A 112082-nucleotide genomic window follows, 5' to 3' on the forward strand; every position below is an offset into this window, starting at 1 on the left:
CGGCGCGACGCTGTTCGTGCTGCTGTCCGCGCACGGCTTCGGCGGGCTGAGCTCGAGCGGCGACGCCGACCCGACCCGGGTGGCCGCGCAGATCGTCTCGGGCATCGGGTTCCTCGGCGCCGGCGTGATCCTGCGCGACGGCCTCAACGTCCGCGGCCTCAACACGGCGGCGACCCCGTGGTGCTCGGCGGCGGTCGGCGCCCTGGCCGGAGCGGGCCTGTACGTCGTCGCGGCGGCCGGAACCGCGGTCGTGGTCGGGGTGAACGTCGTGCTGCGGCCGCTCGGCCGGGTCGTCGACCGCCGCCCGGAGTCGGGCGACGAGACGCCGACGAAGTACGCGTTCCAGGCCGTCACGCGGGACGCGACCGAGGCGCACGTGCGGGCGTTGCTCGTGCAGTCGCTGACCCGCACGGACTTCCGGCTGCTGTCGGTGCTGAGCACGGACCTCGAGGACCGCACGGTCGAGGTCCGCGCCGAGCTGATCGGCGACCAGCGCGACGACGCCCAGATGGAGGCGGCGGTTTCGCGGCTTTCGCTGGAGCCGTCGGTGTCCAGCGTGCGCTGGGACGCCGTGTCCGCCTAGCCGGAGCGGAGGAACCCGCCGGGCATCCGGACGACGAAGGCCTCCCCACCTGCTCGATGGGGAGGCCTTCGGGGCGGAAACCCTTACGCCTGCGTCATCTTCCGCAGCACGTACTGCAGGATGCCGCCGTTGCGGTAGTAGTCCGCTTCACCCGGGGTGTCGATGCGGACGTCCGCGTCGAACTCCACCTTGGTGCCGTCGGCCTTGGTCGCCGTGACGTGCACCGTGCGCGGGGTGTCGCCGTCGTTGAGCGCCGTGATGCCCGAGATGTCGAACGTCTCGGTGCCGTCCAGCTTCAGCGACGCGGCCGACTCGCCGGCCGGGAACTGCAGCGGGATGACGCCCATGCCGATCAGGTTCGAGCGGTGGATGCGCTCGAACGACTCGGTGATCACCGCGCGCACGCCCAGCAGCGACGTGCCCTTGGCCGCCCAGTCGCGCGACGAGCCGGAGCCGTACTCCTTGCCGCCCAGCACGACCAGCGGGGTGCCCGCCTTCGCGTAGTTCTGGGCCGCGTCGTAGATGAACGCCTGCGGGGCGCCCTCCTGCGTGAAGTCGCGGGTGTAGCCGCCCTGCACGTCGTCCAGCAACTGGTTGCGCAGCCGGATGTTCGCGAAGGTGCCGCGGATCATCACCTCGTGGTTGCCGCGCCGCGAGCCGTAGGAGTTGAAGTCCTTCTTCTCCACGCCGTGCTCGGTCAGGTACTGCGCGGCCGGGGTGCCCGGCTTGATCGCGCCGGCGGGGGAGATGTGGTCGGTGGTGACCGAGTCGCCCAGCTTCGCCAGCACGCGCGCGCCGGTGATGTCGGTGACCGGCGCCGGCTCCGCCTGCATGCCCTCGAAGTACGGGGGCTTCCGGACGTAGGTGGACTCGGTGTCCCACTCGAAGGTCTTGCCCTCCGGGGTGGGCAGCGACTTCCAGCGCTCGCCGCCGTCGAAGACGTCGGCGTAGTCCTTGGTGAACATCTCCTGCGTGATCGCGTAGTCGATGGTCTCCTGGATCTCCTGCGCCGTCGGCCAGATGTCCTTCAGGAAGACGTCGTTGCCGTCGGTGTCCTGGCCCAGCGGCTGGTTCGTGAAGTCGAAGTCCATCGTGCCGGCCAGCGCGTAGGCGATGACCAGCGGCGGCGACGCGAGGTAGTTCATCTTCACGTCGGGGTTGATCCGGCCTTCGAAGTTCCGGTTGCCCGAGAGCACCGAGACCGCGGTGAGGTCGTTCTCCTGGATCGCCGCGGAGATCTCGTCCGAGAGCGGGCCGGAGTTGCCGATGCAGGTGGTGCAGCCGTAGCCGACCAGGTGGTAGCCCAGCTTCTCCAGGTACGGCCACAGGTTGGCCTTGGTGTAGTAGTCGGTGACCACCTGCGAGCCCGGCGCCATCGACGTCTTCACCCACGGCTTGACCGACAGGCCCTTGTCCACGGCGTTGCGCGCGAGCAGCGCGGCGCCGAGCATGACCGACGGGTTCGAGGTGTTGGTGCACGAGGTGATCGAGGCGATCACGACGGCGCCGTGGTCGAGGATGAACTCGCCGCGGTCGGCACTGGACACCTTGACCGGCTTGGACGGGCGGCCGTTGCCGCCGTTGGCCGCGGACTGGAGGTCGACGGCGTCCTCGTCCTTGAACGAGAGGGCGGCCGGGTCGGAAGCCGGGAAGGACTCCTCGACGGCCTCGTCGACCTTGGTGTGCGGGGTCGGCTGCTCGCCGTCCACGTAGTCGTGGATCGACTTGCGGAAGGACGACTTCGCGTCGGACAGCTCGATGCGGTCCTGCGGGCGCTTCGGGCCGGCGATCGACGGGACGACCGTCGAGAGGTCCAGCTCGAGGTACTCGGAGTAGGACGCCTCGTGCGACGCGTCGTGCCAGAGGCCCTGCTCCTTGGCGTACGCCTCGACCAGCGCGACCTGCTCCGCGGACCGGCCCGTCAGCTTGAGGTAGCGGACGGTCTCGTCGTCGATCGGGAAGATCGCCGCGGTCGAGCCGAACTCGGGGCTCATGTTGCCGATGGTGGCGCGGTTGGCCAGCGGCACCTGGGCGACGCTCTCGCCGTAGAACTCGACGAACTTGCCGACCACGCCGTGCTTGCGCAGCATCTCGGTGATGGTCAGCACGACGTCGGTGGCGGTGACGCCGGCCGGGATCTCGCCGGTCAGCTTGAAGCCGACGACGCGCGGGATCAGCATCGACACGGGCTGGCCCAGCATGGCCGCCTCGGCCTCGATGCCGCCGACGCCCCAGCCCAGCACGCCCAGGCCGTTGACCATGGTGGTGTGCGAGTCGGTGCCGACGCAGGAGTCGGGGTAGGCCTGGCCGTTGCGGGACATCACCGTGCGCGCGAGGTGCTCGATGTTGACCTGGTGCACGATGCCGGTGCCCGGCGGCACGACCTTGAACTCGTCGAAGGCGCCCTGGCCCCAGCGCAGGAACTGGTAGCGCTCGCGGTTGCGCTCGTACTCGATCTCGACGTTGCGCTCGAAGGCGTCGGCGCGGCCGAAGACGTCGATGATCACCGAGTGGTCGATGACCAGCTCGGCCGGCGCGAGCGGGTTGACCTTGTCGGGGTCGCCGCCGAGGTCGGTGACCGCCTCGCGCATGGTGGCGAGGTCGACGACGCACGGCACGCCGGTGAAGTCCTGCATGATCACGCGGGCGGGCGTGAACTGGATCTCGATCGACGGGTCGGCGTTGGGGTCCCACGAGCCGAGCGCGCGGATGTGGTCGGCGGTGATGTTCGCGCCGTCTTCGGTGCGCAGCAGGTTCTCGAGCAGGATCTTCAGGCTGTAGGGCAGCCGCTCGGCGCCCTCGACCTTGTTCAGGCGGAACACCTCGTACGAGGCGTCGCCGACCTTCAGCGTGTCTTTGGCGCCGAAGCTGTCCTTGCTGGCAGGTGCGGTCACGTCTAACTCCAGTGGCATGGACTTCCGCGCCGGTGCGGCGGTCGAGTCCCGGGTCAGTTCGGTCGGGTTCGGTGGTGGCGAGTCTTGCGCACCCCCACCGTAGGACCGGATTCGGGATGGCACACCTCGCGGTGCCCCAAACAGTACGCGTGTCCTGTTTGGGGTTCAAGACGACACGCGGTGTGGGCTGCGCCATCCGTTGCGAGGGTCCCTCAATAAGGGGAATTGGTGCCTACGGTGTGTAAGTTTCCGGTGATGCTTGTGATAGTGGTGTGACTGCAGTGACGCGCGATGTGCGCAGGTGAGCGGAGGTGGGCGGTCGTGCCGGAACGGCGCAGGGGCTGGGGAGTGCCGGGCACCCGCCGCGGACTGACCGTGAGCACCCTGGTCCTGGTGATCTTGTTCGGCCTGGGCGGCACGGGCCTGGCGGCGCCACCGCCCCCGCCGAACCCGAGCGACTCCGAGCTGAACAACAGCAAGGCCGAGGCCAACGCGAAGGCGGGCGAGGTCGGCCGGCTGACCAACCAGCTGGCCCAGGCCGAGCAGAAGCTGTCGCAGCTGCAGGACGACGTCGAGCTCAAGCAGGAAGAGGCCAACAAGGCCCTGGTCGACCTGCAGTCCGCGCAGGACGCGGCGGCGCAGGCGGAGAACGACGCCAAGGCCGCCCGGGGCGAGGCCGACGCCGCGTCCGCCGCCATCGAGAAGGCCCGCACCGACCTCAAGACGTTCGCCGCCGCGAGCTTCCAGCAGGGCAGCACGGTCGGCTCGCTGTCGGCGTACCTGAGCGCCGACAGCCCCAAGGACATGCTCGCCCGCGCCCAGCTGCTCGACGCCGTCGGCGGCGACCGGCTCAACGCCCTCGACCGGCTCCAGCAGGCGCAGACCGAGAAGGCGAACAAGGACTCCGCCGCGCGCAAGGCCGCGGAGATCGCCCAGCAGAAGCAGGACGCCGCCCGGCAGGCGAAGACCAGTGCGGACTCCGCGCAGACGGCCGCCGAGCAGGCCCAGGACAGCCAGGCGTCGCAGAACACCCAGCTCGAGAAGAACAAGTCCGACGTCGAGCAGCAGCTCTACGCCGCGCAGTCCAAGGTCAACGGCCTGCAGGGCCAGCGCCAGCGCTACCAGGACTGGCTCGCCGAGAAGCAGCGCGAGGACGACGAACGCGCCCGTCAGGCCGCGCTCGGTTCCGGCGGGGGCGGCCGCCCGTCCGCCGGGCCCGCGCCGTCCGGCCCGGCCGGGTCGTCGATCGAAGCGGTCATCGCCCGCGCGCTGTCGAAGGTCGGCCTGCCGTACGCCTGGGGCGGCGGCAACGCCGGCGGCCCGACGCGCGGCATCCGCGACGGCGGCGTCGCCGACAGCTACGGCGACTACAACAAGATCGGCTTCGACTGCTCCGGGCTGATGATCTACGCGTTCGCCGGGGTCACCGGCCTGCCGCACTACAGCGGCTACCAGTACACGGCCGGGCGGCGCGTGCCGCTGTCCCAGATGCGCCGCGGCGACATGCTGTTCTGGGGCGGCGCGGGCGGCATCCACCACGTCGCGCTCTACCTGGGCGGCGGGCAGATGGTCGAGGCGCCGCAGTCCGGCCTGCGGGTCCGGGTCGCCCCGGTCCGCTACGGCGGGATCATGCCCTACGCGACCCGCCTGATCGGCTAAGCCCCGGCTTCGCGCTTGAGCTTGCGCCAGCCGCCGGCCCGGTTGTTCGCGATGATCTGCCGGAACATCGCGGTGAGCGCGGGCGCGTTGATCGGCTCGCCTTCGCGGAAGGCGACGGTGCGCGCGGTCTTGTTGCCGTGCCCGGCCGTGATGATGCCCTCGGGGTCGGGCACGATGCCGCCGTCGTAGACGAACACGTTGACGTGGTCCTTCGCCGCCAGCAGGGCGCAGATGTTGCCCTCGAGCACGAAGTACGGCTGCCGGGTGCGCTTGATGGTCTCGACGACCTCGGGGTCCGCGGCGTGGACCAGCTCGCGGACCTCGCGGCAGATCGCCTGCTGCCACTCCGGCAGGGCGTCGATGTAGGCGTCGACGCGCGGCTCCACGGTGTAGGTCACCGCCCGAGTATGCCGGAAATCCGGTCGACGCCGTCCCTGCGCGGGCCTGAAGATCCCCCGGTGGACGACGAACTGAACGCGCTGCGGCGCTCGCGGATGCGCTGGAACACGCCCCTGTCCGAGGCGCACGCCGAGCTGCTGCTCGACCGCATGGACCTGGGCGCCGCCGGCCACCTCGTGGACCTCGGCTGCGGCTGGGGCGAACTGCTCTCGCGGGCCGTCGGGCGGACGCCGGGCCTGCGGGGGACCGGCGTCGACACCGACGTCACCGGCCTCGACCGCGGCCGGGTGGCGGCCGGGGACCGCGCCGTGGAGTTCGTCGAGGCCGACGCCTCGACCTGGGCCGAACCCGCCGACCGCGCCTTCTGCATCGGCGCGGCGCACATCTTCGGCTCGACTAAGGCCGCGCTCGAAGGGCTCGCGCGGGTGGTTCCGGCCGGCCGGCTGCTCTACGGCGACGGCTTCTGGGCGGTGCCGCCGAACCCCGCGGCCGAAGAGATCTTCGGGCCGGACATGCTGTCGCTGCCGGACCTGCTCGACGCGGCGGGTGCCGCGGGCTGGCGGGTGCTGCACTTCAGCGTGGCCGACCAGCTCGAATGGGACGACTTCGAATCGATCTCCCGGCTGGCGTTGCAGGAGTGGCTGGTGGGGCACCCGGCCGATCCGCGGGCGCCGGCGGTGCGGGACTGGCTGGACGGCCGGCTGCGCCAGTACGTCCGCGACTACCGGGGCGTGCTGGGCTTCACCTACCTCGTGCTGGGCCGCTAGATTCCCGGGATGCGCTACGCGGGGATCGTGGTGGCCGGCGGACCGTCCGGAGTGGACAGGCCGTCGCCGGCGGGCCGGAACCCGTTGCTGGCCCGCGCGATCCACGCCCTCGACGGCGCCGAGCGGGTGATCGCCGTCGGCCCGCGGCGGCCGGGCTTCGACGTCCTCTGGACCCGGCAGCCGGTGCCGGGGACGGTGGCCGCGGTCGCCGCCGGGCTCGCGTTCGTCCCGGACGACGCCGAGGCGGTGGCGGTGCTGGCCGACGGCTTCCCGGGCGTCCGGCGGTCCACAGTGGACCGCCTGGTGGCGGCGATCGGCGACGGTGACGGCGCGGTGCTCGTGGACGCCGCCGGAGCCCGGCGCTGGCTGCTGGGCGCCTGGCGGGTGGCTGCCCTCCGCGACGCCCTGCCCGGCGACCCGGCGGACGCGTCGCTCCCGGGCACCCTGGCCGGGCTGCGCATCGCCGACGTCCGGGCCGAGCTGGGCGAAGCCGACGTCATCGACACCCCGGACGACCTCGAGCGGCGCGGCTGAGCTTCACAGATGTCACACCGGGGAAGGTGTTGGCTACGGGTGGACGTCCGCGTGCCGGACGGACGAACGACCGGGGGACGCAGTACGGTCGCACCGCGTGATGATCGTCGCGGGGGCGGCGCACGAACTTTCGAGGAGGCAGAGTGACCGAGCCCGGCTACGCCGAGGGCGGGAACGGCCAGCAGGCGACACCGGCGCGGGACGCCCAGTTGCTGGAGCGGACCGTGTTCGAGGTCAAGCGGATCATCGTCGGCCAGGACCGCCTGGTCGAGCGGATGCTGGTCGGCCTGCTGGCCAAGGGCCACCTGCTGCTCGAAGGCGTGCCCGGCGTGGCGAAGACGCTCGCGGTCGAGACGTTCGCCCGGGTCGTCGGAGGCTCGTTCTCGCGCGTCCAGTTCACCCCCGACCTGGTGCCCGCCGACATCCTCGGCACCCGCATCTACCGCCAGGGCGCCGAGCGGTTCGACGTCGAGCTCGGCCCGGTCGTGGCCAACTTCGTGCTCGCCGACGAGATCAACCGCGCGCCGGCGAAGGTCCAGTCGGCGATGCTCGAGGTGATGGCCGAGCGGCACGTGTCGATCGGCGGGCAGACGTTCCCGATGCCCGACCCGTTCCTGGTCCTGGCCACGCAGAACCCGATCGAGAACGAGGGCGTGTACCCGCTGCCGGAAGCGCAGCGCGACCGGTTCCTGTTCAAGATCGTCGTCGAGTACCCGACGGCCGAAGAAGAGCGCGAGATCATCTACCGGATGGGCGTCGCCCCGCCCACCCCGCACGAAGTGCTCTCGCCGTCCGAGCTGGTCCGGCTGCAGGGTGTCGCGTCGCAGGTGTTCGTGCACCACGCGCTGGTCGACTACGTCGTGCGGCTCGTGCTGACCACCCGGACGCCGAACGAGCACGGCCTCGCCGACGTCGCCGGCTGGGTGTCCTACGGCGCTTCGCCGCGCGCGAGCCTGGGCATCATCGCGGCAGCCCGGGCACTGGCCCTGGTCCGCGGCCGCGACTACGTGCTGCCGCAGGACGTCGTCGACGTCGTGCCGGACGTGCTGCGCCACCGGCTCGTGCTGTCCTACGACGCGCTGGCCGACGGCGTGCCCATCGACCACATCATCACGCGCGTGCTGCAGACCGTGCCGTTGCCGCAGGTCTCGGCCCGGCCGCAGGGCGGGGCCGGCCAGGGCGGCCCGGTCCCGGCGGGCGCGCCGGTCAGGTAACCCAGCGATGGCGAAGAACGAGAAGGGCACCCGCCCTTCGTGGGCGCCGCCGGTACTGCGCGGCGACCGGCTGGAAGCCGGGCTCCGGACGCTGGAGCTCGACGTCCGGCGCCGGCTCGACGGGCTCCTGCAGGGCAACCACCTCGGCCTGGTGCCGGGGCCGGGGTCCGAGCCCGGTGAGGCCCGCCCGTACCAGCCCGGCGACGACGTCCGCCGGATGGACTGGGCGGTCACCGCCCGCACGACGACCCCGCACATCCGCGAGACCGTCGCCGACCGCGAGCTGGAGACGTGGGTGGTCGCGGACCTCTCGGCGAGCCTCGACTTCGGCACGGCCCTGTGCGAGAAGCGTGACCTGGTGGTCTGCGCGGTCGCGGCGGTCGCGCATCTGACCGGGGGCGGCGGCAACCGGATCGGCGCGCTGGTCTCCACCGGCGCCGACACGACCCGCATCCCGGCGCGCGGCGGCCTCGCGCACGCCCGCGGCCTGGTCCGGAAGCTGGCCGAGACACCGCGCGCGGCCGAAGGAACCCGTGGCGACTTCGCGAACGCGCTGGAGCAGCTGCGCCGCCCGCCGCGCCGTCGCGGCCTCGCCGTGGTGATCTCCGACTTCCTGGGCGACACGTCGTGGGAGCGGCCGCTGCGGGCGCTGGGCGGGCGGCACGAACTGATCGCGATCGAAGTCCTCGACCCGCGCGACGTCGACCTGCCCGAGGTGGGCACCGTCGTGCTGGCCGACCCGGAGACAGGGAAGCAACGCGAAGTGCATGCGTCGGCCTTGCTGCGCAAGGAGTTCGGGGCCGCGGCCCACGCCCACCGCCAGACGGTGGCGGCCGGCCTGCGGCGCGCGGGCGCGGCGCACCTGACGCTGCGCACGGACGCCGACTGGATCGCCGACATGGTGCGGTTCGTCGTCGCCCGGAAGCGCCGCTGGTCGGGGGGTGTCGCGTGAGGAAGCTTGCGACCGAACCATTCGGCACCGTGGAGCTTGCGACCGAACCATTCGACACGGCGTCGCCGGCTCAGGCCGCACCGAGCGTCTGCGAGGTGCGCGCATGAGCTTGACGGGCTTCACCGCGCCTTGGTGGTTCCTGCTGCTGATCGCCGTCGCGGCGGTCGCGGCCGGGTACGTCCTGGCGCAGCGGGCGCGCCGGAAGCGGACCATGCGGTTCGCGAACCTGGCGCTGCTGGAGAAGGTCGCGCCGAAGACGCAGGGCTGGGTCCGGCACCTGCCCGCGGTGCTGATCGTGCTGTCGCTGCTGATCCTCACCGTGGCCCTGGCCGGCCCGACCGCCGAGCAGAAGGTGCCGCGCAACCGGGCGACCGTGATGCTGGTGATCGACGTGTCGCTGTCGATGGAGGCCACCGACGTCGCGCCGACGCGGCTCAAGGCGGCCCAGGACGCGGCGACGCAGTTCGCGCAGAACATGACCCCGGGCATCAACCTCGGCCTGATCTCGTTCGCGGGCACGGCGACCGTGCTGGTCAACCCGACGACGGATCGCAACGGTGTGATCAAGGCGATCGAGAACCTGAAGCTGGCCCAGTCGACGGCGACCGGCGAGGGCATCTTCGCGGCCCTGCAGTCGGTGGAGAGCTTCTCCAGCGTCGTGGGCGGCGCCGACGGGCCACCACCGGCCCGGATCGTGCTGATGTCGGACGGCAAGCAGACCGTGCCCGAAGACCTCTACGCGGCGCGCGGCGGATACACGGCCGCGCAGGCGGCGAAGCAGGCGGGCGTGCCGATCTCGTCGATCTCGTTCGGCACCACCCACGGTTCGGTCGACATCGACGGCAAGGCCCAGCCGGTGAGCGTCGACGACGAGTCGCTGCGCGAAATCGCCCGACTGTCCGGCGGTGACTTCTACAAGGCGGCGAGTGCCGAGGAGCTGAAGAAGGTCTACGCGGATCTCGGCGAGCAGATCGGTTACGAGCTCAAGGACGCCGACGCGAGCAAGCCCTGGGTGGTCGTGGGGACGCTGTTGCTCATGCTGGGCGCGGCGGCCAGCCTGTTCTGGGGCCAGAGACTCCCGTGACTCAGGCTCGGCGGACGCCGTACAGGCTTCCGCCGAGCAGGGTCACCCCGGACAGCACGCCGCTGACGAACGGCACCCACCCGGCCGCGCTCCCGAGCAGGGCGAGACCGACGACGCCGAGCACGGTCAGCACCACCCCGACCACGAGGATCGACCGCGTCTTCCACGCCGAAGCCAGCGCGACGAAGTGCAGGCCGACGACGGTGGCGATCCACGCGACGTTCGCCTGCACCGGCGCGTCCAGCAGGCTGAGCACGAAGAACCCGGCGACGAGCAGCACGACCTCCCCGGTCACGATCACCCGGTAGCTCGGCCCGAACACCGGCCGGCCTTCCAGCGTCGGCCGCCCGCCCGCGCGGACCCCGAGGACCACCACCGCCGCGAGCGCGAGGACGGCGAGTGCCCGCAGCACCCACGCGAGCGCCGCCGGCAGCGGGGCAGCGGAGTTGACCAGTACGAACACGGTGCCGAACGCGGCGCCGATGAGCGCCCCCAGGAACTGCTGTCGCATCCGGCGAACCTACCGGACGGTGATCACGCGCCCGCGAAGCCGTTCTGGCGCCAGGCCTCGTAGATCGTGATGGCCGCCGTGTTGGCCAGGTTGAGCGAGCGGCTCGTCGGCAGCATCGGGAGCCGGACGCGGTCGGTCACCTCCGGGGCCTGCTGCACCTCCGGCGGCAGCCCGACCGACTCCGGCCCGAACAGCAGGACGTCGCCGGGGCCGTAGGAAACGTCCGTGTACAGGCGGGTCGCCGACGCGCTGAACGCGTAGACCTTGGCCGGCAGCAGCACTTCCCACGCCGCCTCCAGCGAGGCGTGCACCCGGACGCGGGCGAGGTCGTGGTAGTCGAGGCCGGCGCGGCGGAGTTGCTTGTCCTCCAACGTGAACCCCAGCGGCTCGACCAGGTGCAGCTCGCAGCCCGTGTTCGCCGCGAGCCGGATCGCGTTGCCCGTGTTCGGCGGGATTTCCGGGTGGTAGAAGAGCACGCGGAACACGGGCGTCAGTCCCCGAGCAGGGCCGAGTAGACCTTGCGGACCGCGTCCGGCGGAGCCGTGGGCCGCACGGTGGCCGGGTCGACGAACACGTACCGGACGTTCGCCGCCAGCACGAGCGCGTCGCCGCGGTGGATCTCGAAGTCGAAGATCAGCGACGTCGTCCCGAGGTGGGTCAGGTACTGCGACACCACGAGCTCCTCGTCGTAACGCGCGGGCTCGCGGAACTTCAGGTTCGCCTCCGCCACCACGACGTCCGTGCCGTGCGCCAGGAATTCGTCGTGGGAGCCGAAGAGCGCCTTCTCCGCCTCGAAGGCGCACATGTCCACATAGGCCATGTAGTGGGCGTTGAAGACGATGCCCTGGCCGTCGCACTCGTGGTAGCGCACGCGCAGCGGCATCTCGGCGATCGGGCGGCGGGGTTCGGTCACCGGTCCAATCTAACGGTCAGCCGTGCCGGGCCCGGTACGCGGCCGCCGCGCCCGGCTGCAACGGCACCGGCTGGGTGCCGATGAGCGTCCGGACGTCGAGGAACTGCGTGCCGACCGCTTCGGCGGGCACGAGGTCGGTCGCCCGCTCGACGAGCACCCGGACGACCGCCGCGGCGACGTCGCCGGGCAGCGCGGGGGAGCAGACGAGCAGGTTCGCCACGCCGATGGTGCCCAGCGCGCCGACCCCGCGGTACGCGCCGTCGGGCACCTGGACCTGGTCGTACACCGGCCCGTACGCGGCGCGCAGCGCCGGCACCACCGCATCCAGAGGAAGCAGCGCGATGGGCGTGGTGCGGGTGAGGTCGGCGAGCTTCGGCGTCGGCACGCCGCCGGACCACAGCATCGCGTCGATCCGCCGGCCGGCCAGCGCGCGGACGGCGTCGTCGAACAGCAGGTGCTTCGCGTCCACCGGGACGCCGGCCTTCGCGAACAGCCGCTCGCCCAGTTGCGCCGCGCCGGAACCGCCCGCGCCGAGCGACACCGGACGGCCCGCCAGGTCGGCGAGCCGGCGCACCGGGCCGTCGGCGCGCACCACGAGCTGGAGGTAGTTCTCGTAGACGCGGCCGAGCGCGAGCAGCGGCACCTTCCCGGTGAACGGTGCGCCCCCGGCGAGCGCCGTCTGGGCGACGTCGGCGAGCACCAGCCCGAGATCGGCCTGCCCGCGCCGCACCAGGTCGACGTTGGCGACGCTCGCCTCGGTCGGCACGGCGGTGGCGTGCAGCCGGGGCTCCGCGCGGCTCAGCTCGGTCGCCAGCAGCTCGGCGAAGGCGAGGTAGAACCCGCCGCGCTCGCCGGCGGCGATGGTGAGCGTGCGCTCCGGGCCGCTGTAGCCGGACGTCGAGCAGCCGGCGAGGGCGAGCCCGAGGCCGCCGAGCAGGAAGCCGCGCCGCGTGGTGGTCATGGCGCCTCCGCCAGCGGCAGCGTCACGTGGACTTCGAGGCCGTGCGGCACGGCTTGGCGCAGGTCCAGGACCCCGCCGCGGGTGCGCACCTGCTGGTGCGCGATGGCGAGCCCGAGGCCGGTCCCGCGGGGCGCGCCTTCGCCGCCGGCACGCCAGAACCGTTCGGTGGCCCGCGCCCGGTCCTCTGTGGACAGACCGGGCCCGTCGTCGGCGACGACGAGCGTCGCCGATGACGCGCTCGCCGACCAGTCCGTGGTGATCTTCGCGCCGCGGCCGGCGTAGTGGACGGCGTTGTCCAGCACCACGTCCAGGATCTGCGCCAGCTCGCCTTCCGGGCAGCGGACGGTCACCGGCTCGTCGTGCCCGGGCGGCGGCACGATCGCCGAACCGGCGTCCTCGGCGGCGGGCCGCCAGGCGTCGACGCGCTCGGCGAGGACCGCGGCCAGGTCACACGCATCGTCGGTACCGCCCGCGGCGACGCGTGTCGCCGTGCTCTCGGCCAGCGCGAGCGCGAGCATCCCGTCGAGGAGCTTCTCGAGGCGCTCCACCTCCGCCACGGTCGCGCGGTAGGTGCGGTTGCCGCCGTCGACCTGGGCGGCGAGGGAGTCGACGCGCAACCGCAGCGCCGCCAGCGGATTGCGCAGCTGGTGCGAGGCGTCGGCGACCAGCCGGTGCTGCTGGTCGGCGGCCTCCAGCACGGCCTCGGACATCCGGTTGACCTCGCCGGCGAGCACGCGCAGCTCACGCGGGCCGGTGCGCTCCGGGACGTGCGCGCGGTGCCCGGCGGCGACGGCCAGCACCCCGGTCTCCAGTTCGTGCAGTGGCCGCACCATCCAGCGGGCCAGCACGACGGCGAGCAGCACGAACACGACCGCGACCAGCAGCGCCCCGGCGCCGATGGTGCCCCAGCGGGTGGCGACGTCCGCGGCCGCCGCCGTCACCGACGCCCGCAGCACGACCACGCCGGACACCCGGGTGCCGGTGCCGACCGGTCGCGCGAAGTAGGCCGGTTCGGCCGACCACGGGCGCAGCCGGCCGACCTGCGGCGCCGGCTCGTTGCGCATCGTCGCCTCCACCAGCGCGTGCACCGCCGGGTCGGCCGCGGTGAGCCCGCCCGCCTGCACCAGCGGCGCGCGGCGCGCGTCCACGATGACGACGCCTTCGCCGTACAGGTCGGCGTAGCGGGCCGCGTCGGCGACGAGCGCGGCCGGGTCGCGGGTGTCGACGGCCTGCTGGGCCAGCACGACGAACCGGTCGACGTCGGCGGTCCGCGAGATGACCAGCTGCTGGGTGCGCTGCTCGGCCGTCGAGCTCAGCAGCGGCACGGCGAAGGCGGCGACCACCGCCAGCGCCAAGGCGACCAGGACGACCAGCAGCCGCGTCCGCACGGGTCAGCCCCGGCCGAGCCGGTAGCCGAAGCCGCGGATGGTGGAGAGCAGCCCCGGCCGGTCCAGCTTCGCGCGCAACGACGTCAGGTGGACGTCCAGGGACCGCGACACCGCCAGGTAGGCGTCGCCCCAGACCTCGTCCATCAGCTGCTGACGGCTGACCGCGGTCCCCGGCCGCGCGGCGAGCACGGCCAGGACCTCGAACTCCTTGGTCGTCAGCCCGATGTCGTGCCCGGCCACCAGCACCCGCCGCGCGCCGAGGTCGATCTCGACGTCTTCGACGTGCACGACGTCCCCGGCGGGCGCCGCGCGGGCCACCGCGCGCCGCACGACGGCGTCCATCCGGGCCAGCAGCTCGGCCAGGCGCACCGGCTTGGTCAGGTAGTCGTCCGCGCCGAGGCGCAGGGCGCGCACCACCGAGCGTTCGTCGCCGCGGGCGGTCAGCACGATCACCGGCACCGGCGACACCGCCCGGATCTTCCGCAGGACGTCCAGGCCGTCGAGGTCCGGCAGGCCCAGGTCGAGCAGGACGAGGTCGGCCCCGCGGTGGCGGTGCAGGGCGTCCGCGCCCCGGGCGACGCTCGTGACGGGATGACCTCGCGCGTGCAGCGACTCGGCGAGCGCGCCGGCGACACCCGCGTCGTCTTCGACGAGGAGCACGCGCACGGTCATCCCTTTCTCAGTGTCGATCTTCCCTGCGGTCCTCCAGCTCGGAGGTCTTCGAGGTTTCCCGCATTGTGCCGTAGACGATCAGCGAGACGAGGATCGTGCCCGCGACGTACCAGAAGAACACCGGCTCGTGCCCGGCGCTCTTCAACGCCTGCGCGATCAGCTCGGCGGTGCCGCCGAAAAGCGCCACGGTCAGCGCGTAGGGCAGCCCGACGCCGAGCGCGCGGATCTTCGTCGGGAACAGCTCGGCCTTCACGATCGCGTTGATCGACGTGTAGCCGGCGACGATCACGAGCCCGGCCAGCACCAGGAAGAACGCGCCGACCGGGTTGCGGGTCGAGCCCATCACCGTCATCAGCGGGACGGTGAGCAGCGTGCCGCCGATGCCGAAGAACAGCAGCAGCGGGCGGCGGCCGATCCGGTCCGACAGCTTCCCGGCCAGCGGCTGCAGCAGCGCCGCGACGAGGATCGCGCAGAACAGCACGATCGTCACCTGCCGGCGCGGGATGTGCGCGGTGTTCTCCAGGAACTTCTGGCTGTAGGTGGCGAAGGTGTAGAAGCCGACGGTTCCGCCGAGCGTCAGGCCGACGACGAGCGCGATCTCCTTGGGGTACTCGGCCAGCGTGCGCAGGGTGCCGCGGTCACCGGCCGCCTTGCCGTGGTCGTCGCCCGCCACCTGCTCGTAGCTCGCCGACTCGTCCATGCCGCGCCGCAGCCACATCACCGTCAGCGCGGCGACCGTCCCGACGCCGAACGCGATCCGCCAGCCCCACGCCGTCAGCTGCTGTTCGGTGAGGATCGCCTGCAGGATCAGCTGGAGGCCCAGGGCCAGCAGCTGGCCGCCGTAGAGCGTCACGTACTGGAAGCTCGAGTAGAAGCCGCGCTTGCCGGGCGTGGCCACCTCCGAGAGGTAGGTCGCCGAGGTGGAGTACTCGCCGCCGACCGAGAGCCCCTGGATGAGCCGGGCGACGAGCAGCAGGATCGGCGCGGCGATCCCGATCGTGTGATAGCTGGGCGTGACGGCGATGAGGAGCGAGCCGCCCGCCATGAACGTCACCGAGAGCACGAGCGCGCTGCGGCGGCCGAACCGGTCGGCGAAGCGGCCGAGCATCCAGCCGCCGAGCGGCCGCATGAGGAACCCGACGGCGAACACGGCCGCGGTCCCGAGGAACGCCGCCGTGGTGTCGCTGGTGGGGAAGAAGGACTTGGCGAAGTATGTGGTGAACGCCGCATAGGCGTACCAGTCGTACCACTCGATCAAGTTGCCGATCGAGCCGCGAAGCACGTTGCCGATAACGCGTTTCTCGCTCACGGCCACGGCGTCCGGGCCGCTGATCCGGGTTGTCATCGTCGACCTCCTGTGTTGCGACTCACGGTGACCAACCAGCGGGTAACCAGCAAGGTCGGAGGGCAGTTCCTAACACCCGCTTAGGACGGTCGCGGACACCGCGGGCGCGGGTGCGCGTCGCGGCGGGACTGCCGATAACCTCGTGCCCGGCAGCAGCGCACGGGTCGAAGAAGAGGGAGAACACTGTGGGACGGTCGGTTCTGGTCACCGGGGGTAACCGAGGCATCGGTTTGGCGATCGCCCGGGACCTCGCCGAGCAGGGGCACCAGGTCGCCGTCACGCACCGTGGTTCGGGTGCGCCGGACGGGCTCTTCGGGGTCCGGGCGGACGTCACCGACACCGAGCAGATCGACGCCGCGTTCAAGCTCGTCGAGGAGCACCAGGGCCCGGTCGAGGTGCTGGTGTCCAACGCGGGGCTGACCGACGACACGCTGCTCATGCGGATGAGCGACGAGCAGTTCGAGCGCGTCGTCAACGCGAACCTGACCGGCGCCTACCGCGTCGCGAAGCGTGCTTCGCGCGGGATGCTGCGCGGCAAGTGGGGCCGGTTCATCTTCATCTCTTCGGTGGTCGGCCTCTCCGGCTCGGCCGGCCAGGCCAACTACGCGGCGTCGAAGGCGGGCCTCGTCGGCTTCGCGCGGTCGCTGGCCCGCGAGCTCGGCTCCCGCAACATCACCTCGAACGTGATCGCGCCCGGTTTCGTGCACACCGACATGACCGACGAGCTGTCCGAGGACCGCAAGAAGGAGATCCTCGCGGCGGTGCCGTCGGGCCGGTACGCCGAGCCGGCCGAGATCGCCGCCGCGGTGCGCTACCTGGCCTCCGAGGAAGCCGGCTACGTCAACGGCGCGGTGCTGCCGGTCGACGGCGGCCTCGGCCTCGGCCACTGATCTTTCGCCCTCATCCCGAACCAGACTTGGAGGACCCGTGCCCGGACTGCTCGAAGGCAAGCGCCTGCTGATCACCGGCATCATCACCGACGCCTCGCTCGCCTTCCACGCGGCCAAGATCGCGCAGCAGGAGGGCGCGAAGGTGGTGCTGACCGGCTTCGGCCGCATGTCGCTCGTCGAGCGCATCGCGAAGCGGCTGCCCGAAGAGGCGCCCGTGATCGAGCTGGACGTCACCAACCAGGAGCACCTCGACGGCCTCGCCGACAAGGTCCGCGAGCACGTCGACGGCCTCGACGGCGTGCTGCACTCGATCGGCTTCGCGCCGCAGACCTGCCTCGGCGCGCCGTTCCTCGACGCGCCCGCCGAGGACGTCAAGACCGCGATCGAGATCTCGACGTACTCGTACATGTCGCTGGCGAAGGCGTGCCTGCCGCTGATGGGCCGCGGTGCGTCGTACGTCGGCATGGACTTCGACGCGCGCGTCGCGTGGCCGGTCTACAACTGGATGGGCGTGGCGAAGGCCGGGCTCGAGTCGGTCAACCGCTACCTGGCCAAGGAGCTGGGCCCGCAGGGCATCCGCGTCAACCTGGTCAGCGCCGGCCCGATGAAGACGATGGCGGCCAAGTCCATCCCGGGCTTCGTCGACCTGGAGGACGGCTGGGGCGACCGCGCGCCGCTCGGCTGGGACAGCACGGACCCGGACCCGGTGGCGAAGAGCGTCTGCGCGGTGCTGTCGGACTGGCTCCCGGCCACGACCGGCTCGATGATCATGGTCGACGGCGGGGTCCACTTCCTCGGCGTCTGAGCCTCACACGGCCACCGGCTCACGGTCGTCGCTCCGCTGGACGGCGGCGGCGACCGTGAGCGCGGCCACCGTCGCCGCGCCGAGCGCGATCCCGGTCCAGGCGACACTCGGGAAGCCGAACCCGGCGTCGATCGCGACGCCGCCCAGCCAGGGCCCGACCGTGTTGCCGACGTTGAACGCCGCGGTCGTGCTGGCCCCGACGAGCGTCGGCGCGTCCCCGGCGGCCTGGAAGGCGCGGAGGTTCAGTGCCGGGTTGGCACCGAACGCGGCCACACCGAAGACGAGCACGGCCGCGACGGCGACGAGCGCGTCGGTGGTCAGGGCGAGCACGAGCAACGCCGTCAGCGCGAGGGCGAGGCAGCCGTACAGCGTGGCGAACGGCCGCCGGTCGGCCAGCCGCCCGCCCGCGCTGATCCCGAGCAGCGCGCCGACGCCGAACAGCGCCAGAACGCCCGGCACCCATTCGCCGGGCAGGCCGTCGGTCTCGGTCAGCAACGGCGCCAGGTAGCTGAACGCGGCGAAGATCATGGCCTGGCACAGGGCGATCACGCCGAGCGCGAGCCAGACCCGGCCGCGCCGGTAGAGCCGCAGTTCGCCCCGGACGCTCAGCGGTCCGCCGGTCGTCTCGGGCACCAGCAGGGCCACGCCGATCACCGCGAGCGCGGTCACCGCCGTGACCGCCCAGAACGCCGTCCGCCAGCCGGCGTGCTGGCCGAGGAAGGTGCCGGCGGGCACCCCGGCGATGTTCGCCACGGTCAGCCCGCCGACCAGCACCGCCATCGCGCGCCCGCGCCGCTCGACGGGCACGAGCGCGATCGTCGTCGCCAGGGCGACGGCCCAGAACCCGGCGCAGGCCAGCGCCGCGACCACCCGCGTCGCGAAGAGGAGCGCGTACCCGTCGGCGAGCGCGCCGACGACGTGCGCCACGGCGAACACGCCGAGCAGGGCCAGCAGCGTCCGGCGGCGGGGCAGGCGCAGGGTGCCGATGGCCAGCAGGGGCGCGCCGACGACCATGCCGATGGCGAACGCGGAGATCAGCAGGCCGGCGTCGGGGATGCTCACGTGCAGGTCGGCGGCCATGCCGGGGAGCAGGCCGGTGATCATGAACTCGGACGTGCCCAGCGCGAACACGCTGAGCCCGAGAACGAAGACGGCCAGGGGCATGAGGGTCCCTCCGGTTATGTATCGGTCAGTTCAAAATCAGGGCATGGTTCGCCGTTGCCGAAGTGGTGTTCAGCGCGTGATGCCCGCCAGCGCGATGTCCGCGACGGCGTGCATGCGCTCGCGGCTCGTACCCCGGCGGGCCAGCACACGCAGGCCCGAGGTGGTGCTGAGCAGGAACTCCGCCACGTCGGCGGGGTCGAGGCCGTCGCGGAGGCTGCCGTCGAGCACGCCTTCCCGGACGCATTCGGCGAACATGGCCAGGTTTCGGTCGGTGTCGTCCCGCAGGGCGGCGCCGACTTCGTCGTCGGGCAAGCCGAGCTCGGCCAGGGTGTTGACCACGAGGCAGCCGCGCCGGCGTTGCTCGACGTCGTCTTCGACGGTCTGGTCGAGGACCGTGGCGAGCCGCTCGGCCGCGGTGCCCGGGCCGTCGAGGATCGCCTGCCGCTTGCCGAGCTGGGTGCTGGTGTAGTGCGTGAGCGAACGCCGGAAGAGGGCCCGTTTGCTGGTGAAGGTGTTGTAGACGCTGCTGCGTCCGAGCCCGGTGGCGTCGCAGAGGTCCTGCGTCGACGTCGCCTCGTAGCCGTGTTCCCAGAAGGCGTGCATCGCCTTTTCGACGGCGGCGGTCTCGTCGAACTCCCGTGGCCTGGCCATGGCCCGACCGTAGCACAGTTCTGTACTGGTCGATTCATAATGGGCCCGCGTCAGCGTGCGGGCCGCCACATCGGCAAGATGGCGGGGTGGGATACGACGCGTTGCTGTGGCTTTCGTTCGGCGGTCCGGAAGGGCCCGACGACGTCATGCCGTTCCTCGAGAACGTCACCAAGGGCCGGGGTGTGCCGCGGGAGCGGCTGCTCGAAGTCGCCGAGCACTACCAGCACTTCGGCGGTGTTTCGCCGATCAACAAGCTGAACCGCGACGCGATGGCCGCGGTCGAGAAGCAGCTCGCGGCCGCCGGCATGGACCTGCCGGTGCACTTCGGCAACCGCAACTGGCACCCGATGGTCGAGGACACGCTCGCGTCGCTGACCGCGTCCGGCGCCCGGCGGGTCCTGGTGTTCCCGACGAGCGCGTACGGCGGCTACTCGGCGTGCCGCCAGTACGACGAGGACATCGAGCGCGCCCGCGCGGCGGTCGGCACCGACGCACCCGAAATGGTGAAGCTGCGCCAGTTCTTCGACCACCCGCTGTTCGTCTCGGCGGTGGCGGACGGCGTCCGCGCGGCGCACGCCTCGCTCGGGAACGCGCCGGGGATCCGCACGGTGTTCACGGCGCACTCGGTGCCGTCGAGCGCGGACCGCGCGTCGGGCCCGCCGGCCGAGGGCGGTCACCGGTACTCCCGCCAGATCGCGGAGGCGGCGCGCCTGGTGGCCGCCGAAGCGGGGATTGCCGAGTACGACGTCGTCTGGCAGTCCCGGTCCGGGCCGCCGCAGGTCCCGTGGCTGGAGCCGGACATCGTCGACCACATCGACGCACTGCACGCCGCGGGCGTCACGGGCGTGGTCGTCTCGCCGATCGGGTTCGTCTCGGACCACCTCGAGGTGATCTGGGACCTGGACAACGAGGCAGCGGAACGCGCGGCGGACCACGGAATGGCCTTCGCCCGCGCGGCCACGGCGGGTGCGGATCCGCGCTTCGCGGAGCTGGTGGTGGAGCTGATCCGCGAGCACACGCACGGCGTCCCCCCGCGGAAGCTGTCCCCGTTCACGGCGGCGGGCTGCACGGTCAACGGCGCGCCGTGCGCGGTCGGCTGCTGCGAACCGGCCAAGCGCCCGGGTCGCTAGCCTTCGCGGGCCGTCTGCTCGGCGAACACCCGCACGGCCTCGTTGACCGCCGCGCACCGGGCCGTTCGCACTGCGTCCGACAGGGGCCGCAACGCCTGGGCTCGCAACGTCGACGCCGAAGCCGACAGCGCGCCGCCCGGGTCGTCCGAGGACGCGATCGTCAGGATCGCCGCGATCTCCTCGGCTCGTTGCAGCACCCGCAAGGCGCGCCCCGGGGTGCCGGCCGGCCAGTCGACGTCCGGCCGGGCCCGCAGGTGCGCCGACAGCTCCGCGCGGACTCCCGGGCGGTCGGAGGCGACGTCCAGGGTCTGCAGCGCGCCCGCGCTCGCGCGGATCGCGTCGGTCAGGCCGTGTTCGGCTTCGCCCAGGGCGACGAACTCCGGCGGTGCCGGCGAGGACAGGGCGTAGACCGTCCACCGGACCAGGCCCTCGGCGATCGGCTCCGGCACCAGGCCGAAGCCGAGGTCCGGCAGCACCACCGCGTCACCCGCGCGCAGCGCCGCCTCGGTGAACGGGCCGCCGGCACCCAGGCCGCGGACGTCGCCCGGGACCGGGAGCACCAGCTGCATGCTTTTCGCTCCCTGCGAACGCAACGCCATCAGGAGCTGGACCGGCGTGGCCGCCCGGTTGAAGGCCAGCGGGAGCGCGAACGCGTCGGCCGCGGCCGCGTCGGCGGCGACCACGTCGTGGGCCTCACCCCACGCGAGCAGGGCGTCGAGCACATCGTCGGACGCCGCGGCTCCGTTCAGCCACGCGGAGGACCAGACGGCGAAAGTCGCACTGGGACGGCACACGACGCCCTATTTTACCGGCTCGTCCCGCGACGGCAGAGCGCGCCCACGCTGGAGTCGCTCCACATCGACGGGCCGCCGATCCGGCAGTAGCGTCGAACGGGTGAACGCAGTTCCAGACGCTCTTCCCCGCACCGCCGGGGCCCTGCGCGCGGCCGGGTACGAGCCGCGGCCGATCGCGCAAGAGATCCACGACAACCTCCTCGAGGCGCTCAAGAACGGCGAGGACGCCTGGCCCGGCATCGTCGGGTTCTCCCGCACCGTGCTGCCGCAGCTCGAACGCGCGCTGCTGGCCGGGCACGACGTCGTCCTGCTCGGCGAACGCGGCCAGGGCAAGACCCGCCTGCTGCGCACCCTCGCCGGCCTGCTCGACGAGTGGACGCCCGTCATCGAGGGTTCCGAGCTGGGCGAACACCCGCTGCAGCCGATCACGCCCGCGTCGCTCCGCCGCGCCGCCGAGCTCGGCGACGACCTGCCCGTGACGTGGCGCCACCGTTCCGAGCGCTACACCGAAAAGCTCGCCACGCCGGACACGTCGGTCGGCGACCTGATCGGCGACGTCGACCCGGTGAAGGTCGCCGAAGGCCGCAGCCTCGGCGACCCCGAGACCATCCACTTCGGCCTGGTCCCGCGCGCCCACCGCGGCATCGTCGCCATCAACGAGCTGCCCGACCTCGCCGAGCGCATCCAGGTCGCGCTGCTCAACGTGATGGAGGAGCGCGACATCCAGGTCCGCGGCTACACGCTGCGGCTGCCGCTGGACGTCCTGCTCGTCGCCACCGCCAACCCCGAGGACTACACCAACCGAGGCCGGATCATCACGCCGCTCAAGGACCGCTTCGGTGCGGAGATCCGCACCCACTACCCGCTGGACGTCGAGGCCGAGGTCGCCGTCGTCAAGCAGGAGGCGAACCTCGTCGCCGAAGTCGGCGAGCCGCTGCTGGAGGTCCTCGCCCGGTTCGTCCGGAACCTGCGCGACTCGCCGGTCATCGACCAGCGGTCCGGGGTGTCGGCGCGGTTCGCCGTCGCCGCCGCGGAGACCGTCGCGGCCGCGGCGCTGCGGCGCTCGGCGCTGACCGGAGAGCAGCCGGCCGTCGCGCGGCCGGTCGACCTCGACGCCGTCCCGTCGGTGCTGCGCGGCAAGATCGAGTTCGAGCCCGGCGAAGAAGGCCGCGAGATCGAGCACCTCGTGCACCTGCTGCGCCGGGCGATCGCCGAGACCGCCCGCGAGCGGTTCGCCGGGCTGGACCTGCGCCCGCTCGCCGACGCCGTCGAGGAAGGGCACCTCGTAGCCACCGGCGAGCGCGTCCCGGCGAAGGAGGTGCTGGCCGCGCTACCGGAACTGCCGGTGCTGCACGAGGTCGCCTCGCGGGCCGGGGTCTCGGCCGACGAGCCCGCTGGCCGGATCGCTGCCGCCGTCGAGCTCGCCCTCGAATCGCTGTTCCTGGCGCGGCGACTGGCCAAGGACTCCGACGACGCGACGACCGTCTACGGCCGATGACCGCGGTCCCGCTTCCCGACGGCTACTCCTACGGCCCGTGGCACGACGGGCCGGACCCGCTCGCGCCGCCGGCCGACCTGCGTGACGCGCTCGACGAGATCGGCCGCGAAGTGATGGCCGGGTCGTCGCCGCGTTCGGCGCTGGAGGAACTCCTCCGGCGCGGCACCGACCGCACGTCGGGCCTGGACGAGCTGACCCGGCGCCTGTGGCAGCGCCGGTCGCAGATCCAGCGTCGCAACAACCTCGACGGCACCCTGCAGGAGGTCCAGCGCCTGCTTTCCGAAGCGTTGGAAGCCGAACGGCGCGAGCTCTTCCCGGACCCGGACGACGAAGCCCGGTTCCGGGAGGCGCAGCTGGACGCCCTGCCACCGGGCACGGCCGCGGCCGTGAACGAGCTGGCCGAGTACGACTGGCGTTCCGAGCAGGGCCGGGAGAACTACCAGAAGATCCGGGACCTCCTCGGCCAGGAGCTGATGGAGTCGCGGTTCCAGGGCATGAAGCAGGCGCTGCAGAACGCCGGGCCCGAGGACGTCGAGCGCATCAACGAGATGCTCTCGGACCTCAACGACCTCCTCGCGGCGCACGCCCAAAGCGCCGAGGACATCCAGGAGCGCTTCGACGACTTCATGGCGAAGCACGGCGAGTTCTTCCCGGAGAACCCGCGCAACGTCGAGGAGCTGATCGACGCGCTCGCCGCCCGGTCCGCGGCGGCCCAGCGGATGCTCAACTCGATGTCCGCCGAGCAGCGCGCCGAACTGGCCGAGCTGACCCAGCAGGCGTTCGGCGACCCGCGGCTCGCCCAGCAACTGTCCCAATTGGACGCCCAGCTGCGCGCGGCGCGGCCGGGCGAGGACTGGACCGGCTCGGAACGCTTCCGCGGCAAGAACCCGCTGGGCATGGGCGAAGGCGCCCAGGCGATGGCGGACCTCGCCGAGCTGGACGCGCTGGCCGAGCAGCTCGGCCAGTCGTACCCGGGCGCCCGGCTGGAGGACATCGACCTGGAGGCACTCGAACGCCAGCTGGGCAAGGACGCCGGGGTCGACGCCCGGCGACTGTCCGAACTGGAGCGTGAGCTGCGCCGCCAGGGCCTGTTCGAGCGCGCCGCCGACGGGTCGCTCCGGTTGTCGCCCAAGGCGTTGCGGCGCCTGGGCGAGACGGCGCTGTCCGACATCGTGAACGCGCTGCGCGGCAAGACCGGCGAGCGCGAGACCGAGTCGGCGGGCGCGGCGGGCGAGCCGACGGGCGCGTCCCGGCCGTGGCGGTTCGGGGACATGCAGCCGTGGGACGTGCCCCGGACGATCCGCAACGCCGTCCTGCGGTCGGTGGCGGTGGGGGAGCGCTCGGTGCGGCTGGACGTCGAGGACGTCGAAGTGGTCGAGACGGAGCACCGCTCACGGGCGGCGGTCGCGCTGCTGGTGGACACGTCGTGGTCGATGGTGCAGGAGGGCCGCTGGCTGCCGATGAAGCGCACGGCGCTCGCGCTGCACCAGCTGATCAGCACGCGGTTCCGCAACGACGCGCTGCAGCTGATCACCTTCGGCCGGTACGCGATGTCGGTGGAGCTGCCCGAGCTGATCGGGTTGGAGGGCGCGTGGGAGCAGGGCACGAACGCCCACCACGGGCTGCTGCTGGCCGGGCAGCACCTGCGCCGCCACCCGGACGCGCAGCCGGTGGTCCTGATGGTCACCGACGGCGAGCCGACGGCCCACCTGGAACCGGACGGCGAGGCGGTCTTCGACTACCCGCCCCAGCCGGTGACCCTCCACAAGACACTGTCCGAAGTGGACCGCCTGGCCAAGCTGGGCGCGTCGGTCTCGGTGTTCCGCCTGGGCGACGACCCCCGGCTGACGGCCTTCGTCGACGTGATCGCCCGCCGCTCGGGCGGCCGCGTGATCGCCCCGGACCTGGACGGCCTGGGCGCGGCGGTGGTCGGGGACTACCTGCGGACGCGCCGCCGCTGACCCGCGGTAGGGGCGGCTCGGGCGGGCTGACCTCGCGGCCGCCGCGGCAGCCCGGGCGGGCTGGCCCCGCGGCCGCTGTGGCAGCCCGGGCAGGCTCAGCCGGGTGCCGTGCACCCTGTGGCCGGGTAGCGCTTGCTTGCGGCGACACGCGCCCCGCCGAGCCAGGAAGCGGGCCGCGCGGCGGCCCCCGACCGCGTGTGGCTCGGCCTCTCGCCTGGCTCTGCGGCTCGATTCGGCCGGGCGTAGCCGGGGACGGCTCGGTCAACCTGCCCGGGACAGGGCCCGCGCCGCCCGGTAGCGGGACCGGGCCGCCTGGGCGATGTCCTCGTGCCCGGCCGGCAGGTACGCATGGTGGTCCGCCAGCACCTCCAGGCCGAGCGTCCGGGCCTGGGTGAGTGCGCCCGCCTCCACCAGCGCGTCGACCGCGCGTCGGCGCATGCGCAGGATGCGGGGGAGGCGGGGCGCTATCTCCGCTGTCGGCAGGGCTCGGAAGTGGCGCCACAGCGCGGCCGCGTGGTCGACGAGGTCCGCCGCCGGCAGGGGCGTCTCGACCACCGTGAACGCCCGGTCCAGGGCCGGTCCGAGGCGGTCCTCCGCGTGCAACCGGCCCAGCACCGCCCGCTGCGTCAGGCGGTGCATCACGACCACACCGCCGCGGAACTCCGCGAGCGAGGCGTCCGCGAGCCCCGCGAGGGCCGCGTCGACCGCGACCGGGTCGGGCCCGACGCGGTGCGCCAGCTCGCGGCGCGTGCCCTGCGAAGCCAGCACCGCCAGCAACTCGGCGGCGACCAGCGCCCGGCTGTCCCGGGCCGCCACCATCCGGAGCGCCGCGAGCGTCGTGTCTTCGACGGCCGCCGGGTGGGCCTCGCCCGGCTCCCGTTCCAGCGGCGGCGTGTGCGGCAGCCGCTCGAGGTAACCCGCGACGCCGTGGCGCCGGATCACCGCGCCCGCCTGGGCCAGCGCCAGCGGCAGGAAACCCAGCTCCCGGGCCACCTCCGGCGCGGCCTCGCCCGCTCGGGCGACCAGGAACCGGGCCGCCTCGGCCTCCTCGAACCCGCCGACGGGGACCGTGCCGCCGAGGACCTCGAAGTCCGGCACGCGAGTGGTGACGAGCACCCGCGCCCGGGCGGGCAGCCAGCGGTTGAGCGCGTCCGGGTCGGTCGCGCCGTCGAAGACCACGACCGCGTCGTCGAGGGCGTCGATCGACGCCAAGCCGGCGCGGGCGGCGTTCGCCGGGTCCGCGACCCAGACCACCGGAGCCCGGCTCTCGCGGGCGAACGCGGCGGCCAGGTGGGTCTTGCCCGCGCCGCTCCCGCCGAGCAGGACGCAGAACCGGCCGGCGGCGAAGGTCTTCTCGATCCGCGCCAGCAGCGCGTCGCGGCGCACGGCCGACAGGGGTGCGTGCGGCACGTCACCGAGCACCGCCCTCGCCTCGGAACCCGGCGGTTTCCGCCGCCGCCGCACGACGACCCAGACGGCCGTGACCAGCGCGATCACGGCGATCGCACCGCCCACCGCGACCTCCGCCCTCATCGAGCCAGGCTAACCGCGCTCGCCGGGTCGCGACGGCTACGGAAGGGTGACACTTGACCCTCACGTCGCGTGAGGCACGAGCGTGGTCACCGCAAGGGCCACACCGGCCGGGACGAGGAGGGGAACGATGGGGCATCCCGTGGGCAAGGTCGCCGCCCTGGCCGGGGTCACCGTCCGGACGCTGCACCACTACGACGAGATCGGCCTGCTCAGCCCGAGCGGCCGGACGCACGCCGGGTACCGCAGTTACGACGACGAGGACCTCGACCGGCTGCAGCGCATCCTGTTCTACCGGGAGCTCGGGTTCCCCCTCGAGACGATCGCGACCCTCGTGGACGACCCGGGCATCGACGCCGAAGCGCACCTGAAGAGACAGCGGGAGCTGCTCGTGGCGCGGATGGGCGAGCTCGGGCGGATGGTCGCGGCCGTCGATCGCGTGATGGAGGCGAGAGCCATGGGCAACGCACTGACGCCCGAGGAGAAGTTCGAGGTGTTCGGCGGGTTCCGCGAGCCGGAGGGCTACGCGGAGGAGGCCGCACGGCGGTGGGGGCACACGCCCGAATGGCGGGGCGCGGCGGCACCGTCCAAGGAGGACCTGGCGGCCGGGGAAGCCGTCCGCCGGGACTGGGTCCGCCGGCTGCGGGGCGTCCTGGACGCGGGCGGCGCCCCGGACGGCTCCGAGGCGATGGACCTGGCCGAGGAGCACCGGGCGATGCTCGCCCGCGTGATGGGCGAGTGCTCGTACGAGACGCAGCAGCGGATCGGTGAGCTCTACGTCACCGAGCCGGTGCAGCTCGGATTCCTCGTCCGGGAGGACGAGCAGCGGCCGGGCGTCGCGGAATTCGTCCGTGACGCGATCAAGGCGAACGCCGGACGCCGGGCGTAGCCGCTGCTCCACGTGGGGGAGGAGTCCCACCGGGCGGGAGGGCGCCGGAGCGAGCGCTTACAGTCGGGGGTATGCAGACTTGGTCATCGGTCGACGTGCCCCGCATCCCCGGCACCCCCCGCCCGCTGCGGCTCCACGACACGGCCACCGGGCAGATCCGCCCGACCGCTCCTGGAGCCACCGCCCGGATGTACGTCTGCGGCATCACGCCCTACGACGCGACGCACCTGGGGCACGCCGCGACGTACCTGGCCTTCGACCTGGTGAACCGCGTCTGGCGGGACAACGGGCACGACGTCCACTACGTGCAGAACGTGACGGACATCGACGAGCCGCTTTTGGAGCGCGCGGAGCGGGACAAGGACGACTGGGTCGTGCTGGGCATGCGCGAGACGGCGCTGTTCCGCGAGGACATGACCGCCCTGCGCGTCCTGCCGCCGAAGCAGTTCGTCGGCGCGGTGGAGAGCATCCCGGAGATCGTCGAGGTCATCGCGAAGCTGGTGGCCAACGGAGCCGCCTACCGCGCGGACGATCCGGAGTTCCCGGACGTCTACTTCGACCACACGGCGACGGGCAAGTTCGGCTACGAGTCGAACTACGACGAGCCCACGATGCGGAAGTTCTTCGCCGAACGGGGCGGCGACCCCGACCGCGCCGGCAAGCGCCACCCGCTGGACGCGCTGCTGTGGCGCGTGGCGCGCGAGGGCGAGCCGTCGTGGGAGTCCGAGCTCGGCCCGGGCCGCCCGGGCTGGCACATCGAGTGCAGCGCGATCGCGGTCAACCGGCTCGGCCTCGGGTTCGACCTGCAGGGCGGCGGCTCGGACCTGATCTTCCCGCACCACGAGTACAGCGCCGCGCACGCCGAAGCCGTCGCCAAGGACGGGCCGTTCGCCCGCCACTACGTCCACGCCGGGATGATCGGCCTCGACGGCGAGAAGATGTCGAAGTCGCGCGGGAACCTGGTGTTCGTCTCGCGGCTGCGGGCCGACCAGGTCGACCCGGGCGCGATCCGGCTGGCGCTGTTCGCCGGCCACTACCGCGCGGACCGCCCGTGGACGGACACGCTCCTCGCGGAAGCCGAGACGCGGCTGGCGCGCTGGCGCGAAGCCGTCGCGCTGCCTGCCGGCCCGTCGGCCGAGGACACGGTCTCGCGGCTGCGCGACCACCTCTCCGACGACCTCGACACGCCGAAGGCCCTCGCCGCGATCGACGCGTGGGCGAGCGAGGCCCTGCGCCGCGACGGCACGGACGCCACCGCGCCCGGCCTCGTCCGCATCGCGGTCGACGCCCTCCTCGGCATCACCCTCTGACGATACGGGCGGAGCTTTCCCGCGAAAGCTCCGCCCGTATAACGGCCTATACCGCGGCCGGTCGGCCGGCCGCCAGTTCCAGGCGGTCGCCTGACCAGTCCCGGCGCAGCCACCGGTCATGGGACGCGATGACGACCGCGCCCGGCGCCGTTTCCAGCGCCGCGAACAGCTCTTCCGCCAGGGTCAGCGAAATGTGGTTCGTCGGCTCGTCCAGCAGGAGCACGTCCGGTGGCTCGGCGAGCAGGATCGCCAGCGCCAGCCGTCGCCGCTGACCGACCGAGAGCGCCCCGACGGGCTGCCGGAGATCCCGGGACGCCAGCAGGCCCAGGTGGCCCAGCGGGGGAGCGTCCTCGCCCAGCGTGTCCCGGTACACCCGCGCGGCCGTGCGCTCCGGTGAGGCGAACACGACGTCCTGTTCCAGCAGCCCGACTCGGACGCCGGGTCCGAAGTGGACCGTGCCGCCCGCGGGCGTGAGCCGGCCGGCCAGGACCGACAGCAGCGTCGACTTCCCGGCGCCGTTGCTGCCGGTGACGAGCAGCCGCGCCGAGCCGTCGACGTCGAGGCGGGGCAACCGGAGCCGTCCGGGGACTTCGAGGTCGCGCACCGAGATCGCCGGGCCGTCGCCCGTCGCGCGGCCGGTCAGCTCGGCCCGGAACTTCAGCGGTGCCGGGGGTTTGCGGACCTGGTCGCGTTCGAGGTTCTCCAGCCGCTGCTCGGCGTCGCGCACCCGCCGCGAGATCGTCTTCTGGACGCGGGCGCCCTTGAAGTGGTGGATGAACTTGTCGTTGTCGCGCGGGCCGCGGCCGTAGGCGACGTTCCGCGCCGTGACCGCGACGGTCTCGCGAAGCTCCTTCAGCTCCTCCTGTTCTTCGGCGAAGCGCTGTTCCCAGCGTGCCCGCTCGGCCTTCTTGTGCCCGAGGTAGTCGGTGTAGCTGCCGCCGTAGCGGACCGCGCCGCCGGCCTGCCGGTCGGCCGCGGCCGGGTCGAGGTCGACGATGTCGGTGCAGACGGCGTCGAGGAACACCCGGTCGTGCGACGACAACACCACGATCCCGGTCAGCTCGGTGAGGTGGCGTTCCAGGAACGCCATCGCGGCGTCGTCGAGGTGGTTGGTCGGCTCGTCGAGCAGCAGCGTCTCCGGTTGCCGGATCAGCAGCGCGGCCAGGCCGAGCCGGGACCGCTGGCCGCCGGACAGCGTCCCGAGCCGCCGGCCCGGGTCGACGCCGCCGAGGCCGAGCCCGTCGCAGACGAGCTTCGCGCGCCGGTCGGCGTCCCAGAGGTCGTGGGCCTGGGCCCACTCCAGTACCCGGCCGTACTCCTCGAGCACGGCCTCGTCGTCCGGCCGGTCGGTCATCGCGGCGGTCAGCTCGTCGAGCCGGGCCGCGGCGGCGCGGATGTCGGCGAGCGCGTCGTCGAGGACGTCCGCGAACGTCGCGTCCAGACCGAACGGCAGCTCCTGCAGCAGGAATCCGACGTCCGGGCCGCGGAGCACCTCGCCGGAGCGGGGTTCTTCGAGCCCGGCGAGCAGCCGCAGCAGCGTGGACTTGCCGGTGCCGTTCTCGCCGACGAGGCCGAGCCGTTGCCCGGCCGAGGCGGTCAGCGAGACGCCGTCGAGGACGACGCGGGTGCCGTAGCCGAAGACGACGTCCTTGGCCTGCAAGGGAAAGAGAGACATTGCGCATCACCGGGCCCGGATGGGAAGAAGCGGAAATCCCGCCGGGCGTCGTGGCACGCGGGAGCGTCAGCTCGACCGGGTGCCGCCTCGGAAGCGGGATGGGCGCGGTTCAGTTCCTCATAGTGCGGTCCAGTTAACGCAACATCAGTAGAGTTAGTCAACTGGTTATGGCCTGGGTCACATCCGGCAGCTGACCCGTCGACCGTTCGGCCGCCGCGGTGCCGTCCGTCAGGAACTCCAGCAACGCCGTGAGCTGACGGCGGTCCAGCCGGGCGAGCCGCTCCCCGACGAACCGGGCCATCGGCGCGTACAGCTCGGCGAGCTCGGCCATCCGGTCGGGCAGCGGGCGGACGACGAGCCGGCGGCGGTCGGCCGGATCCGGCGCGCGCTCGGCGAGCCGGTGCCGCTGCATGCGGTCGAGGAGTCGCGTGAACGCGCCGGTGGACATCCCGAGCAGCCGGGCCAGCTCGGTCGGGGAGTCGCTGACCCCGCCGTGGAGCAGGTGCAGGCAGTGCAGCTCGGTCGGGGTGACGGCCATCCGCTCGGCGACCGCGGCGTGGAAGAGCGCGGTCGAGCCCACGAACCGGGGGAGGGCGAGGGCGGCGGCGGTGGCGAGTTCGCGCTGGTCGGGCAACGTCCATCCAAGGTCGGGTCACGGCGCAGTCACTGCCTTGTGCAGTCACTGCCCCGCGAACGATAGCGGATCGCCTTGACAAACCCGCAGGCGGGATCAACTATGAAGGAAACCTTTCGAAATGGCTCTTTCAGATTGGCGGGATGATGGCCGAGCTGCCGCCGCGCAGGCGGATCGAGGACGTCGAGCTGCTGCGGGCGCTGTCCCACCCGCTGCGCTCGGCCCTGCTGCACCACCTGACGTCCGTGGGCCCGCGCACCGCGAGCGAGTGCGCCGACGCGGTCGGCTCGACCGCGTCCAACTGCAGCTGGCACCTGCGCCAGCTCGCGCAGTACGGGCTGGTCGAGCGGGCCGAGGGGGAGGACGGCCGCGAACGGCCGTGGCGCGCCCGCCAGGTCGGGCTCGACCTGGGCGACATCGCCGACGACCCGGTCCGCCGGGCGGCCCAGCTCGGGGTGGTCGGCGCGACGCTGGCCAACGAGCAGGAGCTGACCCAGCGGTACCTCGACTCGATGGACGACCTGGACCCGGCCTGGCGGGCGGCGGCCGGGTTCACCTCGTACTCGCTGCGGGTCACGCCCGCGGAGCTGACCCGCCTCACGGACGCCATCGACGCGCTGGTCCGGCCCTACGTCGGGGCCATCCGGGCCGACGCCCCGGCCGGCGCCCGCCCGGTGCACGTCGGCCTGCGGGCGTTCCCGCGCATCGAGCACTCGGGGAAGGCGGAGGAATGAAGGAGCTGCTGGGGGTGCCGGCCTTCGCCCGGCTGTGGGTGGCCGCGTTCTTCGGCGAGACGGCCGAGTGGATGCTGCAGGTGGCGTTGCCGGTCTACGTCTTCCAGCGCACCGGCTCCGCCGCGACGACGGCGCTCAGCATCGTCCTGGGCCTGCTGCCCGCGGTGCTGCTGAGCCCGGTGGCCGGCGTGGTCGCCGACCGCTGGAACCGCCGCGCGGTGCTGTTCGGCGTCTGCTGCGGCCTCGCGGTCGTGGCGCTGCCGCTGCTGGCCGAGCCGGACGTCGTCGTGGTGTACGCGGTGATGGCCGCGCAGGCGGCGCTCGCGTCGGTGTTCGAACCGGCGCGGAACGCGCTGGTGCCGGAGCTGGTCGGCGTCGCGGAGGTGACCGGGGCGAACGGCCTGATGAGCGTCAACGGCAGCGTCGCGCGGCTGGCCGGCGGCTGGGCCGGCGGGGCGCTGCTCGGTTTCGGCGGGCTCACGGACGTCATCACGGGCTACCTGGCCGTGCTGGTGGTCGCGACGGCACTGCTCGCGAAGCCGTTCCGGCGGGTGTCCGCGCCCGTGCCGGTGAGTGAGCGCGAACCGGTGGTGCGGGCCTGGCTCGACGGGCTGCGGGAGCTGGCGGGCAACCGCCGGCTGCGGCGGACCGGGCTCGCGCTGGTCTTCACCTCCCTGGCCCAGGGCATGTTCCTGGTGCTGTTCGTGGTCTACGTCCTGGACGTGCTGGGCGGCAGCGAAGCCGACGCGGGCCTGCTGCGCGGCGTCCAGGCGATCGGTGGCCTGGCCGCCGGGTTCGCGCTGGCGACCGTGGCGCGCCGGGTGGCCCCGGCGGCCCTGCTGGGCTGGGGCTCGGTCGCGCTGGGCGTGCTGTCCGCGGTGATCTGGAACCTCGCCTTCGTGACGACCTCGCTCGGCCTGTACGTCGGCCTGTTCGTCCTGGCCGGCGCGCCCGGCGTGGTCGTCGGCGCCGGGGTGCTGTCGGAGATCCAGAGCGCGGTCGCGCCGGAGCGGGCCGGCCGGGTGCTGAGCACGACGTTCGCCGCGATCGCCACGTTCACGACGGTCGGCGCCCTGCTGGCGGGCACGCTGGTCGCGACGACCGGGCCGGCCGTGCTGCTGAACGTCCAGGCCGGCGTCTACGTCTTCGCCGGGGCCGTGGCACTGGTCCGGAAATCGCCCAGGATCCGGAGGTTTCGCGAAGATCCCCGGGAGCCGGTGGTTACGGTGGAGGGGTGCCGCACCTCTTCGCCACCAGCGACCTCCACGTGACCCACGAGGGCAACGGCCCGATCCTCGACTCGGTCGTCCCGGAGACCCCCGAGGACTGGCTGCTCGTGGCGGGGGACGTCGCCGAGCGGGCCGAAGCGACCATCGGGACCTTGAAGACGCTGCGCGAGCGGTTCGCGAAGGTCGTCTGGGTGCCCGGCAACCACGAGCTGTGGACGACGCACAACGACCCCTGCCAGCTGCGGGGCCAGGCCCGGTACGAGTACCTCGTCGAGCAGTGCCGCGAGATCGGCGTGCTGACGCCGGAAGACGAGTTCCCCGTGTGGGAGTACGGTCCGCGGCCGCTGACGATCGTGCCGCTGTTCCTGCTCTACGACTACAGCTGGCGGACGCCGGAGGCCGAGGGGCACTCGCTGGAGGAGGCGCTTCGCCAGGCACGCGCCGCCGGGGTCGTCTGCACGGACGAGTACTTCCTGCACCCGGACCCGTACCCGAGCCGGCAGGCGTGGTGCGAAGACCGCCTCAAGATCAGCACCGGGCGGCTCGACGCGATCCCCGAGGACCACGGCACGATCCTGATGTCGCACTGGCCGCTGCACCGCCACCCGACCGCGCCGCTGTACTGGCCGGAGTTCGCGCTGTGGTGCGGCACCACGAAGACCGAGGACTGGCACCTGCGCTACCGCGCGGAGATCGCCGTCTACGGCCACCTGCACATCCCGCGCACGACCGAGGCCGACGGCGTCCGCTTCGAAGAGGTGTCGCTGGGGTATCCGCGCGAATGGCGGAAGCGGGCGCGGGGCGCGGTGCCGATGCGCCGGATCCTCTGGCCGTCATGACCCGGCGCGCCGCCGCTCCCTGAGCGCGCGCACCCGGCCCCGGCTGGCGCAGGCGGGGGAGGGACACCACCGCCGCCGGCCGCCCGGATCGGCGAACACGCCCCGGCAGTCCTGCTCGGGGCAGGCCCGCAGGTCGTGCCGCAGCGGCCCGGTGAGCCAGTCGGCCGCCTGGTGCGCGAGCCGCGCGAACGCCGCGTCCGCGGTCGGCGGGGCGCTGCGGTGCAGCCGGTCGAGGGCGGCCAGGTGGACGGGGTCAGTGGTGAGGAACGCCGTCAGCGGGTCGACCTGATCGGCTTTCGGCGCGACGCCGTCGACCGCGCCCAGCGCGAGTGCGCGGAGCACTTCTCTCAGCCGGTGGGCCGTGGGGACGTCGGCGGACGTGACCTGCGCCAGCGGGGTCAGGTCGACCCGGGCCAGCCAGTCGCGCAGCCGTTCGGCGGTCGGAATCCGCTCGACCGGCCGCGGCCCGAAGTGCCGGCCGCGCGTGGCGAGCAGGTTCAACCAGGGCGCCCCCATGTCGAGGCGGAACTCTTCGGGCACCTCGCCATCGTAACGGGTGAAGCGTTACACTCGGCGGCGTGACTGGGGACCCGCGGGTGCGGACGGTGCTGGGCGACATCGATCCGGCCGAACTGGGCGTGACGGACTCGCACGACCACCTGTTCTTCGCCTCGAAGCTGCTACCGGGTCAAGAGCTGGACGACCCGGCCGCGGCCGCCCGCACGCTCCTCGACTTCAAGGCGCGTGGTGGCTCGGCGCTCGTCCAGTGGACGCCGTACGGCCTCACCCGGCGGACCCGGGAACTCGCCAGGATGTCGGGCGAAATCGGCGTCCACGTCGTCGCGGCCACCGGCCTGCACCGCGCGGAGCACTACGCGCCGGCGACCATCGCCCGGGTCGTGGACGGCCTGGTGCCGGAGTTCGTCGCCGACCTCACCGAGGGCACCCAGCCCGCCGACCTGCCCGACGAGCCGCGGACCGGCCCGCGCGCCGGGCTGGTCAAGGTGGCCGGCGCGTTCCACACGATCGACTCGCACGCGCGGCTGACGATGACCGCCGCCGCGGTCGCCCACCAGGAGACCGGCGCGCCGATCGCCGTGCACCTCGAACTCGGCACGGCGGCCCTGGAAACCGTGGAGCTGCTGTGCGGAAAGCTCGACGTGCCCCCGGACCGGGTGATCCTCGGGCACCTCAACCGCAACCCGGACCCCCGGATCCAGCGGGAGACCGCCGAAACCGGCGTGTTCCTCGGGTTCGACGGCCCGTCGCGGGCCAACCACGCCACCGACTGGCGGCTGTTCGACGGGCTGGAAGCCCTGGTCGAAGCCGGGCACGGCGGCCGGATCCTGCTGGGCGGCGACACGACGACCGCCGCCGCGCGCGACCAGCCGGGCGCGTCCTACCTGCTCACGACGCTGGCGCCGCGGCTGACGAAGCTGCTCGGCGGCGACGTCGTCACCGCCATGCTGGTGGCGAACCCCGCCCGGGCGTTCGCCACCAGCTGGCTGAAGTAGCCCCTCAGCGCAGGCCGAAGCCTTCCTGTCCGCCGCCGCGGCCGCGGCGGCGCAGGTACCGCTCGAACTCGGCGGCGATCTTGTCGCCGCTGACCTCCTCGGGCACGACCTCGCTCTGCGCGTCGCCGCGCTCTTCGAGGCCGCGGACGTACTCGCTGATCTCTTCGTCCTCGTCGGCCATCTCGCTGACCGTGCGCTGCCACTCCTCGGACTGCTCGGGCAGCGCGCCCAGCGGGATCTCGACGTCGAGGATGTCCTCGAGCTTGTGCAGCAGCGCCAGCGTCGCCTTCGGGGACGGCGGGTGCGACACGTAGTGCGGCACCGCGGCCCAGATCGAGACGGCCGGGATGCCCGCCTGCACGCAGTAGTCCTGCAGGATCCCGACGATGCCGGTGGGGCCCTGGTAGTTGTTCAGGTCGAGCCCGTAGAGCGACGCGGTGTCCTTGTCGTACGCCGTCCCGGTCACCGGGACCGGCCGGGTGTGCGCGGTGTCGGCGAGCAGCGCACCGAGCGTCACGACCGTGGCGACGTCGAGCTGCTTGATGTGCTCCAGCAGTTCCGCGCAGAACGCCCGCCAGCGCATGTTCGGCTCGGGGCCCTGCACGAGCACGACGTCGCGGTCGAACCCGGCCGGGCGGCACACGGACAGCGTGGTCGTCGGCCAGTCCACCCGGCGAGTGACACCGTCCACCATCCGGACGGTCGGGCGGCTGACCTGGAAGTCGTAGTAGTCGTCGGGCTCCAGTTCGGCCAGTGGCGTCGCGTCCCAGTTCAGCTGGAGGTGCTCGACGGCGCGGCTGGCCGCGTCACCGGCGTCGTTCCAGCCTTCGAAGGCGACCACCATCAGCGGCCGGGTGGGTTCGGGGCGGTCGCCGGGCGGCCGCGGGGTCTCGTCGACGGGCTCACTCACCAACCCAGCCTACGACCACCGGCCTTACGCTGTTCAGCATGTCCGACCGCCTGTCGTCGTCCTTCCTCGAAGCCCTCCGCTCGCGCGTCCTGGTGGCCGACGGGGCCATGGGCACGGCGCTGCAGGCCCACGACCTGAGCCTGGACGACTTCGACGGCCTCGAAGGCTGCAACGAGATCCTCAACGTCACCCGCCCGGACGTGGTCCGCTCGGTCCACCGCGGGTACCTGGAGGCGGGGGCGGACGCCGTCGAAACCAACACTTTCGGGGCCAATTTCGCCAACTTCGCCGAGTACGACATCACCGAGCGGATCTTCGAGCTCGCCGAGGCGGGCGCGCGGCTGGCCCGCGAGACCGCCGACGAGTTCGGGACGCCGGACCGCCCGCGGTTCGTGCTCGGCTCGGTCGGCCCGGGCACGAAGCTGCCGACGCTCGGCCACGCGCCGTTCACCACGCTGCGTGACGCCTACCGCGAAGAGGTACGCGGCCTGCTGGCCGGCGGCGTGGACGCGGTGATCGTCGAGACCACCCAGGACATCCTCCAGACGAAGGCGTCGATCATCGGCGCGAAACGGGCGATGGCCGCCGAAGGCCGGTCCGTGCCGATCCTGGCGTCGATCACCGTCGAGACGACCGGGACCATGCTGCTCGGCACCGAGGTCGGCGCCGCACTGGCCGCGCTGGAGCCGCTCGGCATCGACCTGATCGGGCTCAACTGCGCCACCGGCCCGGCCGAGATGAGCGAGCACCTGCGGCAGCTGGCCAAGCACGCCCGGGTGCCGCTGTCGGTGATGCCGAACGCCGGCCTGCCGGAGCTGGGCCCGGACGGCGCGGTCTACCCGCTCGGCCCGGAGGCGCTGGTCGAGGCGCTGACCGGGTTCGTCCGCGAGTTCGGCGTGGGCCTGGTCGGCGGCTGCTGCGGCACGACCGACGAGCACATCCGGCAGCTCGCCGCGGCCGTCGCCGAAACCGCGCCCGTGTCCCGGCGGCCACGTCCCGAGCCCGGCGTGTCGTCGCTCTACCAGGCAGTGCCGTTCAAACAGGACGCCAGCGTGCTGATGATCGGCGAGCGGACCAACGCGAACGGCTCCAAGGCGTTCCGCACCGCGATGCTGGAGGGCCGGTGGGACGACTGCGTCGAGATCGCCCGCGAGCAGACCCGCGACGGCGCCCACCTGCTCGACCTGTGCGTCGACTACGTCGGCCGCGACGGCACCGCGGACATGGCCGAGCTGGCCGGCCGCCTCGCCACGGCGTCGACGCTGCCGATCATGCTCGACTCCACCGAAGTGGCCGTCTTGAAGGCGGGGCTGGAGCGGCTCGGCGGCCGCTGCGCGGTCAACTCGGTCAACTACGAGGACGGCGACGGCCCGGAGTCGCGGTTCACCCAGGTCATGGAGCTGGTCAGCGAGTACGGTGCCGCGGTCGTCGCCCTGACCATCGACGAAGAAGGCCAGGCGCGGACCGCGCACAAGAAGGCCGACATCGCCACCCGGCTGATCGGCGACATCACCGGCAAGTGGGGCCTGCGGACCTCCGACGTCATCATCGACGCCCTGACCTTCACCATCGCCACCGGCCAGGAGGAGTCGCGCCGCGACGGCATCGAGACCATCGAGGCGATCCGCGAGATCAAACGGAGGCATCCCGAGGTCCAGACCACGCTCGGCCTGTCCAACATCTCCTTCGGCCTCAACCCGGCCGCGCGGCAGGTGCTGAACTCCGTGTTCCTGCACGAATGCGTCCAGGCCGGGCTGGACACGGCGATCGTGCACGCGTCGAAGATCCTGCCGATGGCCCGGATCCCGGACGACCAGCGCGCGGTGGCCCTCGACTTGGTCTACGACCGCCGCCGCGAAGGCTACGACCCGCTGCAGGAGCTGATGGCCCTGTTCGAGGGGGTCAGCGCGGCGTCGTCGAAGGCGTCCCGCGCCGAGGAGCTGGCGGCCCTGCCGCTGTTCGAACGCCTCGAGCGCCGGATCGTCGACGGCGAGCGCAACGGCCTCACCGACGACCTCGACGCGGCCCTCGAGCAGCGGCCCGCGCTGCAGATCATCAACGACACGCTGCTGTCCGGCATGAAGACCGTCGGCGAGCTGTTCGGGTCCGGCCAGATGCAGCTGCCGTTCGTGCTGCAGTCCGCCGAAGTCATGAAGGCCGCCGTCGCGCACCTCGAACCGCACATGGAGTCCGGCGACGAGTCCGGCAAGGGCCGGATCGTGCTGGCCACCGTCCGCGGCGACGTGCACGACATCGGCAAGAACCTCGTCGACATCATCCTGTCCAACAACGGGTACGAGGTCGTCAACCTCGGCATCAAGCAGCCGATCACGACCATCCTCGACGCCGCCGACGAGCACGGCGCCGACGCGATCGGGATGTCCGGGCTGCTGGTCAAGTCCACGGTGATCATGAAGGAGAACCTCCAGGAGATGAACTCCCGGGGCGTCGCCGCGCGCTGGCCGGTGCTGCTCGGCGGCGCGGCGCTGACCCGGTCCTACGTCGAGAACGACCTCAGCGAGCTGTACCTCGGCGACGTCCGCTACGCCCGTGACGCCTTCGAGGGACTGCGGCTGATGGACGCGGTCATGGCCGCCAAGCGCGGGGAGTCGCCCCTCGTCGACGCCGACGCGGAGAAGAAGCGCGCCGAGCGCAAGGAACGCCGCGAACGCTCACTGCGCATCGCCGAGGCGCGGAAAGCCCGCAAGGCCGAGGAAGAAGCGCTCGAAGGGCCGCCACCCGCGCGGTCGGACGTCGCCACCGACGTCCCGCTGCCGACCCCGCCGTTCTGGGGCAGCCGCGTGGTCAAGGGCGTCGCGCTCGCCGACTACGCCGCGATGCTGGACGAGCGCGCGACCTTCATGGGCCAGTGGGGCCTCAAGGGTGCGCGCGGCGGCGCCGGGCCGACGTACGACGAACTCGTCGAGTCCGAGGGCCGGCCGCGGCTGCGGTACTGGCTCGACCGGCTGACCGCGGACGGCGTCCTGGCGCACGCGGCGGTCGTCTACGGCTACTTCCCGTGCGTCGCCGAGGGCGACGACCTGGTCGTGCTCACCGAGCCGTCGCTCGACGCGCCCGAGCGGGTGCGCTTCACCTTCCCGCGCCAGCGCCGCGACCGGCGGCTCTGCCTGGCCGACTTCTACCGGCCGCGCGAGGCGGGCGAGGTCGACGTCGTGCCGTTCACCGTGGTCACCATGGGCCAGCCGATCGCCGACTACGCGAACGAGCTGTTCGCCGCGAACGCCTATCGCGACTACCTCGAGGTGCACGGCCTCGGCGTCCAGCTCACCGAGGCGCTCGCCGAGTACTGGCACCGCCGCATCCGGCAGGAGCTGACCTTCCCCGGCGGTGTGGCGGTCGCCTCAGAGGACCCGGACGACGTCGAGGACTTCTTCAAGCTCGGCTACCGTGGAGCACGGTTCTCACTGGGCTACGGCGCCTGTCCCGATCTCGAGGACCGGGCGAAGATCGTCGCGCTCCTCGAGCCGGGCCGCATCGGCGTGAAGCTGTCCGAGGAGTACCAGCTGCACCCCGAGCAGTCGACCGACGCGATCGTCTGCCACCACCCGGAAGCCAAGTACTTCAACACCTGAGGGAGATCCACTGTGGACGGACTCGATGCCGTGCTGTGGGACATGGACGGCACGCTGGTCGATTCCGAGAAGCTGTGGGACGTCGCCCTGTACGAGACGGCGGAAGCGCTGGGCGGCAAGCTGTCCGAAGAGCAGCGGATGACCCTCGTCGGGTCCAACATGGACGACACGTCGGCGTACCTGCTCGAGGTCGTCGGCCTGCCGGTGACGCCCGAAGCGGTCGCCGCGACCGGCGACCAGATCCGGCGCCGGACGGCCGGGCTGTTCGACGACGCGCTGCCGTGGCGTCCGGGCGCCCGCGAGGCCTTGGCCGCGGTGCGCGAAGCGGGGCTGCGTTCGGCCCTGGTCACCTCGACCGAGCGGGACCTGACCGAGCTGGCCCTGAACACGATCGGCCGCGAGTTCTTCGACGTCACGGTGTGCGGCGACGAGGTCGACGGCTTCAACAAGCCGCACCCGCGCCCGTACCTCAAGGCGGCCGGACTGCTGGGGGTCGCGCCGGAGCGGTGCGTGGCGGTCGAAGACTCGCCGCCGGGCACGGCGTCGGCGGTTTCGGCGGGCTGCACCGTGCTGGTGATCCCGAACGACGTCGAGGTCGAGCCGGGGGAGCGGCGCGTGTTCCGCGACTCGCTCGTCGGCGTCGACGTGCCGGCGCTGGCGGCCCTGCTGGGCTGAGCACGCCCAGGTCGCATTTCCGCTAGCCGCCGTCCGTCCGGTCCGCGATGCTGGACGGTGTGCATGAGGACTTCGAGCGGTGCGTGCGGGCCGTGCAGGCGAAGGACGCCCGGTTCGACGGGTGGTTCTACACGGCGGTCCTGACGACGAAGATCTACTGCCGGCCCAGCTGCCCGGTCGTCCCGCCGAAGCCGGAGAACATGAGCTTCCACCCGAGCGCGGCGGCGGCCCAGCAGGCCGGGTTCCGGGCGTGCAAGCGCTGCCGTCCCGACGCCAGCCCGGGCTCGCCCCTGTGGAACGAACGCGCCGACCTCGTCGCGCGGGCCATGCGGCTGATCGCCGACGGCGTCGTCGACACCGAGGGCGTCGGCGGTCTCGCCGCCCGGCTCGGCTACAGCGTCCGGCAGGTCGAACGCCAGGTGTTCGCGGAACTCGGCGCGGGGCCGCTGGCGCTGGCCAGGGCCCAGCGCGCGCAGACCGCGCGGACCCTCATCGAGACGACCGCGCTGCCGATGACCGAGCTGGCCCTGGCCGCCGGGTTCGGCAGCATCCGGACGTTCAACGACACCGTCCGCGAAGTCTTCGCGCTCACGCCGACCGAGCTGCGGCAGCGCGCGAAGGGCAAGCCGTCGGCCGCGGCCGGGTCGATCGTGCTGCGGCTGCCCTACCGGAAGCCGCTCTGCCCGGACAACCTCTTCGGGCACCTCGTCGCGACGGGCGTGCCGGGCGTCGAGGAGTGGCGCGACGGCGCCTACCGCCGGACGCTGCGGCTGCCCCACGGCCACGGTGTCGTCGCGCTGCGGCCCGAGGACGGCCACATCGCCTGCCGGCTGACCCTGGCCGACCTCCGGGACCTGCCGACCGCCACCAGCCGTTGCCGCCGGCTGCTGGACCTCGACGCCGATCCGGTCGCCGTCGACGACCAGCTCGCCACCGACCCGCTGCTCGCGCCGCTGGTCGCGGCCGCTCCGGGCCGCCGGGTGCCGCGCACGGTCGACGGCGCCGAGTTCGCCGTGCGCGCGGTCCTCGGCCAGCAGGTCTCGACGGCGGCGGCGCGGACCCACGCCGCCCGCCTGGTCGTCGCGCACGGCGAACCGGTCGACGACCCCGAGGGCGGCCTGACGCACCTGTTCCCCTCGCCCGGGGCCCTGGCGTCGCTGGACCCGGAGACCCTGGCCATGCCGCGCAGCCGCCGTCGCACGCTGCTCGCCCTGGTCGAGGCCCTGACGGCCGGGCTGGACCTCGGCGCGGGCAGCGACTGGGGCGCGACCCGGGCTGCGCTGACCGCGTTGCCCGGCTTCGGGCCGTGGACCGTCGAGAGCATCGCCATGCGTGCCCTGGGCGACCCCGACGCGTTCCTCCCCACCGACCTCGGCATCAAGTACGCCGCCGAGACGCTCGGGCTCGGCGGCCAGGCCGCCGTCGTCGCCCGGTCCGGGCAGTGGCGGCCGTGGCGCGCCTACGCGACCCAGCACCTGTGGGCCACCGGCGACCACGCGATCAACCGGATGCCCGCGGCCTAGGAGGTCCCATGCGTTCCCACACCGTCGTCGACAGTCCCTGCGGCCCGCTGACCCTGGTCGCCGAGGACGCCGCCCTCTGCGGGCTGTACATGCACGAGCAGCGCCACCGGCCCGCCGAAGCGACGTTCGGCGCGCCCGGCTCGGCCGAAGTCTTCGCACGCACCGAGATCCAGCTCAAGGAGTACTTCGCCGGGCAGCGCCGGGAGTTCGACCTGCCGCTGGCCTTCGCCGGGACGCCGTTCCAGCGGACGGTGTGGACGGCGCTGCTCGAGATCCCGTACGGCGAAACCGCGTCCTACGGCGAGCTGGCGCAGCTGCTCGGCAAGCCGTCGGCCGCGCGGGCGGTCGGCCTCGCCAACGGCAAGAACCCGATCTCGATCATCGTGCCGTGCCACCGCGTGCTCGGCTCGACCGGTTCGCTCACCGGCTACGGCGGCGGCCTGGAGCGCAAGCGGTACCTCCTCGACTTCGAACGCCGTCCCAGTACTCGGGAGGCGCCGTCCACTTCGGTGTGAGATCGGCGGCATCCGCGGCGGGCCGGGGCGGCACGGCCGGGCCCGGGGTGGAAGGATCTGCAGACCGTGAAGACCTTCGATGAGCTGTTCGCGGAGCTTGCCGAGCGCGCCCGCACCCGTCCCGACGGGTCCGGCACCGTCGCCGCCCTCGACGCGGGGGTGCACGCGCAGGGCAAGAAGGTGCTCGAGGAAGCCGGTGAGGTGTGGATCGCCGCCGAGCACGAGTCCGACGACCGCCTCGCCGAGGAGATCTCCCAGCTGCTGTACCGGCTGCAGGTTCTGATGCTCGGCCGCGGGCTGTCGATCGAGGACGTCTACCGCTACCTGTGACGGGTCGCGCGAAGATCTCGCGTGAAGAACGAGGAGAAGAGCGAAATGCTGCGTGTTGCCGTGCCGAACAAGGGAGCCCTCGCCGCCGCGGCGACGGAGATGCTCGGCGAGGCGGGCTACCGCAAGCGGCATGAGCAGCGCGACCTGACCGTGCTCGACACCGTGAACGAGGTCGAGTTCTTCTTCCTGCGGCCCAAGGACATCGCGATCTACGTCGGCTCCGGTGACCTCGACCTCGGCATCACCGGCCGCGACCTCGCGCTGGACTCCGGAGCCCCGGTGGAGGAGATCCAGGCGCTCGGCTTCGGCGGCTCGACGTTCCGCTACGCCGCTCCGGCGGGCCGGGACTGGAAGCCGGCCGACCTGCAGGGCAAGCGGCTCGCGACGTCCTACCCGCGCCTGGTCCGGGACGACCTGGCCCGCCACGGCGTCGAGGCCGAGGTCATCCGGCTCGACGGCGCGGTGGAGATCTCGATCCAGCTCGGCGTCGCGGACGCGATCGCCGACGTCGTCGAGTCCGGCCGGTCCCTGCGCCAGCACAACCTGGTCGCGTTCGGCGACCCGATCTGCGTGTCGGAAGCCGTGCTGCTCCAGCGGGCGGACACCGCGGAGAGCCGCGCCAAGTCGCAGCTCGCCGCCCGCCTGCGCGGCGTGGTTTTCGCGCAGCAGTACATGATGCTGGACTACGACTGCCCGCGGACGCTCGTCGAGCGCGCGATCGCCATCACGCCGGGTCTCGAGTCGCCGACGGTCGCGCCGCTGGCCGACGAAGACTGGGTGGCCGTGCGCGCGATGGTGCCGCGCAAGAAGGTCAACCTCGTCATGGACGAACTGGCCGAGGTCGGCGCCAAGGCGATCCTGGCGTCGGACATCCGCTCCTGCCGCCTCTGACCGGCGAGCCGGCCGGCCGCGCGGAAACCTCAGCGCGGCCGGTTCGGCTTCTTCGGGAGCAGGTCGTAGAGCCCTTTGCGGGCACCGTTGTCGTTGGCGTTGCGGGCGACCGCCACCTCCGAGATGAAGTCCTCGAAAACGAACTCCTCGTCGGCCGGGACCACCGCGGGGGCCCGGTTCTGCTCCAGGTAGCTGTCCAGCGTCGCCGCGATCTCGCGGAACGACAGGGCCTGCAACGTCTCCGGCGCGTACGTCGTCACCGGGACGCCGTTCGCCGCCGCCTCGTTCATCACCACGCCCAGCGGCAGGTGCGAGAGCATCGGGATGCCGAACTCGTACATCTCCTGCAGCGCGGCCGCCGCGTAGTGCGAGATCGGCCGCCGGTAGAGGCTGGGCACGAGCCCGAACCACGACAGCGGCTGGCGCCCGACCGTCTGCTCGACGTACCGGACCTGGTCGGCCAGCAGCCGCAGCGCGCGGATGCTCGTCTTGTCCGGCTGGACCGGCACCAGGATGCCGTGCGACGCCGCCAGCGCGTTGTTCGTCAGCACGTCCAGCGCCGGCGGGCAGTCGATGATGCAGTGGTCGTAGTTGGCGAACTGGATCACCCGCGCGAGCTGCCAGCCCGGCACGCGGAACGAGTCGAGCCGCCGGATCAGGTCGAACATCCCCGGCGAGGTCGGTACGACGTCGAGCGCGCCGCCCTTGCCGAGGTTGCTGCGCGGGTGCCGCACGACGAGCTCCTCGATCGGCCCCTTCCACGTCTTGGCCAGGGCCTTCGCCAGCGTGGGCGCGTCCCCGCGGACCTCGGACAACCCGAGCATCTCGGTCGTCGCGTGGCCCTGCGGGTCGAGGTCGACCAGCAGCACCCGCCGGCCCCGCTCGGCCAGCGCGGCCGCGGTGCCGACGCTGAGCGAGGTCTTCCCGACCCCGCCTTTCTGGTTGACCACCGAGGTGATCTGCATGCCGGAGCGCTCCTCAAGTCGGTCGTTCCGCGAAGGTTATTGGATGCGGGCCCGTTGTGGGTGGCTATCCGCCCCCGGCCTGTCGCGGTCGCACCATCAGGGCCTGCGCGCCGGTGGCCACCGGGCCGCCCGAGTCGTGCAGGATGCTCGTCGCCGTGCCGATGCCGTGCGTGCCGACCAGGGTGACCGCGTCGAGGCCGATCCACTCGCCTGCGGGCGCCCGCCGCAGGTGCACGGTCAGCTCGGAGTTGATGAACCACCACCTGCGCGGATCGAGGTAGTTCGACACGCCGTTGCCGGAGTCGGCGACCGTGAACAGCCGCTGCAGCCCGCTCGGCTCCTCGCCGTCGACCAGCGGGACGCGCTGCCGGGCCCAGACGGCGGCCGGGCCGGGGACGTCCATGCCGCCGCGCACGGCGCGCCACTCCACCGCGTCGAGGTAGCCGGCCTGCCAGCCCTCCGGCCACGGTGACTCCGTGACGGTGTCCGGCGCGGGCAGGAGCGGGCCGGCGTCGGTGGCGATCTCGGCCGTGTCGGAGGTCGCGATGCGCCACGCCGTCGCCCGCGCGACGACGCGTTCGGCGCTCGCCAGCTCGGCCTGCACCAGCTCCACCGACCGGCCCGGGCGCTCGACCCGGGCCCGCACGGAAAGCTCGGCGACCGGGGCCGGGCCGAGGATTTCGACCGTCACGCGCGCGAGCTCCGCCGGGTGCGCGGGTTCGACGTGTTCGAGCGCGCGGACCAGGAGCGCGGACGGCGGCCCGAAGTGCTGGGAGTCGGAGGACCACGGACCGGCCGTGTGGGCGGTCGCGGAATACCGGTCGCCGCCGAGCGGCACGTAGAAGGCGTCGGCCATCAGTCGGCCCGGTCCAGCGGCGTCTCGTCGCCCGCGTCGGGCTCCGGCCAGCCGGGGTATGCGGGTGGGGTGCCACCGTACTCGGGGCAGCGCGCCTGGTGGTCGCACCAGGTGCACAGCTTGCTCTTGTTCGCCCGGAAGTCGCCGGTCTTGCCCGCCTTGAGGATGGCCTGCCAGATGGCTTCCAGCGTGCGTTCGAAGCGCAGCAGCTCGGCTTCGTCGGGCGTGTAGGCGAGCGACTGGCCGTCGGTGAGGTACATCAGCTTCAGCTGGCGCGGCACGATCCCGCGCAGCCGCCACAGCACCACGGCGTAGAACTTCATCTGGAACATCGCCTTGGCCTCGCCGATTTCGCGCGGCGCGGCGCCGGTCTTGTAGTCCACGACCCGGATCTCGCCGGTCGGCGCGACGTCGAGCCGGTCGATGTAGCCGCGCAGCAGCACGCCCGAGCCGAGCTCGATCTCGACGTGCAGCTCGCAGGCCTCCGGCTCGAGCCGCCGCGGGTCTTCGAGGTCGAAGTAGGCGTCCAGCAGCTTTTCCGCCGACCGCAGCCAGTCCGCGTGGTCTTCGGGCTTTTCGCCGTCGAACAGTTCGGTCCACTCCGGACGGTCCGCGGACAGCTCCGTCCACGCCGGGCCGAGCAGCTCCCGCGCCTGCGCCGGGACGCGCTCGGCGGCCGGCAGCGCGAACAGCCGCTCCAGCACCGAATGGACGAGCGTGCCGCGCAGCTGGGCCTTGGTCGGGACCTCCGGCAGCCGGTCGACCGCGCGGAACCGGTAGAGCAGCGGGCACTGCTTGAAGTCGCTGGCCCGGGACGGCGACAGCGCGGGCCGCCGCCGCACCTCGGTGGCGACGGACGCGGGCGGATCGGTGGTGACGGTGTCGGCGTCGGGCATGGGCAGAGCGTAACGCCGGGGTACGACAGTTCCGGCGACCGCAACGCCCGGGCGGCCACGCCGACCGCCGCGCCCGGCCGTCCGGGGGCGACACCACCGGGGGCGGATCACCCGCTCCCCACACCGGGGGCTCTAGGCTCTCCGGCATGGCCGCGACCAGTGAACAGGGCACCGGGGGGACCCGGCAGGCCGTCGTCTCGGACGGCGGGCTCCTGCTGTTCCGCGTCGCCGGCGTGCCCGTGCTGCTCGCGCCGTCCTGGTGGATCGGCTCGCTGATCGTCGTCGTGCTGTACGCGCCCCTGGTCGGGCGGCTGCTCCCGGACGCCTCCACGCTGACGTCGTGGCTGCTGGCGGGCGCGTTCGCGCTGCTGCTGGGGCTCTCCGTGCTCGCCCACGAGCTCGGGCACTGCCTGGCCGCGCTGCGGCTGGGGATCCCCGTCCGGAGACTGCGCCTGTTCCTGCTGGGCGGTCTGTCCGAAGTGGCGCGCACGCCGAAGCGGCCCGTCCACGAAGGCCTGGTCGCGGCGGCCGGCCCCGCGGTGTCGCTGCTGCTGGGCGGGTTCTGCGGGCTGCTCATGTTCGCTGTGCCGCCGGACGGCGCGGTCTGGATGCTGATCGCCGAGTGCGCGGTGGCGAACCTCGCCGTCGGCGTGTTCAACCTGCTGCCCGGGCTGCCCCTGGACGGCGGCCGGCTGGTCCGCGCCGGGGTCTGGGCGGCCACCGGGATCCGCGCGAAGGGCACGCGCGCCGCCGTCGCGGGCGGGGCGGTCGTCGCCGCGGGCCTGCTCGTCTGGGCGATCTGGGGCCTGGCGACGGCCAGCCCGGACCGGTGGCTGCGCCTGGGTGTCTGCATCGTCACGGCGTGGTTCGTGATCCTCGGCGCGCGCTCCGAGCTGGCCGCGGAGGCCCGCCGCACCTGGCCGGAAGGTCTGGACCTCGGCGAGCTGGTGCGACCGGTGCTGCAGCTGCCCGCCGAAAGCCCGGTGTCGGACGCGCTGGCCGCGTCGGCCGGCCGGGGCGTGGTGCTGGTCCGCGCCGACGGCGTCGCGGCCGGGCTGCTGGACACGGGCGCGGCCGAGCGGCTGGCCGGGACGTCGCCGCACGCGCCCGCCGAACTGGCGGCCGAGCCGATCCGGGCCGAAACCGTGCTGCTGGCGTCGGAACCGGGGGAGGACGTCGTCGAGCGGGTCCGCGAAACCCCGGCGTGGCAGTTCCTGGTGGTCGACGACGAGGGCCGCCCCGCGGGCGTGCTGCGCCGGGACGATCTGCGCGCCGCGCTGAACCGCCGCACCCGCTGACGCCGGAGCCCGGGCGGCCTGCGAAGATCTGTCGTCGGCCATTCGGGGTACAGGAGGAAGTGTTGTCGGTCAGCGGACCGTTTCGCGCGGGTGATCGGGTGCAGTTGACCGACTCGAAGGGGCGGCACTACACGCTCACGCTGGCCGACGGCGGTGAGTACCACACCCACCGCGGCGCGCTCGCCCACGACGACCTTATCGGCCGTCCCGAGGGCTCGGTGGTCACGTCCGCCGGCGGCTCGACGTACCTGGCCCTGCGGCCCCTCCTGCCGGACTACGTGCTCTCGATGCCCCGTGGCGCGCAGGTGATCTACCCGAAGGACGCCGCGCAGATCGTGATGTGGGGCGACATCTTCCCGGGCGCCCGCGTGCTCGAGGCCGGCGCCGGCTCCGGTGCGCTGACCTGCTCGCTGCTGCGCGCGGTCGGCCCGGAAGGCCGCGTCCACTCCTACGAGATCCGTGACGACCACGCCGTGCACGCCGAGCACAACGTCGTGAAGTTCTTCGGCGAGAAGCCCGCGAACTGGTCGCTGACGGTCGCGGACCTGGCCTCGCACGAGGGCGAGGTCGACCGGGTCGTGCTGGACATGCTGGCGCCGTGGGACCAGCTGCCGAACGTCGCGGCCCACCTCGTCCCGGGTGGCGTGCTGACGGTCTACGTCGCGACCGTGACGCAGCTTTCGCGGGTCACGGAGTCCCTGCGCGAGCAGCAGTGCTGGACCGAGCCCGAATCGTGGGAAACGCTGATGCGCCCGTGGCACGTGGTGGGCCTGGCGGTGCGCCCGGACCACCGGATGGTGGCGCACACGGCGTTCCTGCTCACCGCGCGGCGGCTGGCGGACGGCACCGTGTCCCCGCGCGTGTCGCGCCGGCCCAGCAAGGGCAAGGGGTAGTCAGCCCGGCACGCACCAGCGGCCGCTCTCCTTGTGCAGGGGGAAGGGCGTGTCCTTGGTCCCGCCCGCCGCTTCGACGTGCACCTTCGCCGTCGCGGACTCGCCGCGGACCTCCGGCGGCCCGGCCAGGGTCGCGGTGACCGGCCCGGCCGCGTCCCACGTGCGCTGCAGCCCGGCCAGCGCCTCGGCGGTCTGCGGCTTGCAGGTGAGCTTGCCGAACGCCGCCGAGTCGTGGTGGGCGATCGCCGCGACGATCTGGCGGGCCAGGACGTTCACGGCCGCCGTGTCGATCGCGTCGGGTGCGGCCGACGTCGACGGGCGGGTCACCGGCGGTGGCGGGCTCGACGGAGCGGGCGCGGAGCCGGACGGCGCGACCAGCAGCAGTCCCAGCACCACGCCCGCAGCGGCCACGCCGAGCAGGACCAGCCCGGCGACGAGCGCCCGGTTCACCGACGGCGAAGGCTCACGAGCCGTCCGCCCGCACGTTGGACAGGCACCACAGGTCGGATTCCTTCTGGGCCGACATCGTGCCGACCTTGGTCGCCTTGCCGTCCGTGGCGGAGTACCGCACCGTGGACTTGTCCCCGGTGTCCGTCGGCGTGCCGGTCAGCTTGACGGTGACCTTCGGGATCTGCCCGGTGGTGCCCTCGTAGACACTGCGGCAGATGACGTCGCCGAGCGCCTTCTCGTCGCCCGCGTTGTAGGCGGCGATCGTCGAGTCGAACAGCTCCTGCGAGCTCGGCTTGCCGCCGGGGGCCGGGCCGCCGGCGGGCTTGCTGCCCTTCGTCGACGGGCTGGTCGGCGGGGTGGTCTTGCTCTTCGGGGTCGTCTTCGGCGCCGGCGAGCTGCTCGCGGGCGGGGCCGCGGTCGAGCTGTCGTCCTTGTTGGCGAGGATGAACCAGGTCGCGCCGCCCCCGATGATGACCACCGCGGCGACCGCGATGCCGACGATGAGCCCGGTTTTCTTCTTCTTGGGCGGGGGCGCGTCGCCGAAGCCGCCGCCCCCGTACGGGTCGTAGCCCTGCTGCGGCTGTCCCCACTGGTCCTGCTGGGGGGCCTGGCCCCACTGGTCCTGCTGCCCGTACTGCGGGTAGCCCTGCTGGGGCTGAGGGCCCGTCTGGGGCGGGTAACCGCCCTGCTGGGGCTGGCCGTAGGGGCCGGGCTGCCCGAACTGCTGCGTGCCGCCGTAGCCCGGCTGGGGCTGGGGTCCGCTCTGGGGGTAGCCGCCCGGCTGCTGACCGTACGGCCCGGGCTGCTGCCCGTACCCCCCGGGCTGCTGGCCGTAGCCGCCCGGTTGCTGCGGCGGGTAGGTCATCGGTGGTGCCCCCTCGCGTTCCTTCGACTCCGGACCCGGCCGTGACGTGGCCGATGTCGGGCCGATGCTAGCCATCGGGCTCCCCCGCCGCGCGGTTAGGGCGGAACTCGTCGGAATCGTCATCTCCCGCAGGGTTGGCGCCTCGCCCGCGCGGGTACTCCCGACGTGCTTGGTTCGTCCCAGCCCGGCCGACCTCGCGACGCGCCCGTGCCAGGGTACCGAAATGGCCGCTTGCGCTGCGGGAATGTCCGTGCTGGACCAGGCGAGGAAACCGCGACGCGCCGATCTTGTGATCCGGAAAGGCCTTTTCTTGTCGGTGATCGCCGGTACCGTGGAATGAAAAGCACTCCGAGGAGGTGCCCGATGCATCATGACCTTCCCGGAGGTCGGCGCGAGGAGGCCGACCCTTCAGCAACATCCGGAGCTGGGACGACGGCGGACGAGCAGGCTCGGCAGATCCGTTTTCTCGAGGAGGAAGTGGCGCTGCTGCGCCGCAAACTGACCGACTCGCCACGGCAGAACCGAGTTCTCGAACAGCGACTCGCCGAGGCCTCGGAAAGGGTGAGCCAGCTCACCGAACGCAACACCAAACTGGTCGAAACCCTGCGTGAGGCGCGAGGACAGCTCCTCGCCCTCCGTGAGGAAGTCGACCGGCTGGCCCAGCCACCGTCCGGGTACGGCGTCTTCGTCGAGGCGTACGAGGACAACACGGTGGACGTCTTCACGGCCGGCCGGAAGATGCGGGTGTCCGTTTCGCCCGCGGTCGAGCTCTCGTCGTTGCGTCGCGGCCAGGCGCTGCGGCTCAACGAGGCGCTCACCGTGGTCGAGGCGGGCGGGTTCGAACGCACCGGCGAGGTGTGCGCGCTCCGTGAGGTGCTCGCCGCCGACGTCGAGGGCGGCAGCCTTCGCGCGCTGGTGGTCGGGCACGCGGACGAAGAGCGGGTGGTCCTGCTCTCCGACCTGCTGGCCGAGCAGCCGCTCAAGCCGGGCGACTCGCTGCTGGTCGACTCCAAGGCCGGTTACGCGTACGAGCGCGTGCCGAAGGCGGAGGTCGAGGACCTGGTGCTGGAGGAGGTGCCGGACGTCCGCTACGAGGACATCGGTGGCCTCACCCGGCAGATCGAGCAGATCCGCGACGCGGTGGAACTGCCGTTCCTGCACGCCGACCTGTACCAGGAGTACCAGCTGCGGCCGCCCAAGGGCGTCCTGCTCTACGGCCCGCCGGGCTGCGGCAAGACGCTCATCGCCAAGGCCGTGGCGAACTCGCTGGCGAAGAAGGTGGCCGAGGCGCGGGGCGACTCGGCGGACGGGAAGTCCTACTTCCTGAACATCAAGGGTCCCGAGCTGCTCAACAAGTTCGTCGGGGAGACCGAGCGGCACATCCGCCTGATCTTCCAGCGGGCGCGGGAGAAGGCCTCCGAAGGCACCCCGGTGATCGTGTTCTTCGACGAGATGGACTCGATCTTCCGGACCCGTGGGTCGGGCGTCTCGTCCGACGTCGAGACCACGATCGTGCCGCAGCTGCTGTCGGAGATCGACGGTGTCGAGGGCCTGGAGAACGTCATCGTCATCGGCGCCTCCAACCGCGAGGACATGATCGACCCGGCGATCCTGCGGCCGGGCCGGCTCGACGTCAAGATCAAGATCGAGCGTCCGGACGCCGAAGGCGCGAAGGACATCTTCTCCAAGTACCTGGCCGAAGGCCTGCCGATCCACGCCGACGACCTCGCCGAGTTCGGCGGCGACGCCAAGGCGACGTTCGACGCGATGATCCAGCACACGGTCGAGCGGATGTACGAGGAGAGCGACGAGAACCGGTTCCTCGAGGTGACCTACGCCAACGGGGACAAGGAAGTCCTGTACTTCCGCGACTTCAACTCGGGCGCGATGATCCAGAACATCGTGGACCGGGCGAAGAAGTCGGCGATCAAGTCGGTGCTGGAGACCAAGCAGCCGGGTCTCCGCGTGCAGCACCTGCTCGACGCGATCGTCGACGAGTTCGCGGAGAACGAGGACCTCCCGAACACCACCAACCCGGACGACTGGGCCCGGATCTCCGGCAAGAAGGGCGAGCGGATCGTCTACATCCGCACGCTCGTCACCGGCAAGAACCAGGACTCGGGGCGGGCGATCGACACCGCCACGAACACCGGTCAGTACCTGTAGGGCTCGCACCCCGGAAGGGCGGTCGCCGCGGCGACCGCCCTTCCGGCGTGTCTAGCGGCGGACGAGCTCCGGTTCGCTCGGGCGGCGCACACGGAGCCGTCCGTGGGCGGCGAGGATGCCGAGCACGATCAGGAGCGCCCCGGCCGGCTGGTTCCAGCTCACCGGTTCGCCGAGCACCAGCACCCCGAGCAGCACCCCGACGACCGGTGTGAGGTAGGTCACCGCGGATGCGTTGGCCGCGCCCCAGGTCGCGATGATGCGGACGTTCCAGACGTACGCGATGCCCGTGCCGAAGACGCCGAGCGCGACCATGCTCGCCACCACCGGCCAGTCCAGGTGGACCGGCGTGGCCGCGATGGCCGGCGCCAGCAGGCCCAGGAGCACGGTCGCCGAGCCGGTTTGACCGAACGCGACGACCACCGGGTCGACACCACGCGGTGAGACGAATCGGCGCATGTAGACGAAGCAGGCGCCGTAACACGTAGTGGCGCCCAGGCAGGCGAGCTGAGCCGTCAGCTGGTGCGAGACGTCGACGCCGTGCCACACCCCGACGATCGTGAGCACACCGAGGAAGCCGAGCGACAGGCCGAGCACCCGCGGCGGCGTGAACCGCTCCTCGGGGAGGGCCGCGGCCGCCAGCAGCATCGTGATGAGCGGCGTGGTCGCGTTGAAGATACTGGCCAAACCGGACGAAATGTACTGCTCGGCCCACGAGAACAACAGGAACGGCGCCACGCACAGCAGCACCGAGACGACCGCCAGATGGCCCCACAGCACGGGATCGCGGGGGAGCGGCCGCCGCCGCGTCAGCAGCACCGCCCCCAGCGCGAACGCCCCCAGCGCGACCCGCGCCAGCGCGATCTCCGCGGGGGAGAGGCCGCTGAGGCCGACCTTGATGAACAGGAAGCTCGCTCCCCAGACCACGGCCAGCAGCGCGAACCGCGCCGTGACCCCGAAACCCGCTGTGCTCGACCGCATGAGCGCAGTCAACGGGCAGTACCGGGACGGAAGCCAGCGGTTTTCGGACCTCTGCCTGTGTATAACGACCTATACCGCACCGCGAGTGGCTCGGCCTACGCGGCGACGGGCAGCAGTGCCTCGGCCAGCCGGCGCCAGTGCGGCAGGGCCGAAGTGCCCGGCTCGACCCCGATGACCTGGATGCCGACGTGGTCGGCGCCCGCGTCGAGGTGGCCGCGCAGCTTGCCGGCGACCGTGTCGAGGTCGCCCCAGTACACGAGGTCGTCGACGAGCCGGTCGCTGCCGTGGCCGCCGTCGATGTCGGCCTCGGTGTAGCCGAGCCGCCGGAACTTCGCGACGTTGTACTGCGACGTCAGGTACGTGTGCAGGTGCCGGCGGGCGGTTTCCCGCGCCCGGGTGGCGTCGGTTTCGAAGAGCACGGCGTGCTCGACGCCGAGGAACGGGCCGGTGCCGAGGATCTCCCGTGCCTGGGCGGTGTGCTCCGGGGTCACGTGGTAGGTGTGCGCGCCGGCCGACCGGTCGCGGGCCAGCGCCAGCATCTTCGGGCCGTACGCCGCGAGCAGCCGTCGCACCGGCGCGCGTGGTTCGGGGTTGACGCCGGTGGTGACGTCCAGGGCGTCGAGGTAGTCGTTCATCGCCTGAAGCGGCTTCGCGCCCGGCTTTCCGGCGCCGAAGCCGAGGCCCAGCAGGTGGCGGTCCGGGTAGGCGTCCGCCAGCAGCAGGGCCGCGCCGCGGGTCCGCTGCGGCTCACGGGACCAGATCTGCGCGATGCCGTTGACGACGGCGAGATGTTCGGTGGCCGACAGCAGGAAGCCGGCGTGCGTCAGGGCTTCCCGCCCTTCGGTCTCCGGGATCCAGACCGCCGGCCAGCCGAGTTCTTCCAGCTCCTGCACGGACTCCCGGATCAGGCTCGCCGGCTGGTCCTCGAAGTCGAACGTCCAGATCCCGTAGCGGCCCAGCCGCATGCCCTCGATCGTACTCATGAATCGAAGTATCGCAGAATTACGATGTGAGTCAACACGCGGGCTCAGCGCCGGGGAGGGGAGTGGTTCAGAGGGAGCGGCCGAGCGCGGCGACGAACTCGGCGATCCGGGCTTCGTCGCGCTTGTAGTGCGTCCACTTGCCGACGCGCGTCGCGAGCACCAGCCCGGCGCGCTGCAACCCGGCCATGTAGGCCGAGACCGTCGACTGCGCGAGACCGGTCTTCTCCTGGATGTGGCTCACGCACACGCCGACCTCCACCGGGTCGGCGATGGCCCGGTCCACGGGGAAGTGCCGCTCGGGCTCCCGCAGCCAGCCGAGGATCTGCAGGCGCTCCGGGTTCGCGAGCGCCTTGAACACTTCGAGGAGCTGCTCGGCCTCGGGCCCGGTGCGCGTCGTCATGGCCTCCCGAGTATAGGTCGATCACATCGAGGCACGCCGATACGTGGTCCCCGGTCTTTCGCGTATAACGACCTATACTTCCCGGCTGTGAGCGAAGAAATCGCCCGGCCGCGCGCGCCGATCACCGAGTCCGACGTCCTGGCCTGGCTGGAGACGACCGCCGCCGCCGTCGAGGCGGGGGAGGTGAGCGCGCAGGAGCTCATCGACCTGCTCGGCGAGTTCCGCCGGGCGTCCGCGGCCTGCGCGGACGCGTCCGACTGGCTGCTGCTCGCCGCCCGCGAAGGCGGCGCCAGCCTCCGCCAGATCGCCCCGGTCTTCGGCAAGGGCTACGTCCGGGCACCGGCCGCGCGCCTGGAGAAGCTCCACCGCCAGGCGCAGAACGCCGGTCAGTGGCTGGCCATCCTCCGGCACAAGCAGACGGCGTGAAGGAACCCATGGACCGCATCGCGCTCGGCCTGGCCGCACTGGGCCGCCCCGCCTACATCAACCTCGGGCGCGAAGGCGCCCTGCCGCCGGTGCGCGACGTCGGATCGATGCGTGCCGCGACCTTCGCGGTCCTGGACGACGCGTACGCGGCGGGCGTCCGGCACGTCGACGTGGCCCGCTCCTACGGGCGCTCGGAGGAGTTCCTGGCCGGCTGGCTCGCCGAGCGCGGGCACGCCGACGTCGAGGTCTCCAGCAAGTGGGGCTACGCCTACGTCGGCGACTGGCGGCTCGACGCCGAGGTGCACGAGGTGAAGGAGCACTCGGCGGCGCGGTTCGCCGCGCAGTGGGCGGAAACCCTGGCGCTGCTGGGGAACCGGGTCGGGCTCTACCAGGTCCATTCGCTCACTGTGGACAGTCCGCTGTTCGCCGACGAGCCGCTGATCGAGGCGCTGGCTGAGCTGTCCGCGAACGGGGTCGCGGTCGGGTTCTCGACGTCCGGGCCGGCCCAGGCGGACGCGATCGAGCGGGCGTTCGCGCTGGAAGTGGCCGGGCAGCCGGTGTTTTCGGCCGTCCAGTCGACGTGGAACGTGCTGGAGCCGTCCGCGGGTCCGGCGCTCGAAGCCGCGCACGCGGCCGGGAAACGGGTGCTGGTCAAGGAAACCCTGGCCAACGGCCGGCTCGTCGTCGAGGCGCCGGCGGTCGTGCTCGCCATCGCGGCGGCGCACGGGGTCGGGGCGGACGCGGTGGCGGTGGCCGCGGTCCTCTCGCGTGGTTGGGCCGACCGGGCGGTCATCGGCCCGGCGAGCCCGGGTCAGCTGGCGGCGAACCTGCGCGCGACCACGCTTTCCCTGAGCACCGAGGAGGAAGCCGCGCTGGCCGGCCTGGCGGAGAATCCGGGGGAGTACTGGCGACACCGGTCCTCCCTCGGGTGGGACTGAGCGGCTGCACTACCCTCGCAGCCACACGAGCGGACGACAGGAGGCCGGAGCAGGTGCGTCATCGGCAGGTGGTCGCCTTGGCCGCGGTCGCGTTGGTCGGCCTCACGGGCTGCGACGGGCCCGACCCGAACAACCTCGAGACGTACTACGACGACCCCGTCCCGACGTCGTCGCCGGTCCCGACCGCCACGGAAGCGCCGGTGAGCCCCGCCGAGGCGGCTCCGGCCAAGCCGCCGGCGCCCGACCCGGGCCTCGTCGCGGAGCAGGCGTTGCTGACGGACGCGGACGTCGCCGAAGAGGGGGTCCAGCCGGGTTCGGGCGAGGCTTCGGGGTGCCTGACGGACACCGTGTCGGCGAGCAGCCGGACCGCGACCTGGCGCTACCCCAGCGGGTCGCTGCTGCGGCACCGGGTCGCGGCGTACCCGGACCAGCCCGCGGCCGACGTCGTCGCGAACGCCGTCTGCACGGGCAGGCCGGTGACCGTGCCGGCCCAGCCGGGTGTCGAGCGGCAGCGGGCGTGGTGCGACGGAAAGACCTGCACGGTGTTGCTGGCCAAGGGAAAGCTCGTGTCGGGGCTGACGGTCTCGGCGAGCACGGAGGCGCGGGCCGTGGACGCGGCGAAGCGCCTGTTGCCGGCGATGACGGCGAAGCTCGCGGCTCAGCCGTAGCGGCGGAACCATTCCTGGACGCCTTCGCGGCCGTCGGGGATGAAGGGCAGTTCGGGCGCGGGGTCGTCGACCCAGGCGCGCAGCTCTTCCAGGGGCAGCCAGCGGCCTTCTACGATCTCTTCGGCCTGGTGGCGGATCGGGCCGTCCCAGCGGACTTCGAAGGCGAAGTTGTGGCAGCGGTTGCGGCCGTCGTCGTACACCTTCGTGAACAGCGGAACGGGTTCCACCCCGTGGACGCCGAGCTCTTCGGCCAGTTCGCGGCGGGCGCAGTCGGCCGGGGTCTCGCCGGCCGCGACCACGCCGCCGGCCCAGCAGTCCCACGTCGAGGGGAACACGTCCTTCACCGCCGTGCGGAGGTGCACGTAGACGGCGCTTCCGTCACCCGAACGGACCAGTACGACGCCGGCGGCGTGCCACAGCGCGTCGGCGCGGACCCGGCCGCGGGTGGCCGTGCCGACCACCGAGCCGGCCTGGTCATAGAGGGCAACGAGTTCGTCACTGCCTGGCATGGGTGCATCGTTCCACTAGGGCGACCCCGTAGGGTGGTGGACATGCGGCGGATCATGGGAACCGAAGTCGAGTACGGCATCTCCGTGCCGGGCGACGCGACGGCGAACCCGGTACTCACCTCCACCCAGGTCGTGCTGGCCTACGCGGCCGCGGCGGACATCCCGCGCGCGCGCCGGGCCCGGTGGGACTACGAAGTGGAGTCCCCGCTGCGGGACGCGCGCGGGTTCGACCTGACCGGCCCCGGCGGGCCGGGCCACGACCCGGACGTCGAGGACCTGGGCGCGGCGAACGTCATCCTGACCAACGGGGCGCGGCTGTACGTCGACCACGCGCACCCGGAGTACTCGGCGCCCGAGGTGACGAACGCGCGCGACGCGGTCATCTGGGACAAGGCGGGCGAGCGGGTGATGGAGGAGGCCGCGCTCAAGGCGGCGTCCGTCCCCGGGCAGCCCCAGCTGCAGCTGTACAAGAACAACGTCGACGGCAAGGGCGCGAGCTACGGCACGCACGAGAACTACCTGATGGCGCGCTCGACGCCGTTCACGGCGGTGATCGCGGGGCTGACGCCGTTCTTCGTCTCGCGGCAGGTCGTGACCGGCTCGGGCCGCGTCGGGATCGGTCAGCAGAGTGAAGAAGCCGGGTTCCAGCTCTCCCAGCGTGCTGACTACATCGAGGTCGAAGTCGGCCTGGAGACGACGCTCAAGCGCGGGATCATCAACACCCGCGACGAGCCGCACGCGGACGCGGACAAGTACCGCCGGCTGCACGTCATCATCGGCGACGCGAACATGTCGGAGTACTCGACGTACCTGAAGGTCGGCACGACGGCGCTGGTGCTGGATCTGATCGAGTCCGGGATCCGGTTCGACGACCTGAAGCTGGACGAGCCGGTGAAGGCGGTCCACCAGATCAGCCACGACCCGACGCTGAAGACGCAGGTGGCGCTGGCGAACGGCAAGAAGTACACCGGGCTGGACCTGCAGTTCGCCTACCACGAGATCGCTTCGCAGAACCTGGAGCGCACCGGCGCCGACCAGGCGTCGAAGGAGGTCCTGCGGGTCTGGGGCGAGGTGCTGGACGCCCTGGCGCGGGACCCGGCGGAGTGCGCGGACCGGCTGGACTGGCCGGCGAAGCTGCGCCTGCTCGAGGGCTACCGCCAGCGGGACAACCTGGCCTGGGGCGCGCCGCGGCTGCGGCTGGTCGACCTGCAGTATTCGGACGTGCGGCTGGCGAAGGGCCTGTACAACCGGCTGGTGACGCGCGGGTCGATGAAGCGGCTGGTCACGGAGGAAGAGGTGCTGGCCGCGGTGACGACGCCGCCGTCGGACACGCGGGCCTACTTCCGCGGCCGGGCGCTGGAGAAGTACGCGACGTCGATCGCGGCGGCGTCGTGGGATTCGGTCATCTTCGACGTCGGCAAGGAGTCGCTGGTGCGGATCCCGACCCTGGAGCCGTTGCGGGGGACGAAGGCGCACGTCGGCAAGCTGCTGGACGAGTCGGCGACGGCCGAGGACCTCGTGGAGGCCCTCACCGGTTCGGACTAGGCGGGACGCACCAGCGATCGCGGCGTGACCCCGAATGTCGGGGCCGCTGGGTAGGCTAGGAAACATCAGCCACACCGGGAGGCGAGATGGCCCAGGAAAAGATCGAAAAGCACGGCGGCGGCGACTCCGACGAAGAGTTCGACGACACCGGCGCGGCGGGTCAGGAGCGGCGCGAAAAGCTCGGCGAGGACGTGGACACGATCCTGGACGAGATCGACGACGTGCTCGAGGAGAACGCCGAGGACTTCGTCCGGGCCTACGTGCAGAAGGGCGGCGAGTAAGCCGCTCGGGCGCCGCGCCCTTGCCGACCGTTCAGCCGGCGGCCGGGGCTCCGCGTGACGGCTGGCCGCACGTGGGGCTTCGGCCCGCACAGATGGGATTTTTGAGCACGTATGGACAACACCAGGGGCATCTCGGGTCCCGCGCTGCCGGCCGCGTACTTCTCGTCGGCGACGTCGTCGTTTTCGGACTTCCTGCGTGAGCAGGCGCCCGAGTTGCTCCCCCGGCGCCCGGTGACGCCGGGCGCCGCGGAGCTGGGCGTGCCGCACGGGACGACGATCGTCGCGTGCACGTTCGCGGGCGGCGTGCTGATCGCGGGCGACCGGCGGGCGACGTCGGGGAACCTGATCGCGAGCCGGGACATCGAGAAGGTGCACGTCACCGACGAGTACTCGGCCGTGGGCATCGCGGGCACGGCCGGCTTGGCCGTGGAGATGGTGCGGCTCTACGCGGTGGAGCTCGCGCACTACGAGAAGATCGAGGGCGTTTCGCTGTCGCTGGACGGCAAGACGAACAAGCTGGCCGGCATGGTCAAGGGCAACCTCGAGATGGCGATGGCCGGGCTGGCGGCGATCCCGTTGTTCGTGGGGTACGACCTGGAGGCCGAGGACGCCAAGCACGCCGGGCGGATCGTGTCGTACGACGCCGCGGGCGGGCGGTACGAGGAGAACGGCGGCTACGCGGGCATCGGTTCGGGTTCGCTGTTCGCGAAATCCGCGCTGAAGAAGCTGCACGACCCGGACGCCGACGTCGAAGGCGCGGTGCGGGTCGCGGTGGAGGCGCTCTACGACGCGGCGGACGACGACACCGCGTCGGGCGGGCCGGACCTCGTGCGGCGGATCTTCCCGAGCGTCGTGACGATCACGGCGGAGCGGGGTGCCGTGCAGCTGTCCGAGTCGGAGACCGCGGCGGTCGCGGAAGCGGTCGTCGCGGGGCGGATCGAGCGCCAGCAGCGCCGGCTCGCCTGACCCGGACCGAACCAGTGAACGTTGGAACACCGGAAGACCTGGAGCGCACACCGTGACGATGCCGTTGTATGCCTCTCCCGAGCAGCTGATGCGGGAGCGTTCCGAGCTGGCGCGCAAGGGCATCGCGCGCGGCCGGAGCGTGGTGGTGCTGAAGTACTCGGGCGGCGTGCTGTTCGTGGCGGAGAACCCGTCGGCGACGCTGCACAAGGTGTCCGAGATCTACGACCGCATCGGGTTCGCCGCGGTCGGGCGCTACAGCGAGTTCGAGAACCTGCGCGTGGCGGGGATCCGGCACGCGGACCTCAAGGGCTACCAGTACGACCGGCGTGACGTGAGCGCGCGGGCGCTGGCGAACGCCTACGCGGCGACGCTGGGCAGCATCTTCACCGAGCAGCTGAAGCCGTTCGAGGTGGAGATCTGCGTGGCGGAGGTCGGCGCGAGCTCGGCGGAGGACCAGCTGTACCGGCTGACCTACGACGGCTCGATCTTCGACGAGCCACAGTACGTGGTGATGGGCGGTCAGACGGACAAGATCTCCTCGAAGCTCAAGGAGACGTTCGAGGACGGCCTGGAACTGCAGGCGGCCCTGGGCGTGGCGATCGAGGCCCTGAAGGCGGCCAGCCAGCCGTCGTCGACGGCGTCTTCGTCGTCGGCGGGCTCGTCCTCGTCGTCGACCGCGGGGACGTCGTCGAACGGCAACGGCGACGCGGACCCGATCAAGCTGGAGGTGGCGGTCCTGGACCGCGACCGCCCGCGGCGCTCGTTCCGCCGCCTGACGGGAACGGCGCTGGACGCGCTGCTGCCGGTGCCGGACCCGCAGGGCGAGGAGCCGGAGAGCAAGCCCGAAGGCAAGTAAGCCTGTTCGGAGACAGGGCGTGGCCGGTGGCCGCGCCCCGTTTCCGCGTTCAGCGGCGGGCGATGGCGAGCAGGTGGGCACTCGCGTGCACGAGGTGCGGGTTCTGTTCGGCGAGCCGGGCGGCCCGCAGGGCGGATGCGGCGAGGCGCGGGAACTCGTCCGGGCCCGCGCTGTCGAGGGCGGGCCATGACGGGCCCTCGACGCCGTACACCGAGGGGTCGGTGAAGCCCGCGCCCGCGACTTCGTCGTGGAGTTCGGCGGCGGTGTGCCAGTGCGTGGGGACGAAACCGGCGTGACCGTCATAGGCCCCGGTCGTGACGACGGCGCGGACGCCGTCTTCGCGCTCGTCGGTGAGCGTTCCGGCGGCGCCGGTCTCCAGCAGCGAGAGGTAGCGGCTGATCCCGGCCGCCGCGAGCAGGCCGCCCGGGCGCAGCACCCGCCGGGCCTCCGCCAGCGCGCGAGCGCGATCGGGCGCGTCGACGAGGTGGTAGAGCGGGCCGAACAGCAGGACGACGTCGTAGGACGCCCCGGCCGCGTCGAGGCCGCGCGCGTCGCCGACCGAGGCCGTCACGCCGGGCAGGGCCGCTGCCTGGGCGACGTGGGCGGGCACGACGTCGACCAGGTGCACCGGATGCCCGTCCGCGGCCAGCCAGGCGGCGTGGACGCCCGTGCCGCCGCCGACGTCGAGGATCCGGGCTCGTCCGGGCAAGAACCGGCGGAGCAGTTCTTGCGTGCGCAGGTATTCGAGCCTGCCGTGCGGGGTGCGGGCGAGCCGGGTGTCTTCGGCGGGGCCGGTGGCGTAGTGCGTCGCGAGGTCCATGATCCAGGGTCTCGGACGCGACAACCGGATTTCAGGAGTTCGCCGGCGAAGCCCGGAAGTTCTGGTCGGCGAACGCCAGCATGTACGGCAGCGTGGCCCGCGCGGTGTGCCACGTGTGGTTGAAGCCGCGCTCGGCGTGGACGACCGCTTCCTGGCCGCGGGCGCGCAGCGCGTCGGCGATCCGGTGAGCCGTCGTGACGTCCGTGGGCGCGCCCGTGCCGACCGCGAGCATCACCGAGATCGGCGCCGGGAAGGTCATCGTGGGCAGGTAGCGGCGCGGGGTGTTGGCCGCGATCGCCGCGCGGTTGCCGTCCAGGACGCCGACCGAGTCGTTGAGGTCGTCGTAGGGGAGGGCGATCAGCAGCGTGCCGAACTCGTCGACGTGGTGCAGGCCGATGTTGAGGGCACCGAAGCCGCCGCCGGACATGCCGCCCAGGGCGCGGTGGCGGCGGTCGGGGATCGTGCGGTAGCGCTGGTCGATCGCCGGGACCACCGTGCGGGCGAGGTAGGTCTCCAGCTGCGGGCCGCCCGGGACGTCGAGGCATTCCCAGTCCGTGCTGGGGACGCCGGCGGTCAGGTCGACGCTGACCACGATCATCGGCTCGATGACGTTCGCCTTCTGCAGGGCCAGGAGCGTGCCGGGCGCGTCGCCGGAGGTCAGCCAGTCGCGGGGGCCGCCGAACGGGTAGCCGTGGATGAGGTAGACGACCGGGTAGCGGCGGGCGGCGTTCGCGTTGTAGCCCGGCGGCAGCACGACGTAGTTGCTGCCGGACGGGACCGCGTGCGCGGGGTCGGGCAGGTTCACGACGTCGACCCGCTGGCCGGCGCTCGGCTGGGAGACGCCGGCCCGGGGTGCGGACGGGGCGTCTTCGCCGTCGTCGAGCATGCGTCCGGCGAGGTTGACCGGGCCGGGGCCGCGCTGGAGGAGCCGCGCGAGGTCGTCGGACGTGCGCACGTACCCGACGTAGCTGTTCAAGGCAGTGACTGCGGCGAGCAGGAGCAGCACGCCGACGGCGGCCGAGCCCCAGCGGCGCACCCGGCGCCGGTGGCCCAGCGCGATCACGGCCGCCAGCACCGCGACGGCCGCCGAAGCGAACGCGAGCCAGATGAGCGGTGATTCGAACGGGCCGATGTCACGGGCGCGGGCCGTGACGTCGCCGGGCAGCACCGGATCACTGGCGGCCCGGTGGATCAAGCTCGCCAGGCCGTGCCCGTCCATGCAGTCCCCGCTCGTCCCCTGGTTGCGGGCAGGGTCGCCCGCAACTCCCTCGCGAAACTATCGAGACGAAGCTGTGGGTTCGTTGAGAGAAGGTAAAGAGTGATTAAGGACGGTAGATGGTCAGGGCGCTGGGGCGGGACCGGAAGCGGAACCGGTTGCCGAGCGGGCCGACCTCGCCGTCCGTGGCGACGCGCCGGTGGCCGTCCTGCAGCTCGACGTCCAGCTCGGGCACGTCCAGCTCCTGGTAGACGTGGCTGGCGGCCAGGGTGCGCGTCAGCATCGCGACGAGGAACCGGGCCCGCGAATAGGGCAGGTCCGCGCGCAGGTAGCGGACGTCGAGCAGGCCGGTGTCGAGCGCGGGCCGGCGGCTGGGCGCGAAGCCCTTCGGGGCGTACGTGCCGTTGCCGACGAACAGCAGCCACACCTGGGTGGGCTTGCCGTTGAGCCGGACGGTCAGCGGCTTGGCGTGCCGCAGCGTCCGCGCCAGCGCGATCGCGGCCGAGGGCCACTTGGGGTGCTTCTCCTGCAGCTTCTCGCGCAGCCGCACCATCTCCGGGTAGCCGCCGAGGCTGGCGGTGTTGACGAACCAGCGGTGGGCGGTGCCGTCGGCCCCGTCGATCCCGACCTCGCCCAGGTCGATCCCGACGGCGTTGCCGACCTCGGTGGCCGCGTCGGCGTCGGGCATCGAGCGGACGCCGACGTCGCGGGCGAAGTGATTGAGGGTGCCGGCCGGGATCAGCGCGAGCGGCAGGTCGCGTTCCGCGGCGACCGACGCGACCGCGGCGACGGTGCCGTCACCACCCGCGACGCCGAGCGCCCGGACCGTGCCGCGGGCGTCGATCTCGGATTCGAGCTGGGTGCGCAGGTCCTGCTCGGGGTCCGGGTAGAGGATCTGGGCCTTGGGCCAGGCGTAGCGGGCTTCCTCGGTCGGGTCCTGGCCGTCCACCCCGGACTTCGGGTTGACCAGCACCAGCATGTCCTCGCCGTCGACCATCTCCGGCGCGTCCGCGTCGTGGGCGGTGCGGGCGGGGACGTCGTCGTGCAGTGGCCACCAGTGCCGCGTCGCCAGGCCCACGCCGACGCCGATGCCCAGGCCGACGCCCACGTCCGAGGGCCAGTGGACTCCCGTGTGGACGCGTGAATAGGCGACGGCCAGCGCCACCGGGGCGACGGCGAGACCGGCGCGCGGCGACTCGAGCGCCACGGCCGTCGCGAAGGCCGCCGCGGAGGCGGAATGGCCGGAGGGGAACGACGACGACGTCGGGCGTTTCCGCAGCCGGCGGTGCTCGGGCACTTCTTCCTCGGCCGGGCGCCGGCGGGGGAAGAGCGGTTTGCCGAGCAGGTTCGCGACGGCGCTGGCCCCGGCGATCGCGACGACCCCGCGCAGGGCGCCGCGGCGGGTGGCGCCCTTGCGCGTGGCCAGCAGCGCCGCGACGGCCCACCAGAGCCGGGACTTGTTGGCCGATCTCGAGAGGGCCATCAGCGCGTCGTCGGCCTTCGTGGCCGGCAGCCGCGCGCTGCGCCGCATCAGGGCGCGATCGGTCCGGCCGACCCGCCGGAAGGCCCGGATGAGCTGGTGTGACAAGAGGTCCGCCTTCCGCGTGCCGTCAAGAGCCGTGCTCCAATCGTGCCTGATTCAGGGTGAATTCACCGTCTGTGGCCTACTGGGCGCGTGTCGACGCCCGAACGGCGCACCGTCGGAGGGGGTGCAGCGCCTACTCTGGTGGGATGCAGCGGCGGATCTTTGGCATCGAGACCGAGTTCGGGGTCACGTGCACCTTCCACGGACAGCGCAGGCTCTCGCCCGACGAGGTGGCGCGGTACCTGTTCCGGCGAGTCGTGTCGTGGGGACGCTCCTCCAACGTGTTCCTGTCGAACGGCTCCCGGCTCTACCTGGACGTCGGCTCGCACCCCGAGTACGCGACGGCCGAGTGCGACGACCTGGTCCAGCTGGTCACGCACGACAAGGCGGGCGAGCGGATCCTCGAGGACCTGCTGGTCGACGCCGAGCGGCGGCTCGCCGACGAGGGCATCGGCGGCGACATCTTCCTGTTCAAGAACAACACCGACTCCGCGGGCAACTCCTACGGCTGCCACGAGAACTACCTGGTGACCCGCGCGGGCGAGTTCTCGAGGATCGCGGACGTCCTGCTGCCGTTCCTGGTGACCCGGCAGCTCATCTGCGGGGCCGGCAAGGTGCTGCAGACGCCGCGCGGCGCGGTCTACTGCCTCTCCCAGCGTGCGGAACACATCTGGGAAGGCGTCTCGAGCGCGACGACCCGCTCGCGGCCGATCATCAACACGCGTGACGAGCCCCACGCCGACGCCGAGCGCTACCGGCGGCTGCACGTCATCGTGGGCGACTCGAACATGGCCGAGCCGACGACCATGCTCAAGGTCGGCACCGCGAACCTGGTGCTCGAGATGATCGAGGCCGGCGTCCAGTTCCGCGACTTCACCCTGGACAACCCGATCCGGGCGATCCGCGAGATCAGCCACGACCTCACCGGCCGCCGTCAGGTGCGGCTGGCCGGCGGGCGCGAGGCGTCGGCGCTGGACATCCAGCGCGAGTACCACGCCCGCGCGGTCCAGCACCTCAAGGACAACGGGACGACCGCGGCGAACGAGCGCGTCGTCGAGCTGTGGGGCCGGGCCCTCGAGGCGGTCGAGCAGCAGGACTTCAGCAAGATCGACACCGAGATCGACTGGGCGATCAAGCACCGGCTGGTCGAGCGCTACCGGCACAAGCACGACCTGGACCTGTCCAGCCCGCGGATCGCGCAGCTCGACCTCGCCTACCACGACATCCGCCGGGGCCGGGGCATCTTCGACCTGCTGCAGCGCAAGGGCCTGGTCCGCCGCGTCACCGACGACGGCGAGATCGAGGCCGCCAAGGACACCCCGCCCCAGACGACCCGGGCGAAGCTGCGCGGCGACTTCATCGCCGCGGCCCAGGCCGCCGGCCGCGACTTCACGGTCGACTGGGTGCACCTGAAGCTGAACGACCAGGCCCAGCGCACGGTCCTGTGCAAGGACCCGTTCCGCTCGGTCGACGAGCGCGTGGAACGCCTGATCAGCTCGCTGTAGCCCGGCTCGCCCGCCCGGTGTTCCCTACGAAAGTCGCCGGGCGGGTGCGGCAGGATCTTCCGCATGCGTGTCGTGCTGCTCGTGTGCGCCCTGCTGGTCTCGCTCGCAGCTCCGGCTTCGGCCGGGGAACACCTGCCGAGCTGGGACGTGAAGCCGACCGGCGTCACCGCCCAGTTCCGCGGCCTTTCGGCCGTCAGCGCCCGCGTCGCGTGGGTGAGCGGCACGCAGGGCACGGTCCTGCGCACCACCGACGGCGGGACGACCTGGAAGGCCGTCGGCCCGCCCGGCACCGGCACGCTCGAGTTCCGTGACATCGAGGCTTTCGACGCCGAGCACGCCGTGATCCTTTCGATCGGCCCCGGCGCCGGCTCGCGCGTCTACCGGACCGACGACGGCGGCGCGCACTGGCGCCAGACCTTCCAGAACACCGACGAAGCCGCGTTCTACGACTGCCTCGCTTTCTTCGACCCCTGGCGCGGCCTGGCGATGAGCGACCCCGTCGACGGGAAGTTCCGGGTGCAGGCCACCTTCGACGGCGGCCGGAGCTGGCGGCAGGTGCCCGAGAGCGGCTTCCCGCCCGCGCTGCCCGGCGAGGCGGGGTTCGCGGCCAGCGGCCAGTGCATCACGACGGCCGGGCCGTTCGACGCCTGGCTCGCGACCGGCGGCGGCGCGACCGCCCGCGTCCTGCACTCCGGCGACGGCGGGCGGCACTGGACGGCCTCGGACACGCCGTTGCCGAGCAGCCCGTCCGCCGGTGTGTTCGCGGTCGCCTTCCGCACGCCGGGCCAGGGGGTCGCGATCGGCGGCGACTACGCGAACCCGGCCGCGCCCGGCCCGGCCGTCGCGCTGAGCCGGGACCTCGGCCGCACCTGGCAGACGCCGGCGCAGTACCCCGCCGGGTACCGCTCGGGGCTGGCCTGGCGCGGCGGGAGCGTCCTCGCGGTCGGCCCGGGCGGCAGCGACCTCAGCCCCGACGGCGGGCGGCACTGGACGTCGTTCGACGCCGGCAGCTTCGACTCCGTGGACTGCGCGGGGGCGAGCTGCTGGGCCAGCGGCGCCCAGGGCCGCGTCGCGCGCCTGAGCCGCTAGAGGACCTGGCCGGTCGGGCGGACCATGATCTCGTTGACGTCCACCGACGGCGGCTGCTGCAGCGCGTAGAGCACCGCACGGCCGATGTCGTCGGGCTCGAGGTGCGGCTTCTTGCGCTGCTCGTCGGTGAGGATGTCGGTGTCGGTGATGCCCGGGTTGATCAGCGTGACCCGCACGCCGGTGCCGACGGCCTCCTCGCGGATCGCGCCGGCCATCCCGGTGACGGCCCACTTCGTGACGGAGTAGAGGCTCGCGTTGCGGATGTAGCGCCCGGCGACCGAGCCGGTGAGGAGCAGGTGCCCGGACGACTCCTTCAGCGCGGGCAGGGCCGCGCGGGCCGTGTAGGCGGCGCCGAGGACGTTGGTGCGCACCATCGGCTCCCACGCCCGTGGATCGGGGTCGTCGTCGCCGAAGAACGACGTCCCGACGCCGATGCCGGCGTTGGCGAAGGCCGCGTCGAGCCGCCCGAAGCGCTTCACGGTCTCGTCGACGGCGCCGGAGATGCTCGGCCAGTCGCCGACGTCGGCGCCGAGCGCGACGGCCCGGTCCTCGCCCAGTTCGGCGGCCAGCGGTGCGACGGACTCGGCCTTGCGGGCCACGAGCGCGACCCGGAACCCGGCGGCGGCGGCCAGCCGCGCGGTCGCGGCGCCGAGGCCGCGCGAGGCCCCGGTGATGAGAAGAACACGATCATCCATACCCGCCAGGCTAGGCACGATTCACGGCGTCAGCACGAGCCGGCCGCGCAGTCCGCCCGCGGCCAGCCGTTCGTGCGCGGCCGCGGCGTCCGACAGCGGCAGCACCCCGGCCACGCGCACCGGCAACGTCCCTTGCTCGACGAGCCGGGACAGCTCGGCCAGCCGGTCACCGTCGGCGCGGATCCAGACAGTGCGCACCCGCACGCCGCGCAGCGGAATCGGCGCCGCCCCGGCGGCGAAGGCGACGAACTCACCTCCGCCGCGGACGGCATCGAGGGCGTCCAGACCGAGCAAGGCCGGATCGAGGGCGGCGTCGGCCCCGCCCGGCACCACGGCCCGCACGCGGTCGCCCAGCGCCGGCCCGCGGGCGACGAACTCCGCCCCGAGCCCGCGGACCATCGCTTCGTCGGCCGGGCCGGCGACCGCGATCACCCGCAGCCCCCGGGCGTGCGCCAGTGCGACGGCGTACCCGCCGACCGCGCCCGCCGCGCCGGTGACCAGCACCGATCCGGTCGCTTCGACCAGGTCGAGGGCCTGTGCGGCAGTGAGCGCGTTGAGCGGGATCGTCGCCGCCGAAACGGGGGAGACGCCGGCCGGGGCGGGCGCGACCGCCGAAGCGTCCAGCACGATCCGCTCGGCGTAGGCACCCAGGGGAGTCGCGATCCGGTCGCGCAGGCCGATCACCGCGTCGCCCGGGCGGAACCCGTCGCCGGCCTCGACCGTGCCGGCGACGTCCCAGCCGAGGCCGAGCACCTCCCGCGGCGGGATCACCCCGGCCGCGGTCAGCAGACCCGCCCGCGTCGCGACGTCGACCGGGTTGACCGCGGCCGCCGCCACCCGGATCCGCACCTGGCCCGGACCCGGCACGGGCACCGGCACCTCGACGGCCTCCAGGACCTCCGGGCCGCCGAACCGGCGGACCACCACCGCACGCATCTCGCTCTCCTTCGCGGAACGACACCTTCCCCGCGAACGTAAGGGGAGCTACTCTCCAACGGGAAGTACGCACCGGCAGGTGCCTACCGCACGAGGAGGTGGCCGGTGCCCACGCGCACGGCGGAACAGCGGCGGCAGGCCGAGAAGGCCGCCTACGACGCCTACCTGGCGGCGTGCCCGACCCGGAAGCTGCTCGACGAGATCGCCGGCAAGTGGGTCAGCCTGATCCTCGTCGCGCTCGGTGACGGCCCGCAGCGCTACAGCGACCTTTCGCGGCGCATCGCCGGCGTCAGCCAGAAGATGCTCACCCAGACCCTGCGGGTGCTCGAACGCGACGGCCTGGTGCGCCGCGAGGTGACCCCCGCGGTCCCCGTCCGCGTCGACTATTCCCTTACCCCGCTGGGAGAAAGCCTGCGTGCGCTGATGGCGGGCTTCAAGGACTGGGCCGAGGCGAACTTCGACGCCGTGAGCACCGCGCGGGCCGATTACGACGCGCGCACACCGGACCTCACGATCGGGCCGGGCGGCGCGAGCTAGGCTCTACCGGGTGTCCACCGCCCGCGCCGAACGGCTGGTCAATCTCGTGCTGGCCCTCCTGTCCACCCGGCAGTACCTCACTGCCGAGCGGATTCGCGGCATCGTGCCCGGATACGGCGACGCGGCCAGTGACGACGCCTACTTCCGGATGTTCGAGCGCGACAAGACCGAGCTGCGCGAGCTCGGCATCCCCCTCGAGACCGGCCGCAACTCCGCGTTCGACGCCATCGAGGGCTACCGGATCGCGCGCCGCGACTACGAACTCGGCGAGATCGACCTCGCCCCCGACGAAGCCGCCGCGGTCGCGCTGGCGTCCCGGCTGTGGGACTCGCCGGAGCTGACCGGACAGGCCCAGGGCGCGCTCGTGAAGCTGCGCGCCGCCGGCCTGGAGGTCGACGACCAGGCACCCACCGTCGTCGAGCCGCGCGTGCGCGCCGAACCGGCGTTCGGCCCCCTGCTGGCCGCGGTGCAGAACGGCCAGGCCGTCCGCTTCGAGTACCGCCGCAGCGGCTCGCCCGAGCGGATCATGCGGACGCTGGAGCCGTGGGGCGTGGTGTCGTGGCGGGCCCGCTGGTACGTCGTCGGGCACGACCGCGACCGCGGCGCCACCCGCTGCTTCCGCCTCTCCCGCGTCACCGGCCAGGTCCGCCCGGTCGGCAAGCCCGGCGCGGTGCAGCGCCCCGAGGGCGTCAACCTGCTCAAGCTGGTGTCGGTGACGGGGGAGTCCGAGCCGGCACCGGTGACGACGGCCCGGCTGTGGGTCGCCGACGGCCGCGCCGCCGGGGTCCGCCGCCGCGGCACCGTCATCGGCCGGACGGTGCTCGACGGCGAAGAGGGCGACCTGGTCGAGATCGGGCTCTACTTCCCGGAGTCGGCGGCCGACTGGATCACCGCGCAGGGCCCGGACGTCGTCGTGCTCGAACCCGACGTGCTGGCGAAGACCGTCCAGGACCGGCTCGAAGCCGTCGTGGCCCGGCAGGGGAGCGGCCGGTGAGCGGATCCACCGACCGGATGCCGAGACTGCTCGCGCTGGTGCCCTACCTGCTCGCGCGCCCGGGCGTCCGCGTGGACGACGCGGCGCAGGACTTCGACGTCACGCCCAAGCAGCTGCGCAAGGACCTCGAGCTGCTCTGGATGTGCGGGCTGCCCGGCTACGGGCCCGGCGACCTGATCGACCTGTCCTTCGAGGGTGACACGATCGTCGTCACGCACGACGCCGGGATGAACCGGCCGCTGCGGCTCACCGGCGGCGAGGCGACCGCGCTGCTGGTCGCGCTGCGGGCGCTCGCCGAGACGCCGGGCGTGCTCGACGGCGACGCCGTCCGCCGGTCGATCGCCAAGATCGAGTCGGCCGCCGGGCAGGCCCAGCCCGCCGGGGTGGTCGTCGGCGGCGGGGTGCGCGAGGGCAAGAAGACGGCCCGCACGCGCGCGGAGGTCGCCCAGGCCCTGCAGGACGGGCGCGCGCTGCGGATCCGCTACTACACGGCGTCGAAGGACGAGATCACCGAGCGCACGGTCGACCCGATGCGGCTGCTGATCGTCCAGGCCGTCGGCTACCTGGAGGCCTGGTGCCGCCGCGCCGAGGGCGTCCGGCTGTTCCGGCTCGACCGGATCGACGAGCTGACCGTCCTCGACGAGCCCTCCCGGCCACCCGCGCACGCCCACCCCACGGACATTTCCGAGGGCGTCTTCCGCGAACGTCCCGACCAACGGGAGGCCGTGCTCGTCCTCGACCCGGACGCACGCTGGGTAGCCGAGTACTACCCGTGCGAGGAGCTGGACGAGCTCGACGGCGGCCGGCTGCGCATCCGGATGCGCTACGCCGACCAGTCCTGGATGGTGCGGCTGGTGCTCGGGCTGGGCGGAGAAGCCCTGGTCGAGAGCCCGGCCGACCTCGCGTCCGACGTCGGACGCCGGGCCGCCGACGCGGTCGCCCGAGCCCGTCACCTTCCGTCAACCTGCGACCACTAGGCTGACCGCGTGCCGTACCTGCCCACCATCGTCCTCGCCGCGGCGGGACTCCTGCTGCTCGTCGTCGTGCTGGTGCGGACCGCCAAGGTCTTGCGTGCGTTCAAGCAGACCGCGAGCATGGTGGCTGCGAACACCCAGGACCGGGCGGGGTTGCTCCGCGCGCGGTCGGCCGCGCTGCGCGTCGCGTTCGCGGAGCGCCGCCGGAAGCCGGAAAACCAGTAACATCCCTACCAGACGCAGATAGGAGGCCATCTTGTTCGCCAACGGTTTGCAAGGATGGCATTTGATCATCCTGGTTCTTCTCGTCGTCCTGCTGTTCGGGGCCAAGCGGCTTCCCGACGCGGCCCGGTCGATCGGCAAGTCCATGAAGATCTTCAAGGCCGAGACCAAGGACCTCGCGGGCGACCACAAGCCCGCCGCGGACGACGCCGTGGAAGCCGACACCAAGCAGCTCCCGGCCAAGCCGGCGCCGGCGACCGACCAGCAGGTCGCCGACCTGCAGCGGCAGCTCGACGAGCTGAAGAAGCAGCAGCAGTCGGCCGACCAGCCGCAGAAGAACGCCAGCTGAGCGGCTGAGACCGCACCCGGTCCCTGGTCCACGGAGCGCGCCGAGCCGGCGCGCTCCGGCGGACACCGACGAGAACGGAACATCCCGTGGCGGAACCCGCCTCCGGTAACGGTGCCAGCCGCCGGTCGAAGCGGCGCAAGCGCAGCCGTCGCACGAACCCCGACGGCACGATGACGCTCATCGAGCACATCTACGAATTCCGCCGCCGGCTCGGTTACGCGCTGCTCGCCATCGTCATCGGCGGCATCTTCGGCTTCTTCTGGTTCGAGACGAAGCTCGGGCCGATCCCGTCGCTCGGTGACATCATGATCGGCCCGTACTGCGAGATCCCCTCGCAGCAGCGGCTCGCCGGGATCGACGGGTGCCGGCTGCTGCAGACGGTGCCGTTCGAGTCGTTCATGATCCGGTTGCAGGTCGGTGTGGCCGCGGGCGCGGTCCTGCTGTCCCCGGCCTGGCTGTACCAGATCTGGGCGTTCATCGCGCCGGGTCTGTATTCGAAGGAGCGCAAGTACGCGCTGACCTTCGTCAGCTTCGCGTCGGTGCTGTTCGCCGCCGGCGCGGTGCTCGCCTACCTGCTCGTCCCGCACGCCCTGGCGCTGCTGACCAGCTTCGGTCAGGACCAGTTCGTCACGGCGCTGACCGCGGACAAGTACATCTCGTTCATCATGTCGCTGCTGGTGATCTTCGGCGTCAGTTTCGAGCTCCCGCTGCTGGTGGTGATGCTCAACCGCGTCGGCGTGGTCAAGTACCGGCAGCTGAAGAAGTGGCGGCGCGGCATCGTGTTCGCGCTGTTCGTGTTCGCCGCGTTCGCGACGCCGGGTTCGGACCCGTTCTCGATGCTGGGACTGGCCGGGGCCTTGACCGTGCTGTTCGAGATCGCCATCCAGCTCGCGCGCCTGCACGACCGCAAGAAGGACCGCCTGCGCGAGGACGAGGGCTGGGACCAGCTGGCCGACGACGAAGCGGCGCCGTTCAACTACACGCCGAGCACGATCGACGACGAACCGTCCACCCCGACCGCCTCCGGTGGCCGGACGAGCACCGACGACGTCACGTAGTGGGGATCCACGCCGCGCTCGCCGTGCACCCGGCTTCGGGGCACGGCGCCGCCGCCCGGATCGCCGACACCGTCGCCGAGCGCCTGCGCACCGCCGTCGACCGCCTCGACGTCCTGGTGGCCAACACGGTCGAGGAGTCCCGCGAGCTGATGCGGACCTCCCACGACGCGGGCCTGGACGTCCTGATCGTCCTCGGCGGCGACGGCGCCGCCCACCAGGGCGTCCAGTTCTGCGCGAACCACGACGTCGCCCTCGGGCTGGTCCCGGCCGGCACGGGCAACGACTTCGCCCGCGCCCTCGGCGTGCCGGGGGAGCCGCTGCCCGCGGTCGACGCGCTGGTGGCGGCCCTGCGTTCCGGGGCCCGGCGGCGCATCGACCTCGGCCGCATCGGCGAGACGTGGTTCGCGACCGTGCTGTGCGCGGGCTTCGACGCGAGCGTCAACGAGCGCGCGAACCGGCTGCGCTGGCCCTCCGGGCCGCGCCGCTACGACGTCGCGATCCTGGCGGAGCTGGCGGCGTTCCGCTCCCGCCCGGTGGTCGTCGACACCGGCACCGAACGCCTGGAGCTCGACGCGACCCTGGTGGCCGTCGGCAACACGCGGTTCTACGGCGGCGGCGTCCCGATCTGCCCGACCGCCGACCCCGAGGACGGCGTCTTCGACGTCACGGTCGTCGGCGACGTGACCCGCCGCGGCCTGATCCGGATGCTGCCGGGCCTGCGCACCGGCAAGCACCTCACCCACCCGGCGGTTCGCACCCTGCGTGCCCGCTCGGTGTCCCTGACCGGCAACAGCTGGCCCGCCTACGCCGACGGCGAGCCGCAGGGGAGCGTGCCGGTCACGGTCAGCTGCGTTTCGGGCGCCCTGACCGTGCTGGCCTAACGGTCGTAGCCACCCGCCCGCGCCACCAGCTGCCGGAAGTGCGAAGGCGTCAGCAGGCGCTCCGCACGCGCGTCCGCGAAGTACACGCCACCGCAGCGGTGGCAGAACCAGCCCTGCTCCCACAGCTGCGTCGCGGCCGGCACCCCGCGCTGCTGCCGCCGGTGCGCCCGCAACCGCCGCACGTAGAGCCACAGCAGCGTCCCGACCGCCACGAACACGCACAGCGAAGGCAACGAGAACACCGCGACCCCGAGCAGCTCCGACGCCGCCCCGCCCGGCGGGGGATCGCCGGCCACGGAGAACGGCAGCAGCAGGAGACAGCCCCCGGCCAGCGCCAGCGCGATCGCCCCCGCGAGCATCCCGCCCCCGCGACGCCGCGGCGGGAACGGGTCCAGCGACCGCGCCACCGCCGTCACCGAGATCCCGCTGACCTGGCTGCGGCCGTACACGACACCGTCCCCGGCCGGAACGGCCACCACGGGCCCCTGACCACGGTAGAAGGAATGCCCGCCGTGGTAGACCGCCGGCACGTGCTGCACCTGGTCCAGCCGGCCGCAGCCTGGGCACACCTCGGTCATCGGGCCTCCTTTCGCCGCTCCGACGCCGAGATCCACCACCCGGTTCCCTCTCCTTCTTGTGTATAACGACCTATACATCAGGCGCAGGTGCGGGCTTCCAGCCGTCACCAGGCTGGAAGCCCACACAAAACGCACGGACGAGGGCACCCTCGATGGTCACGCCGCGTGCGGACTGTCGGGGGGATGTGAAACCCTGACGAGGTGGCCAGTAGCCCTTCTCCCTCCCCGGCCGAGGCCTATGCGGCCTCCGCGCGCCGGGGGCAGTACCCCCAGCTGACCCGCTTCGCCGCGGAAGCGTCCTTCGAGTTCGACGAGTTCCAGATCCGCGGGTGCGAGGCGCTCGAGGGCGGGCACGGCGTGCTGGTCTGCGCGCCGACCGGGGCGGGCAAGACCGTCGTGGGCGAGTTCGCCGTGCACCTGGCGCTGGCCGAGGGGCGCAAGTGCTTCTACACGACGCCGATCAAGGCGTTGTCGAACCAGAAGTACGGCGACCTCGTGGCGCGTTACGGTCCGGACGCGGTCGGGCTGCTGACCGGCGACACGTCGATCAACGGCAACGCGCAGGTGGTCGTGATGACCACCGAGGTGCTGCGGAACATGCTGTACGCGGGGTCGTCGACGATCACCGATCTGGGCTACGTGGTGATGGACGAGGTCCACTACCTGGCCGACCGGTTCCGCGGGGCGGTGTGGGAGGAGGTGATCCTGCACCTGCCCGAGCACGTGCGCGTGGTCGGGTTGTCGGCGACGGTGAGCAATGCCGAGGAGTTCGGCGAGTGGCTGGTCGAGGTCCGCGGGGACACGACGGTCGTGGTCGACGAGCACCGGCCGGTGCCGCTGTGGCAGCACATGCTGGTCGGGAACCGGCTGCTGGACCTGTTCGCGGGCGAGGACGTCCACGCGCCGGGTGCGGAGCTGCGGATCAACCCGACGTTGCTGCGCCGGACCGAGGAGGTCGGGCGCCAGTTCGCGCCGGCGGGGTTCCAGCGGCCGCGGGGGCGCCGGGGTGCGCCGCCGCGGATGCCGCGGTTCCGGCCGCCGTCGCGGGTGGACGTCGTGGAGCAGCTGGACCGGGCGGGGTTGCTGCCGGCGATCGTGTTCATCTTTTCGCGGGCGGGGTGCGATGCCGCGGTGGGTCAGTGCGTGCGGTCCGGGCTGCGGTTGAACGGGCCGGGTGAGGTGGAGGAGATCCGCCGGGTCATCGAGGAGCGCACGGCGGACCTGCCCGAGGGTGACCTGGGTGTGCTCGGCTACTGGGAGTGGCGGGAGGCGCTGGAGCGGGGGATCGCGGGGCACCACGCCGGGTTGCTGCCGGCGTTCAAGGAGACTGTGGAGGAGTTGTTCGTCCGCGGGCTGGTGAAGGTCGTGTTCGCGACGGAGACGCTGGCGCTGGGGATCAACATGCCGGCGCGCACGGTCGTGCTGGAGCGGCTGGTGAAGTACAACGGCGAGGCCCACGTCGACCTGACGCCGGGGGAGTACACGCAGCTGACGGGGCGTGCCGGGCGGCGGGGGATCGACGTCGAGGGGCACGCGGTCGTTTCGTGGCAGCCGGGGGTGGATCCGAAGCAGGTGGCGGGTCTGGCGTCGACGCGGACGTATCCGCTGCGGTCGTCGTTCCGGCCGGGTTACAACATGGCGGTGAACCTGGTGGCGCAGGTCGGCGCGGCGGAGGCGCGTGAGCTGCTGGAGCAGTCGTTCGCGCAGTTCCAGGCGGACCGGTCGGTGGTGGGGACGGCGCGCCGGATCGAGCGGAACAAGGAGGCCTTGAAGGGCTACGCGGCCGCGGTGACGGGCGAGTTCGACGAGATGCTGGAGTACGTCGAGCTGCGGGCGAAGATTTCGGCGCGGGAGAAGGCGTTGTCGCGGCAGAACACCGCGGTGCGGCGGGCCGGGACGGCCGAGTCGCTGGAGAAGCTGCGCAAGGGTGACGTGATCGCGGTGCCGGCCGGGCGGCGGGCGGGGCTGGCGGTGGTGGTCGATCCGGGGCTGGACCCGATCCGGGAGCCGCGGCCGGTGGTGGTGACGGAGGACCGGTGGTCGGGTCCGTTGTCGGTGGCGGACTTCCCGGCGCCGGTGGAGGTGCTGGGTCGGATCAAGCTGCCGAAGCACATCGAGCTGCGGTCGCCGAAGACGCGGCGGGACATCGCTTCGACGTTGCGGAATGCCGGGATTTCGTTGCCGGGGCGGCAGAAGCGGCGGTCGGGGGCGAACGAGGACGGTGAGCTGGCGGCGTTGCGGCGGGCGTTGCGGGCGCATCCGTGTCACGGGCTGGCCGAGCGGGAGGCGAACCTGCGGTGGGTCGAGCGGTATCAGCGGCTGGCGGCGGAGACGCAGCAGCTGGAGCGGAAGGTGGCGGCGACGACGCACTCGCTGGCGCGGGCGTTCGACCGGATCCTGGCGTTGCTCGGTGAGCGCGGTTATCTGGGGCAGGACGGGGAGGACCGGGTCACCGAGCACGGCAGGCGGCTGACCAGGCTGTACAGCGAGTCGGATCTGCTGGCGGCGGAGTGCATCCGGCACGGGGTGTGGCAGGGGCTGGGGCCGGCGGAGCTGGCGGCGGTCGTGTCGACGCTGGTGTTCGAGGCGCGCCGGGACACCGCCGGTGAGCCGCGGTTGCCGGGTGGTGCGGTGCCGGAGGCGTGGCAGGAGACGGTGAAGCTGTGGGTGGATCTCACGGAGGACGAGCGGCGGCACCGGTTGGATCGCACCCGGGAGCCGGACGCGGGGTTCGCGTGGCCGGTCTACCGGTGGGCGCGGGGTGAGTCGCTGGAGAAGGTGCTGACGGCGGCCGAGGCGAACGGCCAGGAGCTGTCGGCGGGTGATTTCGTGCGGTGGTCGCGGCAGGTGATCGACCTGCTCGACCAGGTCCGCGACGTGCTGGGCAAGGCGGATCCGGTGGGTGCGGCGGCGGCCGACGCGGTGAAGGCGCTGCGGCGGGGTGTCGTGGCTGCGGGTGCCGCGTGAGTTCCGTGGTGCTGGTCCGGCCGGAAGCGGGCCGCCCTCGGTGGTGGCCGGATCGGCAACGGACGGCGCAGCGGGCCTGCTCCAAGCGGCGGAGGCGGTGAGCGTGGACACGTGTGCTCGGCTGCGACCTGTGGTTGGATCGCCAGCGATACCGTGCGTACGCGGCTTGACGGCGGTTTCGGGGTGGACAGCTAGATGAGCGAAGCAGGCGGAGGCAGACGATGAGCACGCCGTATGGCGGCAACGACCCACAGCAGCCCCAGTACGGGCAGCAGCCGGGGGGCGCGTACCCGCCGAGCGGGCCGCAGGAGCAACCCCAGTGGGGTCAGCAGCCGCCTCCGTACGACCCGAACCAGCAGCAGCAGTGGGGTCAGCCGCAGCAGCCCCAGCAGCCGCAGCAGTGGGGGCAGCAGCCCGGGGGGTACGCGCCGCAGCAGCAGCCGCAGTGGGGGCAGCAGCCGCCGCCGTACGGCCAGCAGCAGCCCGGGGGCGGGTATCCGCAGAGCGGGCCGCAGGCGCAGCCGGGGTACGGGCAGCAGCCGGGTGGGGCGTACCCGCAGAGTGGTCCGCAGCAGCAGCCGCAGTACGGGCAGCAGCCGCCGGGGCAGTACGACTACGGCCAGCAGCAGTTCCCCGGTCAGGGCGCGCCGGAGGGTGAGAAGCCGGCGAAGTCGAAGAAGGGGCTGCTGATCGGCATCATCGTGCTGGTCGTGGTGGTCGCGGTCGTGGGCATTCTCGGGTTCGTCGCGCCGGGGTTCTTCAAGACGCAGGTGTTCAACAACACGCAGATGCAGACCGATGTGCAGAAGCTGCTGACCGACACCTACAAGATCGAGGGTGTCACCGGGGTGACGTGCCCGGCCGAGGAGAAGGTCCAGGACGGTGCGAAGTTCGAGTGCACCGCGACCATCGCCGGGAAGCCGCAGCAGGTGCCGATCACGGTGAAGGGTGACGGCGGCAACTACGAGGTTTCGCCGCCTGCCACCAAGTAGTCCGGTCCGGGATCCGGTCGCCGCGGTATTGCGGTGGCCGGATCCCGGCGTTTCCGGAGATGATCCGGGGATGAGCGACTTCGAGATCCGGACGCTGCGCGCCGAGGAGCACCGGGCGGCCAGTGAGCTGTTCCGCGCTAGTGTGCACGTTCCGCCGAGTGATGACGCCGATTGGGAGCGCGCGGCCGGCGCGTACCAGGACGGTGGGGCGATCGGTGCGTTCGACCCGGATTTCGTCGGTACCGCGCGGTCTTTCGACGCGGAGCTGACCGTTCCCGGTGGTGCCCGGGTGCCGATGGCCGGGGTGACCGGGGTGGGTGTCCGGGCGGACCGGACGCGGCGGGGTGTGATGCGGGCGTTGGTGACCGCGCAGCTCGAGGACTTCGCCGCGCGTGAGGTGGTGTTCGCGTGCCTGCTGGCTTCGGAGGCGGTGATCTACGGCCGGTTCGGGTACGGCTTGGCGGCGCGGTACCGGACGTACAGCGTGGACCGGCACCGGGCGCGGCTGCGTCCGGACGCTCCGGCGACCGGGGAGATCGAGGTGCTCGGCCTGGACGCGGCCCTGGAGGTCTGTCCCGGGATCTACGAGCGGCTCGCGCGGCGGCCGGGGATGATGTCGCGCCCGGAGGTGATCTGGCGGCTCTACGGGGCTCAGGGCCGCCGCAGTCCTCATCCGGTCAGGGCGGCGGTGCACCACGGTCCCGACGGCCCGGACGGGTTCGCGACCTATTACGTGGACGGTCTGCAGGTGCCGCCGTGGACGAAGCACCTGCAGCTGGTGGACATGTTCCCGGGCACGCCGGCCGCGTTCGCCGGGTTGTGGCGGTTCCTGCTGGGGGTCGACCTGGTCGACCGGATCGTCGCCGACGCGCGTCCGCTGGACGAGCCGATCGAGCTGATCCTGGCCGACCACCGGCAGGTCACGGTCGACCGGATCGGTGACGAGCACTGGCTGCGGCTCGTCGACGTCCCGAAGGCGCTGGCCGCGCGTGAGTACGGTCAGGCCGGGCCGGTCGTGGTCGAGGTCGTCGATCCGGTGCTGCCCGCCAACAGCGGTGCGTACCGGATCTCGGCGGAGGGCGCCGAGCGCACGGACGAGCGCGCGGCGCTGCGGCTCGACGTCGCCACGCTCGGGATGGTCTACCTCGGGACGTGGCGGCCCTCGGCGCTGGCGGGGGCGGGCCGGATCGAGGTGCGGGACCCGGCCGCGGTGGTGGCCGCGGACGTGTTGTTCGGGACGCGCGTGGCGGCGTGGAGCGGTACGCACTTCTGACCGGGCGGAAAACGGGATGCCGAGGGCGGGCCCGGGCGGCAGGATCGGCGGCATGACCGACTTCGACATCCGTCCCGTGACCGAAGACGAGCGCCGTGCCACGTTCGACGTGCTGGGCCGCTCCTTGCACAGCAACCGGGTCGGCGACGAGGCCTGGTCCCGGTTCGGGGACTCGTGGCCGGCGGCGCACAAGGTCGGCGCGTTCGACGGGGCGACGCCGATCGGGGTGGCGAGCTCGATGGAGACGGAGATCGCCGTGCCCGGCGGCGGGGTGGTGCCGCTGGCGGCCGTCGACGGGGTCGGTGTGCGCGCGGACCGGACGCGGCGCGGGGTGCTGACGGCGATGATGGCCGCGCAGCTGGCGGACTTCGCGGCGCGCGGGATCCCGCTGGCGGCGTTGCACGCCAGTGAACCGACGATCTACGGCCGGTTCGGCTACGGCTCGGCCACGCTGGGCAAGACGGTGTGGGTGGAGCGGCCGGCCGCGCGGCTGCACGAGCGGGTGCCGGCGGGCGGGGACGTCCGGATGCTGACGCCGGAGGCGGCGGTGAAGGAGATTCCGGCGCTGTACGAACGGATCGGGCTGCACCGGCCCGGGATGATCGGCCGGCCGGGGTTGTGGTGGCCGACCACGCACGACCGGCACGTGGGCCCGGACGGGGACCACGTCGTCGCGGTCCACAGTGGACCCGATGGGGACGACGGGTTCGTCGTGTACGGCACGGTCGACCGCCGCACGCTGGAGTCGCCTGACGCGGGTGCCGTGCTGCGGGTGCGGGACCTGCAGGCGGCCGGTCCGGTCGCGGCGGCCGGGTTGTGGCGGTTCCTGCTGTCGGTGGACCTGGTGTCGGGGGTGCGGGCCCGCTGGCGTCCGGTGGACGAGCCGCTGGCGGTGATGCTGACCGACCACCGGCACGCGCGCACGACCGACGTCGAGGACGACCTGTGGCTGCGGCCGGTCGACGTCGCGGCCGCGCTGGCGGCCCGCACGTACGGCGGTGCCGGGTCCGTGGTGCTCGCGGTGGCCGACCGGATGCTGCCGGCGAACGCGGGGCACTACGAGGTCGGCCCGGACGGCGCCCAGCGTACGGACGCCGCCGCGGACCTGGCCCTGGACGTCGACACCCTCGGGATGCTCTACCTCGGGCAGTGGAGCGTGTCGGCGCTGGTGGCGGCGGGCCGGGTCGAGGTGCGCGACCCGGCCGCGGTGTCCCGTGCCGACGAGCTGTTCACGACGGTCGTGGCGCCGTGGAACGGGACGTTGTTCTAGGCGCCGGGCAGGGCCTTGAGCAGCCGCTCGACCGACTGGCCGAGGTTCCACCGCTCGGCCAGCTCGGCGACCCGTTCGGGGTCGGCGGGTGTCGCGGGCACGGTGTCGGGGCGGGACTGCTCGACCGGCGCGTCGACGGCGACCCGGACGACGGTCGGGGCGACGGCGAGGTAGTCGGCGGCCTCGGCGAGCCGCAGCCGCGTCTTCAGCGGGACGCGGGCGTCGCCGGCGGCGGAGGCCTCGAGCAGGGCGTCGAGCGAGCCGAACTGCGTGATGAGCTTCGCGGCGGTCTTCTCGCCGATGCCGGCGACGCCGGGCAGTCCGTCGGAGGGGTCGCCGCGCATCATGGACATGTCCGCGTAGGCGGGGCCGGCGGTTTCGCGGGGGAGGCCGTAGCGTTCGGCGATCTCGGCCGGGCCGAGCACCTCGGCCTTGGCCCAGCCCTTGCCGACGTAGATCACCGACGCGGGGGACGGTTCGGCGCGCACCAGCTGGAACAGGTCCCGGTCGCCGGTGATGACCTCGACGGGGATCTTCTTCTCCTTCGTCGCGAGCGCGCCGATGACGTCGTCGGCTTCGTAGCCGGCGGCTTCGGCGGTGGCGAACCCGAAGGCCTCCAGGAGGTCGAGGATGATCGGGACCTGCGGGGTGAGGGTGTCGGGGACCTCTTCGACGTCGGGGCTGTCGCCGCCGGTCTCTTCGGCCACGCGGTGCGCCTTGTAGCTGGGCAGCAGGTCGGTGCGGAACTTCGGCCGCCAGTCGGCGTCGAGGCAGCACACCAGCCGGGACGGCTTGCGGTCGGTGAGGATCCGCGCGATGGTGTCGGCGAACCCCTTCACGGCGTTGACCTGCGTCCCGTCGGCGGCGCGCATCGAGTCGGGCAGGGCGAAGAACGAACGGAAGTACAGGCTCGCGGAGTCGAGCAGGGCAAGTGGTCCGGTCACCCGCACAGCCTGCCACGCACCCGGCCCGGCGCCTATTCGCCAAAGTGCGGCATGTCGCGGGCCCGGGCGAGTGGATCACCCGGGATGCCCGGCTAGGCTCGCCCTCATGTCGCGCCGATCCCTCCACACGCCCGCCCCCGACGCCGCCGCCCTCCGTGCCCGCCTCGACCGGGCCCGCTCCGCCGCGGCCGCCGCGGACACCGACGCCCTGCTGATCGCGCCCGGCTCGGACCTGCGCTACCTGATCGGGCAGGCCGGCGGCTCGTTCGAGCGGCTCACGACCCTCGTCGTCCCGGCCGAGGGCGCGCCCGCGCTGGTCGTGCCGAAGCTGGAGGCGCCCGGTTACGCCGACGTGCCGACCGACGAGCTGGGTGTCGAGCTGCTGACCTGGGTGGACGGCGACGACGCGTACAAGCTGGTGGCGGACCGGCTGGGCAAGCCGGGGCGGGTCGCGGTCAGCGACTTCACCCCGGCCCTGCACGTGCTGGCCCTGCGGGCGGCGCTCGGGGACGCCGAGCAGACGCTGGCCGGCCCGGTCGTGCGGGAGCTGCGGATGCGCAAGGACGCCGCGGAGATCGCGTCGCTGCGGGACGCCGGTGCGGCGATCGACCGTGTGCACGCCCGCGTGCACGAGTGGTTGCGGCCCGGCCGGACCGAGGCGGAGGTCGGGGCCGACATCGCGGCGGCGATCGTCGAGGAGGGGCACGTGCAGGCCGACTTCGTGATCGTCGGGTCCGGTCCGAACGGTGCGAGCCCGCACCACGACGTGTCCGACCGCGTCATCGAGAAGGGTGACGTCGTGGTCGTCGACATCGGCGGCCCGCTGCCGGCGGGCTACAACTCCGACTCCACCCGCACCTACGCGGTCGGCGCGCCGCGCGACGCCGACGTCGCCGAGACGTACGCGGTGCTGCAGCGGGCCCAGGCCGCCGCGGTGGCGGCGGTGAAGCCGGGTGTCACGGCCGAGTCGGTGGACGCCGCCGCGCGCGACGTCATCGCCGAGGCCGGGTTCGGCGAGTACTTCATCCACCGGACCGGCCACGGCATCGGCCTGGACGTGCACGAGGAGCCCTACATCATCGCCGGGAACGCGCTGCCGCTGGAGCCGGGCATGGCCTTCAGCGTCGAGCCGGGCATCTACCAGCCGGACCGCTGGGGCGCCCGGATCGAGGACATCGTGATCGTCACCGAGGACGGCGTCGAGTCCGTCAACAACCAGCCGCACGAGCTCGTCGTGCTGGACGCATGACACCCGGCGGCCTGGAGCCGCTGGACCAGTCGATCGTCCAGGAGCTCGCGGCCGACGGGCGGCGCAGCTTCACCGACCTGGCCGAGCGTGTCGGGTTGTCGGTGTCGGCGGTGCACCAGCGGGTGCGCCGCCTCGAGCAGCGGGGGGTCATCCTCGGGTACACCGCGCGGCTCGACGGCGAGCAGATCGGGCTGCCGCTGACGGCGCTGATCTCGCTGACGCCGAACGACCCGGCGGCGCCGGACGACTACCCGCAGCGGATCCAGCACATCAAGGAGATCGAGTCCTGTTACTCGGTGGCCGGGGACGAGTCCTACATCCTGCTGGTGCGCGTCCAGTCGCCGCTGGCGCTGGAGGACCTGCTGCGCCGGATCCGGGAGGCCGCGAAGGTGTCGACCCGGACGACGGTGGTGCTCTCTACGCCGTTCGAGGGACGTTCGCCCACGTTCTGACCCGGCCGCCCGCCCGGCGGCCGGGTCGCTGGTACGGTAAAAGGTATGGCAACACGTAAGGTCACCCTTTCGCTGGACAGCGGCGCCCTGGAGTTCGCCGAACGTGCCGCGAAAGCACACGGGATCTCGGTCTCGTCCTGGCTGTCGAAGGCGGCCAGGCGCGAGGCGGTTCGCACGGGCTACACCCCGCAGAAGCCGGAACCGGCCGTCGCGGAGTCGGACGAGGCCGAGCGCAGCGCGGCGGAAAAGGATCTGCGTGCGCAGGGGTGAAGTCTGGACGTACCACCCCCCGACCGATCCGGCCCGCCAGCGCACGGTGGTGCTGCTGTCCTCGGACGGGGTGAACGAGTCCGAGCGGCCGTGGCTGCTCGGCACGGAACTGCTCGAGCGCGACCCGATGGACATCCTCGGCGTGGCGATCGACGCCCGCTACTGGGTGTCGACGCTCAACCTGACCCGGCTCTACCGGCCGTGGTTCGACGAGCGCATCGCCGAGATCGACCAGGACGTCCAGGAACGCATCGACATCGCCCTGCGCGCGGCCCTCGACCTCTGACGACGTCCGCGCGTCAGCGGGCCACGACCTCCGGGGCCGAGTGGAGCTTGCCGTCGGCGCCCGCCAGGCACGTCGCGTTGCCTTCGCGTGCCGCGATGAACTCGGTGAGGCAGTTGGCGATCGCGGTGTGGCCGGCGGCGTTGGGGTGGAACGACTCCTGCAGCGCGTGGCCCGCCCGGTCGGCTTGGCCAAGGTCGGCCAGCTGCAGCGTCAGCCGGGTGAACCACTCCGTCGCCGGGTTCGCGCCGCCGCTGCACGCCTCGTGCTTGACGCCCGCCTTCGCCAGATCGAGGAACCGGGCGCCGGTCTGCTGTGCGGCCGCCTTGAGCCCGGTCGAGAGGATGCCGATCCCGGTCTGGGAGATCCAGCGCAGGTCTTCGACGCGGAACGGGCAGCCGTTGAGGCTGCGCAGGTCCTCGGGCAGGTCGGGGCCGATCGGGGCGGCGTAGGACTGCAGGACCAGCTGGTAGTCCGCCGGCACGTAGCCCGCCTGGGCCAGCACCTTCTTGACGTCGGAGACCGCGGTCGCCACCTTCGGGACCATCGCGTCCACTTTGGACTGCCACGTCTGCTTCAGCGCTTCGCTGCACGGCGGGCCACCCGGGTCGAACCACGCCTTGAAGCACTCGGTCACCTGGTTCGAGAACTTCGGCTCGTCGTTCGCGCCGACCGCGATCACCACCACGGCCACCCGGTGGTCCTTCACCAGTGCGGCCAGCTGCTGCGCCTGCGACGGTTCCGTCCACTGCTTGACGTCGCCGAGCGCGACCTGCTCGGCGGGCGCGCCGGAGCAGGCGAGGTTGACGTGCGCGGTGATGCCCGGCACGACGACCTTCTCCACGAAAGCGTTGGGGGAGCGGTGACACCAGTTGCCGCCCTGCCCGTTGGTGGCGGGCGTGTACTGCCCGGCACCTTCCCCCGAGACCGTGCTGTCACCCATCGCGACGACGGTCAGCGGCCCGGTGCCCGGCGGGCCCTGGCGCGGCTGCGGCTGCCCGGGCCTGCTTTCCGAACCGAAGAAGACGAAGAGGCCCACCAGCAGGGCCACGCACGCGAGGACCAGTGCTCCCCAGTACCACCGAAGACGTCGCATCGCCGTCGATTCTACGGATCACGCCGAGCGGGCCACGGCCTGGCGGGGGACGAGTTCGACGGGCAGCTCGCGGACGCCGAAGATCATCGGGGACGGGTAGCCGACCTGGACGCCGTCGCGCACGCGGATCTCGGCGAACCGGTCCAGCAGCAGCTCGAACACGACCCGGCCCTCGAGCCGGGCCAGCGGCGCGCCGAGGCAGAAGTGGACGCCGCCGCCGAAGGCGAGGTTCGCGTCCTTGCGCGGGCGCGGGTCGAACTCGGTGGGCCGGGCGTAGTGGCGCGGGTCGCGGTTCGCGCCGAGCAGCCACGGGGTGACCATCGAGCGGGCCGGAACGGTGACACCGCCGAGCTCGACGTCGGTGGTGCTGATCCGCAGCAGCCGCATGATCGGCGGCCGGTGGCGCAGGACCTCTTCGAGCAGGCCGGGCAACAGCGCCCGGTCGCGGCGGACCGCGGCCGCCGCCTCGGGGAACTCGTGCAGCGACAGCACGGTGTTGCCGAGCATCATCGTGGTGGTGATGTGCCCGGCGGCCAGCAGCAGGGAGGCGAAGTTGAGCACCTCGTGGTCGGCGAGCCGCTCGCCGTCGACTTCGGCGTGGGCGAGCGCGCTGAACAAGTCGTCTTCCGGGTGGCGCCGGCGTTGCGAGAGCAGGTCGCCCAGGTAGGCCTCCATCACCTCGGTCAGCGAGGTGCCGTCCTCCTGGGGGCCGCCGCCGGCCAGCAGCGCGTCGGCCCAGCCGCGGTAGAGCGTCCGGTCCTCCACGGGGATGCCGATCAGGTCCCCGATGACCACGATCGGGAGCGCGTAGGCGAGGTCCCGGATGAGGTCGGGGTCGTCCCGTTCGGCCATCGCGGTGATCAACGCGTCCGCGGCGGCGCCGATCCGCGGTTCCAGATCGGCGACGACTTTCGGCGTGAACGCCTTGCTGACCAGTTTCCGCAGCCGGTGGTGCACCGGCGGGTCGACCGCGGCCATATTGCCGCGAACGGCTTCGGCCGTGTCCGGCAGCAGCAATCCCGGATCGGAGGAGAAGGTCTGGTAATCGGTGAAAATACGGCGGACGTCGGCGTGCCGGAATACGTGCCACGTACCGTTCTCGTCGACGGCGACGGGGTGGTTCTCGCGCATCTCGTCGACCCAGCTGAACAGCGCCGACCCGCCGTCGTCCATGGATGGTGGGCGGACAATGGGCGAGTTCATCCCGCGGCTCCTTCGCTTGAACCGTTGCTGAAACCGTTTACTTGAATGGCAGAAATTGCTCGTCAACATTGAACAGCCTATTGATCTTGCTGGTTGGTTGTCAACAAGAAAGGGGTGGACACATTTGTCAACCAAATGCTCTTGTCAATCAACTTTCGGTGTCAACGGGACGATCAGCCCGCCTCGGTCAGATCGGTGGTCGCGGCCAGTTCCACCGCGACGTCCGTGATCGCGCCCAGCGCCGGGTTGTCGTTGCCCGGCAACCACACCAGCTCGGTCCGGGCGACGTCGTCCTCGAGCGGCACGAACGCCACCCCGGAGCGGCGGAGGCTGTGCGACGAGCGGGTCAGCCGGGTGACGCCGACCCCGGCCGCGACCAGTCCCAGCAGGCCCTGCACGGTGGCGGCCCGCTGCACGACCCGCGGCGCGAAGCCGGCGGCGGCGAAGTCGTCGTCGTAGCTGCGGTGCCACGGTTCCCAGCTGCCGCGCGGGGTCAGCACCCACGGCTCGTCCGCGAGGTCCGCGAGGGTCAGCGACGCGCGCCCGGCGAGCGGGTGGTCCGCGGGGACGACGGCGCAGACCTCCTCGGTCAGCAGTGTCCGCGACGCCAGGCCGGGGACCAGCGGCGGCCGGGTGAAGGCCAGGTCGAACCGGCGCTCGCGCAGGCCGTCGACGAGCTCGGCGATCGACGCCTCCGCCGTCGTCACCGTGAGGTCGGGGAACCGCTCGCGGACGGCGCGGACCATCGGTGGCAGCAGGTAGTTCGCCGTCGTGGCGAGGAACGCGAGCCGCACGCTGCCGATCTCCCCGCGCACCGCCCGCCCGAGCGTCGCGACGGCTTCGTCGGCGCGGGCCAGCACCGCGCGGGCCTCCGGCAGGAACAGCCGCCCGACCGCGGTGAGGCGGGTGCCACGCTCGTCGCGGTCGAACAACCGCGCGCCGAGGGTGCGTTCCAGGACCGTGATCTGCTGCGACAGCGACTGCTGCGCGATGTGCAGCCCGGCCGCGGCGCGCGTGAAGCTGGTCGCGTCCGCGACGGCGACGAAGTAGCGAAGCTGCCGCAGCTCGGGGGTCACAGGCTCAGACTGTAGCCCCGGCAGGACATCGGTGTTGGCGACCGCGCCGTGATCTTCCCCAGGATGGAAGCAGGAAACCCACTGGGAGGAACACGAACATGACGAACACCGACGGCCGCGTCTGGCTGATCACCGGCTGCTCCGCCGGCTTCGGCCGGGAGATCGCGCTGGCCGCGCTCGCCGCGGGCGACCGGGTCGTGGCTACCGCGCGCCGGCCGGAAACCCTGGCCGCGCTGCACGACCGCGGCGGCGACCGGGTCCGGACCGCGGCCCTGGACGTCACCGACCCCGGCCAGGTCGACGCCGCGGTGAAGACCGCGCTCGAGGAGTTCGGCCGGATCGACGTCGTGGTCAACAACGCCGGCAACGGGTCGGTCGGCGCGGTCGAAGAGCTCACCATGGACGAGCTGCGCGACCTGATGGAGGTGATGTTCTTCGGCGCGGTCGCGGTCACCAAGGCGGTCCTGCCGCACCTGCGGGCCCAGGGCCGCGGCACGGTCGTGCAGATCAGCTCGATGGGCGGGCAGCTGTCGATGCCCGGGTTCGGCGCCTACAGCTCCGCGAAGTACGCGCTGGAAGGCCTGTCCGAAGCCCTCGCCGAAGAGGTGAAGCCGTTCGGGGTGCAGGTGCTGATCGTCGAGCCCGGCGCGTTCCGCACCGAGTTCGGCGGCGGCCGCATGCACCGCTCCCGCACGATCGACGCCTACGCCGTGTCGACGGCGGGCACGCGGGACGCGGTCGAGACCATGGACGGCACCCAGCCCGGCGACCCGGCCAAGGCGGCCGCGGCGATCGTGCGCGCGGTGGACCGCGACGACGCGCCCCTGCACCTCGCGCTGGGCGCGGACGCCGTGGAAGCGATCCGCGCCCAGCACCGGGCGCTCGCGGCCGACCTGGCCGCCTGGGAGGACGTCAGCCGGTCGACGGCCCTGGCTTAGGCGGGGTCCTGCAGCAGGCCCAGGACGTTGCCGTCGGCATCGGTGAAGGTCGCCACCAGGCGACCGTTGCCGACGTCTTTCGGGTCCTCGTTCACCTTCGCGCCCGACGCCGTGACCTCGGCGAGCTTGGCGTGGATGTCGGCGACCTCCCAGTAGGCGACCGGGGCGGTCATGCCGCTGTTCGGCACCAGGCCGATGTGCTGGCCACCGGCGTCGTAACCGACGTAGTAGGGCGAGTCGGCCTGGGGCTCGATGCCCAGCAGGGCGGTGTAGACGGCCTTGGCCGCGGCCAGGTCGGTGACGGGGTGCAGGACGGTCTTGATCCCCTGGGTGCTCATCGCGGTGCTCCTGAAGTCGGTGGTGCGGTACGGGAATCACGCTATTCGCGGCCCGTTGACCAGCGCTTCTCGATTCCTGATCGGTTAGTCCAGCAGCGCGGTGAGCACCCCGTCGAGCAGCCGGACGCGGCGGTCGGCGATGCGGTGCACCTCGTCGTCGTGGGTCGCGACGATCACCGCCGCGCCCTCTTCCGCACACCGGCGCAGCAGCCGCAGCACCCGCGGCGTGCTGCCCGCGTCCAGGTGCGCGGTCGGTTCGTCGGTGAGCAGCACCCGCGGCCGGCCGGCGACCGCGCGGGCCAGCGCCACCCGCTGCTGCTGCCCGAACGACACCTCCAGCGGGTAGCGGTCGCCGAGCCCGCCGATGCCGAGCTCGTCCAGCAGCCCGGTGACGCGCTCCTGGATGGCGGCGTGGGACGGGCGCGGCACGTCCGAACGCAGCCGCAGTGGCAGGGCGACGTTCTCGGCGATCGTCAGCTCGTTGGCCAGCCCGAGCGCCTGCGGCAGCACGGCACAGGTGTGCCACGGCGGCGCGCCGCTGATCGGGACGCCGTCGAGCAGCACGCACCCGGAGTCGGGGGAGTCGAACCCGCACAACAGGGCCAGCAGCGCGCTCTTGCCCGACCCGGAGCGGCCTGACACCGTCACGAGCTCTCCGGCGCCGACCCGCAGCTCCAGTCCGCGCAGCACCTCGATGTCGCCGCTGGGGTGGGCGAAGCTGCGGCGCAGGCCGACGGCCTCCACGATCGTCATGGCAGCGGCTCCCGTTCTTCGACGCCTTGGAGCGTGCCCTTGTGCAGCCGGGCCACGCGCGCGCCGAGGTCGATGAGGCGGTCGTCGTGCGAAGCGACCAGCACCGCGAAGTCCTGGTCCACCAGGTACTGCAGGGTGTCCAGCACCAGGTCGGCCGACGCCTCGTCCAGCTGGGACGTCGGCTCGTCGGCGAGGATGACCGTCGAGCGCGCGGCGAGCACGCACCCGAACGCCAGCCGCTGCTGCTGACCGCCCGAGAGCGCGGAGATCTTCCAGCCGCCGGTGCCGTGCAGGCCGAGCCGGCCGAGGATGTCGTCGGGGGTGCACTCGGTCCCGGCGGCCTCGGCGGCGGCACGCAGGTTCTCGGCGACGCTGAGGTAGCCCAGCAGGTTGTCGGCCGGGTTCTGGAACACCAGCCCCAGGTGGTGCCGCCGCAGCGCCCGCCGCTCGCGGTGCTTGAGCTTGCGGACGTCGGCGCCCTGGAACGTCAGGCTGCCGCGCGCGGGCGGTTCGAACAGGCCCAGCACACGCAGCAGCGTCGACTTCCCGGAGCCGGACGGCCCGGCGAGCACGGTCATGCCGCGCGCGGGCACGTCGATGCTGACGTCGTCGACGCCGGTGACGACGCCGGCGGGCGTCGGGTAGTCGACGCCGATGCCGCGCAGGGAGAAGATCGGTTTGTCAGGCACGGATCAGCTCCGCGGTCCGGGCGGTGCGCACCGAGCGCACCGCGATCCAGCCGGCCAGGCCCACCACGAGCACGCCGACGAGCAGCACGGTCAGCACGAACGGCAGCGGGTCGGGCAGCTCCGAGCGCGGCGCGAGGAACGTCGCCGGGTCGAACCGCGGCACCGACAGCCCCGCCACCGACAGCCCGCACACCACGCCCACGACGATGGCCAGCCCGCTGAGCGCACCCAGTTCCATCAGGTGGCTCGCCAGCAGCGTCCGCGGCCGCATGCCCATCCGCAGCACCAAAGCCCCGGCGAGGGCGTTCTGCCGCCGCCGGACCTCGACCGCGACGAGCAGCGCGAGGATCGCCACGACCCCGAGCACCGCGCCGAGCAGCGCCACGAACGAGAACGTCCACGACACGACGAAGAACGGCAGGCCGTCCAGCGCGGTTTCGCGGCTGATCCGGTTGGGGATGAACACGCCGGCGCCGCGCAGCGCGGCCGTCGCGTCCGCCAGCGGCGCGGTCGTGAGCACGCTCCACTTCGGAATCCGGTCCAGCTGCCCGTGGTCGAGCGCGGTGCGGGACACGACATAACCGGGGGAGGTGCCGATCATCGGGAACACCGGCAGGTCGGCGACGGCCACGGCGTCCCGCAGCCCGTCCGGCATCCGCGCGGACTGCTTCGCGGTGTGCCCGACGCGGATCACGGGCGTGCCGCGCGGGTCCGGTTGCGAGATCTGCCGCAGCAGGCCGCCGAGGTCGTCCGCCGGGACGCTGCCGACGGCGGCGCCCCGGGTGAACGTCGCCGGGTCGACCACCAGCACCACACTGCCGGTGCCGGTCAGCTCGCCGACCACGGTGCTCGCCCCGGCCAGCGAGGCCGGCATCGCGACCTCGCCCATCCCGATCGGGCTGTCGGTGTCGAGCCGGGCGTTGCTGCCGACGAAGATCGACGACTTCGTGTCCAGCGCGTCCTCCTGGCCGCGGGCGATGCCGATCCCGGTGGCCAGCGTGCCGATGGCGAGGGTGCCGATCACGAGCACCCCGGTCACCGGGGCCCGCGCGCCGGCCAGCCGCCGGATCGCCAGCTGCAGGGCCGGACGCGACCACAGCCGGGCCCGGTGCGAGACGCGCAGGGCCAGCCACGCCAGCCGCGCGGTCAGCAGGCCCACGGTCAGCACGACGAACACCGGGTACGTCAGGGCCAGCGGGTCCACCTGCGGTAATGGATTTCCGAGGCGTGAACCGGTGCTGTAGTGGGTCAGGCGGGTCCAGCCGAGCCACGCCATGCCCGCCGTCGCGAGCTCCCACGGGAAGTACCCGAGAAGCCGCACCCGGTTGCCCTTGCGGCGCACCCGGCCCAGCTCGAACTCGCGGTGCGCCCGGACGGCGACGACGAACGCGAGCAACGCCAGCGACACCACCAGCACGCCGGCCGCGACGAACCCCGCGCGCAGCTCCGCCTCGGGATCGGGTGCACCCGGTGGGCCGTAGACGCCGAGCAGCAGCCGGGCCGCGACCGCGCCGAGCGCGCCGCCCAGCAGGATCGGCAGGCCCAGTTCCGCGACGGCGAGCCCGCCCAGCGCGCCCGGCCCGCTGCCGCGGGCGGACAGCAGCCGCAGCTGCGCGTGCCGGCGCTGGTACCACTGCAGGGCGACCGTGCCGAGGCCCGCGCAGCCGACCAGGACGCTGATCAGGGCGAGCGGCAGGATCGACACCAGCACGTTGTCCTGGGCCTGGCGGGCGATCTGCACCGAGCGGCCGAACGTCGGGACGTCGGCGGCGACCAGCCGGCCGAGCCCCTGGGCGGTCAGGTCCGCGCGGACGTCGGCGACCAGGTCCTGCGAGCGCTGCAGCAGATCTTCGGCCGCGGCGAGGGTGGCCGGCGCGGGCTCGTAGAACGAGATGTGGAAGTACTGCATGGTCGGCAGGCCGAGCGCCCGGACCGTGTCGTCGAAGGTCCTGCGGTCGGTGGCGAACACGATCGAGTCGATCGGGTCGTTGGCGAGGCGGTCGACGACGGCGCCGGACTGCTGCGAGCACCACCACCGCGGCGGCGGGTCCAGCAGGTCGCCGTAGATCCCGGTGACCGGCGGCAGCGCGACCCCCCGGATGGCGGGCTTCGTGCCGAGGCCGATGTGCTCGGCGTCGGCGACGACGTTGCCCAGCCACAGCCCGGGCGCGCGCGAGCCCTGCCGCAGCGTCAGGTTGTCCAGACCGGCCTGGTCGCGGTAGCCGAGCCGGACCTTGTAGTGCGGGTCGCCGTTGAACTGGGTCCCGACGAGCACGTTCGTGTACTGGCCGACGACGGGCGTGCCGAACCCGTGCGCGGCCGCGTGGCGCTGGACCGCGCCCGTGAGCGCCGGGATGTCCTGCACCGGGATGTTGCCCTTGCCGAACACCGGGCCGAAGCTGTCGGGGCAGGTGATCCCGGTCTGGTAGGTCACGGCCGCGCCGCCGGCGGCGGAAGCCTGCAGGACCGCGGCGGTCCCGAGGAAGCAGGCGAGCAGCGAGGTCACGGCCGCCACGATCAGCGTGAGCGGGCTGGAGAGGGCGGCTTTGGGGGCCGCACGCCACGGTTTGGTCACTCTGCGCTGTCCCATTGTCCCCCATGTCACCCGCATGGACGCGCACGCTACCGGGCGAACCCGGCCGGTTGGAACGTTTTTGTCACGATCGTTAATCACTCGCCGTGGTCGTGGCCCCGGCAGAGCGGCCGGGCGGGGCGTCAAGTCCGACATTCCGGATCGGGGGCGAGCAACACGTGCCGCCATCCGGCCGGTTTAGTGGTCTAGACCTTGACGCCAATATTGGTCTGATCCAATCCTGAAACCGTTCTCGCCGTGCAACGCCGCGGCACGGCCCCCGCCGGCACTGGAGCACCCGAATGCGTCGACGCAGACCTTTCTCCCGATTGTCCGTTTCCCTGGCCCTGGCGGCGTTTTCGGCCGGATCACTGGTCGCCACGGCCGGGTCCGCCCAGGCCGCCACGCCGCTGCCCGCCCACGTCTTCGCGCCCTACTTCGAAGCGTGGACCGGCGAAAGCCCGGCCACGCTGGCCCAGCAGTCGGGCGCCAAGCACCTGACGATGGCGTTCATCCAGGCCGCCACCAAGGGCTCGTGCACCGTCTACTGGAACGGTGACACCGGAATGCCGATCGCCAATTCGACCTTCGGCGCCGACATCAGCACCATCCGCTCCCGCGGCGGGGACGTCATCCCGTCCTTCGGCGGCTACACCGCCGACAACACCGGCACCGAAACAGCCGACAGCTGCACCAGCGTCGACTCGATCGCCGCCGCCTACGAAGGGGTCATCACCACCTACGACGTCCCGCGCCTGGACATGGACATCGAGGACAACTCGCTGACCAACACCGCCGGGATCGACCGCCGCAACAAGGCCATCAAGAAGGTCCAGGACTGGGCCGCGGCCTCCGGGCGCCCGCTGCAGATCTCCTACACCCTGCCCACGACCACGCGCGGTCTCGCCGACAGCGGGCTCGCCGTGCTGCGCAACGCCGTCTCCAACGGCACCCGCGTCGACGTCGTGAACATGATGACCTTCGACTACTACGACAACGCCGCCCACGAGATGGCCACCGACACCCAGACCTCGGCGACCGGCCTGGTGGGCCAGCTCGGCGCGCTGTACCCGGGCAAGACCCAAGCGCAGCTGTGGTCGATGGTCGGGATCACCGAGATGATCGGCGTCGACGACTTCGGCCCGGCCGAAACGTTCACCACCGCCGACGCCGCGACCGTCTACAACTGGGCCGTCTCGAAGGGCATCAACGAGCTGTCGTTCTGGGCCCTGCAACGCGACAACGGCAGCTGCCCCGGCGGCGCCGCCGCGGACAACTGCTCCGGCATCGCCCAGGACCCCTGGTTCTTCAGCCACGCCTTCGGGCCCTTCACCGGCGGCACCACCGTGCCCGGCAACGACTTCTCGGTCGCCGCGAACCCCGCCTCGGCCGCGGTCGACCCGGGTGGCTCGGCGAGCGCGACGGTGAGCACCGCCGTGACGTCCGGCTCCGCCCAGCAGGTGACGCTCTCGGTCACCGGCGCTCCGTCCGGCGTCACCGCGTCGGTCAGCCCGGGCTCCGTGACCGCCGGCGGCAGCGCGACGCTGTCGGTGAGCACCACCGCCGCGGCCGTCCCCGGCAGCTACCCGCTGACGATCACCGGCACCGGCACCTCCGGCAGCCACAGCACCACGTTCACCCTCACCGTGAACGGCACCCCGCCCGCCGGCGGCGTCGTCAACGGCGGGTTCGAGACCGGCGCGCTGAGCCCGTGGAGCGCGCCGGGCGACGCGGTCGTCGCCACCCCGGCCCACTCCGGGACCCACGCGCTGCAGGTGGTGCCCACGGCCTCGGCCACCGGGGAAGCGGCGCAGAACGTCACGCTCGCCCCGAACCACGCCTACACGCTCAAGGCGTGGGTGCAGGGCAGCTACGCCTACGTCGGCGTCCGGGGCGGCGCGAGCGCCAGCACGTGGACCTCGAGCAGCGGCTGGACCCAGCTGTCCGTGCCGTTCACGACCGGCGCATCGGGGGCCGTGACGGTGTACGTCCACGGCTGGTACGGCCAAAGTGCCGTCTACGCCGACGATTTCACCGTCAGCTGAGCCGTTCGGCGGCGGCCCGGTTGCGCAACGCGGAGGTTGGCCGGGCCGCCGTCACCGGAAAGACTCGCGAGGAGATCGTTGACGCCTCGCGAGGAGTAGCCGATGCCGCACATCCCGCTCGACCCGGAGCTGCCCGGGATCCGGTCCCTGATGGCCTACCGCCCGGAAACCGCGGCCCCGCTGAACCACCTGGCGCAGACCCTCCTGCGCGGGCCGAGCACCCTGACCGTCGGCGAACGCGAGCTGATCGCGGCCGTCGTGTCGAACGGCAACGAGTGCCGCTTCTGCCACGGCAGCCACGCGGCCGCGGCGGCCGAGACCCTCGAAGGCGGCCGGGCGGTCGTCGACGCGGCCTGCGCCGGGGTCGACGACGCACCGGTGTCCGGCAAGATCAAGGCCCTGCTGCGGATCGCGCTGGCCGTCCGGCTGACCGGCCGCGCCGTCACCGACGAGCTCGTCGCGGCGGCCCGCGCCGAAGGGGCGACCGACGTCGAACTGCACGACACCGTGCTCATCGCGGCGGCGTTCTGCATGTACAACCGCTACGTCGACGGCCTGGCCACGGTCGCGCCCGAAGACCCCGCGGCCTACGAGATGATGGGGAAGGTGCTGGCCGCCGAGGGCTACGGCCGCTAGGGCACCAGCACGATCCGGCCGGGACGGGTCCAGGCGTCGGCCGCGTCGCCCAGCGGGACGCGCTCGTAGTCGACGGTGAGCTGCCCGGCCATCGCGTGGGCCACGACCGTCAGCAGTGCTTCGCGGCGGTGGCCGGCGTCGAGCTCGTTGTTCGTGTAGCCGTGGATGTGCAGCGACCTGCTGCGCAGCACGGCCGAAGACACGGGGCACTCGTCGCTGGCCGCGCTGCCGAGGTTCACCAGCCGCCCGCCCGGTCGCAGCGCCCGCAGGGCCGCGGCGGCCGGGATCCCGCACACCGGGTCCAGCACCAGGTCCACCGGGACGGCACCGAGCCGCCGCGCCAGCGCATCGACGTCGTCGTCTTCTTCGAGCCGCACGACGCTGTCCGCCCCGAGCCGCCGGGCCCGCTCCAGCGCGGCGTCGGTCCGCGCGCACGCGACGACGTACCCGGCCCCGGCGACGCGGGCCAGCTGCACGGCCGACTGGCCGACCACACCACCGGCGCCGAGCACCAGCACGGTCTCGCCGGGCCGCAGTTCGCCTTTGCCGGTCAACGCCACCCACGCCGCCACCGCCGACAGCCCCAGCGCCGCCACCAGCGCGGGGTCCGCCCCGGCCGGCAGCACCACCAGGTCGGCGGGCGCGACCACGGCGTGTTCGGCCATGCTGCCGTCCCCGGGCCGCATGCCCGCGGTCGTGGCGAACCAGACCGCCGTCCCGGCCGGCTCGGTCGGGGTCGGGCGCGTCAGCACGCCGACACCCTGCACCCCCGGCACGTACGGCAGCTCAGGCGTCCCGAAGTACGACGTGCCGGACGCACACAGCAGGTCGAGCGGGGTGATCGGCGCGGCCGTGACACTCACCGCGACCTCGTCCACTCCCGGCTCCGGCCGCTCCCGCTCGGTCGCCACCGGAGGCCGCCCGGGCTCCCGGATCTCCACCGCGCGCACGGGCGTCAGACGGGCTGGAGGACGAAGTCGTACCGCGCCTCGAGCCACGGCTCCGCCGACTCGCCGCCGTCCGGCGTGGGCCCGGGCTCACGCTCTTCGAAGGTGACCACCAGTTCCGGCTTGGTGCCGAAGACGACGTCGCTGTCGAGGTACTGCGCGCCCTCCTGGAACAGGTGCGTGATCAGCGGTTCGTAGCCGGCGGCGTTGATCAGGAAGTGCACGTGCGCGGGCCGGAAGTGGCTGATGTCGGTGGCGCCGATGAGCTCGCCGACCGGGCCGTCCATCGGGATCGAGTAACCCTTCGGGGCGATGGTGCGCAGGCAGTAGGACCCGTCGGGCCGGGTGGCGTACTTCGCGCGCAGGCGCGCCTCGTCGACGTCCGCGATCTGCGACTCGTAGGCGCCGTCCTCGTCGGCCTGCCAGACGTCGAGGATCGCGCCGCCCACCGGCGCGCCGTCCAGGCCGCGGACCGTGCCGGTGACGTAGAGCGGCGTGCCCGGGAGACCGTCGGACATGTCGCCGCCGAACCCCTTCTCCGGCGAGCCGTCGATGTGGAACGGGCCCAGCACGGTGGCCGGCGTGGCCTTGGCGTCGAAGGCGTGGTTCATCTGCACGACCAGCATGCTCAGGCCCAGCACGTCGGAGGCGAGGATGAACTCCTCGCGCTTCTCGTCGCTGATCTGCCCGGTCGCGGTCAGCCACTTCATCGCGGCCATCCACTCGGGTTCGGTCAGCCGCACCTCGCGGGCGAACGCGTGCAGGTGCCGCACGAGCGCGGTCATCAGCTCCGCCGTCCGCGGGTCGTGCGCGCCCGCCCAGCGCCGCGCGGCGAGCTCGGTGATGGTGTCCTCGGTGACGAGCTGCATCGGCGTTCCTCTCATGCGGGCGGGTCCGGCGGGACCGGCCGGTTGTTCAGGTCGACCGACAGGAAGATGTCGTTCGCGACGGGGTGGCGCAGCTCCTCGGCGAGCTGGCCGATCAGCCCGGCGGTCCGGGCCAGCAGCGCGAACCCGCGCAGCAGCTCCAGCGGCAGCCCGAGGTCGGCGAGCGCGGCGCCGCAGACGCCCGCGCCGTTGAGCGGCAGCGTCTTCCCGAGCACCCGGGGGTGGACCCGTCCGATGGCGGCGAACAGCTCCAGGTGCGGGCCGCGCAGGCCTTCTTCGTCGGCGATGGCGAACAGCCGCCGCGTGCGCGGGTCGCCGTCCTTGTGCACGTGGTGCCCCAGCCCGGGGACGAACTTCTTCGCCGCCTTGGTCTTTTCGACCGTCTCGAGCGCGAGCGCGTCCCAGCCGGCTTCGTCGGCGGGTGTTCCGGCGCGCTCGAGGACGTCGTGCAGGAACCGGCCGCAGTCCTCGGTGACGCCGAGGAAGCGCGACCCGCCGCCGAGCAGCCCGGCCGCGAGCGCTCCCTGCACGGAGTCCGGAGCGGAGAGGTAGGTCAGCCGGGTGACGATGGCGGTCGGGGTGAAGCCGTGGTCGGCCAAGGCGGCCAGCACCGCTTCGAAGACCCGGGATTCGCCTGTGGACGGACGTCGCTGCGTCGCCAGCCAGAAGGCGAGCTCGCCGAAGCCGACGGTGCCCATGACGTCCTCGGCGAGGTCCTGGCCGAGCAGCGTGATCTTGTCCTTCGTGGACGATCCCAGCGCTGTTTCGTAGACGTGCTCAGTCATTCCCGTCCTCCGTCAGCCACGCGCGCAGCTCGGCGCCGTGTTCGTCGAGCTCCGGCGGCGGCAGCCGGTAGGCGGCCGGGGTCGCGGAGAACCGGATCGGGTGCCGGGTGGTCGGGACCGCGCGCTCGCCCTCGCCGACGGCGACGATCGGGTCCAGCCCGAAGCGCTCGGCCATCGCGAAGCCGCCGTCGATCGTGTTGATCGGTCCACACGGGACACCGACCTTCGTCAGCGCGTCGAACCAGTCCACCGCCGTCTTCTTGGCGAGCCGCTCGATCAGCAGGGGCCGCAGCTCCTCGCGGTTCTTCGTGCGGTCGGCGTTGCGGGCGAAGCGCGGGTCGCCGGGGACGTCCGGCAGGTCCAGGACTTCGCAGAGCCGGCGGAACTGGCCGTCGTTGGCGGCGGCGACGATCAGGTCCGCGTCCGCGGTCGGCAGCGGCTCGTAGGGGAAGACGCTGGGGTGCGCGTTGCCCATCCGGTAGGGCACCACGCCTCCCGCGGCGAAGGCCGAGCTGTGGTTGACCAGCCCGGTCAGCGCCGAAGACAGCAGGTTCACTTCGACGTGCTGGCCCTCGCCGGTCGCGTCGCGGTGGCGCAGCGCGGCGAGGATGCCGATCACCGCGTGGTTGCCCGCCATCACGTCGAACACCGAGATCCCGGCCCGGTACGGCGGGCCCTCCGGATCGCCGGTGAGGCTCATCAGGCCCGAGATCGCCTGCACCATCAGGTCGTAACCCGGCACGTGGCTGCCCTCGCCGGAGCCGAAGCCGCTGATGGAGGCGTAGACGCTGCCCGCGTTGACCTCGCGGACGCTGGCGTAGTCCAGGCCGTACTTGGCCAGGCCGCCGGGCTTGAAGTTCTCGATGACGACGTCCGCGCGGGCCGCCAGCTCGCGCGCGACCGCGGCGTCGGCCTCGTCGCGCAGGTCGAGGGCGATCGACCGCTTCCCGCGGTTCACGCCGAGGTAGTAGGTCGAGACGTCCCCGCGCACCGGCGGCATCCACGTGCGCGTCTCGTCACCCTGCGGTCCTTCGACCTTGACGACGTCGGCGCCCATGTCCGCCAGCAGCATCGTGGCGTACGGGCCCGCGAGCACCCGGGAGAAGTCCGCGACCAGCAGCCCGGACAGCGGGCCGGCTGCGCTGTGGTCCACCCGGTTCCCTCACTTCCTGTCCGTCCAACGGACGTGTGTCCGCAGTTTGCCTCCGCGGGAGGCCGCGGTCAAGACACCGCGGGCACCGTGACGTGCGGGACGTCGTCGAGCCGCGCGAAGTCGGCGCTGATCTCCCCGGCCGTCTGCAGCAGCAGCGGCAGGTGGTGCTGCAGCAGGCGTTCGACGGGCGTCTCGGCGGCGTGGCAGTTGACGTTGACGCCGGCGATCACCCGGCCCGAGCCGTCGCGCAGCGGCGCGGCCACCGAGCGGATGCCCAGCGCCAGCTGCTCGTCGGTCAGGGCCCAGCCGCGGGCGCGCACCTCGCGCAGCGCGGCGTCCCGCTCGGCCCGGTCCGGCTGCCACCGCGGGACCAGCCCCGAGCGGGTCGGCTGGGCCAGCACCGCGTCCAGCTCGTCCGGCGGCAGGGCGGCGAGCTGCACCTTGCCCAGCGAGGTCGGCAGGGCGGGGAAGCGGGTCCCGATCTGGACGGCGAGCGCGACGATCTTCGGCACCGCGACCCGGGCGACGTAGACGATGTCGGAGCCGTCGAGCTGGGCGATCGAACACGACTCGTTCGTGCGCGCGACCAGGCGCTCCAGGTGTGGCCGGGCGACGTCCCACAGCCCCATCGACCGGACGTAGGCGACCCCGAGGTCGAGCACGCGCGGGGTCAGGGCGTAGCCGCGCCCGTCGGCGCGGACGTACCCGAGCTCTTCGAGGGTGAGCAGGATCCGGCGGGCGGTCGGGCGGGCCAGGCCGGCCGCGGTCGCGACCTCGGCGAGCGACATCTGCGGCCGCAACGGCCCGAACGCCGTGATCACCTCGAGCCCGCGCGCCAGGGCTTCGATGAAGTCGGGACCCGTTCCCTCGCGTGGCATGCGCGACCTCCTCCTGCAGCGGTCCTCACCGCAGCGTAGCGGCGGGGATTGACACCGGCGCGGCACTGGGTAAAGGTGACTGCGCCCACAGAGTGTCCGGCCAGCGGACGAGTGTACGCAAACGGAGGCAGCGATGGCGGAGTCGATCGTCCTGCGGGGCGGAACGGTGCTGACCCTCGACGACACCCACCGGGTGCTGCCCGGCGAAGACATCCTCGTCACCGGGGACCGGATCGCCGCCATCGGACCGGGGCTGGCGGTGCCGGCCGGCACCGAGGAAATCGACGCCGCGGGCGGGATCGTCCTGCCCGGGATGATCGACACGCACCGCCACCTGTGGCAGACGGCCATGCGCGGGTACGGCGCCGACTGGACGCTGACCCAGTACTTCGTCTGGTACTACCTCGAGTGGGGCAAGGTGTTCCGCCCCGAGGACATCCACGCGGGCAACCTCCTCGGCGCCTGGGAAGCGCTCGAAGCGGGCGTCACGACCACAGTGGACTGGTCCCACGGCCTGCAGACCACCCAGCACGCCGACGCCGCGGCCGACGCGCTCGAAGCCGTGCCCGGCCGGTTCGTCCTGGCCTACGGCAACATCCAGGACGCCCCGGCGAACTGGACCGCCAAGCCCGAGTTCCGGGACTTCGTCTCCCGCCGCACGGGCGGTGACCTGGGCTTCCAGCTCGCCTTCGACGTCACCGGCGACCCGGAGTTCCCCGAGAAGCCGGCGTTCGAAGTGGCGCGCGAGCTCGGCGTGCCGGTGACCACCCACGCGGGCGTGTGGGGCGCGACCGGCGACGACGGCATCCGGCTGATGCACGACCACGGCTTCATGACCCCGGAGACGATCTACGTCCACAGCGCGTCACTGTCGGCGGACTCCTACCACCGGATCGCCGCGACCGGCGGGTCGGCGTCGGTGTCGACCGAAAGCGAGCAGAGCGCGGGCCAGGGCTACCCGTCCACCTGGGCCCTGCGCCAGTACGGCATCCCCGTGTCGCTGTCGATGGACACGTCGGTCTGGTGGAGCGGCGACCTGTTCACCGCGATGCGCACGACCCTCGGCGCGGACCGCTCACGCGAGCACCTGGAGGCGCACGCCAAGGGCGAAACGGTGACGCACGCGGCGCTGCGCGCCGAGCAGGTCGTGGAGTGGGCGACCCGCGGCGGCGCGGCGGCACTGGGCCGCTCCGACATCGGCAGCCTCGCCGTCGGCAAAAAGGCCGACGTCGTGCTGCTGAAGAACGACCACTCGCCGGTGTCGTTCCCCCTGCTCAACCCGTACGGCCACGTCGCGTTCCAGGCCCAGCGCGGCGACGTCCACACGGTGCTGGTCGACGGCCGCGTCGTGAAGCGCGACGGCCGTCTGGTGGGCGTCGACCTCCCGGCGGTCCGCCGGCAGGTGGAGTCGACGGTCGGCTTCCTGCGCGCGCAGCTGGGGGAGGAGGCGTGGCGGCAGGGGATGAACCCGGACATCCCGGAGACGAAGGTCCTGGACAACCCGTACACCTACACGACCTACCAGAGCGACACCACCCACGGCGGCTGAGCCGGCTCAGGCCGGGCGGGCGAAGGGGTACCCGGGCAGCCGGACGCGCCGCGCCCGCCGGTCGGCGAGCTCGACGTCCACCCCGGCGCACCACAGCCCGGCCAGTGCCGTGTGGACGTCCGATGTGGACACCGCCGTGAGCTCCGGGCGCGCCGAAATCGCGTCGGCGAACCCCCCGCCGAAGTCGACGACCACGGCCGCCCGGCCGCCCGTGGCGGCGAGCAGCGACGCGGTCGCGTCCGGGGGCGCGGCGAGGTGCTTGGCCCACAGCCGGGTGTCGATCGGCCGCCCGGCGGGCAGGATGCCGCCCGCGGTGGCGACCGGCACGGCCGGCGGGGCGAAGGTGACGTCGTCGGGTGAGGCCAGGCGCGCGCCGTCGGCGTAGGACAACGCCCCGGCCGCGACCGCGGCGGCGATGTGCCCGGTGCCGTCGCCGGTCACGACGTCCGGGGTCGCGCCCCGGGCGGTCAACGCCTCGAGCAGCGCGTGCTGCTCGGCGAGGGGTGTCCGGTCGAAGGCGAAGACCAGGCGGACCGGCCGGGTCCGGTCGACGACCCCGGCCACCCCGCCGGCTCGCAGCCCGGCCACGGCTTCGGCGACGTCGTCGGCGACGACGGCGAAGCGGTGGGGGAACCGTTCGCGGCCGCGGTCCAGGGTGGCCGCGACGCCCGCGAGGTCGAGCCCCGGAGTGCGCGAGAGGTGCTCGGCCAGTTGGCGACGCGCTTCGGCGAGCACCGGCTCGGCCGCCGCCGACACCGCCAGGACCTGACGGCCACCGAGCGGAAGCGGCGCCGGGGAGACTTCCGGCAGCCGCGAGACGACGGGAGCAGCCGTAACCGGGGCGCTGGGCGAGGCCGCCTCCCGCGGTGCGACGTTCGTCAGCAACGCCACCTGGGCCCGGACCGTCGTGTGCCGCAGGAGATCACCGATCGTCGGGGCCGAGGTGAACCGCGACCGCAGTCCGGCCTGCAGCTTGACCAGGATCAGCGAGTGCCCGCCGACGTCGAAGAAGTTGTCGTCCATCGCGAACGTGTCGTGCTCCAGCAGCTCCGCCCACGCCGCGCGCACCAGGTCCACTGTGGACTCCGCCGTGGCGGCGACCGGAGCGATGACCGGGGCGGCGGGCACCACAGGCGCCGGCTGCGTGGCCGCGTCCACCTCGGGCAGCCGGCGGCGGTCGATCTTGCCGTTCGGTGTCAGCGGCATCCGGTCCAGCGGCACCAGGAACCGCGGCACCGCGAACGCCGGCAGCACCTCCCGCGCGTGCCGGCGCAGCTCTTCCACCGTGCCGCCCGGGCCGAACACGACGTACGCCGCGATCTCCTTCTCACCGCGGCTGTTGAGGCACACCCGGACGAACGCCGCCTCCACCGAGGCGTGCGCCGCCAGGGCCGACTCGACTTCGCCGAGCTCGACGCGCTGGCTGCGGATCTTCACCTGGTTGTCGTTGCGGCCGATGAACTCCAGCCGGCCGTCCGGCAGCCACCGCACCCGGTCACCCGTGCGGTACAGACGCGCGCCCGGCACGCCCGAGTACGGGTCCGGGATGAACCGGCGCGCCGTCTCGCGGGGGTTGCCCAGGTACCCGCGCGTGACGCCGGTGCCGCCCAGCAGCAGCTCACCGGGCACGCCGCGGGGCGCCTGGCGCATCGTGGCGTGGTCGAACACGACGTAGCCGTCGGTCTCCGGGACCACCGAGCCGATCGGCAGCGTGCGCGTGTGCTCCTCGATCTCGGTGACCGGCATCCACGTCGTGGTGAACGAGTTCTCCGTCGGCCCGTAGCTGTGCAGCAGGGTGCCGGGCGCGCACCAGCGCAACGCCTTTTCCATGTGCGGCACCGAGATGATCTCCCCGCCGAAGTACACCCGGCGCAGCCCGGGGAACAGGTCGGGCACGTCCTCGATCAGCCGGTTCAGCAACGGCGTCGACACGATCAGCGTCGTGATCCCGCGTTCGCGGAACGCCGTCCGCAGCTCCGGCGGGCTCAGCGTCAGCTCCTTGTCGAAGATCACCAGCTCGGCGCCGTGCGTGAGCGCGCCCCAGACCTCGTAGGTCGCGCCGTCGAAGTTCAGCGGGGACAGCTGCGAGACGACGTCGGTGTGGTGCAGCGGCACGAAGTCCGGCCGGTCCAGCAGCCGGATGAACCCCGAGTGCGGCCACACGACGCCCTTGGGCCGGCCGGTCGAACCGGACGTGTAGAGGACGTTGAACACCGAAGCCGGGTCGATCTCGACCTCGGGCGGCGTCGCCGGGTGGCGGGCGGCCTCGGCGAGCGCCTCGTCGACGAGGTAGATCGGGCACTTGGGCAACCGCACCCGCTCGACGAACCCGGGCGCGCCGATCACCAGCCGGGGGCGGGCGTCGTCGATCACCATCTGCAACTGCGCGTCGGGGTAGGCCGGGTCCAGCGGCACGTACGCCGCGCCGGCCATCAGCGTGCCCAGCCAGAACACGACCGACGCCGGGCCCGGCGGCAGCAGCAGCGCCACCAGCGACTCCGCGCCCGCCCCTTCGGCCCGCAGCCAGTTCGCCACCGACGCCGCCCGCGCGACGAGCTCGGCGTAGGTGAGCACTTCGTCGTGGTAGCGCACCGCCACCGCGTCCGGGCGCCGCTCCGCGTGCCGGCGCACCATGTCGGGCAGCAGGACGCGGTTGACCGGCTCGCGTTCGGTGGCCGGCCGCGCCGGCACGAACGGGTCGCACGCGGCCACCAGCGCCCCGCAGCTCGCGGCCGGGTCGGCGACGGCGTCGGTGAGAAGCTTGACCAGCTGCGCCAGCAGCAGCTCGGCCGTGCTGTCCCGGTAGACCAGGGTGTCGTGGTCGACGCGCAGCCGGATGTGCGCCTCGCCCTCGAGCGCGGCCAGCGACAGGTCGTACTTCCCGGCCGCCGTCTCGTGTTCGACGACCCGGACCGTCGTGCCGCCGACGGTCCAGGCCTGCTCCTCCTCCGGGAAGTACATGAAGACGCTGTTGTCGATGAGCGCCGCGCCGCCGGCCCGCCGGATCTCGCGCAGGTCCGCCGAGGGCACGTCCGAGTGCTCCAGCGAGTCGAGCATCTGGTCGCGGACGCGGTCGACCAGGGTCGCGAAGGAGTCGCCGAAGTCGAGCTTGCTGCGCACCGGCAGCACCCGGGCCAGCAGGTCGATCCGGTCTTCGTTCTCGGGGGTGCGCGAGGCGAACAGCATGCCCGTGGTGCCGTCGGCGGTGGCGCTCCACGCGTGCAGCAGGGTCAGCCACGCGCTCAGCACGACCACCGCGGGAGAAGCGAGCCGCTCACGGGCCACCGCGCGGACGCGGTCGAGGACCTCGCCGGACAGGACGCTCTCGCGGAACCCGGCCACCCCCGGCACCGAACCGGGACGGTTCAGGTCCGCGATCGGCGCGAGCGACGGCGGCTGGTCGGCCAACAGGCCCGTCCAGTAGGCGGTGACCTCGGCCGGCGGGGCGTCCACAGTGGACGTCTCGGCCGGCAGCGGCGCGGCCCACGGCGGGTTCCCGGCGGCGCGCGAGGCGTAGGCGTGCGCGAGGTCGCGCACCAGGATGCCCTGCGACCAGCCGTCGGACACGATGTGGTGCACGGCCAGCACGAACAGCGCGCCGCCGTCGGCGGTCAGCAGCGTGCCCCGCACGAGCGGCTCGGACGCGAGGTCGAACGGCTGCGTCGCGACCGCCGCGGCCCACTCCAGCGCCGCGGCGCGGTCGTAGCGGCCGGGTCGCCGGTGTTCGACGAACGGCACGGGCGGCCGGGCGTGCACCACCTGCACGAGTTCGCCGTCCTCGGTGCGGAAGGCACTGCGCAGGTTGGGGTGCCGCTCGACGACGTCGGCGAGCGCGGCCCGCAGGACCGCGACGTCGGCGCCGGGGGTGAACTCGAGGTCGAGCGGGATGGTGAACCGGGCGGACTCCGGCTCCCGCTGCATGGCGAGCCACACCTCGGCCTGCTCGGCCGTCGCCGGCCTACGTGCCTCGATCACAGTGATCCTTTCAGTTGCCGGCCTGGCGCCGCACGACGAAGTCGGCGAGGGTGCTGATGGACCGGAAGTTCACCGGCGAGAAGTCGGTGTCGGAGATGGCCACGCCGAACTGCTGCTCGCAGCGGGCGCGCAGCTCGATGAACCCGAGGGAGTCGAGCCCGAGGGTCTCCTGCAGGCTGTCGTCGGCGTGGATGCCGCCGTCGGGGACGTCGACGTACAGGTCGGCGACGAGGATTTCCCGCAGCGTGTTCTCCAGGGCGGTCTTCGGCGACATGGGCGCTTGCCTCACTCTCGGGTTCCGGCGGGCAGGAGCGTGCCCGCCTGGTGCGCGAGCCGGTCGGTGGCCGGGGTCGGGATGCCCCTCCGGCGGCCGGCCGCGTGGATCGGGCCGGCGATCGCGTCGAGTTCGCCGGGCGTGCCGCGTTCGGTGTCGCGCTGCAGCGACGTGCGGGTCCGGCCGGGTGCGCGGGTCAGCGCGCGCAGGACGCGGCCGCGGTCCAGGCGGGCACCTTCGGCCCGTCCCACCGCGCAGGCTTCCTCCGCGCAGGCGACCATCAGCCGGGTCAGCTCGTCGTCGGCCCGGACCCGCTCGAGCGGCCCGGCCGCGCACGACGTCGCGAGGGCCAGGGGGGCCAGCAGGGCGAGCTTGCGCCACAGGACGTCGGCCGCCGAGCCGCCGTCGGCGCAGCCGATCCCGGCCGCCGCCAGCGCCGCCGAGACGACGCCGGGCGGGCCGGCCAGCTCGATCTCGGTGAACAGGGACTCCTGCCGGACCTCGCCGGGCGCGGTGCGGGCGGCCTCGATCCGGATCGCGCCCGCGACCACGCGGCCGCCGAACCGCGCCCGCAGCGGCGGCAGGTGGTCGAGCCCGTTGAGCAGCGGGACGACGACGCCGGGTTCGGCCGCGACGCTCGTCAGCGCGCCGGCCAGGTCGGGGTGCTTGACGCAGATCCACAGCACGTCGACGGGCTCGGCGAGCCGCGCCGCGGCCGGGACCGCGACCGTGAAGCTCTCGCGGGTCCCGTGGTGCACGGTGACGGCGCCGGGGTGGCGGGGGAGCGCGGAGGGCCGCACGAGGAGCGTCACGGTCTCGCCGCCGCGGGCCAGCGCGGCCGCGAGGGCGAGCCCGACCCCGCCGCCGCCGAGCACCGCGTGGCGGCTCATGCGGACCGGCGGACCGAGCGCGGGGCGATGTCGCGCCACGTGCCGGCGACGTGGTCGAGGCAGGCTTCCTCGGTGCCGGCGAACCCGGCCGCGCGCCAGCCCGGCGGCAGCGCGAGCCCGGCGGGCCAGACCGAGTACTGCTCTTCGTCGTTCACCACCGCGACATGCGTCGCGCCGTCGTCTTCCGGCACTCTCGCTCCCCGTCCGCACGCACCCGGCACAGCTGACGAAATCGACTTTAGCCAGCCGCGGACACCCGGCTTCTCCATTTCTGCGCATTCGAAGCGGCACGCCGATAAGACCGGAAGCGTATTCCAGAATGCTGTGATGTGCATCACCAATCGTTTCGGTTGCCCTGATCGACATCAGGCTGACACCTTGTGGAGCACGGGTATTCGCCGTCGGATTTCGCGTGGGGGTATTTCGTGGCAGGGTCGGCAGACGGAGTCGGCGACCGTGAGGTGCGGACGCTCAATCCGTCGCAATCGAATCCGCGGCTTCGTTACGAATTCGACCGCGGCAGCGGTTACGAGACCGAGATCAGGCTGACCGCCGCCCTCTCCGCCCTCATTCCCGAGGACGAGCTGCTGCACTCCGACCACCGGTTCTTCCAGCTCGTGCACCTGCTGACCGAGTACTGCTGGGTCGCCGTGCACCACAGCCTGTGCGACCTGACCGCCGCCCTCGACCGGGGCGACGCGATCGCCGCGGGCCGCCTGCTGGTGCGGTGCGCCGACGTCGCGTCGCTCACCGTCGAGTGCCTGCGCGTCATGGCGAACTCCCTCACCCAGGTCTCGTTCCTGCGCATGCGCGACGACCTCGCCGGCGCGGCCTCCGGGCTCGCCTCGCCCGGCTCGCGCAACGTCCGCCGCGCCGCGCACGCCGTGTGGGCCGCCTTCGAGGCCGCCACCGCCGACGCCGGGGCGACCCCGGCCGACCTGGTCGAAGCGACCCATCCGGACTCCCGCGCCACCGGGCGCGTCGCGCAGCTCGCCGACGTCATGCTCGGCCTGCAGCGGTTCGACACCCAGGTCCTCGAATGGAAGCAGGTCCACCTCAACCTCGTCTGGCAGATGCTCGGGGGCCAGCCCCGCGCCGCCGACGAGCAGGACGAGGACGGCGCCCGCCCCCGCAGCATGCGCGGGAAGTCCATCTCCGACCTGGAGCGGCTGGCCGTGCGGCCGCTGTTCCCCAAGCTGTGGTTGCAGAACACCGCGGTCTACCGCGCCATGAGCGCGACGATCCCCGACGAAGAGGCGGCATGACGCAGAAAACGGAACACCCCACACCCGCCGGCGCGCCGCTCACGGTCCTGGCCACGCCGCGGACCACCCTGCGCGAGGTCGCCTTCGACGAGGTCCGCGCGATCCTGGCCGGCGAGCCCGCCGGGGACCGGTGGGCGTGGGCGCCCGGCTACCCGTTCGACGGCACCGTCGGCGGCGCGAAGCTGGTGCTGCGGATGGTCACCGCGGACGCCTACCGGCCGGGGTTCGGCCTCTACCAGATCGTCGACCGCGAATCCGGGCTCGCGGTCGGCGACATCGGCTTCCACTCGGCGCCCGACGCCGACGGCTCGGTCGAGATCGGCTACGGCCTGATCGAGCCGTTCCAGGGCCGCGGGCTGGCGACCGAAGCCGTCGAAGCGCTGCTGGAGTGGACGTTCGGCCAGCCGGGCGTCACCACCGTGCGCGCCGAAACCGAGGAGGACCACCTGCCCTCGCGGCGCGTGCTGGAGAAGACCGGGTTCACGCTCGTGCGGACGGACGGCGAGACCCGCGAATACACCAGGCGGCGGGAGCCGGCGTCATGATCAAGGTGGCGGTGTTCGAATCGGCCGACGCGTCCGCCCTGCCGGACCTGCTCGACGCGGCGGACGACTGGTGCGAGCTGGTCGTCGTCAACGCGGGCCCGCAGCCGTGGACGGCAGCCGAGCGGGAAGGCGTCGCCGACCTGGCCGAGGTCGTCGACGCGGCCGGGGCCGGCCCGGACGCGATCGCCGCGGAGCTGGCCGCCCTCGGCGTCGACGGCGTGGTGACCGTCGAGGACGAATGGCTCCCGCTGGTCGCCGCGGTCGCCACCCGGCTGGGCCTGCCCGGCCACGACGAAGCGACCGCCGAAGCCGTGACCCGCAAGGACGTCCAGCGCGCGCGGCTGGCCGGCACCGGGCTCGCCGTGCGAGCCGTGCCCTTCGGCGACGAAGCCGGGCTCGTCGCCGCGATCGCCGAAGTCGGCTTCCCCGCGGTGCTCAAACCGGTGCGCGGCAACGGCAGCTTCAACATCTTCCCCGTCGACGACGAGACCGAACTGCGCGCGGCACTGGCCGAGGCGGCGGAGACCGCGGGCCCCCGGACGGCCGCGGCGGGGACGTGGCTGCTGGAGGAACGCCTGATCGGCGTCCCGCACGACCGCGAGGACTGGCTCGGCGACCACTTCTCGGTCGAAATGGCCACCCTCGGCGAAGGCGAGCACTGGCCGTTCTGGTTGTCGGACCGGTTCCCGCTGCTCCCGCCGCTGCGCGACGGCGGGATGACCGGGCCGTCGCTGCTGTCGTGGGAGACCCAGCAGCTCGCGATCGACCGTGCCGCGGACATCCTGACCACGCTGGGCGTCACGAACGGCCTCGCGCACATGGAGTTCAAGCTGACCGCCGGCGGCCCGCGGCTGATCGAGGTCAACGGCAGGCTCGGCGGGTTCCTCTCCTCGATCGTGCCGCGCGTGAGCGACCTGAACCCCGTGCGCCTGGCCCTGGAACTGGCCGCCGGCAAGGCCGAGCGCCGCCCGGTCGTCCCCACCGGCTACGCGGGCTGCGTCTTCACCCAGTTCCCGGCCGAGGCCCGCCGGCTCACCGCGCTCGCCGACCCCGCCGAGCTGCTGCGGGTGCCCGGCGTCTGGCGGGTCGACCCCCGCCGGGTGGTCGGCGACGTGCTCGACTACCGCACCGGCCTGCACGGGCGCCTGCAGAACGTCTGGATCGAAGGCGACACCCCGGCCGCCTTCCGCGCGACCTGGGAGGCCGCGTCCGCGGCCATCGCCGAGGGCAACCGGTTCGAGTGAGGGGACGACGATGACGAACGGCGTGCCCGTCCTGTGCTTCCCGCCCGCGGGCGCGGGGCCGAGCTTCTTCCAGGCATGGCCGGCCGCGTCGGCCGCACTGCGGTTCGCCGCCGTCGAACTGCCGGGCAAGGAACGCCGCTTCGCCGAAGAACCGGCGACCACCATGACGCACCTGCTCGACGCGATCGCCGAGGACGTCCTGCGCGAAGCCGGCGCGGCCGGCCGGGTCGGCGTCTTCGGCCACTCCTTCGGCGCGCGCGTCGCCTACGAAGCGGCCCGCCTGATCGCCCGCGAACAGCCCGGCACGGACCTGACGCTGTTCGTCAGCGGCGCGGCGCCTCCCGCGGTCCGGCGGCCGGCGCCGATCGCCGGACTGCCCGACGACGAGTTCGTCGAGGCGGTCGCCGACCTCGCCGGCTACCGGCATCCCGCGCTGGCCGACCCGGACCTGCGAGAGCTGCTCCTGCCCGCGCTGCGCGGCGACGTCGCGGTCGACGAGACCTACCAGCCGGACCACACGGGGCCCGTCGCGTTCCCGATCGTCTCGATCCGCGGCGCCGACGACGAACTGGTGTCCGCGGCGGCCGCCGCCGGCTGGGCCGAAGCGACGTCGGCGGCCTGGCGGGCCGAGGAGCTTCCCGGCGGCCACATGTACCTGGTCGAGCAGTGGCAGCCGCTGGTGGCGCTGCTGGAAAGCGCACTGGCGGGCGAAGGGGCACGGCCGTGACCGCGGCGGTCCCGGACCCCTTGGCCCACCTGGCGGGTCCGGGCCCGGCGTCCACTGTGGACCTGGGGCCGGCCGACCCCGCCGACGTGCTCGCCGCGCTCGGGCTCGTACTCGGCCGCTACGCCCGCGCGTCGACGCTGGCCTTCGGTGTGCCCGGCGGCGCCACCCTCGTGACCGTCGAGGAAGACCAGCCGGTCGGCGTCTTCCGCAAGCAGACCGCCGCCGCGCCCGCCGGCACCACCCGCGACGTCCCTCGTGTCGGCATCGAGGCGGGCCCGGCACGAGTGTCGCCGTTCCCGCTGACCGTGCACGTCCTCGGCGGCCGCGCCACTTGCCGGTTCGCCGAAGACGCCGTCGCGCCCTGGGCGGCGGCCCAGCTCGGACGGCACCTCCAAGCCGTGCTCGCCGAACTCCGCGACGGCGACCAGGATCGGCCGCTGGCCGACATCGCCCTCGACGCCGGACCCGAACCGGCCCCGCCTGCCGCAGGCGATCCGCGCACCATCACCGAAGTCTTCGCCGAGCAGGCCACCCGGCGTGGGCCGGCGACCGCGGTTTCCGGTGACGACGAGCGCCTCACCTACACCGAACTCGCCGCGCGCGGTGACCGGTTCGCCGCCGGGCTGCGCGCCCGCGGCATCCGGCCCGGCGACCGGGTCGGCATCGTGCACGAACGCGGTGCCGCGCTCGTCGCGCTGCTGCTCGGCGTGCTGCGGGCCGGCGCCGTGTACGTGCCGCTCGATCCCGCCTACCCCGACCAGCGCCTCGCCTACATCGCCGAAGACGCCGGGCTCGCGCTCGTGGTCACCGACCAGGCGTCCGCGGGCCGCCTGCCCGGCGTCCCGTCGGCCGAACTGCCCGCCGACGGCGAGGTGCCGGCCGGGCTCGCCGGTTCCGGCGATCCCGCCTACGTCATCTACACCTCCGGCTCGACCGGCCGCCCCAAGGGCGTCGTCGTCCCGCACCGCAACGTCGTCGACCTCGTCTCCGGCACCGCCGGCGACTTCGGGCTCGGCGACACCGACGTCTGGACGTGGTTCCACTCGGTCGCCTTCGACTTCTCCGTCTGGGAGATCTGGGGCCCGCTGCTCACCGGCGGCCGGGTCGTGGTCGTGCCGGAGTGGACGCGCCGGTCGCCCGACGAGTTCGCCGCCCTGCTGCGCGACGAGCGCGTCACCGTCCTCAACCAGACGCCGTCGAGCTTCGCGCAGGTCATCGAGACGCAGGTGCGGAGGTTCGACGACCTCCCCCTGCGGCTGGTCGTCTTCGGCGGCGAGCCGCTGGACGCCTTCGCGCTGCTGCCGTGGCTGGACCGCTACCCGGAGACGCGCTGCCGGCTCGTGAACATGTTCGGCATCACCGAAACCACGGTCCACGTGACCGCGCAGACGGTCACCCGCGCCGACGCGCTGGCCGGGTCGCGGTCGGTGGGCCGGGCGATCCCCGGCTGGGAGGTCCACGTCGTCGACGCGCGTGGCCGCCGGCTGCCGCCCGGGGTGCCCGGTGAGATCGCCGTCGGCGGGGCCGGGCTCGCGCACGGCTACCTCGGCCGTCCTGAGCTGACGGCGCACCGCTTCGTCACCGGCCCCGGCACGGGACGGCGCCGCTACCTCAGCGGTGACCTCGGCCGGCTGCTGCCCGACGGCCGCCTCGAGCACCTCGGCCGGATCGACAGCCAGGTCAAGCTGCGCGGCTACCGCATCGAGCTCGACGAGATCCGCAAGGTCCTGCTGGCCGAACCCGACGTCGCCGCGGCCGCGGTCGTCCTCGCCGTGCCGGGAACCCCTGAAGCCCGCCTCGACGCCTACGTCGTCACTTCCGGGGCCGACCTGGCGGGCCTGCGCACCCGCGCGGCCGCCGTGCTGCCCGCGTACATGGTCCCCTCGACGTTCACGGCCGTGCCCGCGCTTCCCTTGACGGTCAACGGAAAGCTCGACGAAGCCGCCCTGCCCGAGCCGGTCCTGGGCAGCGCGCCGGTC

General features: G+C 72.8%; 109 protein-coding genes (2 of these 109 only partly in view). 60 read left to right on the top strand and 49 right to left on the bottom strand.

Annotated features, from left to right (window positions below; translation table 11 throughout):
- Nucleotides 1-583 carry the 3' portion of an MgtC/SapB family protein gene (locus tag ACWEN0_RS12855; protein WP_451972491.1) on the top strand. It extends 122 nt beyond the left edge of the window, so 583 of the gene's 705 nt are visible here — the last part of the coding sequence; its start codon lies beyond the left edge, outside the window; it ends in the stop codon at nt 581-583.
- A gap of 83 nt (nt 584-666) precedes the next feature.
- Here ACWEN0_RS12855 and acnA read toward each other — a convergent pair whose 3' ends face one another.
- A complete protein-coding gene (acnA, locus tag ACWEN0_RS12860; protein WP_451972493.1) occupies nt 667-3477 on the bottom strand; it encodes an aconitate hydratase AcnA in 2811 nt (936 codons plus the stop codon).
- A 348-nt stretch (nt 3478-3825) separates the two neighbouring features.
- Here acnA and ACWEN0_RS12865 point away from each other — a divergent pair, with 348 nt between their 5' ends.
- Nucleotides 3826-5136, top strand: coding sequence for an NlpC/P60 family protein (locus tag ACWEN0_RS12865; RefSeq protein ID WP_451973300.1), 1311 nt, complete (start codon nt 3826-3828; stop codon nt 5134-5136).
- Here the strand turns inward: ACWEN0_RS12865 and ACWEN0_RS12870 are convergent.
- Nucleotides 5133-5534 carry a DUF1801 domain-containing protein gene (locus ACWEN0_RS12870; protein WP_451972495.1) on the bottom strand — a complete coding sequence of 134 codons (402 nt, stop codon included), beginning with the start codon at nt 5532-5534 and terminating at the stop codon, nt 5133-5135. The two genes, ACWEN0_RS12865 and ACWEN0_RS12870, sit on opposite strands and share 4 nt — an antisense overlap.
- 60 nt (nt 5535-5594) lie before the next feature.
- On the opposite strand from ACWEN0_RS12870, the gene ACWEN0_RS12875 reads away from it, so the two are divergent.
- The 5 genes from ACWEN0_RS12875 to ACWEN0_RS12895 all read left to right on the top strand — a co-directional run bounded on the left by ACWEN0_RS12875 (nt 5595) and on the right by ACWEN0_RS12895 (nt 10086).
- Nucleotides 5595-6302, top strand: a complete 708-nt coding sequence (locus tag ACWEN0_RS12875; protein ID WP_451972497.1) for an SAM-dependent methyltransferase — start codon at nt 5595-5597, stop codon at nt 6300-6302.
- Nucleotides 6303-6311: 9 nt separating this feature from the next.
- Complete coding sequence (gene mobA, locus ACWEN0_RS12880) at nt 6312-6836, top strand: molybdenum cofactor guanylyltransferase (RefSeq protein ID WP_451972499.1); 525 nt, start codon at nt 6312-6314, stop codon at nt 6834-6836.
- 143 nt (nt 6837-6979) lie between these two features.
- A complete protein-coding gene (locus ACWEN0_RS12885) occupies nt 6980-8050 on the top strand; it encodes an AAA family ATPase (RefSeq protein WP_160697712.1) in 1071 nt (356 codons plus the stop codon).
- Between the two features lie 7 nt (nt 8051-8057).
- Nucleotides 8058-9002 (top strand): DUF58 domain-containing protein, encoded by a 945-nt coding sequence (locus ACWEN0_RS12890; protein WP_451972501.1) that lies wholly within the window; start codon nt 8058-8060, stop codon nt 9000-9002.
- A gap of 103 nt (nt 9003-9105) precedes the next feature.
- Nucleotides 9106-10086: a VWA domain-containing protein gene (locus ACWEN0_RS12895; RefSeq protein WP_451972503.1), complete on the top strand. Its 981-nt coding sequence runs from the start codon at nt 9106-9108 to the stop codon at nt 10084-10086.
- A gap of 1 nt (nt 10087) precedes the next feature.
- Here ACWEN0_RS12895 and ACWEN0_RS12900 read toward each other — a convergent pair whose 3' ends face one another.
- Genes ACWEN0_RS12900 through ACWEN0_RS12930 form a run of 7 tightly spaced genes read right to left on the bottom strand, consistent with a single transcriptional unit; the run spans nt 10088 to nt 15876 of the window.
- Nucleotides 10088-10597: a hypothetical protein gene (locus tag ACWEN0_RS12900; RefSeq protein WP_451972505.1), complete on the bottom strand. Its 510-nt coding sequence runs from the start codon at nt 10595-10597 to the stop codon at nt 10088-10090.
- Between the two features lie 23 nt (nt 10598-10620).
- Complete coding sequence (locus tag ACWEN0_RS12905) at nt 10621-11082, bottom strand: tRNA (cytidine(34)-2'-O)-methyltransferase (protein WP_451972507.1); 462 nt, start codon at nt 11080-11082, stop codon at nt 10621-10623.
- A 5-nt stretch (nt 11083-11087) separates the two neighbouring features.
- Nucleotides 11088-11510, bottom strand: a complete 423-nt coding sequence (locus tag ACWEN0_RS12910) for an acyl-CoA thioesterase (RefSeq protein ID WP_451972509.1) — start codon at nt 11508-11510, stop codon at nt 11088-11090.
- Nucleotides 11511-11526: 16 nt separating this feature from the next.
- Complete coding sequence (locus ACWEN0_RS12915) at nt 11527-12471, bottom strand: TAXI family TRAP transporter solute-binding subunit (protein ID WP_451972511.1); 945 nt, start codon at nt 12469-12471, stop codon at nt 11527-11529.
- On the bottom strand, nt 12468-13859 hold the full coding sequence (locus ACWEN0_RS12920) for a sensor histidine kinase (RefSeq protein WP_451972513.1): 1392 nt from the start codon (nt 13857-13859) through the stop codon (nt 12468-12470). Before ACWEN0_RS12920 ends, ACWEN0_RS12915 begins: the two co-directional genes overlap by 4 nt.
- A 3-nt stretch (nt 13860-13862) precedes the next feature.
- On the bottom strand, nt 13863-14531 hold the full coding sequence (locus ACWEN0_RS12925) for a response regulator transcription factor (RefSeq protein ID WP_451972515.1): 669 nt from the start codon (nt 14529-14531) through the stop codon (nt 13863-13865).
- 7 nt (nt 14532-14538) lie between these two features.
- Complete coding sequence (locus tag ACWEN0_RS12930; RefSeq protein WP_451972517.1) at nt 14539-15876, bottom strand: MFS transporter; 1338 nt, start codon at nt 15874-15876, stop codon at nt 14539-14541.
- Nucleotides 15877-16061: 185 nt separating this feature from the next.
- On the opposite strand from ACWEN0_RS12930, the gene fabG reads away from it, so the two are divergent.
- Together fabG and fabI are read left to right on the top strand one after the other, a co-directional pair.
- On the top strand, nt 16062-16766 hold the full coding sequence (gene fabG, locus ACWEN0_RS12935) for a 3-oxoacyl-ACP reductase FabG (protein ID WP_451972519.1): 705 nt from the start codon (nt 16062-16064) through the stop codon (nt 16764-16766).
- A 37-nt stretch (nt 16767-16803) separates the two neighbouring features.
- Nucleotides 16804-17571 (top strand): enoyl-ACP reductase FabI, encoded by a 768-nt coding sequence (fabI, locus tag ACWEN0_RS12940; protein ID WP_451972521.1) that lies wholly within the window; start codon nt 16804-16806, stop codon nt 17569-17571.
- Between the two features lie 3 nt (nt 17572-17574).
- On the opposite strand, the gene ACWEN0_RS12945 is transcribed toward fabI, so the two are convergent.
- Both ACWEN0_RS12945 and ACWEN0_RS12950 read right to left on the bottom strand, forming a co-directional pair.
- A complete protein-coding gene (locus ACWEN0_RS12945; protein WP_451972523.1) occupies nt 17575-18735 on the bottom strand; it encodes a Cmx/CmrA family chloramphenicol efflux MFS transporter in 1161 nt (386 codons plus the stop codon).
- A 69-nt stretch (nt 18736-18804) separates the two neighbouring features.
- On the bottom strand, nt 18805-19386 hold the full coding sequence (locus tag ACWEN0_RS12950) for a TetR/AcrR family transcriptional regulator (protein ID WP_451972525.1): 582 nt from the start codon (nt 19384-19386) through the stop codon (nt 18805-18807).
- An 86-nt stretch (nt 19387-19472) separates the two neighbouring features.
- Here ACWEN0_RS12950 and ACWEN0_RS12955 point away from each other — a divergent pair, with 86 nt between their 5' ends.
- Nucleotides 19473-20516, top strand: coding sequence for a ferrochelatase (locus ACWEN0_RS12955; RefSeq protein WP_451972527.1), 1044 nt, complete (start codon nt 19473-19475; stop codon nt 20514-20516).
- On the opposite strand, the gene ACWEN0_RS12960 is transcribed toward ACWEN0_RS12955, so the two are convergent.
- Nucleotides 20513-21310, bottom strand: coding sequence for a hypothetical protein (locus tag ACWEN0_RS12960; RefSeq protein ID WP_451972529.1), 798 nt, complete (start codon nt 21308-21310; stop codon nt 20513-20515). The two genes, ACWEN0_RS12955 and ACWEN0_RS12960, sit on opposite strands and share 4 nt — an antisense overlap.
- Nucleotides 21311-21410: 100 nt before the next feature.
- Here ACWEN0_RS12960 and ACWEN0_RS12965 point away from each other — a divergent pair, with 100 nt between their 5' ends.
- Both ACWEN0_RS12965 and ACWEN0_RS12970 read left to right on the top strand, forming a co-directional pair.
- Nucleotides 21411-22808, top strand: a complete 1398-nt coding sequence (locus ACWEN0_RS12965) for an ATP-binding protein (protein WP_451972531.1) — start codon at nt 21411-21413, stop codon at nt 22806-22808.
- Entirely contained in the window at nt 22805-24769 is a 1965-nt protein-coding gene (locus tag ACWEN0_RS12970) for a vWA domain-containing protein (protein WP_451972533.1), read from the top strand. Before ACWEN0_RS12965 ends, ACWEN0_RS12970 begins: the two co-directional genes overlap by 4 nt.
- A 261-nt stretch (nt 24770-25030) precedes the next feature.
- Here the strand turns inward: ACWEN0_RS12970 and ACWEN0_RS12975 are convergent, their stop codons facing one another.
- Nucleotides 25031-26302: a hypothetical protein gene (locus ACWEN0_RS12975; RefSeq protein ID WP_451972535.1), complete on the bottom strand. Its 1272-nt coding sequence runs from the start codon at nt 26300-26302 to the stop codon at nt 25031-25033.
- Nucleotides 26303-26429: 127 nt separating this feature from the next.
- On the opposite strand from ACWEN0_RS12975, the gene ACWEN0_RS12980 reads away from it, so the two are divergent.
- Nucleotides 26430-27188 carry a MerR family transcriptional regulator gene (locus tag ACWEN0_RS12980; protein WP_451972537.1) on the top strand — a complete coding sequence of 253 codons (759 nt, stop codon included), beginning with the start codon at nt 26430-26432 and terminating at the stop codon, nt 27186-27188.
- A 71-nt stretch (nt 27189-27259) separates the two neighbouring features.
- Nucleotides 27260-28498 (top strand): cysteine--1-D-myo-inosityl 2-amino-2-deoxy-alpha-D-glucopyranoside ligase, encoded by a 1239-nt coding sequence (mshC, locus tag ACWEN0_RS12985; RefSeq protein WP_451972539.1) that lies wholly within the window; start codon nt 27260-27262, stop codon nt 28496-28498.
- A gap of 46 nt (nt 28499-28544) precedes the next feature.
- On the opposite strand, the gene ACWEN0_RS12990 is transcribed toward mshC, so the two are convergent.
- Complete coding sequence (locus tag ACWEN0_RS12990; RefSeq protein ID WP_451972541.1) at nt 28545-30173, bottom strand: ABC-F family ATP-binding cassette domain-containing protein; 1629 nt, start codon at nt 30171-30173, stop codon at nt 28545-28547.
- Nucleotides 30174-30330: 157 nt separating this feature from the next.
- Nucleotides 30331-30807: a MarR family winged helix-turn-helix transcriptional regulator gene (locus ACWEN0_RS12995; protein ID WP_451972543.1), complete on the bottom strand. Its 477-nt coding sequence runs from the start codon at nt 30805-30807 to the stop codon at nt 30331-30333.
- Nucleotides 30808-30953: 146 nt separating this feature from the next.
- Here ACWEN0_RS12995 and ACWEN0_RS13000 point away from each other — a divergent pair, with 146 nt between their 5' ends.
- From ACWEN0_RS13000 to ACWEN0_RS13010, 3 genes are read left to right on the top strand one after another with little or no spacing between them, the layout of a single operon-like run.
- Nucleotides 30954-31541 (top strand): ArsR/SmtB family transcription factor, encoded by a 588-nt coding sequence (locus ACWEN0_RS13000; protein WP_451973302.1) that lies wholly within the window; start codon nt 30954-30956, stop codon nt 31539-31541.
- Nucleotides 31538-32812 (top strand): MFS transporter, encoded by a 1275-nt coding sequence (locus tag ACWEN0_RS13005; protein ID WP_451972545.1) that lies wholly within the window; start codon nt 31538-31540, stop codon nt 32810-32812. Before ACWEN0_RS13000 ends, ACWEN0_RS13005 begins: the two co-directional genes overlap by 4 nt.
- Nucleotides 32776-33609, top strand: a complete 834-nt coding sequence (locus ACWEN0_RS13010; protein ID WP_451972547.1) for a metallophosphoesterase family protein — start codon at nt 32776-32778, stop codon at nt 33607-33609. Before ACWEN0_RS13005 ends, ACWEN0_RS13010 begins: the two co-directional genes overlap by 37 nt.
- On the opposite strand, the gene ACWEN0_RS13015 is transcribed toward ACWEN0_RS13010, so the two are convergent.
- On the bottom strand, nt 33604-34149 hold the full coding sequence (locus ACWEN0_RS13015; RefSeq protein ID WP_451972549.1) for a CGNR zinc finger domain-containing protein: 546 nt from the start codon (nt 34147-34149) through the stop codon (nt 33604-33606). The two genes, ACWEN0_RS13010 and ACWEN0_RS13015, sit on opposite strands and share 6 nt — an antisense overlap.
- A 38-nt stretch (nt 34150-34187) precedes the next feature.
- Between ACWEN0_RS13015 and ACWEN0_RS13020 the strand changes: the two genes are divergently transcribed.
- The gene (locus tag ACWEN0_RS13020; RefSeq protein ID WP_451972551.1) at nt 34188-35123 is read left to right on the top strand and encodes a phosphotriesterase family protein; all 936 of its coding nucleotides are present in this window, start codon (nt 34188-34190) and stop codon (nt 35121-35123) included.
- Nucleotides 35124-35127: 4 nt separating this feature from the next.
- Here ACWEN0_RS13020 and ACWEN0_RS13025 read toward each other — a convergent pair whose 3' ends face one another.
- A complete protein-coding gene (locus tag ACWEN0_RS13025) occupies nt 35128-36033 on the bottom strand; it encodes a PAC2 family protein (protein ID WP_451972553.1) in 906 nt (301 codons plus the stop codon).
- Nucleotides 36034-36071: 38 nt separating this feature from the next.
- Here ACWEN0_RS13025 and metH point away from each other — a divergent pair, with 38 nt between their 5' ends.
- From metH to hisG, 6 genes are all read left to right on the top strand, one after another.
- Nucleotides 36072-39626, top strand: coding sequence for a methionine synthase (gene metH / locus ACWEN0_RS13030; protein ID WP_451972555.1), 3555 nt, complete (start codon nt 36072-36074; stop codon nt 39624-39626).
- 12 nt (nt 39627-39638) lie between these two features.
- Nucleotides 39639-40301, top strand: a complete 663-nt coding sequence (locus tag ACWEN0_RS13035; protein WP_451972557.1) for an HAD family hydrolase — start codon at nt 39639-39641, stop codon at nt 40299-40301.
- A 59-nt stretch (nt 40302-40360) separates the two neighbouring features.
- Nucleotides 40361-41824 (top strand): AlkA N-terminal domain-containing protein, encoded by a 1464-nt coding sequence (locus ACWEN0_RS13040; protein WP_451972559.1) that lies wholly within the window; start codon nt 40361-40363, stop codon nt 41822-41824.
- An 8-nt stretch (nt 41825-41832) separates the two neighbouring features.
- Nucleotides 41833-42339, top strand: coding sequence for a methylated-DNA--[protein]-cysteine S-methyltransferase (locus ACWEN0_RS13045; RefSeq protein WP_451972561.1), 507 nt, complete (start codon nt 41833-41835; stop codon nt 42337-42339).
- A gap of 66 nt (nt 42340-42405) precedes the next feature.
- On the top strand, nt 42406-42669 hold the full coding sequence (locus ACWEN0_RS13050) for a phosphoribosyl-ATP diphosphatase (RefSeq protein WP_451972563.1): 264 nt from the start codon (nt 42406-42408) through the stop codon (nt 42667-42669).
- A 45-nt stretch (nt 42670-42714) separates the two neighbouring features.
- Nucleotides 42715-43560, top strand: coding sequence for an ATP phosphoribosyltransferase (gene hisG / locus ACWEN0_RS13055; protein WP_451973304.1), 846 nt, complete (start codon nt 42715-42717; stop codon nt 43558-43560).
- Nucleotides 43561-43589: 29 nt separating this feature from the next.
- Here the strand turns inward: hisG and ACWEN0_RS13060 are convergent, their stop codons facing one another.
- The 3 genes from ACWEN0_RS13060 to ACWEN0_RS13070 all read right to left on the bottom strand — a co-directional run bounded on the left by ACWEN0_RS13060 (nt 43590) and on the right by ACWEN0_RS13070 (nt 46277).
- A complete protein-coding gene (locus tag ACWEN0_RS13060; protein ID WP_451972565.1) occupies nt 43590-44525 on the bottom strand; it encodes a ParA family protein in 936 nt (311 codons plus the stop codon).
- A 64-nt stretch (nt 44526-44589) separates the two neighbouring features.
- Nucleotides 44590-45381, bottom strand: a complete 792-nt coding sequence (locus ACWEN0_RS13065) for a thioesterase family protein (protein ID WP_451972567.1) — start codon at nt 45379-45381, stop codon at nt 44590-44592.
- On the bottom strand, nt 45381-46277 hold the full coding sequence (locus ACWEN0_RS13070) for a RecB family exonuclease (protein ID WP_451972569.1): 897 nt from the start codon (nt 46275-46277) through the stop codon (nt 45381-45383). Before ACWEN0_RS13070 ends, ACWEN0_RS13065 begins: the two co-directional genes overlap by 1 nt.
- Nucleotides 46278-46423: 146 nt before the next feature.
- Between ACWEN0_RS13070 and ACWEN0_RS13075 the strand changes: the two genes are divergently transcribed.
- Entirely contained in the window at nt 46424-47575 is a 1152-nt protein-coding gene (locus ACWEN0_RS13075; protein WP_451972571.1) for a site-2 protease family protein, read from the top strand.
- A gap of 62 nt (nt 47576-47637) precedes the next feature.
- A complete protein-coding gene (locus ACWEN0_RS13080; protein WP_451972573.1) occupies nt 47638-48468 on the top strand; it encodes a tRNA (adenine-N1)-methyltransferase in 831 nt (276 codons plus the stop codon).
- Here the strand turns inward: ACWEN0_RS13080 and ACWEN0_RS13085 are convergent, their stop codons facing one another.
- Nucleotides 48469-48918, bottom strand: a complete 450-nt coding sequence (locus ACWEN0_RS13085; protein WP_451972575.1) for a hypothetical protein — start codon at nt 48916-48918, stop codon at nt 48469-48471.
- A 13-nt stretch (nt 48919-48931) separates the two neighbouring features.
- A complete protein-coding gene (locus ACWEN0_RS13090; protein WP_451972577.1) occupies nt 48932-49783 on the bottom strand; it encodes a hypothetical protein in 852 nt (283 codons plus the stop codon).
- A 363-nt stretch (nt 49784-50146) separates the two neighbouring features.
- Between ACWEN0_RS13090 and arc the strand changes: the two genes are divergently transcribed.
- Nucleotides 50147-51949, top strand: coding sequence for a proteasome ATPase (gene arc, locus ACWEN0_RS13095; protein ID WP_451972579.1), 1803 nt, complete (start codon nt 50147-50149; stop codon nt 51947-51949).
- A gap of 51 nt (nt 51950-52000) precedes the next feature.
- Here arc and ACWEN0_RS13100 read toward each other — a convergent pair whose 3' ends face one another.
- The 3 genes from ACWEN0_RS13100 to ACWEN0_RS13110 form a co-directional block, all read right to left on the bottom strand.
- Nucleotides 52001-52927 (bottom strand): DMT family transporter, encoded by a 927-nt coding sequence (locus ACWEN0_RS13100; protein WP_451972581.1) that lies wholly within the window; start codon nt 52925-52927, stop codon nt 52001-52003.
- A 95-nt stretch (nt 52928-53022) separates the two neighbouring features.
- Nucleotides 53023-53910 (bottom strand): TIGR03620 family F420-dependent LLM class oxidoreductase, encoded by an 888-nt coding sequence (locus tag ACWEN0_RS13105; RefSeq protein WP_451972583.1) that lies wholly within the window; start codon nt 53908-53910, stop codon nt 53023-53025.
- A 67-nt stretch (nt 53911-53977) separates the two neighbouring features.
- Entirely contained in the window at nt 53978-54310 is a 333-nt protein-coding gene (locus ACWEN0_RS13110) for an ArsR/SmtB family transcription factor (RefSeq protein WP_451972585.1), read from the bottom strand.
- A gap of 87 nt (nt 54311-54397) precedes the next feature.
- On the opposite strand from ACWEN0_RS13110, the gene ACWEN0_RS13115 reads away from it, so the two are divergent.
- Genes ACWEN0_RS13115 through ACWEN0_RS13125 form a run of 3 tightly spaced genes read left to right on the top strand, consistent with a single transcriptional unit; the run spans nt 54398 to nt 56342 of the window.
- Nucleotides 54398-54736 (top strand): hypothetical protein, encoded by a 339-nt coding sequence (locus tag ACWEN0_RS13115; RefSeq protein WP_451972587.1) that lies wholly within the window; start codon nt 54398-54400, stop codon nt 54734-54736.
- A gap of 8 nt (nt 54737-54744) precedes the next feature.
- Entirely contained in the window at nt 54745-55674 is a 930-nt protein-coding gene (locus tag ACWEN0_RS13120; RefSeq protein WP_451973306.1) for an aldo/keto reductase, read from the top strand.
- A 53-nt stretch (nt 55675-55727) separates the two neighbouring features.
- Complete coding sequence (locus ACWEN0_RS13125) at nt 55728-56342, top strand: hypothetical protein (RefSeq protein WP_451972589.1); 615 nt, start codon at nt 55728-55730, stop codon at nt 56340-56342.
- On the opposite strand, the gene ACWEN0_RS13130 is transcribed toward ACWEN0_RS13125, so the two are convergent.
- Nucleotides 56333-56851 (bottom strand): NUDIX hydrolase, encoded by a 519-nt coding sequence (locus ACWEN0_RS13130; RefSeq protein WP_451972591.1) that lies wholly within the window; start codon nt 56849-56851, stop codon nt 56333-56335. The genes ACWEN0_RS13125 and ACWEN0_RS13130 overlap by 10 nt on opposite strands.
- 42 nt (nt 56852-56893) lie before the next feature.
- On the opposite strand from ACWEN0_RS13130, the gene dop reads away from it, so the two are divergent.
- From dop to prcA, 4 genes are all read left to right on the top strand, one after another.
- Nucleotides 56894-58396 carry a depupylase/deamidase Dop gene (dop, locus tag ACWEN0_RS13135; RefSeq protein ID WP_451972593.1) on the top strand — a complete coding sequence of 501 codons (1503 nt, stop codon included), beginning with the start codon at nt 56894-56896 and terminating at the stop codon, nt 58394-58396.
- An 86-nt stretch (nt 58397-58482) separates the two neighbouring features.
- Nucleotides 58483-58677: a ubiquitin-like protein Pup gene (locus tag ACWEN0_RS13140; RefSeq protein ID WP_013226725.1), complete on the top strand. Its 195-nt coding sequence runs from the start codon at nt 58483-58485 to the stop codon at nt 58675-58677.
- A gap of 111 nt (nt 58678-58788) precedes the next feature.
- Nucleotides 58789-59643 carry a proteasome subunit beta gene (gene prcB, locus ACWEN0_RS13145; RefSeq protein WP_451972595.1) on the top strand — a complete coding sequence of 285 codons (855 nt, stop codon included), beginning with the start codon at nt 58789-58791 and terminating at the stop codon, nt 59641-59643.
- A gap of 52 nt (nt 59644-59695) precedes the next feature.
- Nucleotides 59696-60499 carry a proteasome subunit alpha gene (gene prcA, locus ACWEN0_RS13150; RefSeq protein ID WP_451972597.1) on the top strand — a complete coding sequence of 268 codons (804 nt, stop codon included), beginning with the start codon at nt 59696-59698 and terminating at the stop codon, nt 60497-60499.
- 49 nt (nt 60500-60548) lie between these two features.
- Here the strand turns inward: prcA and ACWEN0_RS13155 are convergent, their stop codons facing one another.
- The 3 genes from ACWEN0_RS13155 to ACWEN0_RS13165 form a co-directional block, all read right to left on the bottom strand.
- Complete coding sequence (locus ACWEN0_RS13155) at nt 60549-61319, bottom strand: class I SAM-dependent methyltransferase (protein ID WP_451972599.1); 771 nt, start codon at nt 61317-61319, stop codon at nt 60549-60551.
- 31 nt (nt 61320-61350) lie between these two features.
- Nucleotides 61351-62538 carry an alpha/beta hydrolase gene (locus tag ACWEN0_RS13160; protein ID WP_451972601.1) on the bottom strand — a complete coding sequence of 396 codons (1188 nt, stop codon included), beginning with the start codon at nt 62536-62538 and terminating at the stop codon, nt 61351-61353.
- A 103-nt stretch (nt 62539-62641) separates the two neighbouring features.
- Nucleotides 62642-64066 carry a phosphatase PAP2 family protein gene (locus tag ACWEN0_RS13165; protein WP_451973308.1) on the bottom strand — a complete coding sequence of 475 codons (1425 nt, stop codon included), beginning with the start codon at nt 64064-64066 and terminating at the stop codon, nt 62642-62644.
- 200 nt (nt 64067-64266) lie between these two features.
- Between ACWEN0_RS13165 and pafA the strand changes: the two genes are divergently transcribed.
- Both pafA and ACWEN0_RS13175 read left to right on the top strand, forming a co-directional pair.
- On the top strand, nt 64267-65625 hold the full coding sequence (gene pafA / locus ACWEN0_RS13170; RefSeq protein ID WP_451972603.1) for a Pup--protein ligase: 1359 nt from the start codon (nt 64267-64269) through the stop codon (nt 65623-65625).
- Nucleotides 65626-65688: 63 nt separating this feature from the next.
- Complete coding sequence (locus ACWEN0_RS13175) at nt 65689-66714, top strand: WD40/YVTN/BNR-like repeat-containing protein (protein ID WP_451972605.1); 1026 nt, start codon at nt 65689-65691, stop codon at nt 66712-66714.
- On the opposite strand, the gene ACWEN0_RS13180 is transcribed toward ACWEN0_RS13175, so the two are convergent.
- The gene (locus tag ACWEN0_RS13180; RefSeq protein ID WP_451972607.1) at nt 66711-67409 is read right to left on the bottom strand and encodes an SDR family oxidoreductase; all 699 of its coding nucleotides are present in this window, start codon (nt 67407-67409) and stop codon (nt 66711-66713) included. The genes ACWEN0_RS13175 and ACWEN0_RS13180 overlap by 4 nt on opposite strands.
- Before the next feature lie 21 nt (nt 67410-67430).
- Nucleotides 67431-68345, bottom strand: a complete 915-nt coding sequence (locus tag ACWEN0_RS13185; RefSeq protein WP_451972609.1) for an NADP-dependent oxidoreductase — start codon at nt 68343-68345, stop codon at nt 67431-67433.
- Between the two features lie 105 nt (nt 68346-68450).
- Between ACWEN0_RS13185 and ACWEN0_RS13190 the strand changes: the two genes are divergently transcribed.
- The 7 genes from ACWEN0_RS13190 (at nt 68451) to ACWEN0_RS13220 (ending at nt 73360) form a co-directional block, all read left to right on the top strand.
- Complete coding sequence (locus ACWEN0_RS13190; protein ID WP_451972611.1) at nt 68451-68882, top strand: winged helix-turn-helix transcriptional regulator; 432 nt, start codon at nt 68451-68453, stop codon at nt 68880-68882.
- A gap of 10 nt (nt 68883-68892) precedes the next feature.
- Complete coding sequence (locus ACWEN0_RS13195; protein WP_451972613.1) at nt 68893-69876, top strand: helix-turn-helix transcriptional regulator; 984 nt, start codon at nt 68893-68895, stop codon at nt 69874-69876.
- The gene (locus ACWEN0_RS13200; protein ID WP_451972615.1) at nt 69873-70853 is read left to right on the top strand and encodes a helix-turn-helix transcriptional regulator; all 981 of its coding nucleotides are present in this window, start codon (nt 69873-69875) and stop codon (nt 70851-70853) included. The genes ACWEN0_RS13195 and ACWEN0_RS13200 overlap by 4 nt, the downstream gene beginning before the upstream one ends.
- 9 nt (nt 70854-70862) lie before the next feature.
- Nucleotides 70863-71075 (top strand): bacteriophage holin, encoded by a 213-nt coding sequence (locus tag ACWEN0_RS13205; RefSeq protein ID WP_451972617.1) that lies wholly within the window; start codon nt 70863-70865, stop codon nt 71073-71075.
- A 31-nt stretch (nt 71076-71106) separates the two neighbouring features.
- The gene (gene tatA, locus ACWEN0_RS13210) at nt 71107-71421 is read left to right on the top strand and encodes a Sec-independent protein translocase subunit TatA (protein ID WP_451972619.1); all 315 of its coding nucleotides are present in this window, start codon (nt 71107-71109) and stop codon (nt 71419-71421) included.
- Nucleotides 71422-71507: 86 nt separating this feature from the next.
- Nucleotides 71508-72479: a twin-arginine translocase subunit TatC gene (gene tatC / locus ACWEN0_RS13215; RefSeq protein ID WP_451972621.1), complete on the top strand. Its 972-nt coding sequence runs from the start codon at nt 71508-71510 to the stop codon at nt 72477-72479.
- Nucleotides 72479-73360 carry a diacylglycerol/lipid kinase family protein gene (locus ACWEN0_RS13220; protein WP_451972623.1) on the top strand — a complete coding sequence of 294 codons (882 nt, stop codon included), beginning with the start codon at nt 72479-72481 and terminating at the stop codon, nt 73358-73360. The genes tatC and ACWEN0_RS13220 overlap by 1 nt, the downstream gene beginning before the upstream one ends.
- Here the strand turns inward: ACWEN0_RS13220 and ACWEN0_RS13225 are convergent.
- Nucleotides 73357-73938 carry a hypothetical protein gene (locus ACWEN0_RS13225; protein ID WP_451972625.1) on the bottom strand — a complete coding sequence of 194 codons (582 nt, stop codon included), beginning with the start codon at nt 73936-73938 and terminating at the stop codon, nt 73357-73359. The two genes, ACWEN0_RS13220 and ACWEN0_RS13225, sit on opposite strands and share 4 nt — an antisense overlap.
- A gap of 201 nt (nt 73939-74139) precedes the next feature.
- On the opposite strand from ACWEN0_RS13225, the gene ACWEN0_RS13230 reads away from it, so the two are divergent.
- From ACWEN0_RS13230 to ACWEN0_RS13245, 4 genes are all read left to right on the top strand, one after another.
- Nucleotides 74140-76905: a DEAD/DEAH box helicase gene (locus tag ACWEN0_RS13230; protein WP_451972627.1), complete on the top strand. Its 2766-nt coding sequence runs from the start codon at nt 74140-74142 to the stop codon at nt 76903-76905.
- A gap of 221 nt (nt 76906-77126) precedes the next feature.
- Nucleotides 77127-77897, top strand: coding sequence for a DUF4333 domain-containing protein (locus ACWEN0_RS13235; protein WP_451972629.1), 771 nt, complete (start codon nt 77127-77129; stop codon nt 77895-77897).
- Nucleotides 77898-77967: 70 nt separating this feature from the next.
- A complete protein-coding gene (locus ACWEN0_RS13240; RefSeq protein ID WP_451972631.1) occupies nt 77968-79170 on the top strand; it encodes a GNAT family N-acetyltransferase in 1203 nt (400 codons plus the stop codon).
- Between the two features lie 52 nt (nt 79171-79222).
- Nucleotides 79223-80440, top strand: a complete 1218-nt coding sequence (locus tag ACWEN0_RS13245) for a GNAT family N-acetyltransferase (RefSeq protein ID WP_451972633.1) — start codon at nt 79223-79225, stop codon at nt 80438-80440.
- On the opposite strand, the gene ACWEN0_RS13250 is transcribed toward ACWEN0_RS13245, so the two are convergent.
- Complete coding sequence (locus tag ACWEN0_RS13250; protein ID WP_451972635.1) at nt 80437-81384, bottom strand: 5'-3' exonuclease; 948 nt, start codon at nt 81382-81384, stop codon at nt 80437-80439. The genes ACWEN0_RS13245 and ACWEN0_RS13250 overlap by 4 nt on opposite strands.
- 106 nt (nt 81385-81490) lie before the next feature.
- Between ACWEN0_RS13250 and ACWEN0_RS13255 the strand changes: the two genes are divergently transcribed.
- The 4 genes from ACWEN0_RS13255 to ACWEN0_RS13270 are packed head-to-tail and all read left to right on the top strand — an operon-like array spanning nt 81491 to nt 83641.
- On the top strand, nt 81491-82633 hold the full coding sequence (locus ACWEN0_RS13255; RefSeq protein ID WP_451972637.1) for a M24 family metallopeptidase: 1143 nt from the start codon (nt 81491-81493) through the stop codon (nt 82631-82633).
- A complete protein-coding gene (locus ACWEN0_RS13260; protein ID WP_003092399.1) occupies nt 82630-83085 on the top strand; it encodes an Lrp/AsnC family transcriptional regulator in 456 nt (151 codons plus the stop codon). Before ACWEN0_RS13255 ends, ACWEN0_RS13260 begins: the two co-directional genes overlap by 4 nt.
- Before the next feature lie 45 nt (nt 83086-83130).
- Nucleotides 83131-83355, top strand: a complete 225-nt coding sequence (locus ACWEN0_RS13265; protein WP_206788328.1) for a hypothetical protein — start codon at nt 83131-83133, stop codon at nt 83353-83355.
- On the top strand, nt 83342-83641 hold the full coding sequence (locus tag ACWEN0_RS13270) for a hypothetical protein (RefSeq protein WP_451972639.1): 300 nt from the start codon (nt 83342-83344) through the stop codon (nt 83639-83641). Before ACWEN0_RS13265 ends, ACWEN0_RS13270 begins: the two co-directional genes overlap by 14 nt.
- 13 nt (nt 83642-83654) lie before the next feature.
- Here the strand turns inward: ACWEN0_RS13270 and ACWEN0_RS13275 are convergent, their stop codons facing one another.
- From ACWEN0_RS13275 to ACWEN0_RS13285, 3 genes are all read right to left on the bottom strand, one after another.
- Nucleotides 83655-84734, bottom strand: a complete 1080-nt coding sequence (locus tag ACWEN0_RS13275) for a GDSL-type esterase/lipase family protein (RefSeq protein WP_451972640.1) — start codon at nt 84732-84734, stop codon at nt 83655-83657.
- 18 nt (nt 84735-84752) lie between these two features.
- Nucleotides 84753-85937, bottom strand: a complete 1185-nt coding sequence (locus ACWEN0_RS13280) for a cytochrome P450 (RefSeq protein ID WP_451972642.1) — start codon at nt 85935-85937, stop codon at nt 84753-84755.
- Between the two features lie 173 nt (nt 85938-86110).
- Nucleotides 86111-87013 (bottom strand): LysR family transcriptional regulator, encoded by a 903-nt coding sequence (locus ACWEN0_RS13285; protein WP_451972644.1) that lies wholly within the window; start codon nt 87011-87013, stop codon nt 86111-86113.
- A 98-nt stretch (nt 87014-87111) separates the two neighbouring features.
- Between ACWEN0_RS13285 and ACWEN0_RS13290 the strand changes: the two genes are divergently transcribed.
- Entirely contained in the window at nt 87112-87951 is an 840-nt protein-coding gene (locus ACWEN0_RS13290) for an oxidoreductase (RefSeq protein ID WP_451972646.1), read from the top strand.
- On the opposite strand, the gene ACWEN0_RS13295 is transcribed toward ACWEN0_RS13290, so the two are convergent.
- The 4 genes from ACWEN0_RS13295 to ACWEN0_RS13310 all read right to left on the bottom strand — a co-directional run bounded on the left by ACWEN0_RS13295 (nt 87948) and on the right by ACWEN0_RS13310 (nt 92306).
- Entirely contained in the window at nt 87948-88289 is a 342-nt protein-coding gene (locus ACWEN0_RS13295) for a VOC family protein (protein ID WP_451972648.1), read from the bottom strand. The two genes, ACWEN0_RS13290 and ACWEN0_RS13295, sit on opposite strands and share 4 nt — an antisense overlap.
- An 84-nt stretch (nt 88290-88373) precedes the next feature.
- Nucleotides 88374-89042 carry an ABC transporter ATP-binding protein gene (locus ACWEN0_RS13300; RefSeq protein ID WP_451972650.1) on the bottom strand — a complete coding sequence of 223 codons (669 nt, stop codon included), beginning with the start codon at nt 89040-89042 and terminating at the stop codon, nt 88374-88376.
- A complete protein-coding gene (locus tag ACWEN0_RS13305) occupies nt 89039-89731 on the bottom strand; it encodes an ABC transporter ATP-binding protein (protein ID WP_451972652.1) in 693 nt (230 codons plus the stop codon). The genes ACWEN0_RS13300 and ACWEN0_RS13305 overlap by 4 nt, the downstream gene beginning before the upstream one ends.
- Nucleotides 89724-92306 (bottom strand): FtsX-like permease family protein, encoded by a 2583-nt coding sequence (locus tag ACWEN0_RS13310; protein ID WP_451972654.1) that lies wholly within the window; start codon nt 92304-92306, stop codon nt 89724-89726. Before ACWEN0_RS13310 ends, ACWEN0_RS13305 begins: the two co-directional genes overlap by 8 nt.
- Nucleotides 92307-92632: 326 nt before the next feature.
- Here ACWEN0_RS13310 and ACWEN0_RS13315 point away from each other — a divergent pair, with 326 nt between their 5' ends.
- Together ACWEN0_RS13315 and ACWEN0_RS13320 are read left to right on the top strand one after the other, a co-directional pair.
- On the top strand, nt 92633-94348 hold the full coding sequence (locus tag ACWEN0_RS13315; RefSeq protein ID WP_451972656.1) for a glycosyl hydrolase family 18 protein: 1716 nt from the start codon (nt 92633-92635) through the stop codon (nt 94346-94348).
- 102 nt (nt 94349-94450) lie between these two features.
- Nucleotides 94451-94984 (top strand): carboxymuconolactone decarboxylase family protein, encoded by a 534-nt coding sequence (locus tag ACWEN0_RS13320; protein WP_451972658.1) that lies wholly within the window; start codon nt 94451-94453, stop codon nt 94982-94984.
- Here the strand turns inward: ACWEN0_RS13320 and ACWEN0_RS13325 are convergent.
- From ACWEN0_RS13325 to ACWEN0_RS13345, 5 genes are all read right to left on the bottom strand, one after another.
- Nucleotides 94981-95895 (bottom strand): quinone oxidoreductase family protein, encoded by a 915-nt coding sequence (locus ACWEN0_RS13325; RefSeq protein WP_451972660.1) that lies wholly within the window; start codon nt 95893-95895, stop codon nt 94981-94983. The genes ACWEN0_RS13320 and ACWEN0_RS13325 overlap by 4 nt on opposite strands.
- Nucleotides 95896-95939: 44 nt before the next feature.
- Nucleotides 95940-96800, bottom strand: a complete 861-nt coding sequence (locus ACWEN0_RS13330; protein ID WP_451972662.1) for a dioxygenase family protein — start codon at nt 96798-96800, stop codon at nt 95940-95942.
- 11 nt (nt 96801-96811) lie between these two features.
- Nucleotides 96812-97603 (bottom strand): citryl-CoA lyase, encoded by a 792-nt coding sequence (locus ACWEN0_RS13335; protein WP_451972664.1) that lies wholly within the window; start codon nt 97601-97603, stop codon nt 96812-96814.
- A complete protein-coding gene (locus ACWEN0_RS13340; protein ID WP_451972666.1) occupies nt 97596-98756 on the bottom strand; it encodes a CaiB/BaiF CoA transferase family protein in 1161 nt (386 codons plus the stop codon). The genes ACWEN0_RS13335 and ACWEN0_RS13340 overlap by 8 nt, the downstream gene beginning before the upstream one ends.
- A 68-nt stretch (nt 98757-98824) precedes the next feature.
- Nucleotides 98825-99634, bottom strand: coding sequence for an IclR family transcriptional regulator domain-containing protein (locus ACWEN0_RS13345; protein ID WP_451972668.1), 810 nt, complete (start codon nt 99632-99634; stop codon nt 98825-98827).
- Between the two features lie 133 nt (nt 99635-99767).
- Between ACWEN0_RS13345 and ACWEN0_RS13350 the strand changes: the two genes are divergently transcribed.
- Nucleotides 99768-101183, top strand: a complete 1416-nt coding sequence (locus ACWEN0_RS13350) for an amidohydrolase family protein (protein ID WP_451972670.1) — start codon at nt 99768-99770, stop codon at nt 101181-101183.
- 6 nt (nt 101184-101189) lie between these two features.
- Here ACWEN0_RS13350 and ACWEN0_RS13355 read toward each other — a convergent pair whose 3' ends face one another.
- The 4 genes from ACWEN0_RS13355 to ACWEN0_RS13370 are packed head-to-tail and all read right to left on the bottom strand — an operon-like array spanning nt 101190 to nt 106513.
- On the bottom strand, nt 101190-105158 hold the full coding sequence (locus ACWEN0_RS13355) for a non-ribosomal peptide synthetase (RefSeq protein ID WP_451972672.1): 3969 nt from the start codon (nt 105156-105158) through the stop codon (nt 101190-101192).
- 10 nt (nt 105159-105168) lie between these two features.
- Nucleotides 105169-105432 (bottom strand): acyl carrier protein, encoded by a 264-nt coding sequence (locus tag ACWEN0_RS13360; protein ID WP_451972674.1) that lies wholly within the window; start codon nt 105430-105432, stop codon nt 105169-105171.
- A gap of 11 nt (nt 105433-105443) precedes the next feature.
- Complete coding sequence (locus tag ACWEN0_RS13365) at nt 105444-106322, bottom strand: ketopantoate reductase family protein (RefSeq protein WP_451972676.1); 879 nt, start codon at nt 106320-106322, stop codon at nt 105444-105446.
- Nucleotides 106319-106513, bottom strand: a complete 195-nt coding sequence (locus tag ACWEN0_RS13370; RefSeq protein ID WP_451972678.1) for an MbtH family protein — start codon at nt 106511-106513, stop codon at nt 106319-106321. The genes ACWEN0_RS13365 and ACWEN0_RS13370 overlap by 4 nt, the downstream gene beginning before the upstream one ends.
- A 270-nt stretch (nt 106514-106783) precedes the next feature.
- Between ACWEN0_RS13370 and ACWEN0_RS13375 the strand changes: the two genes are divergently transcribed.
- The 5 genes in view from ACWEN0_RS13375 to ACWEN0_RS13395 are tightly spaced (at most 10 nt apart) and all read left to right on the top strand, a layout consistent with a single transcriptional unit that may run on beyond the window.
- A complete protein-coding gene (locus ACWEN0_RS13375) occupies nt 106784-107587 on the top strand; it encodes a hypothetical protein (RefSeq protein WP_451972680.1) in 804 nt (267 codons plus the stop codon).
- Nucleotides 107584-108132, top strand: coding sequence for a GNAT family N-acetyltransferase (locus ACWEN0_RS13380; protein ID WP_451972682.1), 549 nt, complete (start codon nt 107584-107586; stop codon nt 108130-108132). Before ACWEN0_RS13375 ends, ACWEN0_RS13380 begins: the two co-directional genes overlap by 4 nt.
- Nucleotides 108129-109376, top strand: coding sequence for an ATP-grasp domain-containing protein (locus ACWEN0_RS13385; RefSeq protein ID WP_451972683.1), 1248 nt, complete (start codon nt 108129-108131; stop codon nt 109374-109376). Before ACWEN0_RS13380 ends, ACWEN0_RS13385 begins: the two co-directional genes overlap by 4 nt.
- 10 nt (nt 109377-109386) lie before the next feature.
- Nucleotides 109387-110103: a thioesterase II family protein gene (locus ACWEN0_RS13390; protein WP_451972684.1), complete on the top strand. Its 717-nt coding sequence runs from the start codon at nt 109387-109389 to the stop codon at nt 110101-110103.
- Nucleotides 110100-112082, top strand: the 5' portion of a protein-coding gene (locus ACWEN0_RS13395; RefSeq protein WP_451972686.1) for a non-ribosomal peptide synthetase. Its footprint extends 249 nt past the window's final position; 1983 of the gene's 2232 nt are visible here — the first part of the coding sequence; it begins with the start codon at nt 110100-110102; its stop codon lies off the right edge, out of view. The genes ACWEN0_RS13390 and ACWEN0_RS13395 overlap by 4 nt, the downstream gene beginning before the upstream one ends.

This window comes from Amycolatopsis sp. NPDC004378 (genome assembly GCF_053602455.1).

Bases quoted from the DNA above. Each gene is read 5' to 3' on its own strand.
- mobA (WP_451972499.1), top strand. From the start codon at position 6,312: ATGCGCTACGCGGGGATCGTGGTGGCCGGCGGACCGTCCGGAGTGGAC.
- ACWEN0_RS12890 (WP_451972501.1), top strand. From the start codon at position 8,058: ATGGCGAAGAACGAGAAGGGCACCCGCCCTTCGTGGGCGCCGCCGGTA.
- ACWEN0_RS12895 (WP_451972503.1), top strand. From the start codon at position 9,106: ATGAGCTTGACGGGCTTCACCGCGCCTTGGTGGTTCCTGCTGCTGATC.
- ACWEN0_RS12900 (WP_451972505.1), bottom strand. From the start codon at position 10,597: ATGCGACAGCAGTTCCTGGGGGCGCTCATCGGCGCCGCGTTCGGCACC.
- ACWEN0_RS12915 (WP_451972511.1), bottom strand. From the start codon at position 12,471: ATGACCACCACGCGGCGCGGCTTCCTGCTCGGCGGCCTCGGGCTCGCC.
- ACWEN0_RS12925 (WP_451972515.1), bottom strand. From the start codon at position 14,531: ATGACCGTGCGCGTGCTCCTCGTCGAAGACGACGCGGGTGTCGCCGGC.
- ACWEN0_RS12930 (WP_451972517.1), bottom strand. From the start codon at position 15,876: ATGACAACCCGGATCAGCGGCCCGGACGCCGTGGCCGTGAGCGAGAAA.
- ACWEN0_RS12945 (WP_451972523.1), bottom strand. From the start codon at position 18,735: ATGCCCCTGGCCGTCTTCGTTCTCGGGCTCAGCGTGTTCGCGCTGGGC.
- ACWEN0_RS12950 (WP_451972525.1), bottom strand. From the start codon at position 19,386: ATGGCCAGGCCACGGGAGTTCGACGAGACCGCCGCCGTCGAAAAGGCG.
- ACWEN0_RS12970 (WP_451972533.1), top strand. From the start codon at position 22,805: ATGACCGCGGTCCCGCTTCCCGACGGCTACTCCTACGGCCCGTGGCAC.
- ACWEN0_RS12975 (WP_451972535.1), bottom strand. From the start codon at position 26,302: ATGAGGGCGGAGGTCGCGGTGGGCGGTGCGATCGCCGTGATCGCGCTG.
- ACWEN0_RS12980 (WP_451972537.1), top strand. From the start codon at position 26,430: ATGGGGCATCCCGTGGGCAAGGTCGCCGCCCTGGCCGGGGTCACCGTC.
- mshC (WP_451972539.1), top strand. From the start codon at position 27,260: ATGCAGACTTGGTCATCGGTCGACGTGCCCCGCATCCCCGGCACCCCC.
- ACWEN0_RS12990 (WP_451972541.1), bottom strand. From the start codon at position 30,173: ATGTCTCTCTTTCCCTTGCAGGCCAAGGACGTCGTCTTCGGCTACGGC.
- ACWEN0_RS13000 (WP_451973302.1), top strand. From the start codon at position 30,954: ATGGCCGAGCTGCCGCCGCGCAGGCGGATCGAGGACGTCGAGCTGCTG.
- ACWEN0_RS13005 (WP_451972545.1), top strand. From the start codon at position 31,538: ATGAAGGAGCTGCTGGGGGTGCCGGCCTTCGCCCGGCTGTGGGTGGCC.
- metH (WP_451972555.1), top strand. From the start codon at position 36,072: ATGTCCGACCGCCTGTCGTCGTCCTTCCTCGAAGCCCTCCGCTCGCGC.
- ACWEN0_RS13045 (WP_451972561.1), top strand. From the start codon at position 41,833: ATGCGTTCCCACACCGTCGTCGACAGTCCCTGCGGCCCGCTGACCCTG.
- hisG (WP_451973304.1), top strand. From the start codon at position 42,715: ATGCTGCGTGTTGCCGTGCCGAACAAGGGAGCCCTCGCCGCCGCGGCG.
- ACWEN0_RS13060 (WP_451972565.1), bottom strand. From the start codon at position 44,525: ATGCAGATCACCTCGGTGGTCAACCAGAAAGGCGGGGTCGGGAAGACC.
- ACWEN0_RS13065 (WP_451972567.1), bottom strand. From the start codon at position 45,381: ATGGCCGACGCCTTCTACGTGCCGCTCGGCGGCGACCGGTATTCCGCG.
- ACWEN0_RS13070 (WP_451972569.1), bottom strand. From the start codon at position 46,277: ATGCCCGACGCCGACACCGTCACCACCGATCCGCCCGCGTCCGTCGCC.
- ACWEN0_RS13075 (WP_451972571.1), top strand. From the start codon at position 46,424: ATGGCCGCGACCAGTGAACAGGGCACCGGGGGGACCCGGCAGGCCGTC.
- ACWEN0_RS13090 (WP_451972577.1), bottom strand. From the start codon at position 49,783: ATGACCTACCCGCCGCAGCAACCGGGCGGCTACGGCCAGCAGCCCGGG.
- arc (WP_451972579.1), top strand. From the start codon at position 50,147: ATGCATCATGACCTTCCCGGAGGTCGGCGCGAGGAGGCCGACCCTTCA.
- ACWEN0_RS13100 (WP_451972581.1), bottom strand. From the start codon at position 52,927: ATGCGGTCGAGCACAGCGGGTTTCGGGGTCACGGCGCGGTTCGCGCTG.
- ACWEN0_RS13105 (WP_451972583.1), bottom strand. From the start codon at position 53,910: ATGAGTACGATCGAGGGCATGCGGCTGGGCCGCTACGGGATCTGGACG.
- ACWEN0_RS13110 (WP_451972585.1), bottom strand. From the start codon at position 54,310: ATGACGACGCGCACCGGGCCCGAGGCCGAGCAGCTCCTCGAAGTGTTC.
- ACWEN0_RS13120 (WP_451973306.1), top strand. From the start codon at position 54,745: ATGGACCGCATCGCGCTCGGCCTGGCCGCACTGGGCCGCCCCGCCTAC.
- ACWEN0_RS13130 (WP_451972591.1), bottom strand. From the start codon at position 56,851: ATGCCAGGCAGTGACGAACTCGTTGCCCTCTATGACCAGGCCGGCTCG.
- dop (WP_451972593.1), top strand. From the start codon at position 56,894: ATGCGGCGGATCATGGGAACCGAAGTCGAGTACGGCATCTCCGTGCCG.
- ACWEN0_RS13140 (WP_013226725.1), top strand. From the start codon at position 58,483: ATGGCCCAGGAAAAGATCGAAAAGCACGGCGGCGGCGACTCCGACGAA.
- prcB (WP_451972595.1), top strand. From the start codon at position 58,789: ATGGACAACACCAGGGGCATCTCGGGTCCCGCGCTGCCGGCCGCGTAC.
- ACWEN0_RS13155 (WP_451972599.1), bottom strand. From the start codon at position 61,319: ATGGACCTCGCGACGCACTACGCCACCGGCCCCGCCGAAGACACCCGG.
- ACWEN0_RS13160 (WP_451972601.1), bottom strand. From the start codon at position 62,538: ATGGACGGGCACGGCCTGGCGAGCTTGATCCACCGGGCCGCCAGTGAT.
- ACWEN0_RS13165 (WP_451973308.1), bottom strand. From the start codon at position 64,066: ATGCGGCGCAGCGCGCGGCTGCCGGCCACGAAGGCCGACGACGCGCTG.
- pafA (WP_451972603.1), top strand. From the start codon at position 64,267: ATGCAGCGGCGGATCTTTGGCATCGAGACCGAGTTCGGGGTCACGTGC.
- ACWEN0_RS13175 (WP_451972605.1), top strand. From the start codon at position 65,689: ATGCGTGTCGTGCTGCTCGTGTGCGCCCTGCTGGTCTCGCTCGCAGCT.
- ACWEN0_RS13180 (WP_451972607.1), bottom strand. From the start codon at position 67,409: ATGGATGATCGTGTTCTTCTCATCACCGGGGCCTCGCGCGGCCTCGGC.
- ACWEN0_RS13185 (WP_451972609.1), bottom strand. From the start codon at position 68,345: ATGCGTGCGGTGGTGGTCCGCCGGTTCGGCGGCCCGGAGGTCCTGGAG.
- ACWEN0_RS13225 (WP_451972625.1), bottom strand. From the start codon at position 73,938: ATGACCGAGGTGTGCCCAGGCTGCGGCCGGCTGGACCAGGTGCAGCAC.
- ACWEN0_RS13235 (WP_451972629.1), top strand. From the start codon at position 77,127: ATGAGCACGCCGTATGGCGGCAACGACCCACAGCAGCCCCAGTACGGG.
- ACWEN0_RS13240 (WP_451972631.1), top strand. From the start codon at position 77,968: ATGAGCGACTTCGAGATCCGGACGCTGCGCGCCGAGGAGCACCGGGCG.
- ACWEN0_RS13245 (WP_451972633.1), top strand. From the start codon at position 79,223: ATGACCGACTTCGACATCCGTCCCGTGACCGAAGACGAGCGCCGTGCC.
- ACWEN0_RS13255 (WP_451972637.1), top strand. From the start codon at position 81,491: ATGTCGCGCCGATCCCTCCACACGCCCGCCCCCGACGCCGCCGCCCTC.
- ACWEN0_RS13260 (WP_003092399.1), top strand. From the start codon at position 82,630: ATGACACCCGGCGGCCTGGAGCCGCTGGACCAGTCGATCGTCCAGGAG.
- ACWEN0_RS13265 (WP_206788328.1), top strand. From the start codon at position 83,131: ATGGCAACACGTAAGGTCACCCTTTCGCTGGACAGCGGCGCCCTGGAG.
- ACWEN0_RS13275 (WP_451972640.1), bottom strand. From the start codon at position 84,734: ATGCGACGTCTTCGGTGGTACTGGGGAGCACTGGTCCTCGCGTGCGTG.
- ACWEN0_RS13280 (WP_451972642.1), bottom strand. From the start codon at position 85,937: ATGAACTCGCCCATTGTCCGCCCACCATCCATGGACGACGGCGGGTCG.
- ACWEN0_RS13290 (WP_451972646.1), top strand. From the start codon at position 87,112: ATGACGAACACCGACGGCCGCGTCTGGCTGATCACCGGCTGCTCCGCC.
- ACWEN0_RS13295 (WP_451972648.1), bottom strand. From the start codon at position 88,289: ATGAGCACCCAGGGGATCAAGACCGTCCTGCACCCCGTCACCGACCTG.
- ACWEN0_RS13300 (WP_451972650.1), bottom strand. From the start codon at position 89,042: ATGACGATCGTGGAGGCCGTCGGCCTGCGCCGCAGCTTCGCCCACCCC.
- ACWEN0_RS13320 (WP_451972658.1), top strand. From the start codon at position 94,451: ATGCCGCACATCCCGCTCGACCCGGAGCTGCCCGGGATCCGGTCCCTG.
- ACWEN0_RS13330 (WP_451972662.1), bottom strand. From the start codon at position 96,800: ATGCAGCTCGTCACCGAGGACACCATCACCGAGCTCGCCGCGCGGCGC.
- ACWEN0_RS13335 (WP_451972664.1), bottom strand. From the start codon at position 97,603: ATGACTGAGCACGTCTACGAAACAGCGCTGGGATCGTCCACGAAGGAC.
- ACWEN0_RS13345 (WP_451972668.1), bottom strand. From the start codon at position 99,634: ATGCCACGCGAGGGAACGGGTCCCGACTTCATCGAAGCCCTGGCGCGC.
- ACWEN0_RS13350 (WP_451972670.1), top strand. From the start codon at position 99,768: ATGGCGGAGTCGATCGTCCTGCGGGGCGGAACGGTGCTGACCCTCGAC.
- ACWEN0_RS13360 (WP_451972674.1), bottom strand. From the start codon at position 105,432: ATGTCGCCGAAGACCGCCCTGGAGAACACGCTGCGGGAAATCCTCGTC.
- ACWEN0_RS13365 (WP_451972676.1), bottom strand. From the start codon at position 106,322: ATGAGCCGCCACGCGGTGCTCGGCGGCGGCGGGGTCGGGCTCGCCCTC.
- ACWEN0_RS13380 (WP_451972682.1), top strand. From the start codon at position 107,584: ATGACGCAGAAAACGGAACACCCCACACCCGCCGGCGCGCCGCTCACG.
- ACWEN0_RS13385 (WP_451972683.1), top strand. From the start codon at position 108,129: ATGATCAAGGTGGCGGTGTTCGAATCGGCCGACGCGTCCGCCCTGCCG.
- ACWEN0_RS13390 (WP_451972684.1), top strand. From the start codon at position 109,387: ATGACGAACGGCGTGCCCGTCCTGTGCTTCCCGCCCGCGGGCGCGGGG.